Source organism: Brevibacillus nigriterrae (genome assembly GCF_049846925.1).
Classification (GTDB): domain Bacteria; phylum Bacillota; class Bacilli; order Brevibacillales; family Brevibacillaceae; genus Brevibacillus_H.
Genome location: NZ_JBNCMT010000001.1, coordinates 172,189 through 287,531, shown reverse-complemented (window position 1 = coordinate 287,531; position 115,343 = coordinate 172,189). Strand labels below are relative to the sequence as shown.

At 44.3% G+C, this 115,343-nt stretch carries 116 protein-coding genes and 1 riboswitch (2 of these 117 only partly in view); of the genes, 110 read left to right on the top strand and 6 right to left on the bottom strand.

The window, feature by feature from the left end; translation table 11 throughout:
* The 69 genes from fliF to ACPW7N_RS01155 all read left to right on the top strand — a co-directional run.
* Window positions 1-1,404: the 3' portion of a flagellar basal-body MS-ring/collar protein FliF gene (fliF, locus tag ACPW7N_RS01495; RefSeq protein WP_425649214.1), read on the top strand. Its footprint begins 183 nt before the window's first position; 1,404 of the gene's 1,587 nt are visible here — the last part of the coding sequence; the start codon falls outside the window, past its left edge; it ends in the stop codon at window positions 1,402-1,404.
* Window positions 1,405-1,417: 13 nt separating this feature from the next.
* Window positions 1,418-2,431 (top strand): flagellar motor switch protein FliG, encoded by a 1,014-nt coding sequence (gene fliG, locus ACPW7N_RS01490; RefSeq protein ID WP_425649213.1) that lies wholly within the window; start codon window positions 1,418-1,420, stop codon window positions 2,429-2,431.
* The gene (locus tag ACPW7N_RS01485) at window positions 2,415-3,248 is read left to right on the top strand and encodes a FliH/SctL family protein (RefSeq protein ID WP_425649212.1); all 834 of its coding nucleotides are present in this window, start codon (window positions 2,415-2,417) and stop codon (window positions 3,246-3,248) included. The genes fliG and ACPW7N_RS01485 overlap by 17 nt, the downstream gene beginning before the upstream one ends.
* Window positions 3,235-4,557, top strand: coding sequence for a flagellar protein export ATPase FliI (gene fliI, locus ACPW7N_RS01480; protein WP_425649211.1), 1,323 nt, complete (start codon window positions 3,235-3,237; stop codon window positions 4,555-4,557). The genes ACPW7N_RS01485 and fliI overlap by 14 nt, the downstream gene beginning before the upstream one ends.
* Window positions 4,557-5,009, top strand: coding sequence for a flagellar export protein FliJ (gene fliJ / locus ACPW7N_RS01475; protein WP_425649210.1), 453 nt, complete (start codon window positions 4,557-4,559; stop codon window positions 5,007-5,009). Before fliI ends, fliJ begins: the two co-directional genes overlap by 1 nt.
* A 14-nt stretch (window positions 5,010-5,023) precedes the next feature.
* Window positions 5,024-5,911: a MotE family protein gene (locus ACPW7N_RS01470; RefSeq protein WP_425649209.1), complete on the top strand. Its 888-nt coding sequence runs from the start codon at window positions 5,024-5,026 to the stop codon at window positions 5,909-5,911.
* A gap of 66 nt (window positions 5,912-5,977) precedes the next feature.
* Window positions 5,978-7,507 (top strand): flagellar hook-length control protein FliK, encoded by a 1,530-nt coding sequence (locus tag ACPW7N_RS01465; protein WP_425649208.1) that lies wholly within the window; start codon window positions 5,978-5,980, stop codon window positions 7,505-7,507.
* Between the two features lie 21 nt (window positions 7,508-7,528).
* Window positions 7,529-7,930 carry a TIGR02530 family flagellar biosynthesis protein gene (locus ACPW7N_RS01460; protein ID WP_425649207.1) on the top strand — a complete coding sequence of 134 codons (402 nt, stop codon included), beginning with the start codon at window positions 7,529-7,531 and terminating at the stop codon, window positions 7,928-7,930.
* An 88-nt stretch (window positions 7,931-8,018) separates the two neighbouring features.
* Entirely contained in the window at window positions 8,019-8,840 is an 822-nt protein-coding gene (locus ACPW7N_RS01455) for a flagellar hook-basal body complex protein (RefSeq protein WP_425649206.1), read from the top strand.
* 72 nt (window positions 8,841-8,912) lie between these two features.
* The gene (locus tag ACPW7N_RS01450) at window positions 8,913-9,134 is read left to right on the top strand and encodes a flagellar FlbD family protein (RefSeq protein WP_425649205.1); all 222 of its coding nucleotides are present in this window, start codon (window positions 8,913-8,915) and stop codon (window positions 9,132-9,134) included.
* 13 nt (window positions 9,135-9,147) lie between these two features.
* Window positions 9,148-9,597 carry a flagellar basal body-associated FliL family protein gene (locus tag ACPW7N_RS01445; protein ID WP_425649204.1) on the top strand — a complete coding sequence of 150 codons (450 nt, stop codon included), beginning with the start codon at window positions 9,148-9,150 and terminating at the stop codon, window positions 9,595-9,597.
* Window positions 9,598-9,643: 46 nt separating this feature from the next.
* Window positions 9,644-10,639: a flagellar motor switch protein FliM gene (gene fliM, locus ACPW7N_RS01440; protein ID WP_425649203.1), complete on the top strand. Its 996-nt coding sequence runs from the start codon at window positions 9,644-9,646 to the stop codon at window positions 10,637-10,639.
* The gene (fliY, locus tag ACPW7N_RS01435; protein WP_425649202.1) at window positions 10,632-11,948 is read left to right on the top strand and encodes a flagellar motor switch phosphatase FliY; all 1,317 of its coding nucleotides are present in this window, start codon (window positions 10,632-10,634) and stop codon (window positions 11,946-11,948) included. Before fliM ends, fliY begins: the two co-directional genes overlap by 8 nt.
* Window positions 11,949-11,979: 31 nt before the next feature.
* A complete protein-coding gene (locus ACPW7N_RS01430; protein ID WP_425649201.1) occupies window positions 11,980-12,342 on the top strand; it encodes a response regulator in 363 nt (120 codons plus the stop codon).
* A 4-nt stretch (window positions 12,343-12,346) separates the two neighbouring features.
* Window positions 12,347-13,051, top strand: coding sequence for a flagellar biosynthetic protein FliO (locus ACPW7N_RS01425; protein WP_425649200.1), 705 nt, complete (start codon window positions 12,347-12,349; stop codon window positions 13,049-13,051).
* The gene (gene fliP, locus ACPW7N_RS01420) at window positions 13,048-13,833 is read left to right on the top strand and encodes a flagellar type III secretion system pore protein FliP (protein WP_425649199.1); all 786 of its coding nucleotides are present in this window, start codon (window positions 13,048-13,050) and stop codon (window positions 13,831-13,833) included. The genes ACPW7N_RS01425 and fliP overlap by 4 nt, the downstream gene beginning before the upstream one ends.
* A 62-nt stretch (window positions 13,834-13,895) precedes the next feature.
* Window positions 13,896-14,165 carry a flagellar biosynthesis protein FliQ gene (fliQ, locus tag ACPW7N_RS01415; RefSeq protein ID WP_425649198.1) on the top strand — a complete coding sequence of 90 codons (270 nt, stop codon included), beginning with the start codon at window positions 13,896-13,898 and terminating at the stop codon, window positions 14,163-14,165.
* A 4-nt stretch (window positions 14,166-14,169) separates the two neighbouring features.
* Window positions 14,170-14,946, top strand: a complete 777-nt coding sequence (gene fliR / locus ACPW7N_RS01410; RefSeq protein ID WP_425649197.1) for a flagellar biosynthetic protein FliR — start codon at window positions 14,170-14,172, stop codon at window positions 14,944-14,946.
* A gap of 1 nt (window position 14,947) precedes the next feature.
* Entirely contained in the window at window positions 14,948-16,045 is a 1,098-nt protein-coding gene (flhB, locus tag ACPW7N_RS01405) for a flagellar biosynthesis protein FlhB (RefSeq protein ID WP_425649196.1), read from the top strand.
* Between the two features lie 17 nt (window positions 16,046-16,062).
* Window positions 16,063-18,096, top strand: a complete 2,034-nt coding sequence (gene flhA / locus ACPW7N_RS01400) for a flagellar biosynthesis protein FlhA (RefSeq protein WP_425649195.1) — start codon at window positions 16,063-16,065, stop codon at window positions 18,094-18,096.
* A complete protein-coding gene (gene flhF / locus ACPW7N_RS01395) occupies window positions 18,096-19,400 on the top strand; it encodes a flagellar biosynthesis GTPase FlhF (RefSeq protein ID WP_425649194.1) in 1,305 nt (434 codons plus the stop codon). The genes flhA and flhF overlap by 1 nt, the downstream gene beginning before the upstream one ends.
* The gene (locus tag ACPW7N_RS01390; protein ID WP_425649193.1) at window positions 19,390-20,259 is read left to right on the top strand and encodes a MinD/ParA family protein; all 870 of its coding nucleotides are present in this window, start codon (window positions 19,390-19,392) and stop codon (window positions 20,257-20,259) included. Before flhF ends, ACPW7N_RS01390 begins: the two co-directional genes overlap by 11 nt.
* A 32-nt stretch (window positions 20,260-20,291) precedes the next feature.
* Window positions 20,292-21,383 carry a protein-glutamate methylesterase/protein-glutamine glutaminase gene (locus tag ACPW7N_RS01385; RefSeq protein WP_425649192.1) on the top strand — a complete coding sequence of 364 codons (1,092 nt, stop codon included), beginning with the start codon at window positions 20,292-20,294 and terminating at the stop codon, window positions 21,381-21,383.
* Window positions 21,384-21,401: 18 nt separating this feature from the next.
* Complete coding sequence (locus tag ACPW7N_RS01380; RefSeq protein ID WP_425649191.1) at window positions 21,402-23,486, top strand: chemotaxis protein CheW; 2,085 nt, start codon at window positions 21,402-21,404, stop codon at window positions 23,484-23,486.
* A gap of 13 nt (window positions 23,487-23,499) precedes the next feature.
* Window positions 23,500-23,976, top strand: a complete 477-nt coding sequence (locus ACPW7N_RS01375) for a chemotaxis protein CheW (RefSeq protein ID WP_425649190.1) — start codon at window positions 23,500-23,502, stop codon at window positions 23,974-23,976.
* A gap of 4 nt (window positions 23,977-23,980) precedes the next feature.
* Window positions 23,981-24,613 carry a chemotaxis protein CheC gene (locus tag ACPW7N_RS01370; protein WP_425649189.1) on the top strand — a complete coding sequence of 211 codons (633 nt, stop codon included), beginning with the start codon at window positions 23,981-23,983 and terminating at the stop codon, window positions 24,611-24,613.
* The gene (locus ACPW7N_RS01365) at window positions 24,600-25,085 is read left to right on the top strand and encodes a chemotaxis protein CheD (protein ID WP_425649188.1); all 486 of its coding nucleotides are present in this window, start codon (window positions 24,600-24,602) and stop codon (window positions 25,083-25,085) included. Before ACPW7N_RS01370 ends, ACPW7N_RS01365 begins: the two co-directional genes overlap by 14 nt.
* A 3-nt stretch (window positions 25,086-25,088) precedes the next feature.
* Window positions 25,089-25,526, top strand: a complete 438-nt coding sequence (locus tag ACPW7N_RS01360; protein ID WP_425649187.1) for a hypothetical protein — start codon at window positions 25,089-25,091, stop codon at window positions 25,524-25,526.
* A gap of 17 nt (window positions 25,527-25,543) precedes the next feature.
* Window positions 25,544-26,332, top strand: coding sequence for a FliA/WhiG family RNA polymerase sigma factor (locus ACPW7N_RS01355; RefSeq protein WP_425649186.1), 789 nt, complete (start codon window positions 25,544-25,546; stop codon window positions 26,330-26,332).
* A 38-nt stretch (window positions 26,333-26,370) separates the two neighbouring features.
* On the top strand, window positions 26,371-27,777 hold the full coding sequence (locus ACPW7N_RS01350; protein ID WP_425649185.1) for a DUF342 domain-containing protein: 1,407 nt from the start codon (window positions 26,371-26,373) through the stop codon (window positions 27,775-27,777).
* A 13-nt stretch (window positions 27,778-27,790) separates the two neighbouring features.
* Window positions 27,791-28,123, top strand: coding sequence for a hypothetical protein (locus tag ACPW7N_RS01345; RefSeq protein ID WP_425649184.1), 333 nt, complete (start codon window positions 27,791-27,793; stop codon window positions 28,121-28,123).
* An 80-nt stretch (window positions 28,124-28,203) separates the two neighbouring features.
* A complete protein-coding gene (locus ACPW7N_RS01340; protein ID WP_425649183.1) occupies window positions 28,204-28,740 on the top strand; it encodes a DUF6115 domain-containing protein in 537 nt (178 codons plus the stop codon).
* On the top strand, window positions 28,727-29,338 hold the full coding sequence (locus ACPW7N_RS01335; RefSeq protein ID WP_425649182.1) for a hypothetical protein: 612 nt from the start codon (window positions 28,727-28,729) through the stop codon (window positions 29,336-29,338). Before ACPW7N_RS01340 ends, ACPW7N_RS01335 begins: the two co-directional genes overlap by 14 nt.
* Before the next feature lie 182 nt (window positions 29,339-29,520).
* Window positions 29,521-30,231 (top strand): 30S ribosomal protein S2, encoded by a 711-nt coding sequence (gene rpsB, locus ACPW7N_RS01330; protein WP_425649181.1) that lies wholly within the window; start codon window positions 29,521-29,523, stop codon window positions 30,229-30,231.
* 84 nt (window positions 30,232-30,315) lie between these two features.
* Window positions 30,316-31,203 carry a translation elongation factor Ts gene (tsf, locus tag ACPW7N_RS01325; RefSeq protein WP_425649180.1) on the top strand — a complete coding sequence of 296 codons (888 nt, stop codon included), beginning with the start codon at window positions 30,316-30,318 and terminating at the stop codon, window positions 31,201-31,203.
* Window positions 31,204-31,315: 112 nt separating this feature from the next.
* Complete coding sequence (gene pyrH / locus ACPW7N_RS01320) at window positions 31,316-32,041, top strand: UMP kinase (RefSeq protein WP_425649179.1); 726 nt, start codon at window positions 31,316-31,318, stop codon at window positions 32,039-32,041.
* The gene (gene frr / locus ACPW7N_RS01315) at window positions 32,041-32,598 is read left to right on the top strand and encodes a ribosome recycling factor (protein WP_425649178.1); all 558 of its coding nucleotides are present in this window, start codon (window positions 32,041-32,043) and stop codon (window positions 32,596-32,598) included. Before pyrH ends, frr begins: the two co-directional genes overlap by 1 nt.
* A 79-nt stretch (window positions 32,599-32,677) precedes the next feature.
* Window positions 32,678-33,451 (top strand): isoprenyl transferase, encoded by a 774-nt coding sequence (locus ACPW7N_RS01310; protein ID WP_425649177.1) that lies wholly within the window; start codon window positions 32,678-32,680, stop codon window positions 33,449-33,451.
* 18 nt (window positions 33,452-33,469) lie between these two features.
* Complete coding sequence (locus ACPW7N_RS01305; protein WP_425649176.1) at window positions 33,470-34,267, top strand: phosphatidate cytidylyltransferase; 798 nt, start codon at window positions 33,470-33,472, stop codon at window positions 34,265-34,267.
* A 53-nt stretch (window positions 34,268-34,320) separates the two neighbouring features.
* On the top strand, window positions 34,321-35,478 hold the full coding sequence (locus tag ACPW7N_RS01300; RefSeq protein ID WP_425649175.1) for a 1-deoxy-D-xylulose-5-phosphate reductoisomerase: 1,158 nt from the start codon (window positions 34,321-34,323) through the stop codon (window positions 35,476-35,478).
* Window positions 35,479-35,505: 27 nt separating this feature from the next.
* Window positions 35,506-36,768, top strand: a complete 1,263-nt coding sequence (gene rseP, locus ACPW7N_RS01295; RefSeq protein WP_425649174.1) for an RIP metalloprotease RseP — start codon at window positions 35,506-35,508, stop codon at window positions 36,766-36,768.
* Window positions 36,769-36,984: 216 nt separating this feature from the next.
* Window positions 36,985-38,043 (top strand): flavodoxin-dependent (E)-4-hydroxy-3-methylbut-2-enyl-diphosphate synthase, encoded by a 1,059-nt coding sequence (gene ispG, locus ACPW7N_RS01290; RefSeq protein WP_425649173.1) that lies wholly within the window; start codon window positions 36,985-36,987, stop codon window positions 38,041-38,043.
* Window positions 38,044-38,143: 100 nt separating this feature from the next.
* Window positions 38,144-39,856 carry a proline--tRNA ligase gene (locus tag ACPW7N_RS01285; RefSeq protein ID WP_425649274.1) on the top strand — a complete coding sequence of 571 codons (1,713 nt, stop codon included), beginning with the start codon at window positions 38,144-38,146 and terminating at the stop codon, window positions 39,854-39,856.
* Window positions 39,857-39,988: 132 nt separating this feature from the next.
* Complete coding sequence (locus tag ACPW7N_RS01280; protein WP_425649172.1) at window positions 39,989-44,305, top strand: PolC-type DNA polymerase III; 4,317 nt, start codon at window positions 39,989-39,991, stop codon at window positions 44,303-44,305.
* 166 nt (window positions 44,306-44,471) lie between these two features.
* Window positions 44,472-44,930, top strand: a complete 459-nt coding sequence (gene rimP / locus ACPW7N_RS01275) for a ribosome maturation factor RimP (protein WP_425649171.1) — start codon at window positions 44,472-44,474, stop codon at window positions 44,928-44,930.
* Between the two features lie 99 nt (window positions 44,931-45,029).
* Complete coding sequence (gene nusA / locus ACPW7N_RS01270) at window positions 45,030-46,121, top strand: transcription termination factor NusA (protein WP_425649170.1); 1,092 nt, start codon at window positions 45,030-45,032, stop codon at window positions 46,119-46,121.
* Window positions 46,118-46,408: an RNase P modulator RnpM gene (gene rnpM / locus ACPW7N_RS01265; protein WP_425649169.1), complete on the top strand. Its 291-nt coding sequence runs from the start codon at window positions 46,118-46,120 to the stop codon at window positions 46,406-46,408. The genes nusA and rnpM overlap by 4 nt, the downstream gene beginning before the upstream one ends.
* Window positions 46,405-46,713: a YlxQ family RNA-binding protein gene (locus ACPW7N_RS01260; RefSeq protein WP_425649168.1), complete on the top strand. Its 309-nt coding sequence runs from the start codon at window positions 46,405-46,407 to the stop codon at window positions 46,711-46,713. The genes rnpM and ACPW7N_RS01260 overlap by 4 nt, the downstream gene beginning before the upstream one ends.
* Before the next feature lie 11 nt (window positions 46,714-46,724).
* On the top strand, window positions 46,725-49,121 hold the full coding sequence (infB, locus tag ACPW7N_RS01255) for a translation initiation factor IF-2 (RefSeq protein WP_425649167.1): 2,397 nt from the start codon (window positions 46,725-46,727) through the stop codon (window positions 49,119-49,121).
* Window positions 49,118-49,399, top strand: coding sequence for a DUF503 domain-containing protein (locus ACPW7N_RS01250; protein ID WP_425649166.1), 282 nt, complete (start codon window positions 49,118-49,120; stop codon window positions 49,397-49,399). The genes infB and ACPW7N_RS01250 overlap by 4 nt, the downstream gene beginning before the upstream one ends.
* Before the next feature lie 31 nt (window positions 49,400-49,430).
* Window positions 49,431-49,796, top strand: coding sequence for a 30S ribosome-binding factor RbfA (gene rbfA / locus ACPW7N_RS01245; RefSeq protein WP_425649273.1), 366 nt, complete (start codon window positions 49,431-49,433; stop codon window positions 49,794-49,796).
* On the top strand, window positions 49,789-50,784 hold the full coding sequence (locus ACPW7N_RS01240) for a DHH family phosphoesterase (protein ID WP_425649165.1): 996 nt from the start codon (window positions 49,789-49,791) through the stop codon (window positions 50,782-50,784). The genes rbfA and ACPW7N_RS01240 overlap by 8 nt, the downstream gene beginning before the upstream one ends.
* Entirely contained in the window at window positions 50,777-51,700 is a 924-nt protein-coding gene (truB, locus tag ACPW7N_RS01235; RefSeq protein ID WP_425649164.1) for a tRNA pseudouridine(55) synthase TruB, read from the top strand. Before ACPW7N_RS01240 ends, truB begins: the two co-directional genes overlap by 8 nt.
* A 12-nt stretch (window positions 51,701-51,712) precedes the next feature.
* The gene (locus ACPW7N_RS01230) at window positions 51,713-52,654 is read left to right on the top strand and encodes a bifunctional riboflavin kinase/FAD synthetase (RefSeq protein WP_425649163.1); all 942 of its coding nucleotides are present in this window, start codon (window positions 51,713-51,715) and stop codon (window positions 52,652-52,654) included.
* A 137-nt stretch (window positions 52,655-52,791) separates the two neighbouring features.
* Window positions 52,792-53,061, top strand: a complete 270-nt coding sequence (gene rpsO, locus ACPW7N_RS01225) for a 30S ribosomal protein S15 (RefSeq protein WP_425649162.1) — start codon at window positions 52,792-52,794, stop codon at window positions 53,059-53,061.
* Between the two features lie 223 nt (window positions 53,062-53,284).
* Window positions 53,285-55,408: a polyribonucleotide nucleotidyltransferase gene (locus tag ACPW7N_RS01220; RefSeq protein WP_425649161.1), complete on the top strand. Its 2,124-nt coding sequence runs from the start codon at window positions 53,285-53,287 to the stop codon at window positions 55,406-55,408.
* A gap of 167 nt (window positions 55,409-55,575) precedes the next feature.
* Window positions 55,576-56,541, top strand: a complete 966-nt coding sequence (locus ACPW7N_RS01215; RefSeq protein WP_425649160.1) for a polysaccharide deacetylase family protein — start codon at window positions 55,576-55,578, stop codon at window positions 56,539-56,541.
* A 131-nt stretch (window positions 56,542-56,672) separates the two neighbouring features.
* Window positions 56,673-57,929, top strand: coding sequence for a M16 family metallopeptidase (locus tag ACPW7N_RS01210; RefSeq protein WP_425649159.1), 1,257 nt, complete (start codon window positions 56,673-56,675; stop codon window positions 57,927-57,929).
* Between the two features lie 15 nt (window positions 57,930-57,944).
* Entirely contained in the window at window positions 57,945-58,415 is a 471-nt protein-coding gene (dut, locus tag ACPW7N_RS01205) for a dUTP diphosphatase (RefSeq protein WP_425649158.1), read from the top strand.
* Window positions 58,416-58,521: 106 nt separating this feature from the next.
* Window positions 58,522-58,782 carry a YlmC/YmxH family sporulation protein gene (locus tag ACPW7N_RS01200; protein ID WP_425649157.1) on the top strand — a complete coding sequence of 87 codons (261 nt, stop codon included), beginning with the start codon at window positions 58,522-58,524 and terminating at the stop codon, window positions 58,780-58,782.
* 143 nt (window positions 58,783-58,925) lie between these two features.
* Entirely contained in the window at window positions 58,926-59,825 is a 900-nt protein-coding gene (gene dpsA, locus ACPW7N_RS01195; protein WP_425649156.1) for a dipicolinate synthase subunit DpsA, read from the top strand.
* On the top strand, window positions 59,822-60,418 hold the full coding sequence (locus ACPW7N_RS01190) for a dipicolinate synthase subunit B (RefSeq protein ID WP_425649155.1): 597 nt from the start codon (window positions 59,822-59,824) through the stop codon (window positions 60,416-60,418). Before dpsA ends, ACPW7N_RS01190 begins: the two co-directional genes overlap by 4 nt.
* 31 nt (window positions 60,419-60,449) lie before the next feature.
* Window positions 60,450-61,484: an aspartate-semialdehyde dehydrogenase gene (locus ACPW7N_RS01185; protein WP_425649154.1), complete on the top strand. Its 1,035-nt coding sequence runs from the start codon at window positions 60,450-60,452 to the stop codon at window positions 61,482-61,484.
* A 20-nt stretch (window positions 61,485-61,504) separates the two neighbouring features.
* Window positions 61,505-62,734 carry an aspartate kinase gene (gene dapG / locus ACPW7N_RS01180; RefSeq protein WP_425649153.1) on the top strand — a complete coding sequence of 410 codons (1,230 nt, stop codon included), beginning with the start codon at window positions 61,505-61,507 and terminating at the stop codon, window positions 62,732-62,734.
* Between the two features lie 39 nt (window positions 62,735-62,773).
* Window positions 62,774-63,643, top strand: coding sequence for a 4-hydroxy-tetrahydrodipicolinate synthase (dapA, locus tag ACPW7N_RS01175; protein ID WP_425649152.1), 870 nt, complete (start codon window positions 62,774-62,776; stop codon window positions 63,641-63,643).
* A 171-nt stretch (window positions 63,644-63,814) separates the two neighbouring features.
* A complete protein-coding gene (locus ACPW7N_RS01170) occupies window positions 63,815-64,438 on the top strand; it encodes a GyrI-like domain-containing protein (protein WP_425649151.1) in 624 nt (207 codons plus the stop codon).
* Window positions 64,439-64,707: 269 nt separating this feature from the next.
* On the top strand, window positions 64,708-66,384 hold the full coding sequence (locus ACPW7N_RS01165; RefSeq protein ID WP_425649150.1) for a ribonuclease J: 1,677 nt from the start codon (window positions 64,708-64,710) through the stop codon (window positions 66,382-66,384).
* Between the two features lie 326 nt (window positions 66,385-66,710).
* Window positions 66,711-67,430, top strand: coding sequence for a hypothetical protein (locus ACPW7N_RS01160; RefSeq protein WP_425649149.1), 720 nt, complete (start codon window positions 66,711-66,713; stop codon window positions 67,428-67,430).
* A gap of 285 nt (window positions 67,431-67,715) precedes the next feature.
* Entirely contained in the window at window positions 67,716-67,880 is a 165-nt protein-coding gene (locus tag ACPW7N_RS01155; protein ID WP_425649148.1) for a hypothetical protein, read from the top strand.
* A gap of 228 nt (window positions 67,881-68,108) precedes the next feature.
* Here ACPW7N_RS01155 and ACPW7N_RS01150 read toward each other — a convergent pair whose 3' ends face one another.
* Window positions 68,109-68,624, bottom strand: a complete 516-nt coding sequence (locus tag ACPW7N_RS01150; RefSeq protein WP_425649147.1) for a cohesin domain-containing protein — start codon at window positions 68,622-68,624, stop codon at window positions 68,109-68,111.
* Between the two features lie 205 nt (window positions 68,625-68,829).
* On the opposite strand from ACPW7N_RS01150, the gene ACPW7N_RS01145 reads away from it, so the two are divergent.
* Window positions 68,830-68,997: a hypothetical protein gene (locus tag ACPW7N_RS01145; RefSeq protein WP_425649146.1), complete on the top strand. Its 168-nt coding sequence runs from the start codon at window positions 68,830-68,832 to the stop codon at window positions 68,995-68,997.
* A gap of 138 nt (window positions 68,998-69,135) precedes the next feature.
* On the opposite strand, the gene ACPW7N_RS01140 is transcribed toward ACPW7N_RS01145, so the two are convergent.
* Window positions 69,136-69,699, bottom strand: coding sequence for a hypothetical protein (locus tag ACPW7N_RS01140; RefSeq protein ID WP_425649145.1), 564 nt, complete (start codon window positions 69,697-69,699; stop codon window positions 69,136-69,138).
* A 167-nt stretch (window positions 69,700-69,866) separates the two neighbouring features.
* On the opposite strand from ACPW7N_RS01140, the gene ACPW7N_RS01135 reads away from it, so the two are divergent.
* On the top strand, window positions 69,867-70,250 hold the full coding sequence (locus ACPW7N_RS01135; RefSeq protein WP_425649144.1) for a bacteriohemerythrin: 384 nt from the start codon (window positions 69,867-69,869) through the stop codon (window positions 70,248-70,250).
* 70 nt (window positions 70,251-70,320) lie between these two features.
* On the opposite strand, the gene ACPW7N_RS01130 is transcribed toward ACPW7N_RS01135, so the two are convergent.
* On the bottom strand, window positions 70,321-70,626 hold the full coding sequence (locus ACPW7N_RS01130) for a hypothetical protein (RefSeq protein ID WP_425649143.1): 306 nt from the start codon (window positions 70,624-70,626) through the stop codon (window positions 70,321-70,323).
* Window positions 70,627-70,722: 96 nt separating this feature from the next.
* Window positions 70,723-70,807, bottom strand: a riboswitch (cyclic di-GMP riboswitch).
* Window positions 70,808-71,117: 310 nt separating this feature from the next.
* Window positions 71,118-71,198 carry a putative holin-like toxin gene (locus ACPW7N_RS01125; protein WP_425649272.1) on the bottom strand — a complete coding sequence of 27 codons (81 nt, stop codon included), beginning with the start codon at window positions 71,196-71,198 and terminating at the stop codon, window positions 71,118-71,120.
* Between the two features lie 225 nt (window positions 71,199-71,423).
* On the opposite strand from ACPW7N_RS01125, the gene ACPW7N_RS01120 reads away from it, so the two are divergent.
* The 36 genes from ACPW7N_RS01120 to ACPW7N_RS00945 all read left to right on the top strand — a co-directional run bounded on the left by ACPW7N_RS01120 (window position 71,424) and on the right by ACPW7N_RS00945 (window position 110,943).
* Window positions 71,424-72,191, top strand: a complete 768-nt coding sequence (locus tag ACPW7N_RS01120; protein WP_425649271.1) for a ClpP family protease — start codon at window positions 71,424-71,426, stop codon at window positions 72,189-72,191.
* On the top strand, window positions 72,188-72,415 hold the full coding sequence (locus tag ACPW7N_RS01115) for a YlzJ-like family protein (protein ID WP_425649142.1): 228 nt from the start codon (window positions 72,188-72,190) through the stop codon (window positions 72,413-72,415). Before ACPW7N_RS01120 ends, ACPW7N_RS01115 begins: the two co-directional genes overlap by 4 nt.
* Before the next feature lie 135 nt (window positions 72,416-72,550).
* Window positions 72,551-74,935 carry an FtsK/SpoIIIE family DNA translocase gene (locus ACPW7N_RS01110; RefSeq protein ID WP_425649141.1) on the top strand — a complete coding sequence of 795 codons (2,385 nt, stop codon included), beginning with the start codon at window positions 72,551-72,553 and terminating at the stop codon, window positions 74,933-74,935.
* A 162-nt stretch (window positions 74,936-75,097) separates the two neighbouring features.
* Window positions 75,098-75,823 (top strand): GntR family transcriptional regulator, encoded by a 726-nt coding sequence (locus tag ACPW7N_RS01105; RefSeq protein WP_425649140.1) that lies wholly within the window; start codon window positions 75,098-75,100, stop codon window positions 75,821-75,823.
* A gap of 66 nt (window positions 75,824-75,889) precedes the next feature.
* On the top strand, window positions 75,890-76,948 hold the full coding sequence (locus tag ACPW7N_RS01100) for a BMP family ABC transporter substrate-binding protein (RefSeq protein WP_425649139.1): 1,059 nt from the start codon (window positions 75,890-75,892) through the stop codon (window positions 76,946-76,948).
* Window positions 76,949-77,091: 143 nt separating this feature from the next.
* A complete protein-coding gene (locus ACPW7N_RS01095; RefSeq protein WP_425649270.1) occupies window positions 77,092-78,606 on the top strand; it encodes an ABC transporter ATP-binding protein in 1,515 nt (504 codons plus the stop codon).
* Window positions 78,599-79,669, top strand: a complete 1,071-nt coding sequence (locus ACPW7N_RS01090; RefSeq protein ID WP_425649138.1) for an ABC transporter permease — start codon at window positions 78,599-78,601, stop codon at window positions 79,667-79,669. The genes ACPW7N_RS01095 and ACPW7N_RS01090 overlap by 8 nt, the downstream gene beginning before the upstream one ends.
* Before the next feature lie 3 nt (window positions 79,670-79,672).
* On the top strand, window positions 79,673-80,641 hold the full coding sequence (locus tag ACPW7N_RS01085; RefSeq protein ID WP_425649137.1) for an ABC transporter permease: 969 nt from the start codon (window positions 79,673-79,675) through the stop codon (window positions 80,639-80,641).
* A 206-nt stretch (window positions 80,642-80,847) separates the two neighbouring features.
* Window positions 80,848-81,351, top strand: coding sequence for a DoxX family membrane protein (locus tag ACPW7N_RS01080; protein ID WP_425649136.1), 504 nt, complete (start codon window positions 80,848-80,850; stop codon window positions 81,349-81,351).
* Window positions 81,352-81,450: 99 nt separating this feature from the next.
* Window positions 81,451-81,996 (top strand): DoxX family membrane protein, encoded by a 546-nt coding sequence (locus ACPW7N_RS01075; RefSeq protein ID WP_425649135.1) that lies wholly within the window; start codon window positions 81,451-81,453, stop codon window positions 81,994-81,996.
* 154 nt (window positions 81,997-82,150) lie between these two features.
* The gene (locus tag ACPW7N_RS01070) at window positions 82,151-83,452 is read left to right on the top strand and encodes a stalk domain-containing protein (protein WP_425649134.1); all 1,302 of its coding nucleotides are present in this window, start codon (window positions 82,151-82,153) and stop codon (window positions 83,450-83,452) included.
* A gap of 59 nt (window positions 83,453-83,511) precedes the next feature.
* Window positions 83,512-83,676, top strand: a complete 165-nt coding sequence (locus ACPW7N_RS01065; protein ID WP_425649133.1) for a hypothetical protein — start codon at window positions 83,512-83,514, stop codon at window positions 83,674-83,676.
* A gap of 66 nt (window positions 83,677-83,742) precedes the next feature.
* Complete coding sequence (locus ACPW7N_RS01060) at window positions 83,743-85,464, top strand: sigma-54 interaction domain-containing protein (RefSeq protein WP_425649132.1); 1,722 nt, start codon at window positions 83,743-83,745, stop codon at window positions 85,462-85,464.
* Between the two features lie 164 nt (window positions 85,465-85,628).
* On the top strand, window positions 85,629-86,426 hold the full coding sequence (locus ACPW7N_RS01055) for a 3-hydroxybutyrate dehydrogenase (protein ID WP_425649131.1): 798 nt from the start codon (window positions 85,629-85,631) through the stop codon (window positions 86,424-86,426).
* 69 nt (window positions 86,427-86,495) lie between these two features.
* Window positions 86,496-87,707, top strand: coding sequence for an ABC transporter substrate-binding protein (locus tag ACPW7N_RS01050; protein ID WP_425649269.1), 1,212 nt, complete (start codon window positions 86,496-86,498; stop codon window positions 87,705-87,707).
* A 33-nt stretch (window positions 87,708-87,740) separates the two neighbouring features.
* Entirely contained in the window at window positions 87,741-88,625 is an 885-nt protein-coding gene (locus ACPW7N_RS01045; RefSeq protein WP_425649130.1) for a branched-chain amino acid ABC transporter permease, read from the top strand.
* 1 nt (window position 88,626) lies between these two features.
* Complete coding sequence (locus ACPW7N_RS01040) at window positions 88,627-90,405, top strand: branched-chain amino acid ABC transporter ATP-binding protein/permease (RefSeq protein ID WP_425649129.1); 1,779 nt, start codon at window positions 88,627-88,629, stop codon at window positions 90,403-90,405.
* Complete coding sequence (locus tag ACPW7N_RS01035) at window positions 90,389-91,099, top strand: ABC transporter ATP-binding protein (protein ID WP_425649128.1); 711 nt, start codon at window positions 90,389-90,391, stop codon at window positions 91,097-91,099. The genes ACPW7N_RS01040 and ACPW7N_RS01035 overlap by 17 nt, the downstream gene beginning before the upstream one ends.
* Before the next feature lie 129 nt (window positions 91,100-91,228).
* Entirely contained in the window at window positions 91,229-92,527 is a 1,299-nt protein-coding gene (gene yfmF / locus ACPW7N_RS01030; RefSeq protein WP_425649127.1) for an EF-P 5-aminopentanol modification-associated protein YfmF, read from the top strand.
* A complete protein-coding gene (gene yfmH, locus ACPW7N_RS01025) occupies window positions 92,527-93,819 on the top strand; it encodes an EF-P 5-aminopentanol modification-associated protein YfmH (protein ID WP_425649126.1) in 1,293 nt (430 codons plus the stop codon). The genes yfmF and yfmH overlap by 1 nt, the downstream gene beginning before the upstream one ends.
* A 16-nt stretch (window positions 93,820-93,835) precedes the next feature.
* Complete coding sequence (gene ymfI / locus ACPW7N_RS01020) at window positions 93,836-94,567, top strand: elongation factor P 5-aminopentanone reductase (RefSeq protein ID WP_425649125.1); 732 nt, start codon at window positions 93,836-93,838, stop codon at window positions 94,565-94,567.
* A gap of 117 nt (window positions 94,568-94,684) precedes the next feature.
* On the top strand, window positions 94,685-94,939 hold the full coding sequence (locus ACPW7N_RS01015; protein WP_425649124.1) for a DUF3243 domain-containing protein: 255 nt from the start codon (window positions 94,685-94,687) through the stop codon (window positions 94,937-94,939).
* A gap of 144 nt (window positions 94,940-95,083) precedes the next feature.
* Window positions 95,084-95,872 (top strand): DUF3388 domain-containing protein, encoded by a 789-nt coding sequence (locus ACPW7N_RS01010; protein ID WP_425649123.1) that lies wholly within the window; start codon window positions 95,084-95,086, stop codon window positions 95,870-95,872.
* A gap of 13 nt (window positions 95,873-95,885) precedes the next feature.
* A complete protein-coding gene (locus ACPW7N_RS01005; protein WP_425649122.1) occupies window positions 95,886-96,773 on the top strand; it encodes a helix-turn-helix domain-containing protein in 888 nt (295 codons plus the stop codon).
* Window positions 96,774-96,926: 153 nt separating this feature from the next.
* Entirely contained in the window at window positions 96,927-98,273 is a 1,347-nt protein-coding gene (rimO, locus tag ACPW7N_RS01000) for a 30S ribosomal protein S12 methylthiotransferase RimO (protein ID WP_425649121.1), read from the top strand.
* Entirely contained in the window at window positions 98,274-98,849 is a 576-nt protein-coding gene (pgsA, locus tag ACPW7N_RS00995) for a CDP-diacylglycerol--glycerol-3-phosphate 3-phosphatidyltransferase (protein WP_425649120.1), read from the top strand.
* A gap of 30 nt (window positions 98,850-98,879) precedes the next feature.
* Window positions 98,880-100,124, top strand: coding sequence for a competence/damage-inducible protein A (locus ACPW7N_RS00990; protein WP_425649119.1), 1,245 nt, complete (start codon window positions 98,880-98,882; stop codon window positions 100,122-100,124).
* 5 nt (window positions 100,125-100,129) lie between these two features.
* Complete coding sequence (locus ACPW7N_RS00985; protein ID WP_425649118.1) at window positions 100,130-101,716, top strand: DEAD/DEAH box helicase; 1,587 nt, start codon at window positions 100,130-100,132, stop codon at window positions 101,714-101,716.
* Window positions 101,717-101,859: 143 nt separating this feature from the next.
* Complete coding sequence (gene recA / locus ACPW7N_RS00980) at window positions 101,860-102,918, top strand: recombinase RecA (RefSeq protein ID WP_425649117.1); 1,059 nt, start codon at window positions 101,860-101,862, stop codon at window positions 102,916-102,918.
* A 73-nt stretch (window positions 102,919-102,991) separates the two neighbouring features.
* Window positions 102,992-103,639: a RecX family transcriptional regulator gene (locus tag ACPW7N_RS00975; protein ID WP_425649116.1), complete on the top strand. Its 648-nt coding sequence runs from the start codon at window positions 102,992-102,994 to the stop codon at window positions 103,637-103,639.
* Window positions 103,640-104,028: 389 nt separating this feature from the next.
* The gene (gene rny / locus ACPW7N_RS00970) at window positions 104,029-105,543 is read left to right on the top strand and encodes a ribonuclease Y (protein ID WP_425649268.1); all 1,515 of its coding nucleotides are present in this window, start codon (window positions 104,029-104,031) and stop codon (window positions 105,541-105,543) included.
* A gap of 226 nt (window positions 105,544-105,769) precedes the next feature.
* Window positions 105,770-106,564 carry a TIGR00282 family metallophosphoesterase gene (locus ACPW7N_RS00965; protein ID WP_425649115.1) on the top strand — a complete coding sequence of 265 codons (795 nt, stop codon included), beginning with the start codon at window positions 105,770-105,772 and terminating at the stop codon, window positions 106,562-106,564.
* Between the two features lie 115 nt (window positions 106,565-106,679).
* Complete coding sequence (spoVS, locus tag ACPW7N_RS00960) at window positions 106,680-106,940, top strand: stage V sporulation protein SpoVS (protein ID WP_003385776.1); 261 nt, start codon at window positions 106,680-106,682, stop codon at window positions 106,938-106,940.
* Window positions 106,941-107,077: 137 nt separating this feature from the next.
* The gene (locus ACPW7N_RS00955; RefSeq protein ID WP_425649113.1) at window positions 107,078-108,016 is read left to right on the top strand and encodes a dipeptidase; all 939 of its coding nucleotides are present in this window, start codon (window positions 107,078-107,080) and stop codon (window positions 108,014-108,016) included.
* A gap of 307 nt (window positions 108,017-108,323) precedes the next feature.
* Window positions 108,324-110,105, top strand: a complete 1,782-nt coding sequence (locus ACPW7N_RS00950; RefSeq protein WP_425649112.1) for a 2-oxoacid:acceptor oxidoreductase subunit alpha — start codon at window positions 108,324-108,326, stop codon at window positions 110,103-110,105.
* Complete coding sequence (locus tag ACPW7N_RS00945; RefSeq protein WP_425649111.1) at window positions 110,077-110,943, top strand: 2-oxoacid:ferredoxin oxidoreductase subunit beta; 867 nt, start codon at window positions 110,077-110,079, stop codon at window positions 110,941-110,943. Before ACPW7N_RS00950 ends, ACPW7N_RS00945 begins: the two co-directional genes overlap by 29 nt.
* 51 nt (window positions 110,944-110,994) lie before the next feature.
* Here ACPW7N_RS00945 and ACPW7N_RS00940 read toward each other — a convergent pair whose 3' ends face one another.
* Window positions 110,995-112,044 (bottom strand): YkvI family membrane protein, encoded by a 1,050-nt coding sequence (locus tag ACPW7N_RS00940; RefSeq protein WP_425649110.1) that lies wholly within the window; start codon window positions 112,042-112,044, stop codon window positions 110,995-110,997.
* 44 nt (window positions 112,045-112,088) lie between these two features.
* Here ACPW7N_RS00940 and ACPW7N_RS00935 point away from each other — a divergent pair, with 44 nt between their 5' ends.
* The 3 genes from ACPW7N_RS00935 to ACPW7N_RS00925 all read left to right on the top strand — a co-directional run bounded on the left by ACPW7N_RS00935 (window position 112,089) and on the right by ACPW7N_RS00925 (window position 114,570).
* Window positions 112,089-112,829: an MBL fold metallo-hydrolase gene (locus tag ACPW7N_RS00935; RefSeq protein WP_425649109.1), complete on the top strand. Its 741-nt coding sequence runs from the start codon at window positions 112,089-112,091 to the stop codon at window positions 112,827-112,829.
* 21 nt (window positions 112,830-112,850) lie between these two features.
* Window positions 112,851-113,411: a tRNA 5-(aminomethyl)-2-thiouridylate-methyltransferase MnmM gene (gene mnmM / locus ACPW7N_RS00930; RefSeq protein ID WP_425649108.1), complete on the top strand. Its 561-nt coding sequence runs from the start codon at window positions 112,851-112,853 to the stop codon at window positions 113,409-113,411.
* A 112-nt stretch (window positions 113,412-113,523) separates the two neighbouring features.
* The gene (locus tag ACPW7N_RS00925; protein ID WP_425649107.1) at window positions 113,524-114,570 is read left to right on the top strand and encodes a YheC/YheD family endospore coat-associated protein; all 1,047 of its coding nucleotides are present in this window, start codon (window positions 113,524-113,526) and stop codon (window positions 114,568-114,570) included.
* A gap of 53 nt (window positions 114,571-114,623) precedes the next feature.
* On the opposite strand, the gene ACPW7N_RS00920 is transcribed toward ACPW7N_RS00925, so the two are convergent.
* On the bottom strand, window positions 114,624-115,343 hold the 3' portion of the coding sequence (locus tag ACPW7N_RS00920) for a hypothetical protein (protein WP_425649106.1). 306 nt of this gene lie beyond the right edge of the window; only the last 720 of its 1,026 coding nucleotides appear in the window; its start codon lies off the right edge, out of view; its stop codon occupies window positions 114,624-114,626.

Here is a 115,343-nt window from a genome sequence, read left to right as displayed (position 1 = left end):
GAGGTAGGGGTCATCAAGCAAGAACTGGAAACACGCAAGATCCCTTACCGCATTACGGGTAACGGAACCCAGATCGAAGTGCCTCAAGTGGATGCCCAAAATGTTGTAGTAGATCTTGCTGCCCAAGGAATACCGGCAACAGGGTCGATCAGTTCGGAAATCTTTAAAGGTGCAGGTACATTTGGGATCACTGACAGACAATTCGACGTTTTGGAAAAGGACGCAGTACAACAAGAATTACGAAAAATGTTGGAGCGGGTCCGTGGAGTTCAAAGCGCACAGGTAATGATTACATTGCCAGAAGAAAATGTCTGGATTACTGATAAACCAGAGACTGCAACGGCATCGGTCATTGTCGAAGTTGCTCCGGGTACCCAATTAAACGATCAGCAAGTAAAGTCCTTATACTATCTTGTTTCTCGAAGTGTAGAAAAACTGCCGATCGAAAATATTACCATAACTGACCAATACTCCAATTTGCTGGAGTTAACCGATAGTGACGCTAATGGTCAAACCTTAACAACTTACCAACAACAAGAAAAAATCAAAACAGAAGTGGAACGTAAAATTCAACAAAACTTGTATAACCTTCTCGGAACCTTGATGGGGCGTGACAAGGTCATTGTCCAAACGGCTGTCAACATGAACTTCGCTAAGGAAAATCGTGAAGAGAAGCTGGTAACACCTGTTGACGCAGAAAATAACGAGGGAATAATTATTAGTGCCGAAAAATTGTCCAAGACGTTCTCTGGACAAGGTGCCCCACCAGCAGGTGCCACTGGAACAGGTGCTACAGACGTTCCTTCCTTCCCAGGTGGAGGACAGCAGGGTGCAAACAGTGAGTACGAAGAGTTAGAAGATCGTGTGAATCGTGAAGTCAATCGAATCAATCGTAATATTGTTGAAAGCCCTTATAAAATTGAAGATATTACCATTAATGTCGGCGTAGAACCCCCGAATGGTGGACAACTGGATCAACAAACCATTGACAATATCAAGCAGGTTCTGCGAAACGTTGTTCGTGTTACGATCAGTTCGAAAGATGTTGCTTTAACCGATGAGCAAATTGATCAACGTATTTCTGTATTCCCACGTGAGTTCTCCGGTAAAGTGGTGGCAGAAGAACAGTCAGCACTTAACTCGTATATTCTTTACGGTGCAGGAGCATTAGCGTTGTTGGCGCTCGCTGCGGTAGCATTCATGATCTACCGACGTCGTAAACAACAAGCAGAAATTGAGGAAGAGTTGCCCGATCTACCTCCTCCTAAGCCATTTGAGGTACCAGATCTAGCATATAACGAAGATAGTGACGAGGTAGTCATACGCAAACAGTTAGACAAATTGGCTCGAAGCAAACCGGACGAATTCGTCACGTTGCTTCGAACCTGGCTAGCTGAAGACTAGGGAGTGAGGACAGATGGCTCGCGGGGCCAAAGAATTATCAGGTCGGCAAAAAGCTGCAATCCTGCTTATCTCGCTTGGGCCGGAAGTATCCGCCCAAGTATTTAAACACTTACGTGAAGATGAAATTGAACAATTGACATTAGAAATTGCTAACGTTCGAAAAGTCGATACAGATGAAAAGGAAAAAGTACTATCAGAATTTCATCAAATTGCCGTAGCGAAAGAGGTAATCGCTCAGGGCGGTATTACCTATGCGAAGGAAATTTTGGAGAAAGCATTGGGACAATCCAAGGCGATCGATATTATTAATCGCCTGACTGCCAATTTGCAAGTAAGGCCATTCGACTTTGCCAGAAAAGCAGAACCCAGCCAGATCCTCAACTTTATTCAAAATGAGCATTCTCAAACGATTGCACTTGTATTAGCTTATTTGGAACCAACTCAAGCAGCAATGATTCTTTCTGCATTGCCACAGGAGAGACAAGCAGATGTTGCGAAACGCATTGCTTTGATGGATAGCACATCACCAGAAGTAATTGCACAGGTAGAGCAAGTATTGGAGCAAAAACTGTCCGCAACGGTGACACAGGATTACACTCAAGCGGGTGGTATTGAAGCCATCGTTAATGTCTTGAATGGTGTTGACCGCAGTACAGAACGTACTATTCTTGACTCACTCGAAATCCAGGATCCAGAACTTGCAGAAGAAATCAAGAAGCGCATGTTTGTTTTCGAAGATATCGCTACACTCGACAATCGCTCCATTCAACGTGTTATTCGCGACGTGGAGAATGCCGATCTTATGTTGGCGCTTAAAGTGTCGAGCGAAGAAGTACGAGAAGTCATTTTCCGCAATATGTCCAAACGGATGGCAGAAACCTTCCGGGAAGAGATGGAATTTATGGGCCCTGTGCGTTTGCGTGATGTTGAAGAAGCGCAATCCCGGATTGTTGCTACAATTCGTCGCTTAGAAGAGGCGGGTGAAATTATCATCGCCCGTGGTGGAGGGGATGATATCATTGTCTAGGATCTATAAAGCATCCAGTTATTCAACGACAGATGAGAAAATTATCCTTCAAGTAAAATCGCTACCACCTAAACAGACGGATCAACTTGGCCAAAGGTTGCAAGAAAATATCGATCCAACTATAAAAAATGCAGAAGCTGAAGCACAAGCCATTTTGCAGGATGCCGAAGAAATGGCACAAAAGATTATGGCAGAAGCATCTAGTCGTGCTGAACAACTGCTGGAACAGACTCGTCAAGAGATGGAACAATGGTGGTTACAAAAAGAGCAAGAAGCTGCCATTCAAGCCCAGCAATTGTTTGAGCAAGCCAAAGAAGAAGGCTACCATCAGGGAGTGGAAGAGGGCAAAATTGCCGCGCGTGAAGAGGAAGAAGAAAATATTCAGCTTGCTCGCAACGTTTTGATGGAAGCTTATAAAACCAAAGAATCAATTATTAATTCAGCAGAACCTTTTCTGGTTGACTTAAGTGTAGAAATTGCAAAAAAAATCATTGGTGCTGAACTTGCTTCGTCACCAGAAAACATACTTGAGATTGTACAACGTATTGTGCGCCGATCTCGAGTACATGGTCAGATAACAATCTGTGTGAATCATCAATACTACCAGTATATAGAGGAACATCGAGCTCAATTTCTTGCTTTGCTGGACGGACAAGCAGAACTATCCATTTTTCCTGACTACACAGTGCAAGATGAGGGCTGTGTAATCCGTACACCATTTGGAAGTGTTGATGCACGAATTGATACGCAATTGAGTGAGATTAAGCAGGTGTTGCTTGATATCGCACGAGGAAGTGAGACAAATGACATCACTTGATCTATCGAAATATCAATTTGCGCTTTCATCCCTTGATCCGGTACGAATTAATGGAAAAGTAACTCAAGTGGTTGGCCTTACCATTGAATCGCAAGGACCAGAAGCCAAACTAGGGGAAATTTGTCACATTTATTCCCAAAATGGAGCGGAACCTATTATTGCAGAGGTTGTCGGATTTCGAGACAATAAAGTCTTGATGATGCCTCTGGGTGAATTGTCTTCCATTGGCCCAGGATGTGATGTTGTAGCAACGGGGAAGCCGCTCACGGTGAAAGTTGGAACTGAAATCCTGGGAACGATACTTGACGGATTAGGGCGCCCGCTCAATGGCAGTCCTCTTCCATTCGGTTTAACGAGCTACCCGACAAATAATTTACCGCCTAATCCACTTGCCAGGCCTCGTATCACTGAGCCGATCGGGGTAGGAATTCGTGCGATCGATGGGTTGCTATCGGTAGGTAATGGACAACGTGTTGGTATTTTTGCCGGTTCAGGGGTAGGAAAAAGTACGCTACTGGGAATGATTGCCCGCAATACGAACGCTGATATTAATGTGATTGGCCTGATCGGTGAGCGTGGACGTGAGGTCATGGAGTTTATCGAGCGTGATTTGGGGGAAGAGGGTTTAAAGAGGTCTGTTGTTGTTGTAGCAACTTCTGATCAACCTGCCTTGATTCGAATCAAAGGCGCATTGATAGCAACCTCTATTGCCGAATATTTTCGAGACCGTGGATTGAATGTCATGCTGATGATGGATTCCGTGACACGCTTTGCGATGGCCCAGCGTGAAGTAGGACTTGCTATCGGTGAACCGCCAGCGACAAGAGGTTATACACCTTCCGTGTTTGCCATGCTTCCGAAACTGCTTGAACGTGCAGGTACCTCTACCAAAGGAAGTATTACTGCTTTTTATACGGTTTTAGTTGACGCAGATGACATGAACGATCCGATCGCTGATACGGTTCGAGGAATTTTAGACGGACATATCGTGCTCGACCGGAAAATTGCTCAGAAGGGTCATTTTCCGGCAATAGATATATTGCAAAGTGTCAGCCGTGTTATGAATGAGATTTCATCAGACAACCACCTGCAAGCTGCCAGACAACTAAAGCGATATATGGCAACTTTTAAAGATGCAGAGGATCTTATTAACATTGGCGCTTACAAAATGGGTTCCAATCGGGAAATCGATACAGCGATTCGCTTTCGGGACACCATCCGTGATTATACTGCCCAGTCCACACATGAACCTGCTGAGTTGAAAGCGAGTATTAATGCTCTCATTGCTCACTTTGGAGGAGTAAACTAATGAAAAATTTTCAGTTTCATCTCCAAAAAATTCTCGATCTGAAAGAAAAGGAAAAGGAACAGGCAGAATGGGCATTCGGCAAGTCTGTTCAGAAAAAAAATGAAGAAGAGACAAAGCTGTATCAACTAACCGAGCTCCGAAATGAAGTCACAGAATCTCTCTATTCCATTCAAAGTGAACCACGTAGCATCTCTGAACTGATGCAATTCGTGCAGTATCAGCAGTCGGTAGACAAAAAGATTGAATCCCAACGTCGCACCGTGAATGGCTGTGAGCAGGAGATCGAGCGTTGTCAGACAAGACTCACTTTTCATATGACTGAGTCGAAGTTGTGGAATCGACTCAAGGAAAAAGCAAGAGAAAGCTTCGATGAGAATATCAAGCAACGAGAGCAAAAAGAGCTAGACGAAATAGGGATTAATCGCTATTTACGCAGAGCCACTCATAGATAGAGAGGAGGTTCGTCATGGAAGAGGTTGAATTGCAAGAAGAAAAGGTCTATAGCAAATGGGAATGGATTTTTTACATGATTGTCATTCCTGCTCTGTTTGCGAGTCTTCTGGGCGGAGTACTCCTGAGTTTGCTTGGAGTGGATGTCATTGGCAAGGTACTTCACGTAGGTAATTCCATTCCATATGTCGAACGGATTGTACCTGGTGATAATGAAAAACCAACAGAGGCCAAAAAAACGGAACAAAATCAGCTTTCAACCATGCAGGCCGAGTTGACCAAAAATAAACAGAGTTCCGCAGCTTTGCAAGAAGAAGTAGCGAAGAAAGATGCTACGATTCAAGCCATGCAAAAACAAGTGGTTGACTTGCAAAAGATGATGGAAGACAAGCGGATTACAGATGAAGAAAGACAGAAGCAGTATCAGGATTTGGCTAAAATCTATACGACAATGTCAACAAAGAACGCAGCAGCAATCATTGAGAATCTGACGAAGGAAGAAGCTGTTACTGTTCTGGCCAAAATGAAGCCTGATCAACGTGCGGGAATTTTGGAGAAGATGGACCCGAAGAAGGCTGCTGATATTTCGATCCTGATCAAAGACACAACCATTAGCAAGGATGATGATCTCGCTGCATTGCAACAGAGGGTTCAGGTCCTTACTAAGGCGTTAAGTGAAACACGACAGGACAGCACAAGCCTTGATTCGCTCATTAATACATTTTCACAGATGTCACCTGATGATTCTGCATCAATCATTACAACCTTGATGAACACCAACTCGAAACGAGCAATCTCTATTCTTGCCGGTATGGGAAATGATAAGAGAGCGCAGGTTCTTGCTTCCATAGCGAAAAAAGATGGAAATATGGCTGCTCGTATTACAGATGAGTTGCTGCGATAGGTGTAGGCAATAGCCGAACCGTCGTTACCATATAGGCAACTAAAAATCATTTAAGGAGGTGACGAAATGAATGTAGCCAATTCACAAATGACAAACGTATCGATGCTTGATTCTGCTATTGTCACTGGCGGTAAAAACGTATCGCCGGAGCAGCAGGGGATGTTGGGAGCGATGTTTGCTTTACAAATGGGGAATGCTCTGCAACAGTCAACAGCAACCGGATTCGTTCCAGAAGTGAAGACAGATGAAGATTTTGCTAATCTTCAAGACTTGATGGCGATGATTGCACAACTTTTGAATGGGACAAAGTTGTTGCCTGACCAACAAATGCAACAGGTTGATGGACAAGCTATCCAAACAACAGAAGTATTGATTCAAGCCAATCAGGCAGTTTATCAGGAAACAGTTCAAGGCTTCACTGGTCAATCTGTACCTACAATTGATCAAATTGCTTCGTTGCTGGGGCAAAGTGTTGAAGTTCAGGCAATTTCAGACAAACTGCCAAAGCTGATGGAGTTCCTGGCACAAGTAACACCACAGGATGGTAGTGGAATCAAGTTGGATACGGAGTCAGTCAAATCGTTAACTGCTGCGTTCATGAATCACGGTATGTCTCAAGAAGAGGCAACCAAATTTACAGAGTCTCTTGCGGCCTTTGCCAAAGCAGGAGAACAAGCCAAACAGTCTGAGGTAAAGGTAGCCGCCGGACAGATCAGCCAATTACTAGCTCAATTGGGTGCTAAGACGGCAGACGGCAAAGAACTGATTACACCGAAAGATAACAAGCTGCCAGGACAGTTCTTCAAACGCACTGGAATGGGGCCATCTTTCACAGGAAACACAGTTTCTCAGTCTACCCAACCAGTTCAGTCCAACCTTGCGATGCTGAAAGTGAATCGAGCTTTATCATCGTATCAGGTAGAAGCTGCACAGATTGGCAATCGGACTTTAACGCAAACTGCTAGTCAAGGAAATCCACTTCAAGCAATGACGACACCAACAGTTGAGTCCAATAGCAAAACGAATGAGACATTTGTAAGCTTCCAACAGCAACCAATTCTTACTCAATCTTCTGTTCAAACAGCTCAATCAACCGGACAAGCCAACAGCTTTGTCGTGAAATCGGACCAATTTGCAGAGCAGGTTACTGATGTCTTTGTTAAACAAATGAAGATTGGCAACCTCAAAGGAGTAACAGAAGCGAAGATCATCTTGCATCCACAGTCACTTGGACAGGTTGATGTAAAGATTACCTCGCATAATGGTGTCATTACCGCTCAGTTCTCCGTAGACAATGGCATGGGGAAAGAGGTACTGGACTCACAAATGGCGCAGCTTCGCACAGCATTGACACAACAAGGACTGCAAGTTGATCGATTAGAGGTAACGCAACAGCAATCTCAACAACAATTTGGATTCCAACAGCAAAAAGAACAAAACAAAGAGCAGCAATCCTTTACCGGAAAAGAAGACAACAAGAAATCGGACAAAGATGATGCTGTGTTCTCTATTGAGAGCTTAGTTGAGGGAGAACAACCAGTATCGAGCCTTTGGAACCGTGCGAGAATGGCAGGAGCAATCAACTATTCTGCATAACCAGGAGGATGGTGAGACCACATGAACAATCAATTTCGTGTAGGACAAACATATTTTCCTTCAAAGCCTGGTGGAGTAGTAAAGCAGCCTGCAAGTACGCAGCTTCCTAAAACAAACAAGCCTTTCGAACAGTGGCTCAAAGACAGTCTGATCATCCCCAAACAGGTTTCTCGTCTCTCCTTTAGTCAACATGCCTTAAACCGCCTACAGGAAAGAGGCATTGTACTTGGTGATTCAGAGATTGATCGACTGGAAGGTGCCGTAGAGAAAGCGGCTGCCAAAGGAGCAAAGGAATCACTCGTGATCATGGATAACGTCGCCTATGTCGTTAATATCGCCAATCGGAAAGTGATTACTGCTGTGGATGATGCCCACATGAAGGAAAGTGTATTTACGAATATTGATAGTGCAGTACTCGTGTAGTAAAGGGCCGGCCCTCCTAGAGGAAGCCCTATGAATGGTTGCCGACTGACTGAGGCAACCGATGCGAAATCATAGAGGAGGTTATAAAATGCTTCGTTCTTTGTACTCTGGTGTTTCTGGTATGCGTGGATTCCAAACGAAATTGGATGTAATCGGTAATAACATCGCAAACGTGAATACAACAGGATTTAAGAAAAGCCGTGTTGTTTTTCAGGATATTTTGAGCCAAAATATCGCTGGTGCAACTGCTCCATCTGGAGATGGTATGGGCGGGATCAACCCGAAACAGGTAGGCCTTGGTTCTCAAGCAGTTGCCATCGATGTTGTCCATACTACCGGGTCCCCAATGACTACGAACTTGACAACTGATTTATCCATTGAGGGTGATGCCTTCTTCGTAGTAAGTAATGATGGTGGAGAAACAAGATACCTTACTCGTGCAGGAAATTTTACTCGTGACGGTGACGGATTCCTGGTGAATGCGCAAGGTATGCAGGTGTTGGATTCAGGTGGGGAACCAATTCAAATTCCACGGGAAACAGTTACATCTTTCTCATTTGGTAAAAACGGAAGCATCAATGCATTCGATGCAACAGGACAAGCAGTGCAAATTGGTAATGGATTTGTAGGTGTAACTACAGTAGACAATCCATCCGGTTTACAGAAGATTGGTAACTCCTTGTATCAAATGACGCAAAACGCTAACCCTGGTGGAGAGTTGGAAGTCGAAATTGTAGACCCTACTGCTGCTAACTCCGCAATCGTAGCAGGTACATTAGAAATGTCTAACGTAGACTTGCAAGAAGAATTTACAGAAATGATTGTGGCTCAACGTGGTTTCCAAGCAAATTCTCGCATTATTACCACTTCTGATACCATTTTGGAAGAATTGATTAATCTGAAGCGTTAAGTAATGTGAGTAGGTAGAGTGACAGGGGGGAGAATAATCCGCTCCCCTCTACTCAACTGAAAGGAGTATCCTATGATTCTCTTGACCCGCTTTAACGGAGCCCCATTCTATATAAATATCATTCATATTGAAACGGTAGAAGCGACTCCGGATACGATTATTACACTGACCAATGGAAAGAAGATTCTCGTAAAAGAAGATGCGCAGGAAGTTGCTGAGCGAATAAGCAAGTTTATTCAATCAATCCCATTGGCTACCGTGGTTACACATTCACTGGACGAAATCAATGAATAGCGGGAGGCTGCCCATGTTTCAAAATAAGCTGTTTAATATGGCATTAATCATTATTATTGCATTATCCCTCCTGGGTGTGGTGGCGTTTGTGCTCTGGCAAATGTATCTCAGTCCGGTTGCGAGTGGTCATGAAGCGAAGGAACAACCAGTTCTTACAGCAGATGAAATGGTGAAATATACCGTCGATACCGGTGAAATTACCACGAATCTACTTTCCAGTAACTACATTATTATTCGCTTCAGCATCACTACTGACAGTGAAGACGCTAAGGAAGAATTGACGAAGCGGACACCACAGGTGAACCAAATCATCATCAAAACCTTGGCAGGATTAACGCCGGACGACATTAAAGGGACAGAGGGGCTAAACAAACTGGAAGCAAAAATTATGAACCAGATCAGCTCCGTTTTGCAAGAGGGTAAAATAGTCCAGGTTATTACCACTAAAAGAGTGTTGCAGTAAAAGTAAATAAGGTGGGTAAATACATAAGTAGGGGAGGTGACCAAGAATGGCCGAGGTTCTCTCGCAGAGTGAAATTGATGCTCTGTTAGCAGCTCTTTCATCAGGTGAAATGGATGCAAATGAGTTGAAAAAAGAAGAAACAGAGCGAAAGGTAAAAGTATACGACTTTAAGCGAGCCTTACGCTTTTCCAAAGATCAAATTCGCGGACTTACCAGGATTCATGAAAATTATGCTCGATTACTGACAACTTATTTTTCTGCTCAACTTCGGACCTTCGTGCAGATCAATGTCGCCTCTGTTGATCAGCTACCATACGATGAATTTATTCGCTCCATTCCAAAAATGACGATATTAAACATCTTTGAAGCGCCGCCACTTGAAGGAAGAATGGTAATGGAGGTAAATCCTAACATTGCCTATGCCATGCTTGATCGATTACTTGGTGGACAAGGTGCCATTCCTGCCAAGATGGGGGCATTAACAGAAATTGAAACAACCGTCATGGAGCGGGTGTTTAGTAAAGCATTAGACAGTTTTCATGAAGCATGGAAGCAAATCATCGAAATGGATCCTTATCTCGAAGTGCTTGAGATGAATCCACAGTTTATGCAGATTGTCTCCCCAAACGAGATTGTCGCCGTAATTTCTTTCAGTACCAAGATTGGTGATACCACGGGAATGATTAACCTGTGTTTACCGCACGTCGTACTGGAACCGATCATGCCAAAACTATCAGGACAATATTGGTTCTCTACTCAGCGGAAAACACGTGATGAAGCAGAAAAGATACAATTGGAAGAACGGGTGAAGACAGCCAAACTTCCAATCATTGCAGAAATGGGAACAGCCACCATTTCTGTAGGGGACTTTCTTAGCTTGTCGTTAGGAGATGTCATCCAGCTTGATCAATCGATTGATTCCAAGCTGCAGATAAAAGTCGGAGAGCGCCTGAAATTCTTAGGGCAGCCAGGCACATCAAAAGGCAGAGTAGCAGTACAAGTAGATGAAGTCATAGAGGAAGGGGAGGAGAACTATGAGTAGAGACATGCTTTCGCAAGATGAGATTGATGCGTTGCTTCGAGCCAATAACTTGTCAGGTGATGAGGAAGGTTCTGAAGATAGCGATGTAGACAACTTTCTCACCGCTTTTGAGCAAGATGCACTCGGAGAGATCGGTAATATCTCGTTCGGTAGTGCAGCAACTGCTCTTTCAACTCTTTTGAGTCAAAAGGTAGATATCACTACACCAACTGTTTCGACAATCAAAAGAAGCGTGCTGGAAAATGAATTTCCTCGCCCACATGTTGCCGTTCACGTGGAATATACTGACGGGTTCAAGGGCATCAATTTGCTGGTTATTCGAATTGAAGATGCATGTGTGATAGCTGACTTAATGATGGGTGGAGAAGGAAGACCAGAATCGAATGATTTATCTGAGCTTCACTTAAGTGCAGTACAGGAAGCAATGAACCAGATGATGGGTTCGGCAGCAACTTCGATGTCTACCATTTTCAATAAATTCGTTAACATCACTCCTCCTGGAATTGATGTAATGGATCTCTCCAAAGGAATTGGTGATGAGAATATTCCTGCCGATGATACTTTGATTAAAATTTCATTCCGCTTGAAAGTCGGAGAGCAAGGCGAGCTAATCGACTCGAACATCATGCAATTGCTCCCGGTACCTTTTGCAAAACAAATGATTGATATGTTAATGGGAACGGGCGATTCGCATGTGAATGCACCTGCTTCACCGACTCCAGAGCCTGCACCAGTGGCAGCAGCAGCGGCTCCGGTACAGGAACAGACGTATGTGCAGCCACCGATGCAGCCTGCAGCGCCAACAGCTCCGCCTCAAGCACCACCTGGAGTTGATCCGTATGCAGCACAAGGGTATCCGATGCAACCTCCGGTACCAGGATATCCACCGTACCCATATCCACCTTATCCGTATCCGCCGCAGTATCAACAACCTCCTGCACCACCAGCTCCTCAACATTTTGGGGGATATGGAGCAGCACATAATCAGGCAAACGTGAAGCCAGCTCAATTTTCGCAATTCGGAGCAGGTTCTGCACCTTATACGGATGATCAGAATCTTGGATTGTTACTGGATATTCCACTTCAGGTCACTGTTGAACTTGGACGCACCAAGAAATTGATTAAAGACATTCTCGAGTTATCTCCTGGTTCAATTATTCAGCTTGATAAACTGGCTGGTGAACCGGTTGATATACTCGTAAATAACAAGCTGATTGCCAAAGGTGAAGTAGTAGTTATCGACGAAAACTTCGGTGTTCGTGTCACAGATATCATAAGCCAATGGGATCGAGTACAAAAGCTACAGTAATATTTCCAATTATTAAGGGAGGATACCATTCATGTCTAACAAAGTTTTAATCGTCGATGATGCTGCATTTATGAGAATGATGATCAAGGAAATTCTGTCCAAAAACGGATACACCGTTGTTGGCGAAGCGAGCGATGGAGCACAAGCGGTTGAAAAGTATAAAGAACTGGGCCCGGATCTTGTAACTATGGACATCACCATGCCTGAAATGGACGGTATTACCGCTCTCAAAGAAATTAAAAAAATTGATCCAAGCGCAAGAATTATCATGTGTTCGGCGATGGGGCAACAAGCAATGGTTATCGATGCAATTCAAGCTGGTGCGAAAGACTTTATCGTTAAACCATTCCAAGCTGATCGTGTAATTGAAGCGATCAAGAAAACGCTGGGATAAGAACATGAAACAATCGTTAGCAGGACAAATGGCCGTATTGGTTTTTTGTTCCGTGCTGCTTCTATTTAGCTTGACCCCATCATTGACCTTTGCAGAAGAGGGTGGAAGATCTGTCGCGGATGCAATCAAAAACGGCAACATGTCTACCCAAGTCCCGAACAGTCAGCAGTCAAGCAATAATGAATCGTTGCCCGCTGATTCGTTTAGTAGTCAATCAAGTGGTTGGTCATTTTTCTTTCAAGTTATTTTTTCACTCGGATTAATTATCGTTCTAATTTATCTCCTGCTTCGGTTCTTAGGCAGTAAGCAGTTGGGAAATTTTCATCAAAAAGGACCAATTAAGGTCATTTCTTCTGCCTCTGTAGGAAATGGAAAATCGGTTCAACTGGTCATGATAGCTGACTCGCTCTACATTCTCGGTGTAGGGGATAATGTCAACCTGATCCGTTATGTTGAAAACGGGGACGAAGCTGATCTCATTTTGTCAGAAGTTGAAATGCAACCGATGAACAAGGGAGTGTTAACTTCTATCTTTCCATTTTTGAAGAAGCATGAGCAACAAGAAGAGGAATTGATTGTCCCACAGGAGAGAATTTCTGACTCCTTTGAGCAGCTATTGGAGAAAAAGTGGGATGAAGTAAAGCACACTAATGCGAAACCAACCAATTGGACGGATCGGGAAAATGAGCAACGAGGAGAACGGTTATGAAAAAAAGATACATGCTATTCTTCATTTTCATTGTTCTCCTGTTGATTCCCCATTCAGCCATGGCCGCTCCACAAGCACCGGTTGGAGCAAATGATATTATTCCGAGTATTGATATTAATATTGGTGGAGCAAAGGGTGCATCTTCCGGCCCACAGGAAACGGCTTCAACCATTAAGATATTACTCATTCTGACTGTTTTGTCCGTAGCACCAGCTATACTCTTGCTAATGACATGTTTTACCCGAATCGTGGTCGTGCTCTCGTTTGTTCGAAATGCCTTAGCTACCCAGCAGATGCCGCCGAACCAGGTATTAGTCGGATTAGCGTTGTTCATGACATTTTTTATTATGGCCCCGACATTGGGAACAGTGAATGAACAAGCCATTCAACCATTCCTGCAAGGCAAAATGACACAGCAGCAAGCACTTGATAAGGCGGTTGTGCCATTTAAGGAGTTCATGGCAAAGCAAACTAGGGAGAAAGATCTCGCATTGTTCATGCAGTATATGAAAGCAGAGAGACCAAAAACGATTCAAGATATTCCATTGGTCGCATTGGTACCCGCCTATGCAATCAGTGAACTGAAGACAGCCTTTCAAATTGGCTTTATGATCTTCATACCATTCCTGGTCATTGATTTGATTGTTTCAAGTATTTTGATGGGTATGGGGATGATGATGTTACCGCCAGTGATGATTTCGCTACCGTTTAAAATCCTTTTGTTCATCATGGTAGATGGCTGGTATTTGATTGTGCGGTCACTGTTGCAAAGCTTCAATTAAGCTCCCATACCGATGAGAGTTGTATAACTGAAGGCAGAAACGTAGAGAGGAGGACTGACGAAGTGACGCAAGAGTTGATTTTGCAAATTGCGCAAGGAGCTGTCTACACCATTTTGATTGTAACTGCACCTGCACTCGGAGTTGGCTTGCTTGTTGGACTATTAGTCAGTGTCTTCCAAGCTACTACACAAATTCAAGAACAAACACTTGCCTTTATTCCGAAAATCGTTGCGATTCTTCTTACTCTCATTGTCGTTGGACCTTGGATGATGCGAACAATCGTAGAGTTTTCTATGAATATCTTTGGCAATCTTCATCGGTTTGTAGGATAGAATTATGACAATGATTCTGACTTACCTTCCATACTTCTTGCTGGTGTTTGTCAGATTGACTGCCTTCTTTATTTCAGCACCTATTTTCTCTACGCGAGGAGTTCCCAACCAGGTTAAGGTTGGACTTGCATTTATTATTGCATTTATCAGTACTTTTTACGTACCTTATCACGGGAATATCCCGACTGACTTGACGATAGTTGTCTATATCCTGAAAGAAGCCATCGTTGGACTTTTGTTAGGATTTATCTTACAGCTACTGTTTTATGCCGTACAGGTTGCTGGTGGCTTAATGGACATGCAGATGGGCTTTGCAATGGCTAACGTGATAGACCCTCGCACAGGGGCGTATGTTCCGATTACAGGCAGTTTCAAAAACTTGTTGGCAACACTGTACTTTCTAAGCATTGACGGTCATCACATGATGATTCGAGGAATTATCTCAAGCTATAAGGCCATTTCGGTAGATAAAATGTGGATTTCTCTTGGTAACGAGAATCTCTTGTTGTTTATCGCCAAAACGTTCAGCCAAATGTTCGCAAGTGCTTTTCTTATAGCAGCCCCAATTGTAGTTGCCTTGTTTCTGGTAGATCTCTCTCTTGGTATTATCGCCAAAACCGTCCCACAATTTAATATCTTTGTGGTCGGAATGCCGATAAAAGTTCTTGCCAGTTTCTTCCTGTTGTTTGTTCTCATGCCTGCTTTCTTTGTTGTACTGGGGAGTTTGTTTCAAAAGATGTTCACAGCCATGTCAGAACTGATGCTACTTCTGGGGGGCTAAAATGAAACAACTGCACATGATGTTTCCAGTAGATCTACAGTTTTTTAACGGAGAAAAAACAGAAAAGGCAACTCCCAGAAAGAAAGAAGATGCGAGAAAAAAAGGGCAGGTGGCAAAGAGTTCTGATCTATCGCCTGCCATTGCTCTTACGGCGATGTTTGGCCTATTTCTTGTTAGTGGGCCGTGGATGCTAGAGACATTTTTGTACATCATGCAGGAATCACTATCCCGCTATACACTGATGGAAGTGAATGCAGAGAATCTCGGTTTTATCACTAATCAGCTCATTTTTGAAGCAATGAAGATTGTTGGTCCGGCTCTAGGTGTAGCATTAATTATGGCACTGGCTGCCAACTACTTGCAGGTCGGTGTCCTGTTTACGACGGAGCCGTTAATGATGAAATTGGAAAAACTGAATCCGATTGAAGGAGCAAAGAAGATTTTTTCACTTCGATCGCTAGTAGAGCTCGTAAAATCAGTTTTGAAAATTTCAGTTGGCTTGTATGTAGCGTACAGTATCCTGTGGAAGTCCAAAGAAGAGCTGATGAGACTTTCACTTGAATCACTGGATGCAGTTCTTGCCTTCACATCTGCCCAGGTGATCAAGCTTGGATTGTTCATTGGGATTACATTTATTGTTCTTGCATTATTAGATTATCTCTATCAGAAGTATGAATATGAGAAGAGCCTGAAGATGTCCAAGCAAGACATTAAAGATGAGTATAAGAAAACCGAGGGTGACCCGTTAATCAAAGGCAAAATTAAAGAGAAACAGAGGCAAATGGCTATGCGTCGAATGATGCAAGAGCTGCCCAAAGCAGATGTTGTTATCACAAACCCGACTCATTTCGCCGTTGCTATCAAATATGAAGCTGGCACGATGACAGCACCTACGGTCATTGCTAAAGGTCAGGATTATATGGCTTTGAAAATTAAGCAGATTGCCAAGCAACATCGCATCGTCGTAATGGAAAACAAACCGCTTGCCCGGGCGCTTTTCTCCCAGGTAGAAATCGGTGAAACCATTCCAGAGGACTTGTTTAAAGCGGTTGCTGAAGTACTCGCTTACGTGTATAAATTGCAAGGAAAAGTGAAATAAGGGAAGGAGGAGACGTCATGAGGACTAAAGAAATTGGTGTAATACTCTTCGTAATCAGTATCGTAACCATGATGGTAATTCCGTTACCACCAGTCCTGCTAGATTTGCTACTAATTGTTAATATCTCTTTGTCCTTGACAATTTTGCTCGTCTCCATGAATACCAAAGAGGCACTGCAGTTTTCGATCTTCCCTACCTTACTGTTAATTACGACTTTATTCCGACTGGCCCTAAACGTTTCGACTACACGGAATATCCTCTCTCATGGAGAGGGTGGTGCGGTAATCGAAACCTTTGGGGATTTTGTCGTTGGAGGAAATCCAGTCGTAGGTTTCGTTGTATTCTTAATTTTGATCATTATTCAGTTTATTGTTATTACCAAGGGTTCGGAGCGAGTAGCGGAAGTTGCTGCCAGGTTCACCCTGGATGCGATGCCTGGGAAACAGATGAGTATTGATGCTGATTTGAATGCCGGGATGATCACGGATGTAGAGGCAAGAAGTCGTCGCCAAAAAATTGAAAGAGAAGCCGATTTTTACGGAGCCATGGATGGTGCGAGTAAGTTTGTAAAAGGAGACGCCATCGCCGGTATTATTATCTTCATTGTTAACATTATCGGTGGTTTCATTATCGGGATTGCCATGATGGATATGGCTTTCGGAGATGCAGCTTCTCATTTTACCAAGTTATCCATCGGTGATGCGCTCGTAAGTCAGATTCCCGCACTCTTAATTTCCACTGCGACCGGTATTATTGTAACTCGAGCTGCTTCTGAAGGTGGTTTGGGTCAAGACATCACTAACCAAATCTTTAATAACCCGAGAATTCTATATATTGTATCAGGACTGATCACATTCCTTGGATTGTTGACACCGATCGGCATTATTGCAACACTGCCGATTGCAGGGATACTCGCTTATGCGGGATATACGATGTCTCGCAGACAAAAATCTTCGATGGAAGAATCCATACAACAAGAAGAGGAACAACAGATCGAAGAAGTACGCAGTCCGGAAAGTGTTGTCAACCTCTTGCAAGTGGATCCAATTGAGTTTGAGTTTGGGTATGGACTGATTCCTTTAGCAGATGCTAAACAGGGGGGAGATCTGCTTGACCGGGTCATTATGATCCGCAGACAATGTGCACTTGAACTGGGTATGGTCGTACCAGTTATTCGGATTCGCGACAACATCCAGCTTAGACCAAATGAATATGTGATCAAAATCAAGGGTAATCAAGTTACTAAAGGGGAAATCCTGCTCGATCACTATCTGGCAATGAGCCCTGGATATGACGATGAATCAGTAGTTGGTATTCCTACCGTAGAACCTGCGTTTGGATTGCCTGCATTATGGGTAACAGAAGAAAATAAGGAGAATGCTGAAATTTCCGGGTACACTGTTGTTGATCCGCCATCTGTTGTTGCTACCCATTTAACGGAAATTATCAAACGGCATGCTCACGAATTATTGGGTCGTCAGGAAACACGTGCATTGCTTGATAATATTAGGGAAACTGCCCCTGTTCTGGTTGATGAGCTCGTGCCTGGTATGTTGTCGATCGGTGATCTGCAAAAGGTATTGCAAAACCTGCTGAAAGAAAAAATTTCGATCCGCAATTTGGCTTCGATCCTCGAAGCACTGGCAGATCACGCTATGTTCACCAAAGATCCAGATGTTCTGACCGAATACGTCAGACAAGGATTGTCACGTCAAATCACATTGCAATTTACGGAGCCAGGACAGCCAATCCGAGTGATCACAGCTGGTCCAGGGCTTGAAAAAGCAATTTCGGAACGTATTGAGCAGTCTGAGCATGGCAGTTATCTTGCGATGGATCCTGAAACATCTCAAGTCATCTACCAGAATTTATCGGAGCAAATTGGAAGAATGGTCAATGCTGGCCAACAACCAATTTTGCTGTCATCACCTGCAATCCGTATGTATCTACGCCAACTGATGGAGAGAATGATGCCTGATATCCCTGTCATTTCATACAATGAGTTGGAACCGAACGTTGAAGTACAAAGTGTTGGGATGGTGAACGTATAATGAGAGTGAAGCGATATGTAGTTGACTCCATGCCAGATGCACTTGAGAAAATTCGGGTTGACCTCGGTAAGGACGCAATCATCCTGAATACAAAACAGATTCGGACTGGTGGAATCTTTGGTTTGTTTGGCAAACAACAGATTGAAGTCATAGCTGCAACTGATGAAAAAGGACAGTCTGACCGGGAAAAAAAGACTCCAACAGCTACGGCGGATCGTCCGAAAGTAGCGGTAAACACCATTTCTGCCAAACAAGCGTATCAACGTAATTCGTCAAACGACTTTGGCAGTGTGGCAACTCAAGTGGAAGAAAGAATAACGACACAACCAATCGTTTCTCCTGAAGCAGTTAACGTAGAACCTGAGATCAAAATCAATCCGACACCGATTGCACCAGCTGCATCGTCACAAGACCTACCAAAAAGTGAAATAGCCGAAGAGCTTCGTGACATGCGCCACATGTTTCAAAAGCTATTGATCCGCTCGGAATCGGGTCAATACTTGCCGGAAAGTGTGGAGAACATCAAGAAACGGTTAATCTCCCAGGAAATAGAGGAAAAAATCGTTGCATGGATCGTTGAAAGCCTCTTAAAACAGTCAGATGACCTTCATGCAAGTGCGGATGAAGATATTTACACAGAGACAAAGCGAATCATTCAGGAGATCCTGCACAAAGGAGCAACACGCTCTCCAAAGATTCCACGTACAGTAAAACATGCGTATTTCTTTGGACCGACAGGAGTCGGTAAGACAACGACCATAGCGAAACTGGCAGCTGAATGTATGTTAAAAGAGAGAAGAAAAGTTGGTTTTATTACTTCCGATACGTACAGAATCGCAGCAGTTGATCAATTGAAAACGTATGCGAACATCCTGAATGTGCCACTTGAAGTTGTCTTCTCACCAAAGGAAGTAGAGCAGGCACTGGAGAGATTGAGCAACTGTGACCTGATCCTGATAGATACAGCAGGCAGGAATTATCGCAATGACGAGTTCGTCAAAGGAATGAAGGAGTTTCTTAGATTCGGGGAATCGAGTGAGAACTATCTGGTGTTAAGCTTGAGTGCCAAATATGAGGATATGAAGACAATCGTAGAGAATTTTGCGGATGTTCCTTCTGCAAAGGCGATCTTTACCAAAGCAGATGAGACCCAATCCTATGGTGCCATTCTCAATATCATTCACCACTTCGATTATTCGCTCTCATACATTACGACCGGACAAAACGTACCAGATGACATTGTTGTGGCGACACCTGAACTGGTAGCGAATATGATAGTAGGAGAAGAAACTTATGGTTCATGATCAGGCTGAGCAATTGCGTGAACGTATACAGCGAACAAATCAGACAAGACCTACGCGATTGATAACCGTAACCAGTGGAAAAGGTGGAGTAGGTAAGTCAAACTTTACTCTGAATTTTGCATTAGGCTTGATCGAACGAGGACAAAAAGTACTCATCTTTGACGTCGATTTAGGATTGGCGAATCTGGATGTGCTAATGGGAGTTACATCCAAAAATAATCTCCTGCACGTAATTGAAAAGAACAAAGCGATCTGGGAATTGATTGAGAAAGGGCCCAATGGACTGGAGTACATCGCCGGTGGCTCAGGCTTCACCCAAATACTCCAGTTGGACGATCAGAAGTTGAATAAGCTTTTTGATCAATTGTCTACTCTCCAGGGTTATGCAGATACTGTGTTTTTTGATACAGGCGCAGGTATTTCCAATGAGTCATTGCGGTTTATGCTTTCGTCTGATGAAATTATATTAGTTACTACTCCTGAACCAACTTCGATTACAGATGCGTATGCAGTAATCAAAATGATTCATTCAAGGAACCCGCAAGCGCAAATCAAAATTATCATTAATCGAGTAAGTTCAAGCAGGGAAGGTAAGGCAACTGCGGACAAGCTTACAACCGTAGCGAAACGATTTTTAAATATGGACCTGCAAACACTGGGCTTTGTACCCGATGATACCAATGTTATGAAGGCAGTAAAGCTTCAACAGCCATTCCTTTTAGCTTTTCCAAACACACAAGCTTCCAAAGGAATTCGGGAGCTTGTCGATCAGTATATCGGCACAGCTACAATAGGCAAATCATTTGAAACCACTGGTTTTAAAGGGTTTCTCTCCCGGATGAAAAACATGATTCGATAAAAAGTGTACAATAAGGAAGGAAGCGGCAGAACATGGAGAAAATTCGAGTTCTTATTGTTGACGATTCCGCCTTCATGCGCAAAGTTATTGATGACATTCTATCAGCCGATCCAGGCATCGAAGTTATTGACCGCGCTAAAAACGGACTCGAATGTATTAAAAAGGTTAAAGAACTAAAACCGGATGTTGTCACACTTGATATCGAAATGCCTATAATGGATGGTTTGGAAGCATTAGAGCAACTGATGAAAAATCACCCCCTTCCTGTCGTCATGCTCAGCAGTTTGACACAAGAAGGTGCAGATGCGACGATTCGGGCATTGGAATTAGGAGCATTTGATTTTGTCGCTAAACCTTCTGGTCCTATTTCATTGGATATCCATAAAGTGGCTGACAAAATATTGGAGCGAGTAAAGGCAGCAGCCACGGCTTCTGGGAGAATTCGCAGGTTTCGTCCTACGCTCACTCCGGTACAACCGTTACCGAAGAAGGAACCACTTGTCGAAAGCAAGCTACCGATGAAATCATCTGCTCCAAAGCCGTCTTCAGCAAATAAATTGGTTGTCATCGGAACTTCAACAGGAGGGCCGAAAGCACTGCAAACACTGTTAACTTCACTTCCGGCCAATTTTGCTGCTCCGATCACAATTGTGCAACACATGCCCCCGGGCTTTACCAAATCCCTCGCTCAACGTTTGGACACGCTTTGTGCCATTCGTGTTGTAGAAGCTGAGGATGGACAACAGCTTGAGAATGGGACAGCTTACATAGCACCCGGTGGTTTTCATATGGAGATCACACAACAAGCAGGAGGCCGATTGCTGATTCGTCTGAATAAAGACGAACCGAGAGGCGGACACAGACCATCTGTTGACACGATGTTTGATTCTGTTTGTGAAATCACCAATGTTAATAAGTGGGCCGTTATTATGACTGGTATGGGTAGTGATGGCACCAAAGGATTAAAGCTGATGAAGGAAAAAGGTCAGGTAGTTAGCGTCATCGAAGACGAATCAAGTTGTGTTGTGTTCGGTATGCCTCGTGCAGCCATACAAGCAGGACTAGCTGATCATGTTGTGCCACTAGAAAGAATTGCCGAAACACTTATTCGTCTTGTTAACTGATTGGGAGGTGGATCAAAAATGGACATGAATCAATACTTAGACATGTTTATTGAAGAATCGAAGGAGCATTTACAAGCAATTAACGCGAACCTGTTACTTCTTGAAAGTGATCCGGACAGCACTCAAATTGTGAATGAAATTTTCCGCTCTGCTCACACCTTGAAAGGGATGGCAGCAACCATGGGTTTCGAGGATATGGCCAGCCTTACACATGAATCGGAGAATGTTCTTGATTTGATCCGTAACAACAAGCTAAAAATTAACAGCGATATCATGGATGTTATCTTCCAGAGTGTCGATTTGATTGAAGGTATGGTTTACAACATTATTGATGGAGGCGATGGTTCTGCTGATGTTTCCGGACCAGTAAGTAAACTTCGCTCTATTGTTGCAGGCGATTTACAAGCAGTGAAAGCTGCTCCAGCTGTAGTTTCTAGCGAGCAGCCTGGCACTTCAACTGCAGTAGCACCTGAAGAAGATCATGCATTCGATGGAGGTCAAAACGACTACAGTCACTACAACCTCGATGAGTTTGCGATTACCGTAATGAAGCAGTCCAAAGATGCTGGGCAAAACATTTTCTGGATCAAGGTTATCCTGCGTGACGATTGCCTTCTGAAAGCTGCTCGGGCCTATATGGTGTTTGATAATCTTGAATCGTTGGGCGAAGTGATCAAGTCAAAACCTTCTGTAGAAGAAATTGAGAATGAGCGCTTTGATCTAGAGTTTGAGATTGTTTTTGTTACAGAGAAACCTCTTGAAGAGATTCGTAAAACTGTTGAGAATGTATCTGAAATTAAAGAGGTCATCATTGAGAAAATTGAGATGCAAGATGAACTCAAAGCAGAAAACACAGCAAAGCAGGAAATTGCCGCAACTGCTGTAGCTACACCTGAGAAGAAACAGGCAGACGCTGCTGCAGTGGCAGCGAATAATAATAAGAAAGTTTCTACCGGGAAAACCATTCGTGTTGACATCGAGCGCCTTGATATTTTGATGAACCTGTTCAGTGAGCTTGTCATCGATCGCGGTCGATTGGAGCAATTGGCTCGAGAGTCAGGCAAGAGCGATTTACAAGAAACAGTTGAGCATATGAGTCGTATCAGCGGAGATTTGCAGAATATCATTCTCACGATGCGCATGGTACCTGTTGAGCAAGTATTTAATCGATTCCCACGCATGGTACGTGATTTGGCAAAGGAATTGAACAAAAAAGTTAACCTTGAAATTTTCGGTGCAGAGACTGAGTTAGATCGCACAGTTATTGATGAAATCGGTGATCCACTCGTTCACTTGCTGCGTAATTCCATCGACCATGGTGTTGAGTCTCCAACGGAACGCAGAATGGCTGGAAAGCCGGAAGAAGGTTCTGTTCAATTAAAGGCTTACCACAGTGGAAACCACGTCTTCATCGAAGTGAAAGACGATGGAAAAGGAATTAATAAAGATAAAGTATTGAAAAAAGCCATTGATCGAGGCATTGTCAACCCTCTGAATGCAGATAGCATGACGGACAAGCAGATCTATGAACTGCTGTTCGCTTCCGGCTTGAGTACAGCCGATGTGGTATCGGATATTTCAGGTCGTGGTGTTGGACTAGATGTTGTGAAGACGAAGATTGAATCCCTTGGAGGCTCTGTAAGTGTCGATTCCAGTTTAGGCAAGGGCACGACCTTCTTGATCCAACTTCCTTTAACCTTATCCATTATTTCAGCGATGCTGGTGCAAATAGAAAACGAGAAATATGCCGTACCGCTTAGCTCAATTATTGAAACTGCGGTCTTCCGTCAGGATGAAATTATGATGGCACACCGTCAGAAAGTAATCGATTTCCGTGGCAAAGTGGTTCCATTAGTATCGTTAAAAGACATCTTCAATATTCCAGATAACGGTGTTGAAAAAGATGATGAGGTAGCAGTTGTTATCGTTCGCAAAGGCGAAAAAATGGCTGGACTGATTGTTGATTCCTTCATCGGACAACAGGAGATTGTACTCAAATCGCTTGGTAAGTATCTGGTTAATGTGTTCGCAATTTCCGGAGCAACGATTTTGGGTGATGGACAAGTTGCGCTTATTATTGACTGCAATGCGCTGATTAAATAGGGAGGGAACGAGAATGATGGATCACAAAGAAATCATCGGAGAAAGTAAAGTTATCGTCTTCCGCTTAAAGGATGAAGAATACGGAGTCGAAGTAAATCAAGTCAAATCAATTGAAAAATTGGAACACATTACTCGTGTGCCGCGTGCACCAAAATTTGTGAAAGGTGTAATCAACCTTCGAGGTGTAGTTACACCGATTGTTGACCTGCGCAGTCGATTCGGTCTGGAGGAAGCGGTTTACTCGGAGACAACGCGTGTGATTATCGTGGTTGTTGGTGAGCTTGAGGTTGGTTTGATTGTCGATGCTGCCAACGATGTTATTGATATTCCGGTGAATGCGATCGAGCCAGCTCCTGAAGTGGTAGGCGGTGTGGAAGCAGCATATCTACGTGGAGTAGCCAAACTGGAAAAACGTCTGCTCATTTTGCTCAATCTCGATAAAGTGCTCAACACCGAAGAAATTAAACAGCTTGACGCAATTGAGGGTTAATGACATGTCTGATTTCGTAAAATTTGGTGCTTTCCAATTAGATGTACTACGAGAAGTTGGAAATATCGGAGCGGGCCACGCTGCTACTGCACTTTCCAAATTGATTCAAAAAGAAGTAGATATGAAAGTTCCACAAGTAAAAATTATTCCTTTTGATGAAATAGCAGATTTTGTTGGAGGGGCGGAGGAAGTGGTTGTTACCATTTTCCTCCGGGTGGAAGGCGATGCGCCGGGCAACATGTTCTTCATTGTGAACTTTAATTCTGCAAGAAATCTCCTTTCCCAATTAATGGGGATTGAAAAAGCAGAAGATGACGACTTTTTCTCTGAGATGGAATTATCTGCTTTGCAGGAAATCGGGAATATTTTGGCGGGTTCCTACCTTTCATCACTTGCTGATTTCACCAGACTGAACATGCAGCCATCTGTACCTGCACTTGCAATTGATATGGCTGGTGCTGTGTTAAGTTACGGACTGATTGAACTAGGCCGTGCAGGAGACTTTGCTTTAACTATTGATACAGCGTTCTTTGAGGGAAATGAAGAAGTTGAGGGGCACTTCTTTCTCATACCAGATCCTGAATCATTCAAAACTTTATTTTCTGCATTAGGGGTTCCTCTCGATGGAAATTTTTAAAATAGGCATGGCCGATCTGGGAGTTGCCAAACTGCCTGACCGTTTGCGGACAACCGGACTCGGCTCTTGTGTTGGAGTAGTTTTATACGATGAAACAAAGAAGGTAGCAGGAATGGCCCACGTCATGCTGCCGGATTCGTCCCTCGCTAAGGGCAGTGAATTAAACATTGCAAAATACGCAGATACGGCTATCCCACAATTGATCAAGGAAATGGAACGACTTGGGGCTTCTACACGAAACATGATTGCAAAAATAGCAGGTGGGGCCCAAATGTTTTCTTTCTTATCGGGAAATGATACGATGAGAATAGGGCCGAGAAATGTCGAAGCGTGCAAGGTCGCTTTAAGCCAAGCTCGCATTCGCATAGTAGTAGAAGATACTGGGGGAAATTGTGGACGTACCATAGAGATGGACTCCGTAACAGGTATGCTGCAAATCCGAACAGTAAATCAAGGGGTTAAGGAAGTTTAACCGATGATTGGAACTATAAAAATCAACCTATGGATAGGATTTATCGCAGCTTTTATATCGCTTGTAATGGCACTTTCAGGTAATGTACTACTCGTTTCTGTCGAGCGTGCCGTCTACGCTTTTCTTCTCTTTTTTATTGCTATGTTTCCAGTTCGCTTGATTGTTGGTTTGATAAAGCCTCAACCTTCAACTACGGTTGAAACAGGCTCTACCACTGCCAATACACAAGCGGGCAGCCAAATTGATTTGGTTACTCCTGAGAATCTCTCTGATGAGGACCGCACCACTCAAGCTGAAGTGGAATCGGATTCAGATCATGAACCGTCTAACGAATTTACGCCACTTGTTCCGAAGCGAATTGAACCTACAACATCTACTCAAAATCCTGAAAATAATCCTCTAGAAATCGCCGACGTAATAAGACGGTTAACTGATGAATAAAGGCTGGTGGTTGATTCATGGCTCGATTAAATAATCGCGACAAAGCGAAGGAATTCGATAAATGGATCTCTTGGAAAGAAGAAGGCAACAAGGATGCTGAACTTGAACTTGTTGAACAGTTCCTTCCTCTTGTAAACAAAGTTGCAAATCGTTTGGCCATTGGTCTGCCAGGTAATGTTGATCGTGATGATCTAGTCAGCTTTGGCCGTTTCGGATTGCTTGATGCTTTGTCCAAGTTTGATCATACACGTGGCTTACAGTTTGAAACGTACGCCATGTGGAGAATCCGTGGTGCCATGATAGACGGACTCAGAGAAAGTGACTGGATTCCTCGCACGGTGCGCGACAGAGCAAAAAAAATAGAAGAGGCATATACCATATTGGAACAACGCCTACTGCGTATCCCGACGGATCAAGAGGTTAGTGAGTATCTGGGGATCTCGGAGAAAGATCTCCAACAGACGATTTATGATACCTCTCTTGCCTCGATGATTTCTATAGATGAAGCTGTTGGTGATGAAGATGAACAAAAAACCGCACGCCATTCATATATCGTGGATGAAATTACACCACGGCCTGATCAAGTAGCTGAGTCAGCCAATATGAAAGAAGTGCTTTCTGTTGCGGTAGACAAGCTCCCTGAAAAAGAGCGTTTGGTTGTTTCCCTATTTTATTTCGAAGAGCTTACACTTTCGGAAATTGCCGAAGTTATGAATTTATCTCCATCCCGTATTTCGCAGCTTCACTCCAAAGCAGTACTTCGTCTTCGTTCGGCATTAAGTCGTTGGAAAAGCCAATTGTTGTAAGCAGAACGATCATATGTAACAGGAGGTGACAAACAACCATGAGTGAACATGCAGAACGTTTCGAGCTGAAGATTTCCCAGGACAAACTATCAGCAGATCTTGTAATTAATCCGGAATTTGCTGAAGGACCATTTACGTATGCAGAAATCAAGGATTATCTTGCGAAGAACGCAATTGTATTTGGAGTTAATGAGAATCTGATCTTTGAGGTCTGTGAAGCACCTAAGAAGTTTGCTGGTACTCCGATACGTATAGCAGAAGGTAAAGCTCCCATTCCAGGTGAACCAGCCAGAGTAGAGCATATTTTCAGTCCTACTCATCATGATGGGATCAAGCCAAAAGAGTTGGAAGACGGACGTGTAGATTATTACAACGTTGTTGACATCGCCAATGTTACGAGAGGTCAATTGGTTGCAAAGAAAATTCCTGCGGGAAGAGGGGAAGACGGTACCAATGTACACGGACTTCCGGTTGCAGCCGTACCCGGTAAAGATACAAACATCAAAACGGGTAAAAATGTTTTATTGAGCCAGGATAAAATGCTTTTGTATGCGGCAATTGATGGCCAAATTTCCGTTGACAACTCAGAAAAAATTAACGTCTTCCCTGTTTATGAAGTAAAGGGAGACGTCGATTTTAGCGTGGGTAATATTGATTTCGTGGGAACGGTTGTTATTCGAGGTAATGTTCCAACTGGTTTTCGAATCAAGGCATCAGGTGACATTCGCATTCTTGGCAGTGTAGAGGGTGCAGAGTTGGAAGCAGGCGGTTCCGTTGAGATCAAGAGTGGCATTGCAGCTCAGGATAAAGGACATGTAATTGCTGGAGTAGACGTGAAAACCTCCTACATTCAAAACGGAAATGTGAGAGCAAGCAACGATGTCATTGTCTCTCAAAGCATTATGTTTTCGAATATTCGAGCAGGTCAAAATGTACTCTGTAATGGGCCAAAAGGAATTATTATCGGTGGTTCCATTCAAGCAGGAGAAAAGATCGTCGCTCGTGTGATCGGAAATTCCAGCGCTACACCTACAGTACTCGAAGTTGGTGTGAAACCGGAATTGCGCAATGAACTGCAAACGGTCATTAAAGAATTAACCAACTCGTATGACAATTTGAAAAAGACGGATCAAGGCCTTGGAGTAATCGATCATCTTCTGCATACTGGTGTAGAACTATCACCTGATAAAAAGATGTTGCAGATCAAAATGACGAACACCAAGATCATGCTTGAGAAAGAAATCAAGAAATTGGAAGCACAAAAAAAAGAATTGGAAATACAATTGGATCATGAGGCGCATGCCGTTGTTGACGTATACAATGTTATGTATCCAGGAATAAAACTTGTCTTCGGTAAACTTATACGTTTCATCAAACAGGAGTTTCCACGCACTCGATTCCTTGTTGTTCAAGGCGAAATCACAACCTCACAACTGTTGAGATAAGGAGTGATGAGGTATGAGTCTCAAGGCCGTTGAATTGCAGGTGGCACTTCCTCGTACCCAGGAAATCAGCCGATTTCAAGAACAGCAGCAACAGCGTCACGCCAATGAACAGCAAGCACAGGTTAATGACAGGAATCATCTCGATCAGAAGAATCGTCAGCGAACCACCAACATAAATGAAACGACACATGGACAAATTAAAGAAAAACAGGATGAAGATGAGAAGCGTAAAAAGAAACAGACAGACTCGGTAAAAAAAGGAGTCGCTGCGAAAGAAAACAAATCGAAAGAACAGAAGCATATGACGGATCCACTGCGAGGCCATTTTATTGATATCTCGTTGTAATTTTCTAAGTGAACGCCACATCTTCGTTTTCTCGTTAGCTCTCATCAAATTTTAAGGACACAGAAACAAAGGTGAAACGAATGGATCAACCATTGTTCCTTTTATTTGGAGCAGGGGCACTAATTGTGATCTCTGCATTTTTTTTGAGGAAGAAAGAGACTGTAGACAAACAACCAGTTATACATAATGCACTAGATCGTTCAGAAATGGAAAAGACATTGCAACGGTTCGTTTTACAAGTTCAAAAGGAAAACGACCAGACTATTCAGCAAATCCAACAGAACAAGCAAGAACATACTCGAGAGGTAAACCAGCTTCATCAACGTCTCCATCAAGTGGAGGCGGAACTGAACCAGTTGAAAGCGACGACTGCCACCCTTCAAGCTGTTCCAAAGGCAACGGTTGAAGAGATCGCAGAAGAGGTAGTGCAAGATCAAGAACAAGAAGAAGATTCTTTCTCTCTGCGAGAGCGATATAAAAGAGTGTTCGATTTAAAGCAAGAAGGATTGCATCCAGATGAAATTGCGAAAAAGTTAGGGGCAGGGCGTGGTGAAATCGATTTAATTCTCTCTCTCGCCTCACCAGCAAAGAGAGGGTCGTCCGATGATAAGTCGTAATCTGCTGATTGGATTCGGGTTAGGGCTTTTATTTTCTGCCAGTTTCCTGACGATATTTCCATCTGCTGCCCCAGAGGGAAAACCAACACAGGAGCAACTGGAAGCTTACGCGAAGTCACAAAACTACGTATTAGTGCCAAAGAAACAATATGATGAACTTGTAAAAGATAAAAAACCTGAGTCAGAGTCACCAAAAGCGCCGACAAGCCCACAAGATACGACACCACCGCAGCAGGTTACGCCTCCTACGACACAGGTTCCACCTGCAAACGCTACGTCACCCAATGCACCTGTTCCTCCCACGGGAACGGATCAACCAGAGACGTCCACGCCACCTGCAGCCAATACACCAAGTACGCCAACACAGCCAACAGCTCCTGTGAAAATTGTGACCATCACGATTCCGTACAATTCCACAGCGAAAAATGTTGCACGTATGCTTGTTGATGCAGGTCTCCTACCTGAGAACAACAACTTTGTGACTCAATTAAAGGAGAAACAAAAGCTGAATCGAATTCGGGTTGGTACCTACAAGATTCCAACGGGTACAAGTGTTGATGAGATCATTCGAATAATCACAACGCCTCCACCAAAGTAGGAGGCTTTTTTTCTGCTCAGATTTCTTGCAATTGATTTATCCATGTGATATAGTTTTCTACGGTGTTGAATACACACGCTTCTCCAATTCCGGCAAGGGTGCTACAGTACGTAGTTTTGCTTCGGAAAATGCGGAGGGCGGAGGTTGACACAAAAAAACCAAAACAGAGGAGGTGTGTTAATATGGCGGTAATCTCTATGAAACAGCTTCTCGAGGCTGGTGTACATTTTGGTCACCAAACTCGTCGCTGGAATCCAAAAATGGATCGCTATATTTTCACCGAACGTAACGGTATCTACATCATCGACTTGCAGAAAACTGTAAAGAAAGTTGATGAAGCTTACAACTTCGTACGTGAAGTTGCTGCTAACGGCGGTAAAATGCTGTTTGTTGGTACGAAGAAACAAGCACAAGAAGCTGTAAAAGATGAGGCAGAACGCACAGGTCATTACTTCATCAACCAACGTTGGTTGGGTGGTACTTTGACTAACTTCTCCACAATCCAAAAACGTACAGCTCGTCTTGCTGAGTTGAACCGTATGGAAGAAGACGGTACTTTCAACGTACTTCCTAAGAAAGAAGTTATCATTCTCCGCAAAGAGAAAGATCGCTTGGAAAAATTCCTCGGCGGTATCGCGCACATGCACGAACTTCCAGACGCATTGTTCATCATCGATCCACGTAAAGAGCGTATCGCAGTTGCAGAAGCTCGCAAATTGGGTATCCCAATCGTAGCGATTGTAGATACTAACTGTGACCCAGATGAAATCGATTATGTTATCCCTGGTAACGATGATGCAATCCGCGCTGTTAAATTGTTAACTAGCAAAATGGCTGATGCTTTAGTTGAAGGCAACCAAGGCGGAGAGCAAGTAGCGACAACCACGGAGTAAGAGACAAGGGTGGACTGAGGGTTTCAGAAACCCTGGTCCGCCTTTTATTTTTCTATCTTTACTATCTTAAGGAGGATATCACTCATGGCAATCAGTGCACAAGCCGTAAAAGAACTGCGTGAAAGAACAGGCGCAGGTATGATGGACTGCAAAAAAGCTTTGGAAGAAACAAATGGCGATATGGAAAAAGCAATTGACCTGCTTCGTGAACGCGGTATCGCAAAAGCAGCGAAAAAAGCTGGCCGTGTAGCTGCTGAAGGTTTGACAGCAGTAGCAGTTGCAGGAAACGTTGCAGCAGTTGTTGAAGTAAACTGTGAAACTGACTTCGTTGCGAAAAACCCAGAATTCCAACAATTGGTTAAAGATATTGCTGAGCATGTTGTTTCCGAGCGTCCTGCTGATGTTGATGCAGCACTTGCACAACCATTCAAAGGTCAAGGCGAAACTCTTTCTCACGTAATCAGCGAGAAAATCGCTACGATCGGAGAAAACCTCAGCTTCCGTCGTTTCCACGTTATCGAGAAATCTGATGCAGGTGCATTCGGTGGCTACTTACATATGGGTGGAAAAATCGGTGTGCTTGTAGCTTTGGAAGGTACTTCTAACGAAGGTTTGGCAAAAGACATTGCTATGCACGCTGCTGCTGCTAACCCACGTTTTGCTAACCGTGAAGAAGTATCTGCTGACGAGATCGAACGTGAGCGCGAAGTTCTCAAAAACCAAGCACTTGCTGAAGGCAAACCAGCTAACATCGTTGAAAAAATGGTGGAAGGCCGTTTGTCCAAGTTCTTCGAAGAGTACGTATTGGTTGAGCAACCATTCGTTAAAGATCCAGACAAAAAAGTTTCTGCTTTGTTAAAAGAAGCAGGAGCATCTTTGAAAGAATTCGCTCGTTTCCAAGTAGGCGAAGGTATCGAGAAGAAACAAGAAGACTTTGCTGCTGAAGTTATGGCACAAGTAAACAAACAATAATAAGCAGGTTAACATAAGAACATTTGAGAAAGGGAGCACGAGGGTGTTCCCTTTTTTAAAAAAAGAATGGTAAACTTGGCAGAGAATGTTAGAAGAATGGAGGTTTTTCCACATGCCACTTCCTGCATATAAGCGTGTCGTGTTAAAGTTGAGTGGGGAAGCGCTTGCTGGAGAACTAGGGTACGGAATTGACCCTAAGGTTATCTTCTCTATCGCAAACCAAATCAAGGAAATAGTTGAAATGGGTGTACATGTCGCCGTAGTTGTCGGCGGAGGCAATATTTGGCGTGGACTTTCCGGTGCCTCCAAGGGGATGGATCGTGCAACTGCTGACTACATGGGGATGTTAGCGACAGTGATGAACTCCCTTGCCTTACAGGATGGATTAGAACAAGTAAACGTACCTACGCGCGTACAGACTTCAATTGAGATGCGTCAAGTTGCAGAACCTTACATAAGACGGAGAGCGATTCGTCATCTAGAAAAGAACCGTGTTGTTATTTTTGCTGCGGGCACGGGGAACCCATACTTCTCTACGGATACAACAGCTGCATTGCGGGCTGCTGAAATAGAAGCCGAAGTGATCCTTATGGCAAAAAACAAAGTGGATGGTGTTTATACTGCTGATCCATCGGTTGATCCGGATGCAGTGAAATATGACAAATTAACCTTCCTCGAAGTTCTGAACCAGGGTCTTGGCGTGATGGACTCAACCGCTTCAAGCTTGTGTATGGATAATAATATTCAATTAATTGTGTTCTCCATTACGGAGGAAGGCAACATCCTCAGAGCCGTAATGGGAGAAAAGATTGGAACGATTGTTAAGGGGGATGCCTAATGCCGCAGTCTATTTTAAAAGACATGGAAGAACGTATGTCAAAAGCGATTAACACACTGAAAAAAGACTTGTCTACCTTGCGTACGGGCCGTGCTACTCCAGCCATTCTGGATAAAGTGATGGTGGATTACTACGGTACACCAACACCAATCAGCCAATTGGCAAACGTCAATGCTCCAGAACCTCGTTTGCTGTTAATCCAACCATGGGACAAAACAGCATTAAAAGAGATTGACAAGGCAATTCAACAGTCTGATCTGGGATTAAGCCCGAATAACGATGGAACGGTTATTCGTATTATTGTTCCACCGCTTACTGAAGAACGCCGTAAGGACCTTGTTAAAGTGGCATCCAGAGATGGGGAAGAATCAAAAGTAGCGATCCGCAATATCCGTCGTGATGCCAATGAAGACATCAAGAAGTTGGAGAAAGCGGGTACTATCTCCGAAGATGATTCTCGTCGCCATCAGGAAACCATCCAAAAAACAACTGATAAATTTATTGCAGAAGTAGATAAGGTAGTAAAAGATAAAGAAAAAGACATCTTGGAAGTATAAATAAGTAGATCTATAGCTCCCCCTCTTACAGGTAGGAGGGGGAGCCTTAGTCTACATTTCTCTTTCTGGGGGAAACCTTATGCTAGAACGTATTGGTCAAATGTTGGGGAAAAAGAGTAATCAAACAGAATCAAATCAAATCATTGATCGAAATGGTGACATTCCCAGACACATTGCTGTCATCATGGACGGCAACGGTAGATGGGCAAAGCAGCGAAGCTTGCCACGAGTTGCAGGTCATCGTGCTGGAATGAAAACAGTCAAAGAAATTGTAAAAGCTGCTGATGATTTAGGCGTACAAGTCATGACGATGTATGCATTTTCAACTGAAAATTGGAAGCGACCACGTGATGAAGTTGACTTTTTGATGAGGTTGCCTCAAGAATTCCTGTCGACAGAATTGGATGAATTAATCGAACGAAATGTGCGTCTTATTCTTGTAGGAAGCAAAGAAGGTCTTCCTGCCCATACATTGGCTGCGATGGAACAAGCAGAAGAAAAGACCAAGCATAATACCGGTTTGAAATTGCACTTTGCCCTTAACTACGGGGGAAGAACAGAGATTGTGAAGGCAGTCTCTGAACTGACGAAGCTTGTTTTGGATGGAAAATTATCGGCAGAAGAGATTACGGAAGAAGCAATCTCTTCCCATTTGTATACACACGAGTCTCCAGACCCTGATTTGTTGATTCGCACAAGCGGAGAGATTCGGTTAAGCAACTTTATGTTGTGGCAATTGGCGTACACTGAACTATGGTTTACTGATGTTCTTTGGCCTGATTTCTCAAAAGAGCATTTTTATCAAGCAATAGCAGAATATCAAGGCAGAGGTCGTCGATACGGTGCGGTATAACCAAAGAGGTGGAAGAGTTTGAAGCAACGAATGATAACAGGGTTACTAGGAGGAGTACTATTTATTACCCTTGTCTATTTGGGAGGCATTTGGTATTCCCTACTTATTTTACTTTTGGCCATGGTTGGCCTTTTTGAATTTTTACGTATGGCTCACCTGCGACCGTTTGGAATAGCGGGCTTATTAAGTTATTTACTGATGTTGAGTATTCTTTGGCCTGAACTGATATCAGCCGATATGGCTCTGTTTCAGTTCTCCAATTTATTGATTCCGGTTTTACTGCTACTGTTGTTTTACACGGTCATACGCAAGAACGAATTTCACATCGAACACGTGGCACTCGCTATTCTAGGAGCATTGTATCTGGGTTATGGTTTTTTATATATGGCTGCCTTTCGAGATGGCATGAGTCAGCACGGTTTTTGGCTCACCATGCTGGTGCTGCTAGGAATCTGGTCAACGGATTCTGGCGCATATTTCGTTGGACGGGCCATTGGAAAAAACAAGCTTTGGCCAGCCATCAGTCCGAATAAAACAATCGAGGGTTCCATTGGTGGTCTTGCAGCAGCGCTGATTGTAGTATTAGGAATTAACGCAGTTCAGGGGATCATTCCTTTTACACAAGCCCTTGCTATAGCGCTAGTAACCGGAATCGCAGCACAAATGGGAGATCTCGTGGAATCCGCATTGAAACGCCACTTTGGCGTCAAGGATTCGGGCCGCATTTTCCCTGGACATGGCGGTGTTCTGGATCGTTTTGACAGTTTGATAATTGTGTTTCCGATTTTATACCTTTTAGGTTTACATACGGCGTAAACTCTTTTCGGAAAAGTATTGTAAAAGAGAGAATGGGTAGAGGTGGATCAACAGTGAAGAAAATATCACTTCTAGGTTCAACAGGATCAGTTGGTACGAGCACTCTGGAAGTAGTTTCTCAGCACCCTGAAGAATTCCAGATTGTAGGGCTTGCGGCGGGCTCCAATCTAGAGTTGGTAGCAAAACAAGTGAAACAATTTCGCCCACAGATCGTATCAGTAGGTAAGGCAGAGTATATTAAACAACTTCGTGAATATATTGGTGATGCGCACGTCCCTGAGATTGTCAGTGGCAAAGAAGGCTTGATTCAGGTTGCCAGTCATGACTCAGCCGATTTTGTACTTACTGCTGTAGTAGGCAGCGTGGGGGTTGAGCCGACGCTAGCAGCGATTGAAGCAAAAAAAACGATCGGTTTAGCCAACAAGGAAACTTTGGTGAGCGCAGGACATATTGTGATGGAAGCTGCCCTGAAAAACGGGGTAACTATCATCCCGGTAGACAGTGAGCACTCCGCTATCTTTCAATGCTTGCAAGGAGAGCATAGGGACGATGTGTCACGCATCCTGTTGACAGCATCGGGTGGATCGTTCCGTCATTTGACTCGTGATCAATTAAAACACGTCGGTATCCAAGACGCACTGAACCATCCGAACTGGAATATGGGAGCCAAAATAACGATTGATTCAGCAACCATGATGAATAAAGGGCTTGAAGTAATTGAGGCACACTGGCTTTTTGGACTTCCCTTCGAACAGATTGAATGTGTTCTCCATTATGAAAGCATTATCCATTCTATGGTAGAATACAAAGATCGGGCAGTGATGGCGCAATTGGGAACACCAGATATGAAGGTTCCCATTCAGTACGCATTAAGCTACCCGAGAAGATTGCCACTTCAGACACAACCGCTAGACCTGGTGACTTGTGGAACACTTCACTTTGCCAAAATGGATTTCGAGCGTTATCCCATGATTAAACTGGCTTACGAGTGCGGGAAACAGGGCGGTACACTGCCAACCGTGATGAATGCAGCCAATGAAATAGCCGTTGATCGTTTCTTGCGGGGAGAAATCTCGTTTTTGCAAATAGAAGAATTGGTACAAAGCATCTGTGAGAAACACGTGAAAATCAATCGACCGGACTTGGAAACAATTTTTGCGGCCGATGAGTGGGCACGTCATGAAGCGACTCACTATCAATTTACTCGTTGAGACTAATGTAGAAAGGTGGCCTATCCTTTGCCTATTCCTAACTTGGATTCGTTTGGATCAATCGTTGCCATCATCGTGGTATTTAGTGTGCTGGTACTTGTACACGAATTAGGACATTTTCTCTTGGCAAAGCGTGCAGGCATTCTTTGTCGTGAATTTGCTTTGGGGATGGGTCCTAAAATTTTCCGCTTTAAACGTGGTGAGACCGAGTATACTGTACGGCTCCTACCGATTGGCGGACTTGTGCGAATGGCCGGAGAAGACCCCGAGTTGGACGTGTTAAAGCCACACATGATGATTGGAATTGAACTCGATGCTCTTAATCGAGTGAAGAGAATGTATCTCGATCAGAAATCCAATCAGGCAAGTACAATTCAGGGGGTTGTTACCCAATTTGATCTGGAACACAAATTGACACTCACACTGGATGTTTCTGGTGAAGAGAAGACGTTTAAGGTTGATCCGCAAGCACAATTGGTGTTTGAGGACCGTGAGATTCAAATCGCACCATATAACCGTCAGTTCAAAGGTAAAACAGTCAGTCAGCGTTTCTGGGCAATCTTTGCAGGTCCAGCAGCAAACTTTCTCCTTGCGTTTGTTCTGTTAATGGCTAGCGGTTTACTCTATGGTGTTCCTTCGAATGAGCCTTTGATCGGGGAAGTTAAGCCCAATGGCCCTGCAGCAAAGGCAGGATTATTGGAAGGTGATCGAGTCCTTTCCATTCAAGAAAAACCGATACAAACGTGGAAACAGATTGTAGACGTAGTAAGTACATCGCCTGGCAAGGAATTGGTTTTGGAAATCGAACGTAACGGAGAAAGAAAGAAAGTCCCGGTACTCGTTCAAAACGAGAATGGCCAGGGCAAAATCATGGTTTACAATCCAGTCACATACAACCCGCTAGAGTCCATCCGTTATGGTGCAGTTGCGACCTATGACTTTACGGCGATGATTATTAGCAACCTGGCAATGCTGTTTACGGGCGCTGTAGGATTGAAAGATTTGAGCGGGCCTGTTGGTATCTTCAAGATGACAGGTGAGTTTGCTCAGCAAGGGATCAAAACTCTGATCACATGGGCAGCCGTGTTGAGCATCAACTTAGGTTTGTTCAATTTACTCCCGTTACCTGCACTTGATGGTGGACGATTGGTATTCCTTGGGGTCGAAGGATTGCGAGGCAGACCAGTTGACCCTCACAAGGAGGGCATGGTACACTTCCTGGGATTTGCGTTCCTGATGCTGCTGATTTTGGTAGTAACATGGAACGACATTCAACGCTTCTTCTTCTAAAAAGGAAGTTCAAAAAGTCCGGGAAACATAGCGTTCGAATTTCTTCGTTGCGTTGCCCCTCCGCTGCTCACGTAGACTTACCTACGTTCCGCTGCTCGGGTCTTCCGCGCCTTGAACTTCGAGGCTCTGTTTGTCCTCCTTTTTGAACAAGATCTTTTTGACTAATTCTGATATACTACATGCGTAACAGACAGATAAAAAGGATGGTGTACAACCGTGTACAAACGCGAGGAGACGAAACCGATATTTGTGGGGGGCGTACAAATCGGCGGTCAAAAGAGCGTGGTTATTCAATCCATGACAACTGCTGATACACGTAACGTGGAAGCGACACTTAATGAAATTCAACGCTTGTACGATGCGGGTTGCCAAATTGTTCGTCTGGCGGTTATTAATGAGGATGCAGCAAGAGCGATCAAACAAATCAAGGCACGCTCACCATTGCCATTAGTTGCAGATATACACTTCGATCATAAACTGGCTTTGATTGCTTTGGAGAGTGGAATCGATAAAATTCGTATCAACCCGGGCAATATCGGCTCAAAGGAAAAAACCAAACGAGTTGTGGAAGCGTGTAAGGAACGAAATGTTCCTATCCGTATCGGGGTAAACTCCGGTTCAGTGGAGAAGCGTTTATTGGATAAATACGGTTACCCGAGTCCCGAAGCGATTGTTGAGAGTGCGATGGATCACGTCGAGATTTTGGAAGATCTCAACTTTGATAATATAGCAATTTCACTCAAATCTTCTGATGTTATGACGATGATTCAAACCTATTCTCTGATGGCGCAGAAGCGGAATTACCCACTTCACGTTGGAGTAACAGAAGCTGGCACTCAATTCTCCGGCGGTATTAAATCTGCCGTCGGTATCGGTACGGTTCTCTCCATGGGAATCGGTGACACCATTCGTGTATCCCTGACGGCTGACCCAGTAGAAGAAATCAAGGTAGCAAAACAAATCCTCAAAAGTCTGGATATCGTCAACAATGATCCGGTAGTAATTAGCTGTCCTTCATGTGGTCGTTGTGCCATTGACTTGATCGGCCTTGCCACTCAAGTAGAAGACGCTGTGTCTACCTTGAAAACACCATTGAAGGTTGCGGTCATGGGCTGTGCGGTTAACGGGCCAGGTGAAGCTCGTGAAGCAGATGTCGGCGTAGCCGGCGGTAATGGCGAAGGGTTAATCTTCCGTAACGGTGAGATTGTACGTAAAGTAAAAGAAGATGAACTTTTTGAGGAATTGATGAAAGAAATCAATTCGATTGTGAAATAACTGGATGTAAGATAAGCCTCGAGCGATACTACAGGACGCTCGGGGCTTCACGTATAAAGACTTATCTTGTGTGGTCAGTTGCTAAGGAGGAATTGTCGTGTTGAAACAAAGTCAAATGCTTATCCCTACATTGAGGGAAGTACCATCAGACGCAGAAATCGCCAGCCATAAATTATTGCTGCGTGCCGGAATGGCCAGACAGTTAGCTTCTGGAATTTATACATACATGCCATTGGCGCTTCGGGTTTTACAAAAAATTCAAAAGATCGTTCGGGAAGAGATGAACCGTGCAGGAGCGCAGGAAATTCTCATGCCTGCTATGCAACCAGCAGAGTTGTGGAATAAATCTGGTCGTTGGGATGTATACGGTCCTGAGCTCGTTCGATTGAATGACCGTCATAACCGTTCATTTGCACTTGGACCTACACATGAGGAAGTAGTTACTACTTTGGTCGGCTCTGAAGTGAATTCCTATAAAAAACTTCCTTTGAACGTGTACCAAATTCAAACCAAGTTCCGTGATGAAGTTCGCCCTCGTTTCGGATTGATTCGTTGCCGTGAGTTTATTATGAAAGATGCTTATTCTTTTGATACGACCCAGGAAGGATTGGACAAGAACTTCCAGGCGATGTTCGATGCCTACACCAACATATTCACTCGTGTCGGATTGAACTTCCGTGCTGTAGAAGCGGATGCAGGTTCGATTGGCGGAACGGGAACGTACGAGTTCATGGCTCTTTGTGAAATTGGTGAAGATACCATTGCGTACTCTACAGAAAGTGATTACGCTGCTAATCTGGAGAAGGCAGAAGTGGTGTACAAAGCCAAACCAAAACAAAACATCGACGTGACTTCAACAGAAAAGATCCACACACCAGGTGTACGTACCATTAGCCAGCTAGTGGAAAGCCTGGGTGTACTAGCTTCTGACATCATTAAAAGTCTTGTATATAAACTTGATGATAAATTCGTGCTGGTATTGGTGCGTGGTGATCACGAACTGAATGAGGTAAAGCTCAAAAACCTCTATGATGCAACCAATATCGGTATGGCGTCCGAAGAAGAAGTGCGTCAATTACTGAATGTATCGGTTGGTTTTGTAGGTCCAATCGGAGTTCCAGCCGATTTGGAAGTTGTTGCTGATAATTATGTGCAAGATGTGGTTGACGGGGTTGTCGGAGCGAATGAAGTGGATTACCATCTCAAGCACGTCTCACCTGAGCGTGATTTGCGTGTAACTCGTTATACTGACCTGCGAAACATTACGGAAGGAGACGATTCTCCACGTGATAACGGGAAAATTGCTTTTGCCCGTGGCGTAGAGGTTGGTCACGTATTTAAATTGGGTACTAAATACTCCAAAACATTAGGTGCTACCTTCCTTGATGAAAATGGCCGTTCCCAGGACATGATCATGGGTTGTTACGGTATTGGTGTTTCTCGTACGTTGGCAGCAGTGATTGAGCAAAACAACGATGAGAACGGAATTATGTGGCCAGTTTCGGTTGCTCCATTCCATGTACATGTGATCCCGATCAATGCCAAGGTCGACGAGCAGCGGGAAGCGAGCGAGCGCATTTATGCAGAACTTACCGAAGCGGGAGTTGAAGTACTGTACGATGATCGTCCAGAACGTGCGGGGGTTAAGTTTAAAGATGCAGACCTCATCGGCTTGCCAATTCGTGTCACCATCTCAGACAAAATTGCGGATGGTACGGTAGAGGTACGTGTGAGACGTACAGGCGAAACTTTCGAGGTTGCTGTAAGAGAACTCACATCATTTGTCAGAGATTTGCTTGCAAAGCTTTCCTAATACGGATTTGCCTGTCTAGCAGGAATCAACTCACAAATTGTCGAATTACTATGTGGTGCTCCAATCTGGGGCGCCACTTTTCATTTGTAAGCAGATTCAAAGCCCAAGTTTCGTAATGAGGTGTTTTGGCGAATGGTTGATATACAAGTACAAAAAGAACGATTTGCTTTGTTGTTGAAGCAATTGGATATTCCTGTCGAGTTAGCAGAGAATTTTTTTCGAGATGGGCAAATCAATAAACTGGAGCTGTATAAAGAAAACAAAGAGTGGATCTTCACATTCACCCTGCCTCAGTTGATCCCGGCAACCGTCTATCAGGCATTTTTTAATCGGTTGCGCTCCAGCTTTGCTCACATAGCCAAAGTGGATGCATTCGTACGTTACGATAGTGTGCCACAGACAGAACAAGTAGTGAACGAGTACTGGGAGTATATTTTGACGTTGGCGGAAGAAAAACTGAACTCCCTTGCTACCCAAATGCGTTCTTGCCCTAGGGAAGTAATCGGCGATGCCATCAAAGTATCGATGCCAACCGATATGTCCATTGAACTTGCCAATCGGAAGAAAGCGGATCAGGAACTGCAGGACATGTTCCACAAAGTCACCTTTATCCGACCGAAATTCCAGTTTGTCGCAGAGCAAACGGATGAAAACCTCAAGGCATTTATGGAACAAAGAGAAGAAGAAGAACGTGCTCTCATCCAGGTAGTCATGAGTGCTCAGGCAGAGAAGGAAAAAGAAGCTCAGGATGGCAAAGCAGAAGCGATCACAACCTTGATGATGGGGTACGAGATCAAGGAAGATGCGGTACCAATCCAGGATATCCAGGAAGAAGAGCGACGGATTGTCGTACAGGGTACCGTGTTCAATGTAGAATTAAAAGAATTGAAAAGCGGTCGCCATTTGCTGACGTTCAATCTTACAGATTATACGGATTCGCTTTCGATCAAAATCTTCTCCCGCGACAAAGAAGACGTCAAGCTGCTTGAAGCGGTCAAAGATGGCATGTGGCTGAAAGTCAGAGGAAGCGTGCAGCATGATACATTTATGCGTGAGCTTGTGATGATGGCCAATGACATGAATCAGATTGAACAGGTGGGGAGAAGGGACAAAGCGGAGGAAAAACGTGTAGAACTTCACTGCCACACCCCGATGAGTATGCTCGATGGAGTAGCTTCCCTGAAATCATTGATTTCTACGGCAGCGAAGTGGGGACATAAGGCAATTGCCGTAACCGACCATGGAGTTGTTCAGGCGTTTCCGGAGGCGTATGGAGCGGCCAAGAAAAACAACATCAAATGTATTTTGGGATTAGAAGCCTATGTCATCGATGATGGAGCAGATATTGTCTATAATCTCCTGCCTAACCGAGCCAATGACGTGGTTATCGATGAAAATACCTCTTATGTAGTATTCGATACAGAGACAACCGGTTTGAATGCTGCGGAGAACACGATCATCGAGATAGCCGCTGTCAAAATGCGAGGCAGCGAGATTATCGATAAATGGTCAGAACTGATTGATCCAGGTTTCCCTGTTGGCCCTAAAACAACGGAAATTACAGGCATCACGAACGAGATGTTACAGGGCCAACCATCCCTAGATGTCGTTCTCCGACAGTTTAAGGAGTTCGTGCAGGATTCTATTCTCGTGGCTCACAATGCGGAATTCGACCAAGGCTTCCTGAATGCGTGTGCGAAAAGAATTGGGCTAGAGACCTGGTCTAACCCGTTCTTGGATACATTACCGCTTGCCCGCATGCTGTATAAAGGGATGCGCAATTATCGACTGGGTACACTGGCGAAGCGGTTTAACGTCGACTTGGTCAATGCTCACCGTGCCTTGGACGATACCGTAGCCCTTGCGCAAGTTTTTCAGGTCATGCTGAAGGATATGAAAGAACAGGAGATTAAAAGTCTTTCTCATCTGAATGAGCTAAGCAATCAGCAAGCGGACTACAAGAGTTCACGTCCGTTTCATGCGACCATTCTCGTTCAAAACAAAGAGGGCTTGAAGAACCTTTATAAACTGGTAAGTCGTTCTCACGTAGAAACCTTTTATCGTGTGCCACGTATTCAGCGAAGCCAACTGACGAAATATCGGGAAGGCTTATTGATCGGTACGGCGTGCAAAGAAGGGGAGTTGTTCCAGGCAATCCTGCGTGGGAAGTCTCAGGAGCAGCTTGTTGAAGTTGCCAAATATTACGACTACATTGAACTTCAGCCGATTCAGCACTACAGTCCACTTTTACGTAATGAAAGTGTGAACTCGCTCGATTCAATAAAAGAGTATCACCGCATGCTGATTGACGTAGCCAAGGAGTGCGAAAAACCGGTAGTTGCCACAGGCGACGTTCATTTCCTTAATCCAGAGGACGAAATTTTCCGAGATGTCTTCCTTTTTTCCAAAGGGGATGGAGATACAGGCAACCAACCGCCGCTTTATTTCATGACGACAAATGAAATGCTCGAAGCGTTCAGTTTCTTAGGTGACGAACTGGCAAGAGAAATCGTAGTGACCGCACCGAACCAAATCGCAGACATGATCGAGGATGTCAGTCCAATACCGGATAAGCTGTATACTCCGATTATCGAAGGAGCGGACGATGAGCTACGGGATATGTGCTATGCGAAAGCAAGAAGCATGTACGGAGAAGAGTTGCCCGAAATCGTTGAGAGCCGCTTGGAAAAAGAACTGACAAGTATCATCAAACACGGCTTCGGCGTTATCTATTTGATTTCACAACGCCTCGTGACAAAGTCATTGCGTGACGGTTATCTGGTAGGATCTCGTGGTTCCGTAGGGTCTTCCTTTGTTGCGACGATGTCGGAGATTACCGAGGTAAATCCACTTCCGCCGCATTATCTGTGTCCGAACTGCAAGCATAGTGAGTTTATTATGGATGGTTCCATTGGTTCTGGATTTGACCTGCCTGACAAAGAGTGCCCGCAATGTGGCACGAATTATGCGAAAGACGGTCAGGATATCCCGTTCGAGACGTTCCTGGGCTTTAAAGGGGACAAGGTTCCCGATATCGACTTGAACTTTTCCGGTGACTATCAGCCGAGAGCGCACAAATACACACAGGAACTGTTCGGCGTAGATAATGTGTATCGTGCAGGAACGATTGGTACGGTTGCAGAGAAGACAGCTTACGGGTATGTTCGCAAGTACGCAGAAGAGCGTGGATTGGTGTTGCGTGGAGCTGAGATTGCCCGCCTCGTCAATGGTTGTACTGGTGTGAAAAGAACAACCGGACAGCATCCAGGAGGAATCATCGTAGTGCCGGATTACATGGAAATTGAGGATTTTTGTCCGATCCAGTTCCCGGCTGACGATAATGAATCGGAATGGAGAACAACCCACTTCGACTTCCATTCCATCCATGACAACTTGCTGAAACTCGACATTCTGGGACACGACGATCCGACGGTCATTCGGATGTTGCAGGATTTGACGGGCCTTGATCCGAAGAAAATTCCACTGGATGATCCGAAGACCATGTCTATCTTTAGTACCACAGATGCACTGGCGGTTACCCCTGAACAAATCGGAACCAATATGGGTACGCTAGGGATACCGGAGTTTGGTACCAAGTTCGTTCGTCAGATGCTTGAAGATACCAAGCCGACGACATTTGCCGAGCTGGTGCAAATCTCAGGTCTTTCCCACGGGACGGACGTTTGGCTCAACAATGCTCAAGAGCTGATTCGTAATGGAACGTGCAAGCTTTCTGACGTAATCGGTTGTCGTGACGACATCATGGTGTATCTTATTTACAAAGGATTGGAACCTTCTCGTGCGTTTAAGATCATGGAGTCCGTTCGTAAAGGGAAAGGTGTCAATGAAGAAGATCAGGAAGAGATGCGCAATAACAGTGTCCCTAATTGGTACATTGACTCCTGTCAAAAGATCAAGTACATGTTCCCGAAAGCACACGCAACGGCATACGTCATGATGGCGGTACGTATTGCCTATTTCAAGGTTCATCATCCACTGGAGTTTTATGCGACCTACTTTACCGTTCGTGCTGACGACTTTGACATTCCGTTGATGGCAAAAGGCTCTTCGGCAATCAAAGCGAAGATCAAAGAGATTGAAGAAAAGGGTCACGATGCACAACCAAAAGAAAAGGCGTTATTAACAGTACTGGAGATGGCGCTGGAAATGGTAGAACGCGGTTACAAATTCCTGAATGTCGATTTGTACAAATCGGATTCACAGAAATTCCTCATCGAAGACAACTGTTTGCGTGCACCGTTTAACGCCATGCCGGGACTCGGAACCAATGCGGCGATCAGTTTGGTCAAAGCGAGAGAAGATGGAGAGTTTCTGTCAAAAGAGGATTTGCTTTCCCGCTCCAAAATTTCCAAAACCATTCTCGAATTCCTGGAGGAGCAGGGGGCACTTCAGGGGTTGCCGGAATCCAACCAGCTATCACTATTCTAAAATGCCTGTCTGGCAAAGGAATCTACAGGAACCAAAGGTTGTCAAGGGTAGGTTGTTATGTTATAATTTTTTTGGAAATACTGGTTATACACGCAGATCAAGAGTGGGGAAACCCACTCTTTCTTTCTGGCTTAAACCGGAGTTCGGATTTAAAGGAGGTACTTGCTTGAGCAAAGTAGCGCAAATTGTTACCGAGATGCTGACTCCCATTTTGGATGAGATGAATCTGGAGTTGGTTGACATCGAATTTAAAAAAGAAGGCACGAATTATTTTTTGCGTGTGTTCATAGACAATGAGACAGGCAACATCGACATTGATGACTGCGGTACGGTAAGCGAACGCTTAAGTCAGCGACTGGATGAGGTTGATCCGATTCCGATGGCGTATTTCCTAGAAGTCTCATCACCTGGAGCCGAGCGTCCACTACGCAATGAGCGGGATTTCCGCAAGGCAGTGGGCAAACATGTACATATAACAACCAAGGAACCAATCGGAGGTCATACCACCTTTGAAGGCGAATTAGTTGGATTTGAAGATGAGAAGCTCATGGTGAAAGAAGTCAAACATACCGTTGAAATTTCAATCGACCAGATCGAGACAGCGCGGATGGCGATTGTTTTTTAGATTTTACCTAATAGGTTGAAGAGCGTAACGAACTTTCGCCAAGCAATAAAAGGAGCAATGGAGGCGAGGTTTCGTTCGGAAGGAGGATAAAGCAAAAACATGAACGCCGAGTTTATTGATGCACTAAATGAGATTGAGAAGGAGAAGGGAATTGCCAAGGAGGTTTTGCTTGAAGCAATCGAGGCAGCTTTGATCTCCGGATACAAACGCAACTTTAATTCTGCTCAGAACGTCCGAGTAGATATTAACCGCCACACGGGTCTTGTAAGGGTGTATGCTCGTAAAACCGTTGTGGAAGAAGTACTCGATTCCCGTTTGGAGATTTCTGTAGAGGCTGCTCAGGAAATTGATCCAAACTATCGTCTCGAAGATATCGTAGAAATCGAAGTAACTCCACGTGATTTTGGTCGAATTGCTGCGCAAACTGCCAAGCAGGTAGTAACCCAGCGCATTCGTGAAGCAGAACGCGGACTTATTTATAGCGAATTTATCGAGCGTGAAGAAGATATTGTCAGCGGTGTGATTCAACGTCAGGATGCCCGTTTCTACTACATCGACCTAGGGAAAGTAGAAGCCATCATGCCGATTACAGAAAAAATGCCGACGGATGATTTCAAACCACAGGATCGTATCAAGGCATATATCATTAAAGTCGAAAAAACAACCAAAGGACCACAAATCGTCGTTTCCCGCACTCATCCAGGGCTGTTAAAGCGATTGTTTGAACTGGAGGTTCCCGAAATTTATGACGGTGTAGTGGAAATCAAGTCTGTTGCTCGTGAAGCAGGCGACCGTTCCAAAATCGCTGTTCATTCGGTTAATGAAGACGTTGATCCAGTCGGTGCCTGTGTAGGACCAAAGGGCATGCGTGTTCAAACGATTGTCAACGAATTGAAAGGCGAGAAAATTGACATTGTGCGCTGGTCTGAAGACCCTGCTGAATATGTAGCCAACGCACTGAGCCCATCCAAAGTACTGTATGTGGATGTGAACGTTGCAGAGAAGGTAACACGAGTCATTGTTCCAGACTATCAACTCTCTCTCGCCATTGGTAAACGTGGACAAAACGCACGCCTTGCAGCCAAACTGACTGGTTGGAAAATTGACATCAAGAGTGAGAGCCAGGCGGAACAAGAAGGTATTGAATTTCCTAGAGCAACTGAGGAATCAGCGGACGTTGATGCTCAATGAAACAAAAAAAGGTTCCTTTGCGTAAATGCATCGTCTGCCAACAAATGCTTCCCAAAAAGGAGCTCATTCGAGTCGTTCGGACGCCTGATGAAAACATCATCATAGATTTGACGGGAAAAGCGGCAGGTAGAGGAACGTATGTATGTAGACAAGAAACTTGCATGACACCAGATACATTTGCATCTGGCAAGTGGAAGAAAGTGCTAGAGCGTGCCCTCAACATGACGATCTCACAAGAGCAATACGAGGACTTCCGGCAAAAGTGGTTGGAGCTGATCGGTAATTGAATGGAAAACTCTCTCAATCGTTAGGGCTAGCAATGCGTGCTCGGAAACTGATTACGGGTGAGGAGCTTGTCGTTGCTGCAGTCAGAACGGGCCAAGCAAAACTAGTCATACTGGCATTAGACGCTTCAGCTAATACTGCAAAGAAAATAACAGACAAATGTCATTTTTACCAGGTACCTTGTCATGCGGTAGCTGATCGTTATGAGCTGGGCAGGGCAATTGGTAAAGAATCGCGTGTCGTTGTAGCAGTAACCGATGCCAAGATGGCCGACAACATTCAGCACCTTCTCACACCTAATTCATAAGGGGTGATTCAATGAAGACTCGCGTGTACGAATATGCGAAAACGCATAATATGAGTAGTAAAGAGATCCTTAACTTACTAAAACGATTAAATATTGATGTAGCCAATCACATGAGCGTCATGGATCAGGAGATGATCGACAAGGTCGAACAGCACCTGTCCAAGTTGCGCAGTGGCGGAACTCAAAATAAACCGGCTGAGAAAAAAGAAACAGACACGCGTGGAAATCAACCAGCGGGTAACAAAGTTGCTCAACCGGAGCAACAATCTCGTGATGCAGGCAAAGGCAATACGAAACCCAATCGTCCGGATCAACGCCAGCCTCACCAAAACCAGGGGAAGAATCAGGAGCGAAGAGCAGAAAATATGAGTAATCAACCAAAAGCACCAAATCATTCAAAAGCACCCGTCCAAGAGTCCCAAGGCCAGCAAGAAGAAGTAAAAAAAGACCTGGAGGATTTTGAAGATAAGGTCATTATTCCTGCAAAAGTGGGAACAGAGAAACGCGAAAAAATCAAGAAGAGTCCTGTTGGCAAGAAAACCTTTGAAGATAATAAAAAGAACAGTACTCCTTTCAAAGGAAACAACAAACGCAATGACAACAGAAGACATCAGCATGGTGGACAGCAGCAACAACAACGTCCTGTATTGGAGCCGCCAAGCAAGATCGTCTTCACAGAATCGTTGACTGTTGGTGAGTTGGCGAAAAAGCTTCGCAAAGAACCAGCTGAGATCATCAAAAAGCTGTTCATGCTTGGCATTATGGCTACGATCAACCAGGATCTTGAAAAAGACGCCATCGAATTGATTTGTGCTGAATACAACGTGGAAGTCGAAGAGAAAATCGTTATTGATGAGACCAACTTCGAAACAATCGAAGAAGTTGATGCTGCTGAGGAATTGCAAGAACGTCCTCCGGTAGTAACGATCATGGGTCACGTCGACCACGGAAAAACTACCTTGCTTGACGCCATCCGTTCAACAAATGTTGTTGCTGGAGAAGCAGGCGGAATCACGCAGCACATCGGTGCTTATCAGGTTGAGATCAAAGGCAAGAAGATCTCCTTCCTTGATACGCCAGGTCACGCAGCGTTTACAACCATGCGTGCTCGTGGTGCACAAATTACCGATATCACGATTCTTGTTGTTGCCGCAGATGACGGTGTCATGCCACAAACGGTGGAAGCGATCAGCCATGCGAAAGCAGCGAACGTTCCAATTATCGTAGCAGTAAATAAAATCGATAAACCAGATGCGAACATTGATCGTATCAAGCAAGAGCTTACAGAATACGGTCTCGTTGCAGAAGAGTGGGGCGGCGAAACGATCTTCTGTCCACTTTCAGCGAAACAGCGCATGGGTATCGAAGAATTGCTTGAGTACATCCTTCTCGTAGCAGAAGTACAAGAACTCAAAGCAAATCCGAATAAACGTGCTCGTGGTACTGTAGTTGAGGCTGAGTTGGATAAAGGCCGTGGTCCAGTTGCAACTGTTTTGGTTCAACATGGTACTTTGAAAATCGGTGATCCAATCGTTGTGGGCTCCGCTTTCGGACGCATTCGTGCCATGGTGAATGATAAAGGCCGTCGAATCAAAGAAGCAGCGCCTTCGACACCAGTTGAAATCACTGGCTTGAACGATGTTCCACAAGCAGGCGACCAATTCATGGTATTTGAAGACGAGAAGAAAGCTCGTGCGATTGGTGAAGCTCGTGCGTCCAAGCAACGTGAATCCGATCGTCGTGCCAATACACGCATCTCCTTGGATGACTTGTTCACACACATTCAAGCAGGAGAAATCAAAGAGCTTAACCTCATCATCAAAGGGGACGTACAAGGTTCTGTTGAAGCGCTTCGTGGCTCCCTTGAAAAAATTGATGTAAACGGTACACGCATCAAGATTATTCACACAGGTGCAGGGGCCATTACGGAGTCAGACGTTACACTTGCCAATGCGTCCAACGCCATCTTGATCGGTTTCAACGTTCGTCCTGAACCGAATGCGAAAAATATGGCAGAGCAAGAGAAAATCGACATCCGCTTGCACCGTGTTATCTATAACGTAATTGAAGAGATTGAATCAGCACTCAAAGGTATGCTTGATCCGGTCTTCAAGGAAAAAGTAATCGGTCAGGCTGAAATCCGCCAGGTGTTCAAAGTATCCAAAGTGGGTAATATTGCCGGATGCTATGTAACAGAAGGTAAAATGAGCCGTGATGCTGGTGCTCGCTTGATTCGTGATGGCGTAGTCATTTACGAAGGTAAATTGGACACCTTGAAACGTTTCAAAGATGATGCCAAAGAAGTGGCAACTGGTTATGAGTGCGGTATTACGTTGGATAAATTCAGTGATATTAAAGAAGGCGACGTAGTAGAAGCCTTCATTATGGAGGAAGTCAAAGCACAATGATTGGAGTAATTCACATCGAATTATTCTTACCCGCTCCCGAGAATTTGAAAGAGAAGCGGGCGATTGTGAAGAGTATTATCAGCCGGCTTCGTAACAAGTTTAATGTATCTGTGGCTGAAATGAATTATTTAGATCAATGGCAGCGCACCGAATTGGTGGTCGCTGCCGTTGCTAATGAGATGTCTTTTTTGCAAAAAGAACTATCTTCAGTCGTTCGATTGGTGGAAATGACACCCGGCGTTGAGTTGATTCGTGCGGATACGGAATACTACGAGTAAGGCTGTAATGTGGAGGTGAAGGAATATGAGCATGAATAAAACACGTACCAACCGCATTGGTGAAGAGATAAAAAAAGAGCTCAGCATCCTTTTGCAGCGTGAGATGAAAGACCCTCGAATCGGGTTTGTTACCGTGACAGGTGTAGAAGTTACACCTGACTTGCAGCAAGCCAAAGTATTTGTCAGTGTCTTTGGCAGTGCAGAACAAAAAGAAGCGTCCCTGCGAGGCTTACAAAAGGCGAAAGGGTTCCTGCGGACAGAAATTGCGAAACGCATTAAGCTTCGCCATGCCCCTGACTTGATCTTTAAAATGGATGCGTCCATTGACTATGGCAATAAAATCGAAACCATTTTGCGTGAGATCTCCACAACTGAAGGAGAGATCAAGCATGACTGATTACGTGACATCACTGATGCAGGCAGCGCAGTTTATGCGTAATCATGATCGTTTTCTGGTTATTTCTCACGTAAGTCCAGACGGAGATACGACTGGATCGGCGCTTGCTACTTGCCTGTTGCTTCGTCAACTAGGCAAACAGTACGTGGTTGTCAACGAAGGAGAAACGCCAAAAACCTTTGGCTTTCTCCCTCGTTATGATGAAATTCTCAATTTAGCCAAAGATCAAATTGATGAAACATTTACACACGTTATTGCAGTTGATGCGGCTGATTCCAAGCGAATGGGCAAGGTGCAGCACTTGTTTGCACCTGATGTGCAACTGGTCAATATTGATCATCATCCGACGAATGATTGTTTCGGGACCATTAATGTGATTCGCACGGACGCAGCAGCTACCGCCGAAATCATGTTCGAGCTCTTGGAAGCGGGCGGGTTCACGCTGGATAACGAAATTGCTACATGCATTTATACTGGATTACTAACAGATACGGGCGGATTCCGTTATTCAAATACAACGTCCAATGTCATGCAGATTGCGGCTAAACTACTTACATACGGAGTAAAGCCGGGTGAGATTGCTGAACGTTGCCTCGAATCGATTACCATGCAGCATGTAAACATATTGCGAAGAGCGCTCCAATCACTTACCTTGACACACAATAATCTGGTTGCCTCCATGCGTGTGAGCAATCAGGATATTGTAGAGACAGGTGCTACCAGTGAAGACATGGCAGGACTAGTTAACTACGGGAGAAATATTGAAGGCGTGGAGGTAGGATTGCTCCTGACGGAGACCAAGCCGGGAGTGGTCAAGGTAGGACTCCGTTCACGCAGTCGAATTGATGTAGCTCAAATTGCCAAGAGTGTAGGTGGCGGTGGTCATGCAAGGGCAGCAGGTTGTACCCTGGAAGGCAATATCACAGAAATTGAACAGACCATTCTAGCAAAAATAACGGAAGTTCTTGAGGTGAGCACGAATGAGTGAGAATCATGGCGTGCTCATCTTGCATAAACCGGCGGGTGTTACCTCACATGATTGTGTGGCAAAAGTGCGCAGGCTTTTTCAAACCAAGCGTGTAGGACATACGGGAACGCTTGATCCAGAAGTTACAGGAGTTCTGCCTGTTTGCATTGGCAATGCGACCCGGATCGTAGAGTATTTGCAAGAGCAGCCCAAGAAGTATCAAGTCGTGATGCGTCTTGGATTCTCCACGACAACAGAAGATGCCACTGGTGAGGTCATTCAACAGAAGCCAGTTGATGTGAAAGTGATTACCGAAGACATTCTGCTTACCCTTTTTGAGCGGTTTACAGGGGAAATCGATCAGGTGCCACCCATGTATTCGGCAGTCAAAGTGAATGGACAGCGCTTGTACGATCTTGCCAGACAAGGTGTTGTCGTTGAACGCAAAGCCCGCAAGGTTACAATTTATAATCTGGAATTACATAGTTTTGGAATTGGTGAAGAGGATACGATGTTGGTTTCCTTTTCTTGTCGCTGTTCCAAAGGTACATATATTCGCACACTTTGTGTTGACCTGGGCGAAGCATTGGGTTATCCTGCCCATATGGCGAGTTTGATTCGTACCGAGAGCGGAAGTTTCACAATTGATCAAGCCACTCCGCTTGCAGAGGTAGAACAAATGGCGGTACAAGCTGAAGATTTGTCAAAGCTGCTTGTTCCGATGAGTGAATCTTTGTCCTTTCTTCCCCGGTATGACATCCCTTTATCGAGAAAGTCTGCTGTTCTAAACGGGCTGACAACATCTTTACCTGAATTCTCCGCAGAGGTCGGAAGTCTTGTGCGGCTGTATTCGGGCGATCAGCTTCTCGGTATTCATCTGGTGTGTCAAGGCCCGCACGGACTGTACGCCAAGCCGGAAAAAGTTTTTCAGTCTTGAGGTGAGACTTTCGTGAAAACGATTCGAATAACCTACCCGCTCCCATCAGATATTGATGCAGCCTCCTGCGCATTAGCTATTGGATATTTTGATGGAGTTCATCTGGGTCATCGTCGTGTGATTCAAAAAGCGATCGATGTGGCAAAAGCAAATGGGTGGAAAAGTGCCGTTATGACATTTGACCCGCATCCACGTGAAGTATTGGGTCAGACTGGCTACACACGCTATCTCACACCATTGGAAGATAAACTGGAACAAATGGAGAAAATGGGAGTGGATATTGTCTATGTTATGACATTTGATATTCCGTTTTCCTCCATTTATCCAGAAGATTTCATAAGCGAATGCCTACTTCCGTTGCACGTCAAACATGTGGTTGTAGGGTTTGATTACACGTTTGGATACCGTGGGATGGGAACAGCACTCACATTGCAGCAACACAGTCAAGGCAAGTATGGATTGGATATTGTAGGTCCTGTCAATCGTCTGGGCGAAAAGGTATCGAGCACCATTATTCGAGAATATCTGCATCACGGGGACGTGGAGCAGGTTCGTCATCTGCTTGGCAGACCGTATAAAATTCGTGGTGTCGTCGTTCACGGGGATAAACGTGGACGAACCATCGGATTTCCTACTGCCAACGTTTCTCCGGACAAACCGTATCTGATCGGAAAAAATGGCGTATATGGGGTAAGGCTTACGGTAGATAACAAAACATACAACGGTGTGATGAACATTGGCATCAAGCCAACCTTTGAGCTGGAGAAGAAAGAAAAGTCGCTAGAAGTGCACTTGTTTGATTTTAGCGACATGATTTATGACAAGGAAGTTTCGGTGGAAATTCTCTTTTTTATTCGGGATGAACAAAAGTTTGCGGGTGTTGACGCATTGATTGCACAAATTCAGAAAGACGTTTCCTTTGCTCAGGAAAAGTTTGGACAACTGCGAGAGTAAGTTTTTTGGGCTGAGCCTTTACTTCGTGGATTTGACTGTGCTATAATGCCAATGTTGTCTTTTAACCACAGCTTGGCTGACCGACACTCACCGACGGCAGACTCGGCTGATGGGAATATTGTAGGAGGTGAGAACAGATGGCAATTTCTCAAGAGCGTAAAACTCAATTGATCCAAGATTTCCGTACTCATGATAACGATACTGGTTCTCCTGAAGTACAGATCGCGATTTTGACTGAGAACATCAACAACTTGAACGCACACTTGCGTACACACAAGAAAGACCACCACAGCCGTCGTGGTTTGTTGAAAATGGTAGGTCAACGTCGTAACTTGCAATCTTATTTGAAAGATTTGGACGTTCAACGTTACCGCGTACTGGTTGATAAACTCGGCCTGCGCCGTTAATTGTCTATCATTGGGGAAAAGCGGGGAGTATTCCCGCTTTTTCTACTGTCTACATCAAAGCTTCATCGATTTGTTTCGATAGAAGCTTTTCTTTTACATATTTTTCCAACGCTTTACTGTAGGTACCAGAATCCAGTTTTCTTTGGGGTAAAGCAGGAAATAATACATAGAAGTAGAAAAAAACATGAAGATACATTTGTGATGAAGGAGGACTGCTAGTACTATGGATCAACAATTTCGTACATATGAATTCGATCTAGCAGGCCGAAAATTGACGCTTGAATTCGGTAAAATGGCGAAACAGGCACAAGGATCGGTCTTGGTTCGTTATGGTGATACGGCGGTTCTTTCGGCAGTGACCGTTTCAAAGGAACCGAAACCACTTGATTTCTTTCCACTTACGGTAAACTACGAAGAACGTCTATATGCAGTAGGAAAAATTCCAGGAGGCTTTATTAAGCGTGAAGGACGTCCAAGCGAAAAAGCGATTTTGGCTAGTCGTTTGATTGACCGCCCGATCCGCCCACTTTTTGCCGAAGGATTCCGTAATGATGTACAAGTCGTAAACACGGTTCTTTCTGTTGATCAGGATTGCCCGCCTGAGATTGCAGCAATGATCGGAACTTCTGCTGCGTTGTGTACTTCCGAAATTCCTTTCAATGGTCCGATTGCAGGTGTCATTGTTGGACGGATTGACGGGAAATTTATCATTAACCCAACCACGCAAGAAGCAGAGAAAAGTGATATTCACCTGACAGTTGCAGGTACCCGTGATGCGATCAACATGGTTGAAGCGGGTGCGAACGAGGTGCCTGAAGAGGTAATGCTCGAAGCAATCATGTACGGTCATAGTATCATCCAACAAATCGTTGACTTCCAAAACAAGGTCGTTGCGGAAATCGGCAAACCAAAAATGGAAGTTATCCTGCACGAAGTAAATGCTGAAGTAGATGCTGCCGTTCGTGCGTATGCTGACACTAAATTGCGTGAAGCAGTTCGTATCGAAGAAAAACATGCTCGTGCAGATGCGATTGATGCAATCAAAAAGGAAACACAGGAACACTTCGCTGAAATTTATCCTGACAACGCAGGAGGAATCGGAGAAGTTTTATACAACATCGTGAAAGAGGAAGTTCGCCGCCTGATCACTCATGAAAAAGTGCGCCCGGATGGACGAGCACTAGGCGAAATTCGTCCGATCACGTGTGAAGTAGGAATTTTGTCTCGTACCCACGGTTCTGGTCTGTTCACTCGTGGACAAACGCAAGCGTTAAGCGTGTGTACCCTTGGACCACTCGGAGACGTACAGATTCTCGATGGCCTCGGTCTTGAAGAATCCAAACGCTTCATGCACCATTACAACTTCCCTCCATACAGTGTAGGGGAAGCGCGCCCACTTCGTCCGCCAGGTCGTCGTGAAATCGGTCACGGTGCATTAGGTGAGCGTGCGATTGAGCCAATCATTCCGTCTGAAACAGAATTCCCGTATACCATCCGCTTGGTGTCCGAGGTAATCGAGTCCAACGGTTCTACTTCACAAGCGTCCATTTGTGCAAGTGTACTTGCCTTGATGCAAGCCGGCGTTCCGATCAAGTCACCAGTTGCAGGTATTGCGATGGGTCTGATCATGGACGAGCAAGGGGAGCAATTCTCCATCCTTTCTGACATCCAGGGCATGGAAGATCACCTGGGTGATATGGACTTTAAAGTGGCAGGTACTGCAACCGGCGTAACTGCGCTTCAAATGGATATCAAAATCGAGGGTATTAACCGTGCGATTTTAGAGCAAGCACTGACACAAGCGAAAGAAGGCCGCCTCCATATTCTTGGTAAAATGCTGGAGACCATCTCTGAGCCACGCAAAGAGCTTTCTCCTTATGCACCGAAAATTACGAGCCTCACGATTAATCCGGATAAAATCCGTGATGTTATCGGACCAGGTGGCCGTGTCATTAACAAGATTATTGAAGAGACTGGCGTAAAGATCGATATCGAGCAAGACGGTCGTGTATTCATCGCATCTGTCAGTCAGGAAGCAAACGATCGTGCGAAACAGATCATCGAGGATCTTGTGCGTGAAGTACAAGTCGGACAAATGTACCTCGGTACTGTAAAGCGTGTGGAGAAATACGGTGCGTTCATTGAGTTGTTCGCTGGAAAAGAAGGTCTGTGCCACATTTCTCAGTTAGCGGAAGAACGTGTTGCCAAAACAGAAGACGTTGTAGCTGTTGGTGACAAGATCATGGTCAAAGTTACGGAGATCGATGATCAAGGCCGTGTAAACCTGTCTCGTAAAGCTGTTCTCAAAGAACAACAAGCGACTGCAGAAGCGGCAAAAGCAGAGTAAAATCAAAATCAAATCCAAATCATTTAAGCCAAAAAGCTTTTCTACACGAAGGATTACTTTGTGCGGGCAAGCTTTTTTTCTTCTATCACTTTCTCTTCCAACATAGATTGGACAAAGAGGTATATCTTTCTTGGTGGATGCGGAAAGTAAGATAGAGGTGAATGTAGATGAGTCGGAAAAAAAATCTGTTCTTATTTTTCATAATGGGGAGTTTTTTTGTGTTTTTTTTGACCAACTCAACTCCGGTGCATCAATACATCAGCGTCATGAAGGCAGAATCAGCCAAAGTATCGTCGATGGATGACGACTCCCTTCGAACACAGATAGAAGAATGGAAACAAAAAAATGACGAGGCTCCCATCAGTGCCTATCTCGATCGTATCTGGAAAGCGGTCCCCGGTTATAACGGAAGGATCGTTGAAATAGATGCTTCTCTGGAGAACATGAGATTGAAAGGTATCAAGGCAGAAGAAGGACTTGTCTACAGGGAAATCCAACCTGACAAAAGCCTGGAAGAATTAGGAGCACACCCCACTTACCGGGGAAACCCTAAAAAGCCGGCAGTCAGCTTCATGGTGAATGTAGCGTGGGGAAATGAATACCTGGAGAAAATACTTGCCACGTTAAAGAAACATCAGGTGAAAACGACCTTTTTCCTCGATGGCTCATGGGTCAAGAAGTATCCTGACCTTGCCCGCAAAATAAAAGACGAAGGTCATGAAATCGCCAATCATGCGTATTCGCATCCTGATATGAGCAGGCTTGGTGCAACCCGCATTCGTGAAGAGATTGGTAAAACCCAGAAGGTAATTGAACAAACATTGGGGGTAAGACCGACTCTGTTCGCACCTCCATCGGGTTCTTTCAATAATTCCGTTGTTACGATTGCCTTACGTGAATTCCAGATGCGGACGATCCTCTGGACAGCCGATACCATCGACTGGCAAAAGCCACCGGTTGATCAGATGGTAGCAAGGATTGAGAAGCGTTTAGGCAATGGGGTCCTGGTTTTGATGCACCCGACTGCTCCTTCTGCAGCAGGGCTTGACCAGTTACTGACGCTTGCAAAGAAGCGGGGACTGACGGTTACAACGGTATCAGAAGTGATTTCCAGCAGACGCCTAAGCCCATAACAGAAGAAAGTTTTGTTGTATGGACTGGTGAATTTTGTTATAGTTAGACGTGGTTCAGTAACTATCATTTATTTGTTGAGTATACATATTGATAAGAGAAATGCAGGCTTTTCCACTAGAGGAGGATCTACGTGATTCAACGATACACCTGTGAAAATGGTCTTAGAATCGTGACGGAAAAAATTCCGTCCGTACGTTCGGTTGCCTTAGGGATTTGGGTGGGTACCGGATCGAAATTTGAAAATGAATTCAACAATGGGATTTCTCATTTCCTTGAACATATGTTCTTTAAAGGTACGACTACCCGCTCGGCGAAAGAAATTGCAGAAGCTTTCGATGAAATTGGCGGAAATGTGAATGCTTTCACTTCCAAAGAGTACACTTGTTACTATGCAAGGGTGCTTGACCAGCATGCGGTTATTGCTCTTGATGTACTATCAGACATGTTCTTTCACTCCACTTTTGATGCTGAAGAGCTGGAGAAGGAAAAAAATGTCGTAATCGAAGAGATTGGCATGTATGAAGATACGCCAGATGATCTTGTCCATGATTTGATTGCACGGGCTAGCTATCCTGACCATTCTCTCGGCTATTCGATTCTCGGTTCAGAAGATGTTCTTCGCAGTTTAAAACGACAAGACTTGCTTACCTATATCGAAAACAAATACACACCAGCGAACACTGTCATTACTGTGGCAGGGAACTTCGACGAGCAATTGATCGAAGCAATCAAGCAGCGCTTCTCATCGTTTACACGTCCTGCTGCTGATTTGACTGTACCTGCACCGAATTTCATGGCACATACCATTGCTCATCACAAGTCAACAGAACAGGCACATATGTGCATCTCTTTACCGGGGTTCCAAGTCGGACACGAAGATATTTATTCATTGATTCTTCTAAATAATATCATCGGTGGCAGTATGAGCTCTCGCTTGTTCCAAGAGATTCGTGAGGAACGTGGCCTTGCTTACTCTGTGTATTCCTACCACTCTGCCTACAAAGAGTGCGGTACGTTCTCGATCTATTCAGGCACAGCACCCGAGCATGTAGGTCAGGTATTTGATATTGTGACCAACATTCTTACGGATATCTCGCAAAAAGGGATTACAGAAAAAGAGTTGAGAAAAGGCAAGGAGCAATTGAAAGGCAGTCTCATGCTCAGTTTGGAAAGCACCAACAGCCGGATGAATCGTTTGGGCAAAAATGAACTGCTTCTAGGTCGCCATCTTACACTGGACGAGATTATTTCACGTATCGATCAGGTGAACAATGAGTCGATTTTGGCAGTTGCCAAACAGTTGTTCCACTCCAAGCTCGCTCTCGCTATGGTGAGTCCATTAGAACAATTCCCATCAAACGTTCGCAATGACGTTCTGCTTGGCTAGGAGGCAAATCTCGTTATGTCCTTTTCTGTAAAAGTGAAAAAGATGTCCCCCATGATCGGGACTGATATTCAGCTTCCATACTATGCAACGCCAGGCTCTGCCGGATTGGATTTATCTGCTTGCATCGAAGAAGAAATTACCATACATCCAGGGGAACGAGTGAAGATTCCAACTGGAATTGCCGTTCAGATGCCTCATTCACAGGTAGTTGGTCTTGTCTTTCCGAGAAGCGGCAACGCCTGGAAATACGGTGTTTCGATGACCAATGCTGTCGGCGTAATCGACAGTGATTATACAGGTGAAATCCAGGTTATCCTGCAAAACCTTGACTCGACTGCTCCTTTTGTAGTGAAAAAAGGAGATCGCATTGCACAGCTTCTGTTCGTACCTGTTTTTCAAGCCAATCTCGAGGTGGTTGATGACCTCGATGAATCCGAACGTGGCTCCGCAGGATTTGGCTCGACAGGAACTATCCAATCTAAATAATTGATTTTCGACGCAAAATCCGGTCATTGGCCGGATTTTTTTATTCATTACTTGGCCTTTTTTGGCATAGAAGAGAGTGTATATATTGCCTGGGGAGGTATTAGCAATGAGGCTTAGTGATCTTAGCGGAAAAGAAATCATCGGGTTTGACAATGGTGAGCGGATGGGAGTTGTTGGACAGTCTGATTTGGAGATTAATCCGGTAACAGGTGAAATAAAAGCCATCATTTTATCAGGAGGCTCTTTTTTGGGGTTGGGAAAGCGAAAAGAAGATGTGATCATTCCGTGGAAATCCATTTTAAAAATTGGGCCTGATATGATTATAGTTGGGCCTTCTTCGAGTAACCAAACGCTTTTGGAGAAATAGTTTCGGAGTCGTCCCTCTGTAACCGAACAACGGGCAATCGAATAGGATGAGGTAGACCGCAACGATTTTCAATTGCTCATGGAGGAAAACCTTTGCGTTTCGAGGTTTTCTTGCAGTAAAATGTTTGGAAAGGGGAACGCAGCATGCTAACGGGCGTACATGTTGCCTTTATAGGAGGAGATGCGCGACAGTTGGAGGTCATTAAAAAGTGCATCCAGCTCGATGCGATTGTCACTCTCATTGGCTTTGACAACTTGGAGAGCAGCTTCACCGGGGCAACGAAAAAACCATTAACATGCGATGTGTTGAAAGATGTAGACGCCCTCATCCTGCCGATTGTAGGATCAGATGAAAAAGGCTTCGTTGAGAGTATATTCTGCTCAAAGCCTTTGCAGCTTAAAGAAGAACACGTAGTCAGTTTGCCAAAGCATTGTGTCGTGTATACGGGAATCTCCAAGCCGTATCTGAAGACACTTCTTCATAAGCAGCAAATTTCTTTGGTAGAGTTACTCGAACGAGATGATGTAGCCATCTATAATTCCATCCCTACTGTAGAGGGAGCATTAATGATGGCGATTCAGAACACCGATTTCACGATTCACGGATCGCAGGTAATCGTTCTAGGACTTGGCCGGGTAGGCATGTCTTTAGCAAGATCACTACATGCTCTCGGTGCCCACGTTCGAGTTGGCGCCAAACGTCCCGAGCACATAGCACGTATCTATGAAATGGGATTAACTCCTTTTTACGTCAGTGACTTGAAGTCACAGGTAAGCAATGTAGACATACTTTTTAACACGGTACCACAGCTCATCGTCACAGCGGAGGTATTGGCACAAATGCCACTCGCTTCGCTGGTCATTGATTTGGCCTCCAAACCGGGAGGAGTCGATTTTCGTTTTGCTGAAAGAAGAGGTATCAAGGCCCTCCTGGCACCTGGGCTACCTGGAATCGTTGCGCCGAAAACGGCAGGACAGATCATTGCCAACATTCTGTCTCGCCTCATCGCTGAACAATCCAGAAACCAGGAGGAGAAAAAATGAGCGGCTTACAAGGAAAAACCATTGGTTTGGGATTAACCGGGTCACATTGCACATTTGAGGAAACCATGCCTCAAATCAAGCGTCTGGTTGAAGCGGGAGCAAGGGTCATTCCGATTGTTACGCATACGATCTTGACGACTGATACAAGATTTGGGACATCACAAAGCTGGCAGCAGCAGCTAATCGACATTACCGGTGAAAAGCTGATTACAACCATACCTGAAGCGGAACCATTAGGTCCTTCCAAGTTGTTGGATGTGATGGTAATTGCCCCTTGCACAGGTAATACTACAAGTCGTCTGGCAAATGCGATTACAGACAGCCCCGTATTAATGGCTACGAAAGCGACGCTTCGTAATTTGAGGCCGGTCGTGCTGGCTATTTCTACGAACGACGGCTTGGGACTCAACGCTGCTAACATCGCCAAACTGTTGGCAACCAAGAACATTTACTTTGTACCATTCGGTCAAGATGCGCCAGAAAAAAAACCAAACTCGTTGGTTGCTCGCATGGATCTCTTAAAAGAGACGTGTGAAGCTGCATTAGACCACCGTCAATTGCAGCCTTTACTCATAGAAAGATTCAACTACTAATTACTGTGCAAAGGTCATAGGAGGAGAGAAAATGGAGAACCAGGTCAAATTTAATGTTGCGGTAGTAGGTGCAACAGGTGCAGTAGGGCAACAAATTATTGCATTGTTGGAAGAGCGCGATTTTCCAATTGCAGAACTAAAACCACTCGCTTCAGGCAGATCAGCAGGCAAGACCATTCGTTTCAAGGGGCAGGATGTGACAATCCAAGAAGCGACTCCTGAGAGCTTCGCAGGCGTACACTACGCTTTGTTTAGCGCTGGTGGAGCGATTAGTAAGGAATTGGCTCATCACGCTGTACGTCATGGTGCAGTCGTCATCGATAACACCAGTGCGTTTCGAATGGATGAGAACGTGCCGTTGGTCGTTCCCGAAGTCAATATGGATGCTGCACGCAAACATCAGGGGATTATTGCAAATCCGAACTGCTCTACAATCCAAATGGTGGCCGCACTCAAACCTCTATATGACCGTTTTGGAATAGATCGTATTATTGTTTCCACGTATCAGGCTGTTTCTGGAGCGGGAGCATCTGCGATCCAAGAACTCTTGACTCAGACACAGGATATTTTGAATGGCAAAGAGGCAGAGGCAAAAATCCTGCCTGTAGGCAAATTGCCAGTACATCATCAGATTGCTTTTAACGCCATTCCTCAGATTGATGTATTCACTGAGAACGGCTTTACCTATGAAGAGATGAAAATGGTGAATGAAACCAAAAAAATCATGGGCGATGACAGTATCGATGTAGCAGCTACGTGTGTCCGTATTCCGGTAATTACGGGTCACAGTGAGTCTGTCTATGTTGAATTGAAATCAGAATATGAGCTTGAAGAAGTAAAATCACTGCTTTCTTCTGCTCCTGGCGTGGTATTGGCAGATTCACCGGACGAACAGCGTTACCCATTGGCTACTGACGCATACGGCAAACTCGATGTGTTTGTCGGACGTGTACGCCGAGATCTCACACATCCACGAGGATTGCATATGTGGATTGTTTCCGATAACCTCCTAAAAGGAGCAGCATGGAATACAGTACAAATTGCTGAAGAGCTAATTAAAGGATAATTGCATAGGAGAGGGATTCAATGAGAATTCTCGTCCAGAAGTTTGGCGGATCCTCCCTCACGACAGAAGATTGCCGCTTGCAGGCAATTCATCACATGGAAAAGGCACTTGCCGAGGGCTACTCACTAGTCGTCGTTGTATCAGCCATGGGACGAAAAGGAGATCCATATGCGACAGATACCCTCCTCGATTTGGTTCGAGGGGGGAATGATTATTTGTCACCACGCGAGACGGACTTGTTACTACACACAGGTGAAATTATTTCAGCTTCTGTGATGTGCAGCATGCTGCAATCAAGAGGTTTACGAGCCACTATATTAACCGGTGGGCAAGCAAATATCATCACGTCAGACGATTTCTCGAATGCGCAGATCTTGCAGATCGAGACAGATCGTATCAAGGAAGAGCTGGAAAAAGAAAATATCGTCATCATTCCTGGTTTTCAAGGAAGAACATCCGAATGGGAAATCACAACATTGGGACGTGGAGGCAGTGATACCACTGCAACGGCATTAGGTGTTGCGCTGCAAGCAGAAATGGTTGACATCTTCACCGATGTTGAGGGCATCATGACGGCTGACCCACGAATTGTGGAAGAAGCACAACGACTGTCCACTGTTACCTATACGGAAATCTGCAACATGGCGCATCTCGGTGCCAAGGTTATTCACCCAAGGGCTGTTGAAATAGCCATGCAGAAGAACATTCCGATCCGTGTGCGATCAACGTTTTCTGATGATCCTGGTACACTGGTTACTTCCCTGCATGACATCGACAGTCTGTATGATTCGATGGTTAGCGACCGCCTTGTTATGGGAATTGCGAATGTACCGAACATTACTCAAATCAAGGTAATGGCGAGAGATGGACAATATGACACCCAATTGCAAGTATTTAAAGCAATGGCAACAAACGGAATCAGCGTTGACTTCATTAATGTGAATCCACGTGGGGTAGCCTATACAGTACATGACCGCATGGCAGAGAAAGCAGCCAGAATTCTTGCTGAAATGGATTATGAACCACAATTGCTTCCGAATTGCGCCAAAGTGTCAGTCATTGGAGCGGGTATCGCCGGAGTCCCAGGGGTAATGGCTCAAATCGTAGAGGCTTTAACCAAAGAAGACATTCAAATCCTGCAATCGGCTGACTCCCATACAACCATCTGGGTATTGGTTCGTGAAACGGATATGATAAAGGCTGTACGTGCCTTACATCAACAATTCCAACTGCACAAAACATCATACTAACATACTAACGACCGTTAACAAGAAAGGATTGATTGGCAAGTGGCAAGGTTCGGACGATTGGCTACCGCCATGGTTACACCTTTTGATGAGCAACTTAAAATTGATTATACAAAAGTAGAGCGTCTTGTTGACCACCTGATTTCAACAGGTACAGAGACGATTGTTGTAAGTGGTACAACAGGGGAGTCACCAACCCTGTCAAACGAAGAAAAGCTCCAACTGTTTCGCTTTGTCGTCAATTATGCTAAGGGTCGTGCACAAGTAATTGCGGGAACCGGCAGCAATAATACAGAATCGAGTATTCGCTTCACCGAAGCGGCTTCAGAAACTGGTGTGGACGCTGTCATGGTGGTAGCACCGTATTACAGCAGACCGTCTCAAGAAGGGCTGTATCAACATTTTAAGGCAGTGGCAAACGCTACCAAACTTCCTGTCATGCTTTACAACGTACCAGGCAGAACAGGAGTGAATATGGCTCCAGAGACGACGCTCAGACTGGCAAAAGATGTTTTCAACATCATTTGTATCAAAGAAGCTTCCGGCAATTTATCACAGATGGCCCGCATAATCGAGGGTGCCCCAGGGGATTTTGAACTGTATTCTGGCGATGACAGCCTGACGCTTCCGGCACTTTCCATTGGTGGAGTAGGGATCGTAAGTGTAGCAAGCCATGTGATCGGTAACGAAATGCAGGCTATGATCAGATCATTCCTGGATGGAAATCTTCAACAAGCTGCAGCGTTGCACCGTAAATATCTTCCTGTATTTGAGGGCATCTTCAAATACCCAAGTCCTGGACCGATCAAAGTCTTGCTGGAAAAACAAGGCGTATCCGTTGGCGGCGTTAGATTGCCGTTAGTTTATCTAAATGAGCAGGAACAGGCAGATATCCTTTCGTTACTAGGGTAATTATACAAGGTAAAGATGACCGACTGAGAAGAGCACTCTAATGCTCTTCTTTTTTTATGCTGTTGGACTTTCGGATTATCTATCGATATAATATTGATATAGATAAGAATGTATGTTCTGTATAGGATTTAAAATATGCTGCGATCGATAGGAAGTCGGGAGGGGATCGGTGTGAAGTTCGAATGGAAGAAGCAAGCAAAGCAATTCTACATGCCAAAAGATGAACCTGAAATAGTGACTGTACCCGAAATGAAATTCTTTATGCTAGACGGAAAAGGAAATCCAAACAGTGAGGAATTCTCTGAGGCAGTCAGAGTCTTGTACTCTCTTGCCTACGCAGTCAAGATGCTGCCCAAGAAAGGGGTAACGCCAGAGGGATATTTTGATTACACAGTCTTTCCTCTGGAAGGTGTCTGGGACTTGGCAGAAGAAGCAAGAGGGCTAGACAAGCTGGACAAGGATCAGCTAATTTACACAATCATGATCAGACAGCCGGACTTTGTGACTGAAGAAATTGTTCAAGTAGTAATGGAAAATGTACGCAAAACGAAATACCACCCGTTGCTCGAAACCGTTCGATTTGGAAGTCTGGAGGAAGGTGTCTGCGTTCAAATGATGCATCATGGATCATATGACAGCGAACCGAATTCCTTTGCCCGAATGGAAGAGTTTAGCCGGATGAACAACTTGAAGAGAATCTCGAAAACTCATCGGGAAATCTACATATCAGATGCTCGCAAAACTTCGCCAGACAAATTAAAGACCGTGCTCCGTTTTCAGGTAGAGCAGCAATGATCTTTGTAGCTTACACTCGAGTAGAACAAGAGTATTTTTTACGTGACATACATAGGAGGCTTTTCGCTTAGGAAAACTAGTTACAACTTCGAAGAGCAGGTTTTCCGGTGAAAAAAGTTTATCGATCTTGTTTTCCTCTTTTTCTTTGGGGTATAATGGTAATAAGTGATTTGGGGCGGTTTTGTATTTGGATCTTGTCCGATAGGATTTTGCTCGTGTTGGATAAGTTTTCGAGTGTAATGACAACTAAATATAGGAGGTACATGATATTGTCGAAGTTACATTCTGTCGTTTCCATTTTCGCATTGGGCGGCGTTGGCGAAATTGGGAAAAACATGTACGTTGTTCAGTGCGACGATGACATCGTCGTAATTGATGCTGGGCTCAAGTTCCCAGAAGAAGAAATGTTAGGAATTGACATGGTGATTCCTGATATTACGTACTTGGAAGAAAATCGTGATAAAGTACGGGGTATTATTATTACTCATGGACATGAAGATCACATCGGTGGCCTAAGCTATGTGTTACGCCATATTAACGTTCCCATTTACGCAACCAAACTCACATTAGGCCTAATTGAAGCAAAATTGAAGGAAGCGGGAATTCTTGCCGATACGAAGCGTCATTTGATTACTGGCGATTCTACAATCACTCTCGGCAAAATTACAGCATCTTTTTTCCGGGTGAACCACAGTATCCCTGATTGTGTTGGTGTTTGTCTGGATACCCCGGAAGGAATCATTGTTCATACGGGAGATTTCAAGTTTGACCAGACGCCTGTCAACAATCAGGCAGCTGATATTGCCAAAATGGCTGAGATCGGTTCCAGAGGAGTTCTTTGTCTTCTTTCAGACAGTACCAATGCCGAGCGACCTGGGTTTACAGGTTCAGAGCGTTCTGTAGGAGAAGCAATTAAAGATGTCTTTCATAAGGTAACCGGAAGAATTATTGTCTCCACATTTGCCTCGAATGTACACCGTGTTCAACAGGTGTTCGATGCAGCAGTAGAGTATAATCGGAAAGTGACCATTGTCGGTCGAAGTATGGTTAATGTGATTAATATCAGCAGGGAACTAGGATATTTGCACGTTCCGGAAGGTGTCATTGTCGAGCCGGAAGAAGTCAATAAACTGCCTGCTGAGCAAGTCGTGATTTTATCAACAGGAAGTCAAGGTGAGCCAATGTCTGCGCTCACACGTATGGCCCGATCCGCCCATCGGAAAATCGACATCTTGCCTGGTGATACCGTCATTATTGCAGCAACACCAATTCCTGGTAATGAAAAATACGTTGCTCGGACAATCGATCAATTATTGCGTGTCGGCGCAGAAGTAATCTATGGTGGCCACGGTCCAAATGGCAAGGTTCACGTCTCTGGACATGGCAGCCAGGAAGAGCTTCGCCTGATGCTTAACCTGATTAAACCTAAGTACTTCATTCCGGTTCACGGAGAATTCCGGATGCTGCGTATGCACGGTATCCTTGCCGAGCAAGTAGGGGTAGCACCAGAGAATATCTTCTTATTGGATAATGGAGATACGGTCGAATTTTCAGGAGGCACGGCACGCTTAGGTTCGAAAGTTCATGCGGGCAATGTGCTAATTGATGGACTCGGCGTAGGAGATGTAGGTAACATCGTTCTGCGTGACCGCAAATTACTGTCTCAAGACGGAATACTGGTAGTTGTTGTTACACTCAGCAAACAAAACGGTACAATTTTGTCCGGTCCAGATATCATTTCACGTGGCTTTGTCTATGTGCGTGAATCAGAAGAACTGCTGGATGAAGCAAATCGCATCGTCACCCAAACACTTCAAAAATGCATGGACGAAAACGTAAACGAATGGTCTTCACTGAAAAACAACGTGAAAGACAACCTCGGTCGTTTCCTGTATGATCAAACAAGACGTCGCCCCATGATCTTGCCGATTATTATGGAAGTGTAATATGTAGTTAGTAAATAGGAGCCAAAAAACCTTGATAATACTAGGGTTTTGGCTCCTTTTTGTTTTGTGCTTTTGTCATTTAACCACATTTAGTGTGGTAAGACCTAAAACAAAACCCGATCCTGACAATTACCTAGGATGAAAGTGCTGCTGCATATGCTCGCCGGACAGACAACCAGAGAACACCGACACCGATGCAAACAGTAAAAATGAATCAATAAGAATAATGTCGAATAAATGTTAAGAATAATTTGTCGTATTATACAGGTTTTGGTTAATTATTGTAGAAATTCCATATAATCTATAAAAGTGGATGGTGGATTTCTATGAAAAAAAGTATGGTTTTTAGCCTTTTCGTAGCGTTATCTATAGCAGTTAGTGGGTGCGGTAATTCCACAAAAGAAACTGCATCGACAGATTCTACTGCTACCAATAACGAGGAAGTGAAGAAAAAAGAGGAAGAGGCCAACGCGAAAGCAGAAGCGGAAGCTAAAGCAAAGGCAGAAGCAGAAGCAAAAAAGAAAGAAGAAGAGGAAGCAGCAAAGAAGGCTGAAGAAGAGTCAAAATATAAGAATGCGTATTTCTTCGCAAATGAGATTCCTCAAATTGATAAAGAGCAATTTGGCAATGAAGGAACTCCGTTATCAGATAAATCTATTGAATTCTTAAAAAAGAATATTTCTTTACTTCCGGCTTGGAAACCGGAGCTTGTTAATGAGGTAAATCAGAAAGTCGACTCAAAGATAACTTATAAGCATTTAGAGAAAAATATTGACAAGTATCTTGAAAAGTTTATCAAGGTAACTGGGTATATAGTTGAAATTGAAGAATATCAGTCTGATATTGGCGAAGTATCGTATATCCATGTAGTTGATGATGAAGAAGAAAGTTATGTTTTTCTTTACCCCGGAACTGGTGAGTTGTTGAAAGATGACGATGTAACTGCCGTGGGGATACCGTTACAAAATACGAGTTTCGCTAATGTTAGCGGCGGAACCACACGTGTCGTGATGGCGGCTTGTAGTTATATTCAAAAGAATCAATAGTTGCATTGAGATGACTTGCACACTCAAACCGGGTGTGCTTTCCTTTGTTTATGAATCAATAACCTGATATCGTAATCTTTTACATTTATGGAGCAAGTGGAGCCTCAAAGTAAGCAGGGAGGATCTACTGCTTGCACCGGAGAACTATCGTAACAGCTCAAAAAAATTTTAGGAACTTCGGGAATACAACAGCCACTAACACGGGACATGGTCGGATAATCACACAAAACTATTACTGATTTTTGGTATTATTAGTGAAATAATCTCAGGAGGGTAGCTGGTGAGATGGATTTTGTGGCGATTAGTTTTGATTGGATATCTTATATTATTGATTTAATTTTTGTTGGATTACCGATATGTTTAATCACTTATTGGGCTACCAAAAGAAGTCTAATGAAAAAGATCAGAGAGTTGGAAGCAAGAATTAACAAAATAGAATCAAAGCAATAGGGAGGGCTTTAGCTCTCCTTTTACTTCTCAGGTAGTGTTATATCATGGATGGTAGGGGTGCTGGCATAAAGGGCAAAATTAAAAGGCATGAGCTCAGTACAATACCGGATTTATACCCAACTTGCTGCATAATAAATTTACCTGTCTAACTTTTTGGAGTCACTTCAATCTCCACACAGAGAAGGGATTTTATGTTTTCTAGTATTTTTTCGAATGACTTGAAATAATCTATGGATGCAAAATTTTATCAACAATTAAGGACAAGTCTGTATCTTCTACAGAGCTATTTTTGTTTACATCGACTTTTGGTGTCGTCCATTGAGCCTGTTCTTTACCAAAGTTAAAACCAGTTATCGCCAAGTCTCCTAAGCTATATTTACCATCGCTGTTCACGTCCACATCGAATCCTCCAACAACAGTGATGTCTTTTCCACTTACAGTTGCAACGATTTCAGCACCGGTTTTGTCTGCTACTAAACCTTCTTTAGCTTCCACTTTTCCGGTACCCGGAGTATTTTTTGCCTTGAAGGTCAACTTTAAGAGTTGTTTGCCACTACCGTTAATACCATATTGTTCATCCTTACTTGCAACGATGAAGCGTAATACACCAGGTGAAGAGGTTTCTTGGTGATAAATTTGTAAACCATTATTGGATGGCTCTGCTTTAACGAACTCAAACAGAGTTGAATCATATCCATTTTTTACATCTTCGGCATAAATGTTAGAAGCGTTATTGATTATCATGTCAGTTGTAAATTAACAAAACAAATATTTCAATAAATAACAAATAATGAAATTAACGTAAATAAAATAACTAATTTCACAATTTTGACGTATTTTATTTATATTCCCAAAAATGATTTATGTGGATCTATTTTTGCCTGTCTTCTTCTTTGGATAACACTCCCACCTCTTGAACACATTAACTGTGTTAAGGAGGTGAATCACATTGTTATCACAAAACGCAAAGGAAACCCAATCTCCAAACAAAATCTCAGATAATAACCAAAAATCCTCCCTGGATGAAAGCACAATAGAAAAACAACACCAATTTCAAATGTTCCCAACACCAGACGAGAAATTCGCATCTAATGTGATACAAAAACTAAAAGACTAAGTTCAAAATGGCCAAGCCATGGTCAAAATAACGGTTATACAGCAATTAGATAGAGCCTGTGCACCCCAATGATGAAATGGGAAGTTCAGGCTCTTTTCCTTATTCTAATTTGATTTAGATTTAGACTGTTCACGAACCTTAGGGAAGAGTATCTTTTAGAACATTTTTACCCCCAACGGAAACCTTCAAATCTGCGACCGTCTCTCTCAACATCTTTTCAAAGCGTAAAATCTTTTCCATGTCGTTTTTCAGTGAACTACCAGTACCTTCAAACCGAATCATGGTGAAATAATATCCCTGTGTTACACCGTCGAGGGTAATAGACTCCATACCTTCTGTTTCATTGTGTGCAACAACAGCTTCTTTCAGTGCATCCTTCCATCTGCTTATGAACTCATCTTTGGTGTAGTTACTAAGATTTTGCAAGCCGATCGACAATTCGGTATCTTTTAATTTTACGACAGCTCGAAATTCAACAGGTTTTAGAGACAAAGCATTGATGATCTGGAACCCAATTTCCTGCTTGATACGATCCTCTCTGGTGGAAAAAGTGAACGAATATGCATCCTCGTCACTTATTGTTGCCAATGGGGTGATGGTGCTGTTTTCTTCGCTTTGATGATGTCCTACCATATTTTCGACATAGGGAGAAAATAAGAGGGAGGCACACAAAAGCAGTGAAGCAACCTTTGCAAAAACCAATGACATTCCCTCCATTCATAAACACAGTAGTAGACCAATTATAAACAAAGTAGGCCAATTATAAACAATTTGTAAAATTTTGTCGCATTGTGACAAAAATTACAGAAAATTATTTTTATTGAACTTATTGTTTTTAGTAATATTAACAAACAAATAGGGGGAGCAGTATGGCATTAATTCAGTGGGAAGATAAATACAGTGTGGGTGTGAGCGAAATTGACAGTCAGCATCAGTTGCTTGTTGAGCTCATCAACAAAATCCACGATGCGATGAAAATGGGGAAGTCTAAAGAGGTTGTACCGGGTGTGTTAAAAGAGCTGGTGAAATACACAAAAGAGCATTTTGCATACGAGGAAGGATATATGGCCAAAATTGGATATACCGATTTGGAACAGCATAAGGTCCAGCATGCTCATTTTATCAAAAAAATTGTAAATTTCCAAAATGATTTTGAGTCTGGCAAAGTAGGTATTAACTTTGAGATCATTAACTTCCTCAAGGACTGGTTACTCGGCCATATTTGTATCAGTGACCAAAAGTATATGAGATAATGAAAGAGATAGAAATCAAAACAGCCTCCCATTTCGGATGACCGATGGGAGGTTTCCTTTTAACATCCTGCTATTTCGGATGGAGGATGGCCTCGATTCTACTGATTGCTAAATTCGTGTCCATATCCAGTTGAAATAAAATATGCAGGTTGCTGGTTGATGTTATTCTCCGCCGTGTAGCCGCATACAATGTAGGCTTTAAATGTTTGCTAATGCACATAATTTCAGCAACTGGCATGACTACATGTTTCATACGAAGTAAGCTGGTAAGAATGCCGATTAACTGCATTATATCGTTCTGATCGTTGGTATCGTTCAAGTTTTTGATTTGCTTGAGTACTGATCTTACCTGTTCTCCAATTAATCTTGATGTCATGAGATAGATTCCCCCGGCACAGAAGTAATGTTGTCGGATGAATGTGAAAAAGGGCCAACCCCATGCATTTGGGATCGACCCTGGAACGTCCTCAAATGCGGCAGCTTGGCGATCATAGAAATGCTCCCTTAGACCCATAGCTTTGCGTCCCCATCTTTCGAAAGGTTTGCCTTTTTCACATTAGATTTTAATGTATCTTAACAATACCAAACAAAAAGTCGCTTGTTAACCCGTGATATTCAAAAAAATGTGGATATTTCGCAAAATCATCCTGTGACAAAAGTCCTGTCTCCTTCGCTGTTTACCTTCCGACATTTTTTGGATACAATAAAAACAGATGCAACATTTTGGTTGTCACATATAATACGTAATGAAAGAAAGACCGCCGGTGTTGGAGCACCGTACGGTCAAATGACAATAGACGTTCCCTTCAGGGGGCGGCTCAGGATTCAAGCAAAATAGACCTCCTGGCTGGCAGGCTCAAGGGAGGTCTACTTCTTTTTACTGGTTAACAGATACGCGACGAGTGTGCCGAATGTAATCATCAAGCTCAATGCCTCGTAAACTGTCATGCTATCACCCCCTTTCAATCGGGGATGAGCCAACCACCCTTGAGGAGCCTATCTATTGTACATGGAAAATTATAACATAAAAAAACGATCTTTCTCATCGATTGTAAAAGCACTTGGGTGAAATGCTATGCATTTTTTACCTGCTGACTATCCATACTATGGACAGTTAAGGAGGTATTCGCCATGTCATCCAATTCCCAACAACCGACTTCCAATATTAGTGAGATGCTACGGGGACAAAACCCCCCCTCTCCACCTCAACAGCCACCGGAAGCACCCATTCCTGCACTGAATCCGGAAGGGGCTCCTGATGATTCGAAAAAACGGATTCTGGATACGATTACTCAATTGGGACAAACCAATGTTCCACAGTTGGAAAGTAACATCTATTGCTTAACGATTATCGGCCAGGTAGAAGGGCATATCCAGTTGCCGCCTCAGAATAAAACCACCAAGTACGAACACATCATTCCACAATTAGTAGCAGCAGAACAGAATCACAAAATTGAAGGGATCTTGGTCATCTTGAACACGGTAGGCGGGGACGTGGAAGCGGGTCTAGCCATTGCAGAGATGATTTCTTCCCTCTCCAAGCCAGTTGTTACTCTTGTTCTAGGTGGCGGACATAGCATTGGGGTGCCAATCGCCGTATCGGGTAATTACTCGTTTATTGCAGAGACAGCTACGATGACGATTCATCCAATTCGATTGACTGGTCTTGTCATCGGTGTTCCTCAAACATTTGAATACCTCGACAAGATGCAGGATCGGGTAGTTCAATTTATTGCCAAGAACTCTCGCATTACAGAAGAGCAGTTCCGGGATTTAATGATGCGAACAGGTGAACTGACCCGTGATATCGGTACAAACGTCATCGGTATGGATGCAATTAAATACGGATTGATTGATGAAGTAGGCGGGCTTGGCAAAGCGCTCAAGAAATTGAATGAGATGATGGAGAAAGCACGCAACGGGGAGAAGATGCTGCAGTGATTATTCATTCTGTGGTGCCGATGGAAGTAATTTTTGAGAACAGTGAGAAGGTAGAAAAGCAGGAGATCAAAGAGGTCTCATTTGGTCATGCAACGATGTTGATCGAGCCAATTAATTCATTTGAAGGGCGAATTGTACGCTTGATTAGTCCAGATCCCCAAGATTATTTGAATCCTCGCTACGCTCCTGGTGAGATGATCACATTTCGTCCAGATATGTCGTAAGCTTTTCCCTGTATTTCTGCTATTTTCCTGTGGTATACTAGAGTTAAACGTAGAATGCAGCCGGAGAGTTCGGCTGCCTTTTCATTCTATTGGGGATTTTGGGCCCCTTGTGGGATTGAAAATAGGAGGCATGCCATGAGCAGAAGATCAAAAAAACAGTCCCAAGCGGCAGTAGCCTCAGTTGTAAAACTGGAGTTATTCGGACTGGTTATCATTGTACTTTCCATTATTGGGTTGCTAGAAAGCGGATGGCTGGGGAAGAATGTGCTTTCTTTCTTTTTCCGATTCATCGCAGGTTCATGGGATTTTTTGATTCCGTTACTTCTGATTGGTGTTTCCTTACATATGATGTTCACTCGTAAGCCACCCCGGCTCAACTTGCAGATTCTGGGCTGTTTGCTTATTTTCATAGGGATACTTACATGGGATCACTTGATTTTGTACAAGCTGATTTCCAATAGCGGCAAGTTTGATCAAAATATCATTCGTGTCACATGGGACAGATTGCTGCTTGATTCATCTCAAAAAGTATCAACAACAGGAGTCGCAGGCGGTATGGTGGGGGCTATTGTTTTTGCCATCAGCCACGGCCTGTTTGGCATGATCGGGACAGGACTGATGATCGGGCTCTTCTTTTCGATTGGCTTGATGTTTGTTTTCCGTTTGTCATATGTGGACGTTCTGTTTTTCATCAAGAATAAGGTAGCTGGCGCTTATGTGAAGTCAAAAGAATCCATCAAGGAAACGGCACAGCTTCTGGCTGAGGAAAACGAAAAACGCAAAACAGAAAACAAAGCAAATAATCAAATAGAAAACATAGATGACAAGCAGGAGAATAAACTGTCAGTAAACGACTACTCTCATTACAATCAGCAATATGATGATGACAATGATACTAAGAGCCACGCAGATACAGAAGAACACGCTGCCGTGAATCCAGTGATACGTGACTTTGCTGAAAAAGTAATTACGGATGAAGCCATTCATCCCAAACATCATTCTACACAACAACGAAAACCAGCAGTTCAATCAAAGACTGTTGATTTTGATGACGAAAGTTTTCGGGTATTGTCAGATGGGGGAGAAGAGAGTAATACCTACATCATTCCATCTCTTTCAATTCTGTCTCGCCCGAACCACAACGCGATTACAAAAGATGTGGACCACAACCTGAACGCACAAAAACTGGTTAACACGCTGAAAAGCTTTGGTGTAAATGCGACTGTCTCTGAGGTTCATCGGGGACCAGCAGTAACTCGCTATGAAATCCAGCCTGCTGTTGGGGTAAAGGTAAGCCGAATCGTAAGTCTCACGGATGATTTGGCATTGGCCCTTGCTGCAAAAGACATTCGTATTGAAGCTCCGATTCCAGGGAAGTCAGCCATCGGTATCGAGGTTCCCAACTCAGAGGTAGCTGTAGTGACACTTCGGGAAGTTCTTGAATCCCCACGCTATCAGGATGCTTCTGCAAGACTGACTGTTGGGCTGGGCCGTGATATTTCAGGTGAGCCGATTGTTGCCGATCTGACCAAAATGCCGCATTTGCTAGTAGCGGGGGCAACAGGTAGCGGGAAATCTGTGTGTATCAACGGGATCATTACGAGTATTTTGTTCAAAGCAAAACCTAACGAAGTCAAGCTGATGATGATCGACCCCAAAATGGTGGAGTTAAACGTATACAACGGAATTCCACACCTTCTCGCACCAGTTGTTACCGACCCGAGAAGGGCATCTGTCGCATTGAAAAAAGTGGTTTCTGAAATGGAAAGACGCTATAACCTGTTTGCCAAAAATGGTTCACGCAACATCGAGATGTACAATCAGTGGGTGCGTGATCAGAGTGAAGCAGGCAACCGGATGAGCAGTCTGCCTTATATTGTAGTCATTGTGGATGAGCTTGCTGATTTGATGATGGTAGCTCCTGGTGAGGTAGAAGATGCAATTTGTCGTTTGGCGCAAATGGCACGTGCTGCTGGTATTCACCTCATTATTGCAACACAACGTCCGTCTGTTGATGTTATTACCGGTGTCATCAAAGCAAACATTCCTTCCCGTATTGCCTTTGGTGTATCCTCCATGGCTGACTCACGCACGATTCTTGATATGGGTGGTGCAGAAAAGCTGTTAGGACGAGGTGACATGTTGTATTTGCCGATGGGAGCTTCGAAACCAACTCGCATTCAAGGTGCTTTTGTTTCCGATAAAGAGGTGGAAGAAGTAGTAACGATCGTCAAGGAACAGCAGGAAGCCAAGTACCATGAAGAGATGATCCCAGAAGAGATCTCGGATGATGTTCAGACAGTTGTAGACGACGAAATGTACGACCAGGCGGTACAGGTCGTTGCTGAAGCACAAACCGCTTCTGCCTCTCTTTTGCAGCGCAGATTGCGGGTTGGTTACACTCGTGCTGCCAGACTGATCGACATGATGGAGGCACAAGGAATTGTGGGACCATATGAAGGAAGTAAGCCTAGGGAAGTGAGAATTCCAAGGCCGTCACCAGAAAGCCAAATCTCCTAACCTATGAATCTATTTTTTTCAGTAAAATTTGGCTTGCAAGTTACTCTCTGCATAAGGTAAAATTTCTACGGACTAAAGGAATTTGTGGAAGGCCGTCGAAATTTCATAATAGAGGTCTGACGTCTTACCAATATGTGTTGCCAGAGGGAGCAGGAGTGAATCATGACAGTCAAAGGAAGTTCTCGTTCGCTAAGCCTTTTAGTAATGGACCGCCTCAAAGATGATATTGAAGCGGGGGTATTGCTACCGGGTGAGCGTCTACCGTCAGAAGCAGAATTGTCGAAGCGGTTGGGCGTGAGCAGAGCTACTTTGAGAGAAGCACTCCGCTTGCTAGAAGAAGAAAAAATCGTCATCCGACGTCACGGAGTAGGTACCTTTATCCATCCACGACCTGTTTTTTCTGGAGGAATTGGGGAACTCTTTAGTGTAACAGGAGCGATTGAGCGGCAGGGTCAACAACCGGGAACAAAACTGTTACATACTAGCCTGGCTGAACCGAGTGAAGAAGATCGCAAGCGTTTGCATCTTTCTTCTAGTGAGAAGCTGATCACGGTTGAGCGGGTAAGAACTGCTGATGGAGAACCGGTTGTGTATTGTATCGACAAAATCCCTGCTTACTTAATGCCCGATGGCTACCATGTGGAGTATGAGTCGATTTTTGAGGCCTTGGAGGAAGTGGCGGGCGTACGTATTCAGTATGCGGTAGCCCACATTGAACCCATTGGTTTCCATGACAAAGTGTCAAGTATACTGAAATGTGATTCCAAGACTGCCCTGCTTCTCCTTCGTCAGATTCATTATGATGAGAGAGAGAGAGCTGTGTTGGACTCTCGAAACTACTTTCGAGCAGACAAATTTCACTTCCATGTTGTGCGAAGACGCTTGTAGTGGTCACCAGAAAGGTCTTGAACAATTTTTTTAGTTCATCACTAACTATAATGGGGGTATTTAAAGGTGAAAAAGTTTTTCTCCGTACTTTCAGTTGCAACCATTAGTATGTCCTTGCTCCTTGCTGGATGTGGCGGCGGCAACCAAGCAGCTCCACAAAACAATGCAAACCAAGGTAACCAAGCAGCACCTGCACAACCTTCTACAGACAAGAAAATTCGTGTAGGTATGGTAACTGACACTGGTGGGGTGCACGACAACTCCTTTAACCAAAGTGCTTGGGAAGGTCTGCAAAAACTGCAAAATGATACTGGAACTGAAGTTCAGTATCTTCAATCCCAAAGTGACGCTGAGTACGTGCCTAACTTGAACCAATTCGTAAAAGACAAATGGGATCTTACTTGGGGTATCGGTTTCTTGATGGGCGACCACGTGAAAAAGGTTGCTGAAGAAAACAAAGATGCAAAATTGGCGATCATCGATGCTGAAGTAGAAGGCATACCTAACGTGGAATCAGTTCTTTTCAAAGAGCATGAAGGTTCTTTCCTTGTTGGTGTAGTAGCAGCAACTATGTCTAAATCCAAAAAAGTTGGTTTCGTAGGCGGTATGGACATTCCAGTTATCAAACGCTTCGAAGCTGGTTTCACTGCTGGTGTTAAAGCTGTAGATCCTAACGTACAAGTAATTCCAATTTACACAGGTGCGTTTGACAAAGCTGACCTTGGTAAATCTGCTGCATCCCAATTGTACGGACAAGGCGCTGACATCGTGTTCCACGCTGCTGGCGGAACTGGTGACGGTGTATTTAACGAAGCAAAAGACCGCAAATCCAAAGGCGAAAACGTTTGGGTTATCGGTGTAGACAAAGACCAATCTCTTACATTCGGTAAAGAGGTTACTCTTACTTCTATGATGAAACGTGTAGACGAAGCAGTTTACCGTGTATCCAAAGATTACGCTGAAGGTAAATTCGAAGGCGGAAAAATGGTTAAACTCGGACTTGCTGAAAATGCTGTAGGTTTGCCTGAAACTTCCAAAGACACTGTTCCTGCTGACGTATTGGCGAAAGTAGAAGAGTTCAAAGCGAAAATCGTTAAAGGTGAAATCACAGTTCCAGAAAAATAAGCCTTACTGCAACAAACTCAAGGCTAGTTAGAGAATAACTAGCCTTGTTTTCTTAAGAACTTCAATAAAAGCTTTTCTTTAATGAATGACTACCCACAAAGACGGGGTGAACACACTTGAGTCAGATTCAAACAGTAGTAGAAATGCGTGGCATTACCAAAAGATTTCCGGGAATCGTAGCAAACGATAACATCAGTCTCAAAGTAAAAAAAGGTGAAATTCATGCTCTTTTAGGAGAGAATGGAGCCGGAAAATCAACGTTGATGAATATTTTGTTTGGTCTGTACATGCCAGATGAAGGCGAAATATTGATCAATGAGAAACCTGTGAAAATAACCAATCCAAATGTAGCTAACGAACTGGGTATCGGAATGGTGCATCAGCACTTTATGTTAGTAGAACCGTTTACCGTTACTGAAAATATTATCTTAGGAAAAGAACCTCGCAGTGGGTTGAAAATAAATATCGATCAAGCAGCCAAAGAGGTACAAGCACTTTCTGAGAAATACGGTTTAAGTGTTGATCCGTATGCAAAGATCGAAGAAATTTCCGTTGGGATGCAGCAACGTGTAGAAATTTTGAAAACGCTCTATCGTGGGGCAGATATTCTTATTTTTGATGAACCGACAGCGGTCTTAACTCCTCAAGAGATTAATGAACTAATTGATATTATGCATAACTTGGTCAAAGAGGGTAAGACCATTATTCTCATCACGCATAAGTTGAAAGAAATCATGAAGGTTTGTAATGCAGTAACTATTATCCGCCGAGGAAAAGTAATTGATTCTGTTCTGGTTGCCGAGACCAATACGGATGAATTGGCAGCAAAAATGGTTGGTCGTGAGGTTCATTTCCATGTAGACAAAACAAAATCAGTACCGAAACAAGTGATTTTGTCTGTCGAGAATGTGACGGCTATAGGGAACCGCGGTGTCAATGCGTTGAAAAATATTTCACTCGAAGTTCGCGCGGGTGAAGTATTAGGTATTGCAGGTGTTGACGGCAACGGTCAAAGTGAATTGATCGAGGTGCTGACAGGCCTTCGCAAAGCACAGGATGGGAAAGTTCTGTTAAACGGGCAAGAGATTACTAATAAATCACCACGCCTTATTTCTGAGGCAGGGTTATCCCATATTCCAGAAGATCGCCACAAACGTGGTTTGATTCTTGACTTTAGCATGAGTGAGAATATGGTGCTTGAGACGTACTTCCATCCAGAATTCAGCAAAAACGGATTTCTGGATTACAATGCGATCAATAAGCATTCGGAGAAGCTGATTGCAGAGTTTGACGTACGTACCCCGAGCATTCATACACTTGCACGTGCCTTGTCAGGGGGGAACCAACAGAAAGCAATTATCGCTCGTGAGGTAAATAAAGACCCAGATCTGTTAATTGCTGCCCAACCGACTCGTGGACTGGACGTTGGTGCGATTGAGTTCATTCACAAACGTTTGATCGAACAACGTGACAGAGGCAAAGCAGTTCTGCTGCTCTCGCTTGAGTTGGATGAAATTATGAATGTGTCTGATCGTATTGCCGTTATTTACGAAGGACAAATTGTAGGGATTGTTGACCCGAAAGAAACGACAGAACAAGAGCTCGGCCTTATGATGTCAGGTGGAAAGCGCATGCAAGGAGGAGGTAACGATGAATAAGGTAGTCCGTGTTTTTTCAAGCGAATCGTTCCTAGTTCCTGTTGTAGCTATTCTGCTCGGTCTGCTCGTAGGTGCTGTTGCGATGTTAGCGGGCGGATTTGATCCACTCTTGGCCTATCAATCGCTAGTGAAAAAAGTGTTTGGTGATATGTACAATTTTGGTGAGACCATCAGACAGATTACGCCACTTATCTTTACAGGTCTTTCTGTTGCGTTCGCATTCCGGACAGGTCTCTTTAATATCGGTGCGGAAGGTCAGTTCATCATGGGGATGATTACTTCTGTTTATGTCGGTATCGCGTTTGATTTGCCACCAATCATTCATGCACCACTCGCCATTCTTGCTGGTGGATTGGCTGGTGGACTGTGGGGCGCACTTGCCGGTTATCTAAAAGCGGCTCGTGGAGTTAACGAAGTAATCACAACGATCATGTTAAACTGGACCGCTCTTTATTTAGCGAATTACATTTTGGCTACGTTCCTCGTGCCAGAGGGGCAACAGCGTTCTGAAAACATCAAAGAGTCAGCATCGATTGCTATTCCTTGGCTGATTGAAATGTTCGAAAGCGCACGTTTGCACTGGGGTACACTTATTGCGCTTATTGCTGCATTTGTGTTTTATATCATTCTGTGGAAAACCAAAACAGGCTTTGAGCTTCGTGCAGTAGGTTTTAACCCGCATGCATCAGAGTATGCAGGTATGAACGTTAATAAAAACGTAGTAAATGCAATGTTTGGAGCAGGTGTTTTTGCAGGTTTGGGTGGTGCGGCTGAGGTACTGGGTGTATTCCATTATCAAGCGATTATGGCGGCAATGCCAGGATACGGCTTCGATGGAATGGCAGTAGCACTCATCGGTGGTAACACGCCATTAGGTGTTGTACTTGGTGCGATTCTTTTCGGGTCACTTTCCTTTGGTGCGTCAGGGATGAAATTCGGTGCAGGCGTTCCAGTCGAACTCATTCGTGTTGTAATTGCATCGGTTATCTTCTTCGTTGCTGCTCACGGAATCGTAAAGTTTTTCTTGAAGCCGATCCTTGCGAAGAAGAAAGAGGGGGTGTAGAACATGGATTGGATCACAGTTTCCAGTAACTTAGTGCATGATACGATTGTATTTTCTACAGCTCTTATCTTTGCTGCGTTAGGTGGCTTATACTCCGAACGTTCAGGTGTTGTAAACATTGCATTAGAAGGTATGATGGTGATCGGTGCATTCTCAGCGGCGGTTGTTACTTTCTTTATGCAAACGGTATTCCCGGCACCGTCTGAGCTTGCACCGTGGATTGGTTTTTTAGCAGCGATCGTTTGTGGAGCCATCTTTGCGCTGCCACATGCGGTAGCCTCAATCACATTCAAGGCTGATCAGGTTGTTAGCGGTATCGCGCTCAACTTCCTGGCTGCAGGGTTGGCCATTTATTTGACCAAAATCATTTTTAAAGGTTCAGGTCAAACAACCACACTGCAAACTGTATTTACAAAATGGGACATCCCAGTTTTAGGAGACATCCCGTACATCGGTCACGCCATTTTTGAAGCGTACCCAACCAGCTTTATTGCATTTATTTTAGTAGCTGTTACATGGTTTGTACTGTTTAAAACCCGCTTTGGTCTTCGTCTGCGTGCAGTGGGAGAGCATCCTCGAGCAGCAGATACAGCAGGGATCAATGTTGTTCGCATGAGATATACTGCTGTGTTAATTAGTGGAGCGTTAGCTGCAATGGGGGGAGCAACCATTGCTCTTACCACAACTAGCAACTTTTCTCACAACACCGTATCAGGACAAGGGTTTATCGCTCTTGCTGCACTGATTTTCGGTAAATGGCATCCGGCTGGTGCGATGGCTGCTGCTTTGTTCTTCGGTATCGCACAAGCGGTTAAGTCCCTGGTGCAAATCTTGGGTCTGACTGCATATATTCCGATCGAGTTCATCTTCATGTTGCCTTACATTTTAACGATTCTAGTTTTAGCTGGTGTTGTAGGGCGTTCAAACGCACCTTCATCACTTGGTAAAGCATACGAAACAGGCTCACGTTAATTGAATGATGGGCATTAAAACCGAAGTCTACCTTAGCGGGTGGCTTCGGTTTTTTCGTCTTTTTTGACTGGCTTGTACAAGTTGTGACAAAAAAGTAACAAGGTGAGGAAAAGTAAGAATATGAAATAAAAAAAGTGATGTTCCTCACATCTCGATGTGAAATTATTCACATATACTGAGAGTGTAAAGAAAAGGAGCTGATCATCATGATCATGAACTGGTTGAGAGAAAGTAAATACGCTGCTGGTATCTTAACTGTCATTCGCTTGTACCTTGGTTGGTCCTGGATAACAGGTGGTTGGGGTAAATTAACTGGTGAGAAGGCATTTGATGCTTCAGGGTTCTTAGCCAAAGCTGTTGAGAAGCCAGTAATGAAAGGTGAGGAATTAATCTATCCAGCTTATACCGGTTTCATTGAAAATTTTGCACTTCCTAACGTCAAACTTTTCAACTTCCTTGTTCCTTGGGGTGAATTTCTGATCGGTCTTGGTCTTCTATTAGGGGCTCTAACTACTGCAGCCGTATTCTTCGGAATGCTAATGAACTTCATGTTCATGTTCGCAGGAACAATTTCTACGAACCCATGGATGGTACTGTTGAGTATCTTTATCTTGGTAGCAGGAGCGAACGCAGGTAAATTTGGCGCAGACTATTATATTCTTCCGTACGTGAGAAAACGGATCGGTTTAAAAGAGAATCTTACATTATAGCAACATAACTTTTACAAAACGACTTGTGAAAAAATTCACAAATCTTCCATATTTCCATAAAGCATAACAAGCAGATAAAAAGGAAGGTAGATGGTATTTATGATTATGAATTGGCTAAGAGAGAGTAAATACGCTGCTGGTTTCTTGACAATTGTTCGCTTGTATCTTGGATGGGCTTGGATCACTGGTGGTTGGGGTAAATTAACGGGTGAGAAGGCATTCGACGCCACTGGATTTTTAACCAAAGCTGTTGAGAAGCCCGTGATGAAAGGCGAAGCACTTATCTATCCAACCTATACCGGTTTCATAGAAAATTTTGCACTCCCAAATATCAAACTTTTCAACTTCCTAGTACCTTGGGGTGAGTTCCTTATCGGTCTTGGTCTTCTGTTAGGAGCACTTACCACCGCTGCTGTATTCTTCGGGATGCTGATGAACTTCATGTTCATGTTCGCAGGTACAATTTCTACTAACCCATGGATGGTCATGTTGAGTATCTTTATCTTAGCAGCAGGAGCGAATGCAGGTAAATTCGGCGCCGACTACTACTTGCTTCCTTACTTGAAAAAAATGGTTGGTTTGAAAGAAATCATGCCGCATAGACCAGACACACCAAATACACCACCGACCAGAAATATAGCGTAAATACAGTGTTCTTGCAGAAAACTGTCGGGTCATTCCGGCAGTTTTTCTTTTTTATAAATAGTTGATTGGTAATATTTTGGCATAGTTCGCTCCTGATTCTAATGCGATAATAGTAATTGTGCCTTCTTGTATTTCATAGAAAAGGAGGTCCTACATGAAGAACTTTGCCAGGACATTATTGATGACAGGAGTATTACTTGGACTAACAAGCGGTGGACATGCGATCAATCACGTTCATGCTGCTTCTGCGTATCCCACCATTTCACTTGTGATCAATGGTAAGGGCGTGAAATCGGATGTAGACCCGCTTATTCGAGATCAACGCATGTATGTACCAATCCGTGTAATCTCCGAAAAAACCAATGCAAATGTTACGTATGAACCGACTACTCAAAAGATTGTGATTACCAAAGGCGACCGGAATGTAGTTCTATGGGTAAACCAAAGTAAGGCAATCATTAACGGGCAATCGGTTGTAATGGATGCTCGTCCATTTGTTTATAAGAAAAGAACGTTTGTACCAATTCGTTTTATTAGTCAATCCTTTAACTATGAGGTGAACTGGGATAGTCGCTCTAAGATTGCGAAGATATCCTCAGCCAGAAACGCACTCACTCATACTGTAAAAACAGGTGACAGCCTGTGGAAGCTGAGTCAGCTTTATGACGTTGGAGTGGATGCAATCAAGCGTGCCAACTCATTAACAGGAAACGAGATAGCAATTGGTAAAAAAGTACTTATTCTGGGTAGCAGCAGTATGCAAGTAACTTCAGCCTACCGGAAAAACAACTATGTGATTCAATCGGGAGACACTCTTTCCCACATTGCCCAACGCCATCAAACAAGTGTAAGTCAGTTGCAGAAAAATAACCCTGGTCTAGGGTATACATTGCTGGTTGGGCAGGTAATCTACTTACCTGCTGGTGCGAAGCCATCGGTACACTCTTTGGAGTCGTTACTATTTGATAAAGGGCTACTCTCGAAAAACAATCGTTTCCCACTAAGTGCAAAGTCAGAGTATGAATCAGTGGCTAACACGTATGGGGATGGTCGTGCTTGGAATTCTTCCGGGCAACAATCAGATAGGAATCATGAAGGCATTGATATCATGACACCAAAGGGCACACCTGTTTACTCCATTTCAAGTGGTCATATTTATCGCATCGGCTGGAATACGTATGGTGGATGGAGGATCAATATTATTGATTCGAGTGGAAAATACCATATGTATTATGCTCACATGGAGGCATATGCACCTGGATTGAAGCAGGGGCAGTATATCTCGGCAGGGCAATTAATTGGTTTTGTCGGTGATAGCGGGTATGGCAACAAAGGGACGACTGGAAAGTTCGCACCTCACCTTCACTTCGGTATGTATTACAAGAGTTCTGGGAAGGCTACCAATCCGTATTACTATCTGAAGTACTGGGAGCAGAATAAAATCAACCAGTTCTAATAAGTGACTGGCTAATGGGAAAGCCTAACTGCTGTACATCATCGGAGGAGTAGAGGGGGATGTATAGTATGTGGACTTGTCCCTATTGTGGTCAAAATATGGGTCAATCATTTCAGGATAGTCAATTGCACGGAATGCTTTGTCTAAACCCGTTATGTGGCCGGTTTGATGATCTGGTGGATTCTCAAGAAACACTGGATGATTGGGATACTACTGATTTTTAGCTGGAGAGCGAGAATATCGCTCTCTTTTCTAATTCTCCAGTTTTTGGTACGATTTTCTGACAGGAGGTGGAGACCATCGTATCAACTCAACTGATTGAATTTTTGGAATCGTTTCCTAATGGAGCAACAATTGTAGATTTAGAAGGAAAAATTCTGCATGTGAATCCTAGTGGCTGTCAAATACTTGGATTCAAATTAAGTGAGGTTGTTGGTCATTCGATAACGAGCATTGCACCGGGTACAGACATCTTGCAAGTGATACGGGAGGGTAAGGCCAGTGTAAGGCGAGAGGTTCGATTTGGGGACAAACTGCTTTTAGTAGATCGAACTCCGTACACGGTTGATGGTCAGATCGTAGGTGGGCTTTCCATATTCCAGGACATTACCGATATTGATCAGGTGACGAAAAAGTTGTCCGAGCAAGAAAAGGAACTCAGATACTTTAAAGAGCTGGTTGACCAGCTTTACGATGGAATCATCATGTGCAACAAAGAGGGCTACATTACGATGATCAACCAGACATATTGTGACTTCCTCGGGACCACCATAGAGGATTCCATTGGCAGGCATGTTACCGAAGTGCTGGAAAATACACGCATGCACGTCGTACTGGAAACCGGCAAAGCAGAGCTGGGACAACTCATGAGGGTTGGTGATCGTGAAATCATTGTCAGTCGGATGCCCCTTCGTGAAGGGGATGAGGTAGTTGGCGTGCTTGGTAAAGTGGTGTTCAATGATTTGCGAGAACTGCGCAACCTTGTAGAGAAATACAACATCATGGAGCGAAAACTGGATTTCTATCGTCAGGAACTAAAGCGGATGGTTAGTGCCAAGTACTCATTTTCCCATATTTTTGCGGATCACCCGATGATGCTGGATGCGATTCAACTGGCAAAGCGAGTGGCCAATACGAAATCATCCATTCTCATTCTGGGTGAAAGCGGAACAGGTAAAGAATTGTTTGCTCATTCGATCCATGAATCCAGTGCTCGATCGGAGAATGCGTTTGTCCGTGTGAATTGTGCAGCGATTCCCAAAGATCTGATGGAAGCTGAATTGTTTGGGTATGAAGAAGGTGCTTTTACCGGAGCTAGAAAAGGTGGAAAACCGGGCAAAATCGAGCTGGCCCACGGCGGAACGCTGTTTTTAGATGAAATCGGTGATATGCCATTGGATATGCAAGTGAAGCTGCTCAGAGTTCTGCAAGAAAGAGAAGTGGAGCGGATTGGATCAACTCGCCCACTTTCTGTAGATATCAGGGTGATTGCGGCAACCCACCGTCCGCTGGAAGAATTGATCAAACAGGGGAAATTCAGAGAAGATCTTTTTTATCGCTTGCACGTATTTACGATAAACATTCCACCGCTGCGCAAGTTAGAGCGATCCATACTCACCCTTGCCGCTCACTTGATCAAGCAGTTGAATCGTGATTTATACACCAATGTAGATGGTATGAGTAGAAAAGTAGAAGAGATCTTCATGTCCCATCACTGGCCAGGTAATGTGCGAGAATTACATAACGTGTTGGAGCGTGCAGTTCAATTGGCGGAGCGAGGGCAGTTGGAAGATGAACATCTTCCCGTCTATTTACAAGACAAGCGAATGATTTCTGTTGAAGAAGGGATATCGTTGGATTTGGAAGCGGAGTTGGCTAAAACCGAAAAGAGGATCATCCAGGAAGCCGTCAAACAATGTAATGGCAATAAAGTACAAGCTGCACAGCTTCTGGGAATTCATCGGGCAAGCTTGTATCGCAAGCTGGAAAAATTTCAAATTGCAGATATCTGATTGATGTCGCACGAGTGTAACATGTCGCAATTTTGCATCGCTGGTATTGTCGTAATTTTGCGACATATCCGATGTGAATTGTGACATTTCTTTGTCAGAATCTTTTGGCGTAGGATTTGCTTTGTATATTTGTGAAAACGTTTTCAAGACTGAAAGGAGGACTTATGAGTTTACACAGTTCTGATGTACAAAAACGAACAGCACTGGTTACTGGGGGAGCAAGCGGGATCGGTTTGGCCATCGCCCGAAAACTGTATGAGGCAGGTTGTAACATAGCGATTGCTGATCTGGATCAGGAGCGGGCAACAGCCTCCTTGCAAGAGTTTGCCGACTACCCTGATCGAGGTAAGCTGGCTATTCAGGTCGATATGTCTAAAGAGCAATCCATACGTCAAATGGTTACAAGCTGTGAAGAGAAGCTTGGGCCAGTTGATATCCTGGTGAATAATGCAGGCTTCCAACATGTTGCCCCAATTGAGACATTTCCCGCTGATGTATTTCAGCAGTTGCTTTCGGTCATGCTGGTTGGACCGTTTATTGCAACACAGGAGGTTTTTGCCAAGATGAAACAGAGAGGCTGGGGACGGATAATCAATATTTCTTCCATCAATGGCAAAATCGGTGCAGCCTACAAATCGGGTTATTGTTCAGCAAAGCACGGGATTATCGGCTTAACGCGTGTAACAGCAGTGGAGGCTGCGAATTCAGGAGTAACCTGCAATGCAATCTGTCCTGGATATGTTGACACACCATTGGTTCGCAATCAATTGGAGTCGCTCAGCAGCGAATATCAAATTGAGAAAGACCGTGTAGTAGATGAGGTTATTTTAAAGCAAGTACCGCAGTCCCGTTTATTGGCTCCATCGGAAATTGGTGATTTCGCAGTTTTTCTCGCATCTGATGCCGCAGCAGCTATCACAGGGCAGGCAATCAATGTCTCTGGCGGATATGTCATGCACTAATTTATTTGAATTTTTAATTAATTAACCAATTTATTTTACTGAATAAGGGGGAAATTCGTTGTGAGAAAAATGGGTATTTGGCTTTCTCTCGCTATGTTGTTATCGCTCGCTGCTGCTGGCTGTGGTCCTAAGCTGGATCAACAGACAAGTGCACCTCAAGGCACTCAGCCTTCCAACTCGTCCTCTGCGCCTGCTTCTAGTGCATCGGGTGGCGAATTTAACCTTGGTATTGCCATATCTCTCAGTGGCGGTACAGCCAAATTTGGAGAGGCAGTGAAGCGTGGTGCAGAAATGGCCGTGGAAGAGTTCAATGCAGAAGGTGGAGCAAACGGTCAGAAAGCCAAGGTCATTGTCTACGATGACGAAGCTAAGCCGGAGAAATCGGTAGAGATCGTCCAACGCTTGATTCAGCAGGATAAAGTGGTAGCCTTCCTCGGTCCTGCAAACAGCGGTAATGCAAAGGCACATGTCAAGTTTGCCCAAGAAGCTGGAGTAGCGGAAGTCATTCCAGTGGCAACGGCAACAGCAATTACCCAAACCTTTGCAAAAGATGAGAAGAATTATATCTTCCGTGTCAGCCCCTATGATAAAGGCCAAGTGGAGACCATGCTGAAATGGCTTGTAGAAGAGAAAAAGTTCAGTAAAATCGGGCTGCTACACGATACCACTGGTTACGGTCAAGGGGGTAAGGCAGACGTAGAAGCGTTGATGAAGGAGAAATACAATTTGGCACCTGCCGTCATCGAGTCATTCCAGGTAAATGATACCAACATGGAAGCGCAGCTCACCAAAATGCGAGATGCACAGGTAGATGCAGTGATTTTCTACGGCTTGGCACCGGAAGCTGCCCAATATCTTAAGTCTCGTGAAAAGCTGAATTATAATCCAATCACGGTCGCTTCATGGGCCATGGGAGATCCGACAGTTAAGCAATTGGTTGGTGACTTGGTAAACAAAGATGTATACATGGTGCAATCCTTTACCGTTGATCAAAGTGAGGGTGCAAAGAAATTCCACGAAAAGGTCGTTGCGAAATATGGGGAGGACATTTTCCCAATTGCTTCTGCCCAAGGGTATGACAGTGCCAAACTGATCCTTGAAGCAGTGAAAAAGGTCGGCAAGGATTCCAAAGCCATTCGTGATGCAATCGAAAACATGGAAGGATTCAAGGGTGTTACAGCCATTAGTGAAAAGCCATTTACCAAAGAGAATCATGAAGGGCTGACAAGTGCCAACATGTTCTTGGCTACCTATAAAGACGGTGTGATCGTCAAACCATAGCATGATTATTTCTCATCGAAGGGAGGGGAGTTCTTGTTACAGGCGGTTATTAGCGGGCTGATCTTGGGGAGTATCTACGCCATTATTGCACAGGGATACTACATTACCTATATTACCACCCGAACAATGAACTTTGGTCAAGGTGACTTCTTGATGGTGGGCGCTTTGATGGGGCTTACGACATTGGGAGCACTGACAACATCAGGCATTAATGTATGGGTTGCCGTGCTTGTCACGGTTCTGGTACTCTTTGCGGCGATGAGTCTGTTAGGCATAGGCCTTGAACTGGTTGCGATTCGTCCACTGCAGCACTTCATGTCTATCGGCTGGATATTAAGTACGGTTGCCGTATCCATTATGCTTCGCAATATTGCCATGCTGATTTGGGGAAGGAACGTGATTCCTTTCCCCTCCCCCTTTGGCAGTGAAGTGTACCGATTGGGGGGTATCGGTATTACCAAACATGAATTGTTCGTAGGGCTCTGCGCAGTTATTATAATGGTTTGCTTGTTCCTATTTTTGAACAAATCGTTATTGGGGAAGGCGCTAGCAGCCGTTGCCTTCAATCCGGATGCGGCCTCATTGATGGGAATCAATCCACGGAAAATGGCAATCCTTGCCTTTGCTTTATCATCGGCATTGGCAGGAATTGGCGGAATCCTGGTCGGTCCGATTACCAATACAGCATTTTTCATGGGGGCTACCCTTGGCCTGAAAGCATTTGCTGCTGCCATTATCGGTGGATTGGAAAACCCTCTGGGAATTCTCATTGGTGGGCTTCTGTTGGGTATGATTGAGCAGGTATCGTCCATGTACAATTCTGCCTACAAGGATGCCAGTGCCTTTATCCTCATTCTGATTGTCCTTATCTTTATGCCGCAGGGACTGTTAGGCAAAAAAGTGAAGGAGAAGTTCTGACATGAAAAAGTGGCTCATTTATTTGCTGATCGGTGTGGGGCTGTTTTTGTTTCCGTGGATTTTTCCCAGTTCATATTATGTGCACTTGGCACAGGGCTTTTTGTATACCTATATTGTTGTCGTCGGGCTCAATTTACTTGTTGGATTGTCTGGTCAACTCTCACTTGGGCATGCTGGATTTTTTGCAATCGGAGCGTATGCTACGGCAATCCTGAATAATGCGGGCATTCCTTTTATCCTCAGTCTGTTGATTGGAATGGGTATCTGCGCACTTGCCGGATTTCTCGTTGCCATGCTTTCCTTGCGGGCAAAAGGTCCATACCTCGCAATGGTAACGATTGCATTTGGTCTTTTGATCGAAATTATCGCCAACCGCTGGGTAGATGTCACCGGTGGACCAGCAGGACTCTACTTACAAGAACCGGATGTGTTCGGGTTCAAACTGGGAGTAGTGGAGTATTACTGGTTTATCGGAATTCTGACGCTTGTGATAACCATACTTGTTGATAACCTGTTTACCTCACGATATGGCCGGACATTCCGTGCGATGGGTAACAGTGAAGTAGCAGCCGCGACGGTTGGAGTCAATGTACGAAACTGGAAGGTACTTGCTTTTGGGTTAAGTGCGTGTATCGCCGGGATTGGTGGAGCACTATTTGCCTTTCAGAATGCGTATTTTAACAGTGACTCCTTTACCTTTGATCGTTCAATTCTCTTCTTGGTTGGCGTGATTGTCGGCGGTTCAGGTACAAGACTAGGGCCTGTTGTTGGGACCCTTATCATCTTCTTGTTACCGCAATGGGTGCAGAGCTTGTATGATTATCATCTGCTGATATTTGGCGGCATCCTGCTGTTTAGCTTAATCGTTCTTCCTGATGGCATTGTTGGCGGATTTCAGCGATTGCTGAAAAGAAAGCGGGCTGTCAAATCTACTGCGATCTCCACTGAGCTAAAAGAGGCATCTACACTCGTTACTTGGGCTGCTGAAAAGAGTCAAACGGCCTTGCAGGTCGAGAAGGTCACAATGGAATTCGACGGTTATCGAGCAGTAGATGAAGTAAGCTTTGAACTGAAAGGGCCTGAAGTTCGTGGACTCATTGGTCCAAACGGTTCAGGAAAAAGTACGACGGTTAACGTTTTGACAGGTGTTTACGTTCCGACGGGAGGGCAAATCCTGTGGAATAATCGGAATGTAACCTCCTATGCTCCTCATCAGATGGCGACAAGCGGAATTACCCGAACCTTTCAGAATCTTCAGTTGTTTGGAGAGCTTACGGTGTTGCAAAACGTGATGCTCGGCTTTCATCTGCATTATCAAACGGGGTTTCTTTCCAATGTCTTGCATACGAGGTCGTACTGGAAGGAAGAAGCAGCCTTCACACAGGAGGCTTTGCGGTTACTTGCCTTTGTAGGGATGGCAGAAAAAGCGTTCGAGACTGCTGCCAATCTCTCATACGGAGAACAACGACTGGTGGAAATTGCTCGTGCCATGGCAGTAAAACCGCAGATTCTGATTCTGGATGAACCTGCTGCAGGAGCAAGCCAGTTTGAAGTGGAGAAGATCATGAAGGTCATACGCAATCTCAAAAACATCGGTATCTCCATCATCCTGGTTGAGCACCACATGGAAATTGTCATGAACGTTTGTGACACGATAACGGTATTGGATTTTGGCCGAAAAATTGCAGAGGGAGATCCTGCTCACATTCAGTCTCATCCACAAGTAATTGAAGCCTACCTGGGCGGCGAAGAGGTGACCAAACTTGTTGTCGGTAAGTAATATTCAAGTGAACTACGGTATGGCAGAAGCGCTGCGTGGTGTAGATTTGCAGGTGAACCAGGGAGAAATCGTTGCCTTGATCGGGCGAAACGGTGCAGGCAAAACAACGTTGCTTCGAGCGATCACGGGCTTGGTGAAAATCAGGGAAGGGGAAATCAGGTACAAGGACAATTACCTGCAACACCTCCCTGCACATGAAATTATGCGAAAAGGAATCGGGCATGTTCCACAGGGACGGCAGATCTTTGGTGACCAGACAGTAGAAGAGAATCTGATTTTGGGTGCATACACACAAATCAAAAAACAACCCAAACAGGTAAAGGAGAGAATGGAGCGGGAATATGAGCGTTTTCCTAGGTTGAAAGAACGCAGAAACCAGCAGGCAGGCACACTCTCTGGCGGTGAACAGCAGATGCTGGCGCTCTCCCGTGCCTTGATGGCTGATCCCGAATTCCTAGTACTTGACGAGCCGTCCATGGGATTATCTCCCCTTTTCGTAAAGTTGATCCTCGATACTGTGACACACCTTCGCAGCGAAGGCAAAACGATTCTTCTTGTTGAACAACTGGCGACAGCAGCCCTTTCCATTTCCGATCGAGCATATGTGCTCTCATCCGGGAAAGTGGAGATAACGGGTGCATCCAAAGAGTTATTGACCGATGAAAGAGTCGTAGCCACTTATCTGGGAGCATAAAATAGAATAAGTGTGTAGGTAAGGCGAGAAGTGAGTTTCTCGTCTTCTTTTTTCTTCACCTTTGCTGAACCAGTCTAAATTTGGTTACAATAGATCAAGAACGTTTGTCTGTGAAGGGAGACTGATTGCATGAGTGCACCCGTGAAAGAGATTCAATTTGAGACCACGTCAATCAATCAAATGGATGTACATATTTTACCAACGCAAAAATTCAAAACGACTTCCATCGTATGCATGATTGAGCAAGAACTGTCAGAGAAATACGCAACAAAGACTGCTTTATTGTCCATGGTTTTGAAAAGGGCAACTGGGCGCTTTCCTGAGACTAAACAACTCCGAGAACACCTTGATTTCTTGTACGGCGCTATCTTTGATGTAGATGTAGTAAAAAAGGGAGAACGTCAAATCCTGCATATTTACATGGAAGTACCTAACGAGAAGTATTTGTCCGAAGGCGGTTCTCTTTTGGAGCAGGCCATCCAGTTTGTCGGAGACGTGCTTGCCCGTCCTTATCTGGAGAACGGTGCATTTGCCGAGAAATTTCTGCAAGCAGAGAAAGAGTCTTTGCGAAAGCGGATTGAAAGCATCATCGATGACAAGATGAAATACGCCAATCAACGCATTACTGAGGAAATGTGCAAGGGAGAACCATTTGCACTCTTGGTAAACGGTCGAGTTGAAGACATCAACAGCATTACCTCAAAGGATCTGTATGCTTATTATCAGGAATTGATCAGTCAAAATCCGATTGAGATTTTCGTTGTGGGAGATGTGGAATCGGCGCAAGTGAAACAGTACATTCAAACACATCTGTCGCTGAAAAGAGGCACAATCAAAACCCTCCCTGAGGTTGTTCAACCGAAAGCCATTCAAAAAGTTCGTGAAGTGGAGGATCGTCTCGATGTGTCCCAGGCGAAGCTGAATATTGGCTGCCGTACGTTTATCAATTACAAGGATGACGATTATCCTGCTTTGGTGGTCTACAACGGAGTTCTCGGCGGATTTCCTCATTCCAAGCTGTTTGTGAATGTTCGGGAGAAAGCGAGCCTTGCATATTATGCGGTGTCCAGGCTTGAGAGCAACAAAGGTATCCTCATGATGATGTCAGGGATCGATGTGAACAACTACGAGAAGGCCGTATCGATTATCAAGGAACAGCTTGAATTGATGAAAAAAGGCAGCATCTCAGAGGAAGAAATGAGTCATACCAAGGCAACGATTAGCAATCAGTACCGAGAGCTGTTGGACAGTGCCCGCCTGATGATCGACTTCACCTACAATGGGATTGTGAACAAACGAAAGCGCTCACTTGAAGAGCTGCTGGCAGCCATCGATGCAGTGACCGTAGAGGATCTCAAAAAAGTAGCGGAGAAAGTCCAAATTGATACCATCTATCTATTGCGTGACAACAAAGGGGGCCAGGCGTAATGCAGACCACTACCTTTCAGCAAGTGAATGAAACCTTATACCAGGAGACGCTCCCAAACGGACTGCAGGTTTTCTTGTTGCCAAAAACTGGATTTAGCAAGACCTATGCTGTTTTCACAACAAGGTACGGCTCCATCGACAGCCATTTCCGCCTGTCAAATGGTGAAGTGATTCATGTGCCAGACGGAATCGCTCATTTTCTGGAACACAAAATGTTCGAAAAGAAAGATCGGGATGTGTTCAAGGAGTTCTCCAAAAACGGAGCATCCTACAATGCATTTACCAGCTTCAACCGAACAGCATACCTTTTTTCAAGCACAGATAAAGTAGAAGAAAACTTGACGACCCTGCTCGACTTTGTGCAAGAACCGTATTTTTCCGAGCAAAGTGTTGAAAAAGAAAAGGGAATCATTGGTCAGGAAATCCAGATGTATGATGACAATCCGGACTGGAATGTCTACATGAGCTTGTTGAAGGCGATGTATCAGGAGCATCCTATCCGAATTGAAATTACCGGAACAATTGACTCCATTGCGAATATCACACCTGAGACTCTGTATCACTGTTACGAGACATTTTATCATCCAGCCAATATGATGCTGTTTGTTGTAGGGTCGTTTGAACCGCAGGCTATCATGCAACTGATCCGTTCCAATCAATCCAAAAAGCAGTTTGCGCCTACTCCGAAGATTGAGCGCATTTTTCCTGAAGAACCAGCTCCGGTTGGCCAAAAGAAAGTGGAACTCAAATTGGCAGTTGGCCTTCCGAAGTGCATGATTGGCTTCAAGGAAAAGTCTACCGGATTGACTGGAGAAGATTTGCTCAAACGTGAGCTGACAACAAAGCTTGTGCTCGATATTCTGTTGGGGGTAAGCTCAGATTTGTACCAGAAGCTGTACGATTCAGGACTGATTACAGAAACGTTTGATTTTGACTTTAGCAATGAGTCGGATTATGCGTATTCCATCATCGGTGGTGATACGCCGAACCCGGACAAATTGGTGGAAACCATTCAAAAAGAGATCACTCAGTGTCTGGAGAAAGGCATCGACAAAAACGACTTCGAGCGGAGCAAGCGGAAGAAAATCGGCTTGTTCCTGCGTTCCTTGAATTCGGTTGAGTTCATTGCCAACCAGTTTACGAGCTATAAATTTAATGGGATTGACTTGTTTTCTGTCGTGCCAGTACTGGAGAAAATTACGTTGGAGGATGCAAATCAACGGATGCGGGAGCATTTTCAGTTTGACCAGATGGCTGTTTCTCTCGTCCGTTCGATCGCACCGAAAGAATAAGGGTAGGAGTTAATCGATGAGACCAATGCCGTGGGCTTTAGTTACGGGAGCATCTGGGGAAATCGGGCAGGCCATTGCCTTTGAGCTGGCTGCCCAAGGTGTTCCTTTGTATTTACATTATTTTCGCTCTCCTCACAAATTGGAGCCAATTCTTGCTTTTTGTCAAGAGCGAGGAGTGCCTGTCATAGCCTTGCATGCGGATCTTCGAGATACACAGGCTATTACTGGACTGTTTGAGCAAATGGCGATAAAGCCGCTTTTTCTCGTCAATAATGCATCGGTTGATCATGTGGGGCTGGTTCAGGATGTGAATCCTGCCTTGTTTGACGAATTGCTCACAACGAATGTACGATCTACTTTTTTTGTTACGCAAACGGCATTGCCCTGGCTGATCCGTGAACAATTTGGTCGGATCGTTAACATTTCGTCGATTTGGGGAATTACGGGAGCATCTTGTGAAGTTCTTTATTCCCTTACGAAAGGGGCCATCATCAGCTATACCAAAGCCCTTGCTAAGGAAGTAGCGAGAAGCGGCATTACGGTGAATGCGGTAGCTCCTGGTGCGGTCGAGGGAGGGATGATGGAGAAGTTCACTCCGTATGAGCTTCAGGAAATTGCAGAAGAAATCCCGGCAGGGCGTCTGGGAAAACCTTCTGAAATTGCTTCCCTTGTGTCCTACTTGCTCTTAGGCAACTCAGGTTATCTGACAGGACAAGTCATCAGCCCCAATGGCGGATGGCACACATAGAACCACCCCATCCGTACCTTTTTTCTCCAAAAACGAATATTTTTCATGACTGTTTGAGATTCTATGCTTATACGGGCAGATAATGCCCGAGTGCATTTTATTTAGGAGGGAATCTACATGTCAGTTCTTGATAACTTTTCGGATTGGAAAGCATTCCTAGGTGACCGTGTGGGTCAAGCTGTATCTGCGGGTATGGACAACGATACAATCAAAAATGTAGCCTACCAAATCGGTGGCTATCTATCTGAGCAGGTTGAGCCAAAGAATGACCAGGAACGCCTTCTCAAACAATTGTGGGAAGCTGGCGACGATCAACAAAAACATGCGCTTGCTACTATGATGGTGAAATTGGTTCAAACGAATACAAAATAACAAGAAAACCCCCGGTGACTGGGGGTTTTTATTTTATTCAGTCATAGAAGAATTGAGCAATTTTCTGATTTGCTACTATGTCGAATTCTTGCGAAAGTGGTATACTGAGAAGAATGAAATAGAAATTGGAACGTGGAGGGGCTTATGGGGGACGCAAAAGAAAAAAAAGAGTGGTATATGGAATATGAATTAGTGAAAAACCGTCCTGGTCTCCTTGGTGATATTGCCTCTATTCTTGGTATGCTCAGCATTAATATCGTTACAATTAATGGTGTGCAAAATGGGAGACGTGGACTATTGCTTTTAGCCGATGATGATGAGAAAATCGAAGCTCTCCGAAATATTTTGCAAAAAGTGGACAACATAACCATAACAAGATTACGCCCCCCTACCATGCTGGACCGATTGGCTGTCCGACACGGCAGATATATTGAGCGTGATTATGAAGATAAGAAAACGTTTCGTTTTATTCGGGATGAATTAGGGATACTGGTTGATTTTATGGCTGAGATCTTCAAAAAAGAGGGGCATCAGCTCGTTGGCATCCGGGGAATGCCTCGTGTAGGCAAAACGGAATCAATGATTGCTGCCAGCGTTTCAGCCAACAAACGGTGGACCTTTATCTCGTCTACTTTATTACGTCAAACAGTCAGAAGCTCTCTTGCCATTGATGAGATGACATCAGATCATGTATATTTAGTTGATGGGATTGTCTCTACGATGCGTTCGACTGAAAAACATCACAGTCTGCTGAGAGAGATTATGAGTTTTCCTGCAACGAAGGTAATAGAGCACCCGGATATTTTCGTGAGAGAATCGGAGTATGAGTTGTCTGATTTTCACTATATCATTGAATTGCGGCACCACCCGGACGAAGAGATTACCTATGAATTGATCAACAAGAGCGGTTTTAATGACTTTGACGTGACGTAAGGAGGTAACATGCGTGTCTGAGCTTGGTCAAGTGCTACAAAGAGCCCGCGAAGAGAAGGGAATCTCGCTTGACGATGTCCAAAGAATCACCAAGATTCAGCGACGTTATTTAGAGGCGATTGAAAGAGGTCACTTTCATATACTGCCAGGACACTTCTATGCTCGAGCATTTATCAAGAGCTATGCAGAAGCAGTCGGACTCGATCCTAACCATATATTGTCTCATTTTCAATCTGATTTGCCAGCACAGCCTCCACAGGAACAGATGGAGCGTTTGAGAAGAAGACGGGTTGCAGCATCCAAGGAACCGCTTCAGGCGGGACGCTGGGTGACGAAATCGTTGTTTGTGCTTTTTGTCGCACTCGTCATTGGAGTAATTTACACGGCAATTGTCAATAAGAATGGATTGGACACGAGCCCAATACCACGCAATGACGTTGTCACTACACCAGAGGTCCAAACACCAACAGCCACAGCGCCGAATGCTGTACCTTCTCCGTCTACACAGACACAGGGAACACAACCGAATACACCTTCAATAACTCTTCCACCTGCGGGCACATCGGTTACTGAAGCGACTACTGCACAACTTGCATTTGAATCTCAGCAAGGGAAAGTATATCGCTACACGTTGAAGGGTGCCGAAAAAATCTCGTTGAAAGTCAAGGCGGTAAATGGTGATTGCTGGTTTGAAGTGCGGGAATCAAGAACGGCGAAACCGATCGAAAAAGGCATGTTGAAAAAGGGAACCGAAAAACTGATCGATGCAGCCAAAACTGCTTATATCATCGTAGGAAGCCCGACGGCAGTTGAACTATCGGTGAATAACAGCCCGATCAAGACAGCCGATTTGAAGTTTTTCCCATCCATTTTGGATATTAAAATTGCTCAACCACAATGACCCAAAAAGGCAAGTTCAGCTCTTGCCTTTTTTCTATTGGGAAGGGGGGGAGGTTAACCACATGGGGAACGTGTTATTCTTGATTCCCCCTAGGCACTATATTATACTTGATAGGTGAAATCTGGGCAGGTATTGTACATTGGAGGAAAAGAGATGACCGAGAAAGTTCCATCGAAAGAAAAGGTTGCAATCGTGACACTAGGTTGCGAGAAAAACCTCGTTGACTCGGACATGATGGCTCATTTAATTGACGAGCGTGGATATGAATTGGTAGATGACCCTGAGCAAGCTACTGTTGTAATCGTCAATACATGTGGGTTTATCGATGCGGCAAAAGAAGAGTCTGTCTCAAAAATTTTAGATATGGCTGAATTAAAAGAGTCTGGTAACCTGAAATCCCTGGTTGTTGCAGGCTGTCTCACTCAGCGCTACAAGGAAGAGCTGTTGAATGAAATCCCAGAAGTGGATGGGATTGTCGGTACCGGCGACTTTATGTCAATAACAGAAATTATTCAAGAATCATTGGAAGGCAAGAAGCCAATTTATGTTGGTAATCCTGCATTCCGCTATGAAGAAGTAGTGAAGCGAAAAGTTAAAGAAGGAACCTATTCTGCCTATATCAAAATTGCAGAAGGCTGTGACAACGCATGTACGTTCTGCAGTATCCCGATCATGCGTGGTGCATTTCGCAGTCGTTCCATTGAATCGATTGTGGAAGAAGCGAAGCATCTGGCAAGTCAGGGGATTATTGAAATCAGCTTGATTGCTCAGGATTCGACGAACTATGGAACGGATATTTACGATGGCAAACAGATGCTTCCTGAACTGTTGAATCGTTTGTCCGAAGTAGAAGGAATCGAGTGGGTTCGCTTGCACTATGCATATCCTGGATTTTTTACAGATGAATTAATTGAAGTGTTTGCAACGAATTCCAAAGTATGTAAGTATGTAGATATGCCACTGCAACATTCGGAAGATGCGATCCTTAAGAGAATGAGACGTCCGGGACGCCAAAGGGACACACGTGAACTGGTTCAGAAAATCCGTGACAGGGTAGATGATGTTGCGGTTCGAACATCGTTAATCGTAGGATTCCCGGGAGAGACGGAAGAAGACTTCCAAAACCTTTGTGAGTTTGTAAAAGAGATTCAGTTTGATCGACTCGGTGTGTTTACATACTCCAATGAAGATGATACGCCTGCTTCCCGTCTGCCAGACCAGGTAGATGAAGAAACCAAAGAGCTTAGAGCCAACATGCTTATGGAAATTCAACGTGAAATCTCTCGTGAGAAAAACGGGCGTTGGGTCGGAAAAGAGATTCCTGTTTTAATTGAGAGATACGAAGGACGCAATAACATCTATGTTGGCCGGACCCAGTACGATGCCCCTGAAATTGACGGAGAGGTATTTGTTACTGGATACACGGGGGAACTGGGTAAAATCGTGAAAGTGAGGATTACGCACTCGTACGAATACGACTTGGCTGGGGAGGTAATTTAATTGAATCTCGCCAACCGAATAACGCTTGTTCGCATTTTTCTCGTTCCAGCTGTTATGTTTTTCCTGCTCGTTCAATATAGCTTCGGACACTTTTCGATCGGCAGCATCAGCATGACTTACAACGAGCTTATCGCAGCATTGGTATTTATCTTGGCCGCCAGTACGGATGGACTTGATGGATACATCGCTCGCAAAAACAAAATAGTGACAAATCTGGGCAAGTTTTTGGATCCGTTGGCCGATAAGCTATTAATCTCTGCTGCTCTTATCTCGCTTGTCGAAATGCAACGGCTAGAGGCTTGGATTGCTATTGTCATTATTAGTAGAGAGTTTGCGGTTACCGGATTGCGATTAGTCGCTGCGGCAGAAGGACAAGTCATATCTGCTAGCGCACTGGGCAAATTGAAGACATGGGTGCAGATCGTGGCAATCGTAGCGTTGATGATTCGGAATTTTCCTTTTGAACTGATTGGATTTCCCTTTGCAACCATTGCGATGTGGGCTATGGTACTCATCACGATCTATTCCGGATATGATTATTTTGCAAAGAATCGAAATGTCATTCAATACTCGTAACGGAAACACTAAAGTTGAGGTTGGTTAGATATGAGAGCAGAAATTATTGCTGTTGGGACTGAATTGCTGCTTGGACAAATAGCAAATACGAATGCTCAGTTTTTGTCGCAAAAGCTGGCAGAGCTTGGCATTAATGTCTATTTTCACACCGTAGTGGGAGATAACAGTGAGCGGATGATGCAGGCAGTTCAGCTTGCCACATCAAGGGCTGATTTGGTTATTCTTACAGGTGGCCTCGGTCCCACACAGGATGATATGACCAAGGAAACGGTGGCTGCATTCGTCAAACGCGGGCTACATGAAGACGTTCCTGCAATGACACGTATCCAAGACTTCTTTGTCCGACGTGGAATCACGATGACCCAGAACAATCGTAAACAAGCGCTTGTCATCGATCAGGCGATCATTTTTCCAAATGATCATGGTATGGCTCCCGGTATGGGGTTTGATCAGGATGGCAAAGTCTTCGTACTGCTTCCTGGACCGCCAAGTGAACTGTATCCGATGGTAGAGAAGTACGTGATGCCATTTTTGATGGAACAACACCCGGAGAAACAAATTTTCCATTCCAAAGTTCTGCGTTTTTTTGGTATTGGCGAATCCGCTTTAGAAGAGCGTTTATTAGATTTGATCGAAAAGCAAGACAACCCTACGATTGCTCCGTATGCCAAGGAATTTGAGGTCACTTTACGGATTACGGCAAGGGCAGCGTCTGTTTCAGAAGCAGATGAACTGATCCTTCCCGTGGAACAGGAAATTCGCAGCAGATTAGGTCAATATATTTATGCTGTCGGTGAAAATGCCAATCTGCAAGAAGTACTCATATCTACTTTATTAGAAAATAATCAAACCATTTCTTGTGCGGAAAGCTGTACAGGTGGCACACTTTCTTCCTTTCTCACCTCTGTGTCAGGCTCATCCGCTGTATTTCCGGGAAGTATCATCAATTACAGCAATGAAAGTAAACATAGCTTGGTAGACATTCCAACGGAAATTTTGGAGGCGGAGGGTGCAGTCAGTGCTGCAACCGCCAAATTGTTGGCTGAGAATGTTCGCCGCAAGTTAGGCAGTACTCATGGAATTTCTGTTACAGGTGTTGCTGGCCCTAACCAATCGGAAGGAAAACCGGTTGGTCTCATCTATATTGGACTTGCAAGCGAAGGCAAGCCTACTGAGGTCAAAGAGCTTCATCTTGCAGGCAAGCGCCAGGCAATTATTGGCAGAGCGGCCAAGTTTGCTATGTTTTACATGCTGCAACGTTTAAAAGAAAGGTGACAAATATGACGATTTTTTCTGATTTTCCTTTACATAAGACCATTCTCAATGCCATTCATGACATGGGGTTTGAAGAGCCATCACCGATACAAGCGTCTTGCATCCCGAAAATCCTGGAAGGTGGGGACCTGATTGGTCAGGCGCAGACAGGAACGGGTAAAACAGCAGCATTCGGAATTCCGTTGATCGAGAAGATGACGCCATCTAACAAAATTCAGGCACTGGTATTGACTCCGACACGTGAGTTAGCAATCCAGGTATCTGGCGAGCTAATGAGAATCGCCAAGTACAAAAAAATCCGCACCTTGCCTATTTACGGTGGTCAATCCATTACCCATCAAATTCGTGCACTCAAACAAGGTGTGCAGGTAGTCATTGGTACACCAGGTCGGGTCCTTGATCACTTGCGTCGCAAAACCCTTCGACTGGATCATGTGAATATGTTGATTCTTGACGAAGCCGATGAAATGCTGGATATGGGTTTCATTGAAGATATCGAAACGATCATTAATCATATTAATGAGGAACGTCAGACACTGCTATTCTCTGCAACAATGCCTTCTGAAATCAAACGCCTTGCGCATCGTTATATGAAAAAGCCGGAGACCATTGCAGTCAGCCGGGAAGAAGTAACGGCTCCTCTCATCGAGCAGGTGTACTATAAAGTGTTCGATCGCAACAAGTTGGACAGCTTATGCCGCATTCTCGACAGTGAAGATGTTGAACTGGGCATTATCTTCTGCCGTACCAAGCGTGGCGTAGATGAATTGACCGAGACACTTCAAGCTCGTGGATACCTTGCTGATGGTCTCCACGGTGACCTGTCCCAGGCGCAACGTGATAAAGTGATGAAAGCCTTCCGTGAAGGCACAATCGAGTTCTTGATCGCAACAGACGTGGCTGCTCGTGGTATCGACGTAGGCAACGTTTCGCACGTAATCAACTACGACATCCCGCAAGACAGCGAAAGCTATGTTCACCGTATCGGACGTACGGGTCGTGCCGGACGCAAAGGGATTGCCATGACACTGGTTACACCGCGCGAGATGAAGCAGTTAGTGATCATCCAAAGACAGACCAAAGCAGACGTTCTGTCACGCAATGTACCGACGTTAGAAGAAGTTGCTGAACGCAAACAGGAGCAACTGCGTGAACAGCTTGTACAATTAATCGAAAACGATACGATTGCTGATATGTACCTGAAAGTCGCTGAAAACTTGAGCGAGCAATACCCAGCCGAGAAAATTGCGGCTGCTGCCCTTCACTTGGCCTTCCATAGCGATGTAGAAGGTAGTGAAGAAGGGGAACTGTACAACTTCGGAGAGACAGGTGCGGCAAAAGGCATGGTTCGTTTCTTCCTCAATGTGGGACGTAATGTAAACATGAAGCCGCAAGACCTGGTTCGTGAAATCTCGGAATCGGTTGGCATTCCAGGCAAAGCAGTTGGCCGAATTGATATTTTTGAGAACTTCACATTTGTCGAAGTTCCAGAAGAAGTCGCTCCATTTGTCTACGAGGCGCTTCGTCAGACGAGAATTAATGGCAAGCGAATCAACATGGAACCAGCAAAACCTCGTGGCAAAAAACAGTAAAATGAACCCTGAGACCATTGCGGATTTTCCCGCAGTGGTCTTTTTGTCCCATGCGAATATTTGTTCGCAAAAAATACTTGGCAAACACTTCTGTCTCGATGTATGATGAATGCAAGAGTTAAATTTGAAAGGGAGTGTCGGTTTTGTCCGATCGTCGCGCTGCATTAGAAAGTGCTTTACGTCAAATAGAAAAGCAATTTGGTAAAGGTTCTATCATGAAGCTTGGAGATATGGCTAACGTTCAGATTTCAACTGTGTCAACCGGTGCGTTGGCTTTGGATATAGCTTTAGGTGTGGGTGGTTTCCCACGTGGACGGATTATTGAGATCTATGGACCAGAGTCCTCCGGTAAAACAACCGTTGCATTACATGCTATCGCAGAAGTCCAAAAACAAGGCGGACAAGCGGCATTCATCGATGCGGAGCACGCACTTGACCCGGTATATGCGGCAAAGCTAGGTGTTAATATTGAAGAACTGTTACTCTCTCAACCGGATACGGGAGAGCAAGCATTGGAGATCGCAGAAGCACTTGTTCGCTCCGGTGCAGTAGACATCATCGTAGTTGACTCAGTAGCAGCACTCGTTCCGAAAGCAGAGATTGAAGGCGAGATGGGTGACTCTCACGTTGGTCTGCAAGCTCGTTTGATGTCTCAAGCACTTCGTAAATTGTCTGGTGCTATTAATAAATCCAAAACCATCGCAATCTTCATCAACCAATTACGTGAAAAAGTTGGCGTAATGTTCGGTAACCCAGAAACAACTCCAGGTGGACGTGCCCTCAAGTTCTATGCGAGTGTTCGACTGGATGTTCGTAAAGCAGAGAGCATCAAGCTTGGCAATGACGTGGTAGGTACCAAAACAAAAATCAAGGTTGTGAAGAACAAGGTAGCACCACCGTTCAAAACTGCGGAAGTTGACATTATGTACGGAGAAGGAATCAGCAGAGAGGGCAGCATTCTTGACATCGGTGCCGAGATTGATGTTGTATCGAAGAGTGGTGCGTGGTATTCCTTTAACGAAGATCGTTTGGGACAAGGCCGTGAAAACTCCAAGCTCTTCCTGAAGGAAAATCCGGAAATCGCAACACAAATCGAAACGAAAGTGCGTGAATACTACAGCCTGAATCCGAATTCTGTGCCTGCAGGAGCGCCTGAGGTTGATCCAGAAGAAGATATCGAACCTACTTTTGAATTAGAATAGAACGCATTCAAGCAGCCTGCCCGTTTTCGGCAGGCTGTCTATATCTTAGGAAAGTCGGAGAGGGGCGAAGCTGATGAGAAGCGGTGTGATTACCGCAGTTCATCAAAACAAAAGAAATAAATACTGTTACGAGATATTCATCGAGGGAGAACTTGCTTTTGAGGTACATGAAGACATCCTGGTGAAATACAGTCTGCTTAAAGGTACCGAAATCGACGGGAACCTTTATGAGGAAGTACTTCTTGCTGAAGAAAAGAATCGTGCCTTCCTCGCTGCCCTCCGTTACATAGGTATTCGGCCGAGGTCTTGCCATCAGGTTGAAACTTATTTAATGGGTAAAGGATATACCAAAGAACGGGCTGTGGAAGTTCGGGAACTGTGTGAACAAAAAGGGTACCTTAATGATACAGCCTTTGCAAAACAATGGGTACAGGAGCGGTTGATCAACAAATCACTTGGCTCTTTTGCTCTTCGGCAGGAGCTAATGCAGAAAGGAATAACCACACAGGTTATTCAATCTGCGCTCAGAGGAATTGATCAGGATGATGAAGTGATGGCCGCTCGCAAGCTGGCGATCAAGAAGTGCAGAGGAAGGGAAATCCCTCTATCAATGAAAGAAGAAGCAAAACTTTTGACCTACCTGATGCGTAAAGGATTCTCTCATTCCATCGTCCAAAAAATCAAACAAGAAGCGAGATCGGGTAGATTGTTTGAAGATTAGGTTCTAAAATGGAGAGAAATGGCAGGATACGAGCTATGCTTCTTGACAAGCTTCGTAGCCAAATAATAAAATAGGTTTGTGTTTACGTGGTGTTTCATATGATTTTCGCTATTTCTTTCGCTAATTCGTAATCGAAAAACTGAACAACCGTTCCAAAAGAACGGATTCAGCAGGGACCGAATAGCTTCGGTCCTGTTTATTAAACTGACTACGTTTTTCTTTGAGAGCCTATGTTACCTATCAAATAACCTCCTGTTACATTACCATCATGAACTTACAGTGTTATTACAGGTAATCACAAGAGCTTACACAAGGGGAGATGATTGAACAGCAAGGAGGTGAATATTAATACAGTCATGGAAGTTTTAAATCCTGTAACGATAATTGGAATGCTCGTTATGCTAGCAGTGGGCTTCGGAGTTGGTTACTTCATACGGAAATCAATTGCGGAAGCAAAGATTTCCAGTGCAGAAGAAGCAGCCAAACAAATCGTAGAAGATGCCAAGCGTGACGCTGAATCGGTTAAGAAGGAGAAAATTCTTGAAGCAAAAGATGAAGTGTTTAAACTTCGTTCTGATGCTGAAAATGAACTGAAAGAACGTCGTAATGAGGTTCAACGTCAAGAACGTCGTATCCTTCAAAAAGAGGAATCCTTGGATCGCAAAAGTGAACAACTGGAGCGCAAGGAGAACGAAATGGCCGAACGTGACAAGGCAATTGCAGCACTGCAGGCTAAAGTTGAGCAGTTATATAAAGAGCAAGTGTTGGAACTCCAACGAATCTCCGGCTTAACTCAAGAAGAAGCGAAGAACATTATTCTCACAGATGTTGAGAATGAAGTGAAGCATGAGATGGCCATCATGATCAAGGAGATTGAACAACAGGCAAAAGAAGACGCAGATAAGAAAGCTCGTGAAATCATTTCTACTGCTATCCAACGTTGTGCGGCAGACCATGTCGCCGAGACGACGGTGTCTGTTGTGACACTTCCAAACGATGAGATGAAAGGCCGAATTATCGGTCGTGAAGGTCGTAACATTCGTGCACTCGAAACTCTTACTGGTATCGATTTGATTATTGATGATACTCCTGAAGCTGTTATTCTTTCTGGTTTTGACCCGATTCGCCGTGAGATTGCAAAAACGGCACTTGATAAATTGGTAGCAGATGGACGAATCCATCCGGCTCGAATTGAAGAAATGGTAGAGAAGGCTCGCCGTGAAGTGGATGAACGCATCCGTGAGTATGGTGAACAAGCTACCTTTGAAACAGATGTACATGGTTTGCATCCTGACTTGATCAAGATTTTAGGTCGTCTGAAATACAGAACAAGTTATGGACAAAACGTTTTGAAGCACTCTATGGAAGTTGCACATCTTTGCGGCTTAATGGCTGCTGAGATGAAAGAAGATGTGAAGCTGGCCAAACGTGCAGGTCTCTTGCATGATATTGGTAAAGCTATCGACCACGAAGTAGAAGGCTCTCACGTTGAAATTGGCGTCGAATTAGCGAAGAAATACGGTGAGCACCCGGTAGTGATTAACAGTATCGCTTCTCACCACGGTGATACCGAACCAACCTCTGTTATCGCTATGCTCGTAGGTGCGGCTGACGCATTATCAGCGGCTCGTCCTGGTGCACGCCGTGAGACGTTAGAGACATATATCAAGCGATTGGAGAAACTTGAAGAAATCTCCGAATCGTTCGATGGAGTTGAAAAATCTTACGCCATCCAAGCAGGTCGTGAGGTACGTGTAATGGTTCAACCAGAGCGTATCGATGATGCTGATGCTGTTCGTTTGGCTCGTGATATTACGAAACGTATTGAGAGTGAACTGGATTATCCAGGACACATCAAGGTTACCGTGATCCGTGAAACGAGAGCAGTAGAGTACGCAAAATAAAGTGGCTGAATGCCACTTTATTTTTTTGCATTGTTTGGGGCCTCGCACGACGATGCAGAGGACGTGCGAGTGTCGACGATGCAACACGGATGTTGCGTTTAGTCGACCGCCAGCTATTTTCTTGTGTCGAGTGGGTTTTTTAAGAATAAGTTAAGGGCATTCGTTGTAAACTTGCAAATTTAGGAAAAACTATAGTAGGCTTGAATCAGTAAAGGAAGTGTAGGGTATGCGTATTTTATTTTTGGGGGATATATGCGGTTCACCGGGAAGAGAGATGGTTGTTGAGTATCTTCCACGATTGAAGCGTAAATTCCAGCCTTCTGTCATTGTAGTAAATGGAGAAAATGCGGCGAACGGCCGAGGAATTACCGAAAAAATTACGAAAGAGTTGTACGGTGCAGGTGTTCACGCTATTACGATGGGCAATCATACATGGGATAACAAAGAGATCTTTGACTTTATCGATCAAGATTCAAGGATGATTCGTCCGGCAAACTTCCCCAAAGGAGCACCGGGCCAAGGGATCACTTACATAACTGTGCCGGAGGGTGAACTCGCTGTCATCAATCTGCAAGGAAGAGCGTTTTTGCCACCGTTGGATTGCCCGTTCGAGTTAGCAGATCAGCTTGTCGAACAAGCACGCAAGCGCACCAAATACATCTTGGTCGATTTCCATGCAGAGGCAACGTCGGAGAAACAGGCGATGGGCTGGTATCTGGATGGAAGGGTTACAGCAGTGGTTGGGACTCATACTCATGTTCAAACCGGTGACGATCGTATTCTCCCGGGTGGTACGGGGTACCTCACCGACGCAGGAATGTGTGGGCCGATGGACGGCATCCTGGGCATGGAACGGGAAGCGGTGATCAAGAAATTTCTGACACAATTGCCTGTTCGATTTGAGGTAGCTTCTGGGAATAAACAATTGAATGCTGTATTATTTACCGCTGATAAAACAACTGGTAAAACATTGAAGGTGCAACGAATCCGAATTGACTCAGAGTATCCCTTTATGGAATAATATGATTAGATCGGAATTTTTTGAATTTTCCCTGTCAAAAGGAAGGAATTTTTAGGGGTTATTCGAATATCATCTTAATGAAAACAGTTATTCTATCAGACGGGAGGTACAAAGGATGGAAGTATTAAAAGTTTCAGCAAAGTCTAACCCCAACTCTGTCGCTGGCGCCCTTGCTGGTGTGCTTCGTGAACGCGGAGCAGCCGAGATCCAAGCTATTGGGGCTGGAGCGCTTAACCAAGCTGTTAAAGCAGTAGCAATCGCAAGAGGGTTCGTAGCGCCTAGTGGTGTCGACTTAATCTGCATTCCAGCCTTCACCGATATAGTGATTGATGGGGAAGAGCGTACAGCCATCAAACTAATTGTAGAACCCAGATGATAGTCTAGCCAAAGTAAATAAAGTGTTGAGTACCTGTTTGTTCACTGAATAAACAGGTTTTTTCGTTTTAATGGAAAGTTTGTGCTGCAACAAGCGTAAAAAGCCACGATTCTAATGGGGAAAAGGGGACAATAATAATGAAGATATTTGATGCACATTGTGATGCGTTGTTAAAGCTGTTGGAACATCCTGATCTTACTTTTACCGACGAGGATGATCGTCTCCGTGCCAGTTATCCAGAACTGGAAAAGGGAAATGTGCAATTTCAGGCGTTTGCCATGTACGTTCCCGAGCGAATTCATCCTCATGCACGATTGACAACGACGCTGGACATGATCAATCTGTACTACTCAAAAATTCAGCCTGTTGGATACAAGCTCATCTTGTCAAAGAATGATTTAGAAATAACTGTTTGCGATGACAAGAACGGTGCCATTCTGTTTGTAGAAGGGGCTGGGGCCATCGAAGGCCAACTGACTAATTTGCATACACTGCACCGTCTGGGTGTGCGAGGGATGACACTGACGTGGAATTTTCGCAATGAAGTGGCTGATGGCTGTCACGAACCGAATCCGGGCGGGCTAAGTCTTTTTGGTCGAAAGGTTATTGAAGAAATGAACCAATTGGGCATGATAATCGATGTGTCCCATATCGCTGAACCAGGATTTTGGGATACGTTAGAACTCTCAACAAAACCTGTGATTGCTTCTCATTCGAATGTAAAACAGCTATGTAACCATGTACGCAATCTATCCGATCAACAAATCGATGCACTGATACAGAAAGATGGTGTGATCGGACTTTCCTTTATCCCGTACTTCAACACATCCGAAAAGCGTACGGTCTGGATTGATGATCTCTTGAGGCACCTTGATTACATATGTGCGCGCGGCGGGGTGAATCACGTTTCATTTGGATCTGATTTTGATGGAGAAAAACTCCTGTTTGGGGATTTGACTAGTCCCGGACAGTACACATTATTAGTAGACAACCTCCTGAAAAGATTCAAACAGGAGGAAGTGGAGAAATTTGTACGAGGAAATTGGTTGCGAGTTTTTACAAAAGTGTTACAATAACATTAGAAGATTAATGAACTAAGTACATCGTTCGAATGATTCCAAAAGTAATTTTAGTAAAAGCACTTGCAATTTTGCAGAGCTAGGACTACAATTGGAAAAGCTTATACACACATTGTTCACATCTTATCCATTTGCTGTCATATTGACTTTTACAGTCTGTTATAGTGAGGGACGTCTCAACGTTTTTCATGAGAATTTGATGTGACTGCTTGCAGTCAATAAAAAGCGGTTTTTGCCGTTTTTTGTGTCGATCGGTGAATGGATGATGCATCTTCTTTCACAGTCTCTGAAGGGGTGGAATTTCATGATTAGTCAACTTTCTTGGAAAGTTGGAGGACAGCAAGGGGAAGGTATCGAGAGTACTGGCGAAATCTTCTCCACAGCGATGAACCGTATGGGCTATCATCTATATGGTTATCGTCATTTCTCTTCACGTATCAAAGGTGGTCACACCAACAACAAGATTCGCGTAAGTACACAACCGCTTCGTGCAATTTCAGATGTTCTTGATATGTTGGTCGCGTTTGACCAAGAGACAATTGATCTGAATGCATACGAATTACGTGAAGGCGGAATTATCATTGCAGATGCGAAGTTCAATCCAACGCTACCTGAAGGCCTCAAGCCTGTGCGTCTGCTCTCCGTACCATTGACACAAATTGCGGATGAATTAGGAACTTCCCTTATGAAGAACATGGTGTCCATCGGGGCAACCAGTGCAATCCTGGGAATCTCTGTGGAAAGCTACCGCAACATCGTGGAAGACATGTTCTTGCGCAAAGGTGAAAAAGTTGTAGAAAAGAACATGGAAGCGATTGCAAAAGGCGCTGAGTTCGTTACAGGAATTGTAGGCGGCCAACTTCCTGATTTCCAATTAGAAAAACCGGTAACAGATGGTCAAACTCGTCTGTTCATGATCGGTAACGATGCAATTGCACTCGGTGCTGTAGCTGCGGGTGTACGTTTTATGCCAGCATACCCAATTACGCCAGCATCTGAGGTTATGGAATATTTGATTAAGAAACTGCCTAAATTTGGTGGTACCGTTATCCAAACTGAAGACGAAATCGCTGCGATCACGATGGCTATCGGTGGTGCCTACGCAGGTGCTCGTACATTGACAGCTTCTTCCGGCCCTGGACTTTCCTTGATGATGGAAGCTATCGGCTTGGCTGGTATGACGGAAACACCAGTTGTTATCGTTGATACACAACGTGGTGGTCCATCCACTGGTCTTCCTACAAAAATTGAACAATCTGACTTTATGGCGATGATCTATGGTACACATGGTGAAATTCCAAAAGTTGTCCTCGCTCCTAGCACAGTAGAAGAGTGTTTCTATGATGCTGTAGAAGCGTTCAATATCGCTGAGGAATATCAAGTGCCAGTTATTTTGATGACTGATATTGCATTGTCTCTTGGCAAACAAACAACAGATCCGCTTGACTTCAGCAAGGTTGAAATCCGCCGTGGTAAATTGATGACTGGCGATCTTCCTGAGATTCCTGCTGATCAATTGTTCAAGCGCTATGAATTGACTGAAGATGGCATTTCCCCTCGTTCCATTCCGGGTCAAAAATACGGAATTCACCATGTAACAGGGGTAGAACATGACCAAACAGGTCGTCCATCGGAAAGTCCTATTAACCGCAACCAACAAACGAATAAACGTTTAGGCAAAATTAGCACAGTTGAATCTACATTCAAAAACCCTGTGTTGGTTGATGCTCCACATCAAGAAGCAGATGTTCTCATCATTGGTATCAACTCAACTGGTGGTACAATACAAGAAGCGAAAGCTCGTCTGGAACAAGAAGGCTTTACGGTGAACCATGCTCATATTCGCTTGGTGCATCCGTTCCCAACCAACACACTCAAACCGTTGATTGAAAAAGCACGTAAAGTGGTTGTGATTGAGAATAATGCCACTGGACAAATCTCCAGCTTGTTGAAAATGAACTTGGGCAATGCAGAAAAAATCGAAATGGTTATGAAATATGACGGTAATCCGTTCTTGCCAAACGATATTTATACAGGTGTTAAGGGGCTGATCAAGCGTGGCGACGTTCAAAGAGTTTCGCAATAATATAAAGCCAAACTGGTGCCCGGGCTGTGGTGACTTCTCTGTACAAGCAGCGATTCAACGTGCTGCTGCAAATGTAGGATTAGAGCCTGAGCAATTGGCAGTTATCTCTGGTATCGGCTGTTCTGGTCGTATCTCTGGTTATATCAATGCTTATGGATTACATGGTATTCATGGTCGTGCACTTCCTATCGCTCAAGGCGTGAAAATGGCAAACCGTGAACTTACTGTAATCGCTTCTGGTGGAGACGGTGACGGTTTTGCGATTGGTATGGGTCATACTGTTCATGCGATTCGTCGTAACATGAACATCACTTATATCGTAATGGATAATGCTATTTACGGTTTGACGAAAGGACAAACTTCTCCGCGCTCTGCGGCAGGTTTCGTAACCAAGTCAACACCAGGCGGCTCTATCGAGTCTGCGATCTCACCAGTTGAATTGGCACTTTCCGTAGGTGCTACATTCGTTGCTCAATCTTTTTCTAGCGATTTGAAAGGTCTGACAGAGTTGATTGAAGCTGGTATCAAGCATGAGGGCTTCTCCTTGATCAACGTATTTAGTCCATGTGTAACGTACAACAAAGTGAACACTTACGATTGGTTCAAGGAAAACATCGTTCCTGTTGAATCAGTAGAAGGCTATGATCCACATGATCGTATCAAAGCGATGTCCTTCTCTATGCAACACAAAGGTTTGTTAACCGGTTTGATCTATCAAGACACGGAGAAAAAATCCTACGAACAATCGGTTAAAGGCTTCAAAGAAGAAGGGATTGCTAACCAGGATATCAACCTTTCTGCAGAAGATTTTGCGAAATTGGTGGCAGAATTCAAATAATATCTTCAACTTCGGTTGATTAGTAGAACCTCTCCAAATACTGGAGAGGTTCTATTTTCTTTTACGCTCCCATTGACGGTATCCCAGCATCAGTAGAAAAATAACCACAACTTGGCCAAAAAGAGGGTACAATACAGAGAGAAGAGAACTAAAGCCAATAAAACTGATCAGATAACTTAAAAGCAAAATGAAGATGGTGATAATACTGGGTGTGATGCTGAAAAATCGTTTCATCTGCTCGACGACACCAAATACGTTTGCAACTAGCGAAGAGAAGATTTCAGCGAACACAAGGAGTGCAAATAAATACGCTGCTGCTTTTCCCATATCGGTCAAAAGAAAAATCATCGGCATTTCTACTTCCAATATCTGAGGCGAATGATTGTGCATGGAAGAATAGGCTAGTAAAAGCAGCAAGCCAATTCCACACCCGCCTAAAATGCCCCCCCAGATCAATGTTCGACGGTCTTTGCTTTCTCGCCCCATAGGGACCAGGACAGATTGCGAAAGAGCGATGTTTAATGCTACATAGGAAAGGGGGGAGGTAATCCACACCCACGACCTGGCTGTTTCGATGATCACACCAGAGTTAGATCCGGTTTGGACCCAAGGCTGATGATGAAGGAAAACAAGAATGGTAAAGCCGATCAAAATAGGGACAAAAAAACTGTTCACGGAATGGATCGCATGCAATCCTCTCACCGTGACAATATAGATACAGATCATACTCAACCAAATACCGAGTTGTGGAGAGAGTTGAAATGACTCCACGAAGATCGAACCAGTTGCAGCTAGCATAACGGATGTTGTACCGATGAGAATTGTCAGTAGAATGATATTAAAGAACGTTCCAAGCGGCTTGCCGAACAGATACATACTGATATCGTGATAAGAAGTGGCTTTGATGTGGCGTGCAACCAGCATCACCTGTATTCCTGACCAAATAAAGAGAAACGATGCGAGAAGGATTCCAACGAAGCCCTGAACGCCATATTGGACGAAAAACTCGATGATTTCCCGTCCAGATGCAAAACCCGCACCAACCACCGTTCCAATATAGGTAAAAGCGATTTGAAATGTAAGTTTCCATGAGTTTGGCATCTTGTACCCTCCTACCACCATCCTATGAGAAGGAGTGAAGTTTCATGCGCTTGACCATTCTGGGCTGTCATTCTCCCTACCCTGGAGCGAATGGAGCAACAGCAGGGTACTTATTGCAGACAGATGAGGTAAATCTATTGTTTGATTGTGGCAGTGGAGTGATCAGCCAGCTCTTGAACTATTTGCCGATCAGTGAATTGGATGCAGTATTTCTTTCCCATTATCATCACGATCACGTTGCCGATGTCGGTGTGCTTCAATACGGAACCATGCTACATATGCGTATGAATGATCGGGTTAAAGGAAGTTTACCGATCTATGGGCCAGCCAAACCGGAAGAGAAGGGGCTTACACTGGATTATGAAACGTTTACGACCTTCCATGAGGTGAACGAAGAGTCTCGTATCACAATTGGAGATTGCACCGTCACATTTTTGCAAACACAGCATGACATTACCTGCTATGCGATGAGAATCCAGCAAGGTGACAAGACAATTGTTTACGGTGCAGACAGCGGGCCTGGGACCAGGTGGTTTCCCTTTGTGACAGGGGCTGATTTGTTCATTGGTGAAGGGACTTTTCTGGAAAAATATAAACCGACTACACCGACAGGTCATTTAAGCGTCAAAGAAGCCGCAGCAGTTGCCGAGCAGATTGGTTGCAGCAGGTTTATCGTGACTCACTTGTTTCCTGCCTATCAGGAATCGGAGGTACGAAGCGAAATAGAAGGGTATACTCGGGGAGAAGGATATGTAGCTAAAATTGGGCTGCAGCTACACTTATAGAAATCATAAGGGGAGAGCCAGATGTTACCTAATGTATTGGAAGTTGCGAGAAGATTCATCAGAGAGAGAGTCGGGTTGGGAGAAACAGTAGTAGATGCAACGATGGGGAATGGCAATGATACGCTATTTTTGGCTGAGCTCATCGGACAACATGGCAAAGTGATTGCATATGATATCCAGCAGGAAGCGGCAGAAAAGACGAGGGCTCGTCTGGAACGAGAAGGTGTGGCTGAACGGGTTGACATTCGCATCGTGAGCCACGAGGAAATGAATCAGGTTCCAGATACTGTGGGAGCTATCATGTTCAATCTGGGTTATCTACCAGGAGGCAATAAAGAGGTTACGACACAGGCAGCCAGTACCATTCGTGCCATCGAAGCAGGACTTGGGTTACTAAAATCAGGCGGAGTAATGACAATTATCGTCTACTGGGGTCATGATGCAGGAAAGATTGAGAAAGACGCTGTGGAAGAATATTGTGTGAATCTGGATCAAACCGAGTACTTGGCGTTGAAATATCAGTACGTAAACCAACAAAACCAGGCACCATTCCTATTAGTGATTGAAAAACGGAGCAAGTAAAAGTCGGAATAAGCAAGTCCTGCACAACGATTTGGGCAAGCGCTTTGCTCATTCACTTCATACCCTGTAAGGAAGAAATATCGGTTAGAAATGGGTATGAGAGGGGATTTGAGTGAGACAAATCGGGATACTACTTGATTGGGCTATACTGAAGCGGGCATATGCAGGAATACCAACATTCGAAAGACTGAACTACTATGAAGAATTAGGTAAGCAGATGAATTTGGCTCCCGTGTTTTTTCATCCGTTGCAAGTGGATTTCCGGACTAGAAAAGTGAGAGGCTATGTCTACCAAAAAGGAAAACTCATTCGTACAGTAACCTCGGTTCCGCCAGTTATTCATAATCGTATTTTAACCGGAAATCAAGAGACCAACAGAGCCATTGAGAAGCTCGGTAAATTCAGTCAGGTTTATAATGGAATTGTGATCCGAAACAAGGCTGCCATTCATCAATATTTATGGGCAAATTCAGCGCTTCACCCTTATCTGCCGAGAACTGCAACATTTTCTCAGGAAACTCTGATTCAATTTCTCAAACAATACCCGATCGTTTACGTGAAACCCGTTATTGGTTCCGTTGGTCAGGGGGTAGGAAGAATTGAACAGACGGGAGAAAAGTATTTGTTCATTACATCAGAACATCGTATGCATGTAACCAAAAAAGAGGTAATCGCCCAGGTTGGAAAGTGGGTAAATGTCAAACGATTCCTTGTACAACAAGGTGTTATGCTGGCGAAATACCAGGGTCAAACGTTTGATATTCGTGTTTCTGTACAAAAAGATGGGTTACGGCAATGGGGTGTTTCTGGTTTTGTCTGTAAAATAGCAAATCCAGAGAACAAGCTGAGTAATCTGGCAAAGGGAGGAAGGGCGGAACAAATTGATAAAGTGCTTGCTTCCTTATTCCCATTGGACCAGATACTACGAGTAAAAGCTGAACTGACTCGTGCAGCGATTGAAATTGCGATCCAGTACAATAAGTATTTCCCGTCACTTGCAGACTTAGGAATGGACATGGGCATCGATCCACTGGGAAATCCGTACCTCATTGAAATCAACGTAAGAGACCAGCGTTATTCTTTTTATAAAGCGGGCTCCATCGATATGTTTCGCCAGACGTATCTACGTCCATTAGAATATGGGAGAAGCTTTTTCTAGCGCAAAGCCTGCACTGAGTCGAGGTGCAGGCTTTGTGTTTTAATCATTGAATGTTACTGTTCTTCCAAGAATAACGACATGTCGGACAGCCCGGTTTTCATCTTCAATCCCCAGCCAAATTGTTCATGATTCGTTAGTTCGGCACGAATCGTATTCAAGCCGGCTCTCCAACGAACAGGCAAGCTGGCATAATCACTGCGGATGCGGCCATCACTTCCCGGCGGTGCCCATCGCCACGTTCCCTGGTAGACCTCTGCATCATTGACCCAAAGCCGAATTTGATCGCTAAAACCAAAGGATAACTCTGTTTCTTTTTCTTCAGGGATCGTAAACGTGCTTTCCACCAGGACGGAAATCCCTGGCTCTGCTGGATACAGGCGATTGATGTTTAGTGTGCCGTTTTCTTCCACTTGGGCTTTTGACCACTGATGCACGACGGTTTGATTGTCTTGTGAAACAAATGGGGAAGAAACCATCCATTCCGTTAGATAAGTTTCGTCCATCAGTTTTTTTATGTCCGTACTACGATGGGTGATCAGAATCGGTGTAATTTCTTCTACCGAGAGATTACGTATGTAACACGGTAAATAGCCCCAAAATCCAATTTTGTCAAGGGAGCCGCCATGCTGAAGATTGGGGATGATAAGCTCTGGTGACGCATTCTCATTCAAATAAACAGCAGCCCCGTTTGGATAAACTTCCACACTTAAGTTCATCCACTTCCCGGTCGTATTCTGTAACGGTTTTTGGTATGACGGCCCGTTGTAAATTTG

Coding starts and splice junctions, on each gene's coding strand:
- fliG (WP_425649213.1), top strand. CDS start 1,418: ATGGCTCGCGGGGCCAAAGAATTATCAGGTCGGCAAAAAGCTGCAATC.
- ACPW7N_RS01485 (WP_425649212.1), top strand. CDS start 2,415: ATGATATCATTGTCTAGGATCTATAAAGCATCCAGTTATTCAACGACA.
- fliI (WP_425649211.1), top strand. CDS start 3,235: ATGACATCACTTGATCTATCGAAATATCAATTTGCGCTTTCATCCCTT.
- fliJ (WP_425649210.1), top strand. CDS start 4,557: ATGAAAAATTTTCAGTTTCATCTCCAAAAAATTCTCGATCTGAAAGAA.
- ACPW7N_RS01470 (WP_425649209.1), top strand. CDS start 5,024: ATGGAAGAGGTTGAATTGCAAGAAGAAAAGGTCTATAGCAAATGGGAA.
- ACPW7N_RS01465 (WP_425649208.1), top strand. CDS start 5,978: ATGAATGTAGCCAATTCACAAATGACAAACGTATCGATGCTTGATTCT.
- ACPW7N_RS01460 (WP_425649207.1), top strand. CDS start 7,529: ATGAACAATCAATTTCGTGTAGGACAAACATATTTTCCTTCAAAGCCT.
- ACPW7N_RS01455 (WP_425649206.1), top strand. CDS start 8,019: ATGCTTCGTTCTTTGTACTCTGGTGTTTCTGGTATGCGTGGATTCCAA.
- ACPW7N_RS01450 (WP_425649205.1), top strand. CDS start 8,913: ATGATTCTCTTGACCCGCTTTAACGGAGCCCCATTCTATATAAATATC.
- ACPW7N_RS01445 (WP_425649204.1), top strand. CDS start 9,148: ATGTTTCAAAATAAGCTGTTTAATATGGCATTAATCATTATTATTGCA.
- fliM (WP_425649203.1), top strand. CDS start 9,644: ATGGCCGAGGTTCTCTCGCAGAGTGAAATTGATGCTCTGTTAGCAGCT.
- fliY (WP_425649202.1), top strand. CDS start 10,632: ATGAGTAGAGACATGCTTTCGCAAGATGAGATTGATGCGTTGCTTCGA.
- ACPW7N_RS01430 (WP_425649201.1), top strand. CDS start 11,980: ATGTCTAACAAAGTTTTAATCGTCGATGATGCTGCATTTATGAGAATG.
- ACPW7N_RS01425 (WP_425649200.1), top strand. CDS start 12,347: ATGAAACAATCGTTAGCAGGACAAATGGCCGTATTGGTTTTTTGTTCC.
- fliP (WP_425649199.1), top strand. CDS start 13,048: ATGAAAAAAAGATACATGCTATTCTTCATTTTCATTGTTCTCCTGTTG.
- fliR (WP_425649197.1), top strand. CDS start 14,170: ATGACAATGATTCTGACTTACCTTCCATACTTCTTGCTGGTGTTTGTC.
- flhB (WP_425649196.1), top strand. CDS start 14,948: ATGAAACAACTGCACATGATGTTTCCAGTAGATCTACAGTTTTTTAAC.
- flhA (WP_425649195.1), top strand. CDS start 16,063: ATGAGGACTAAAGAAATTGGTGTAATACTCTTCGTAATCAGTATCGTA.
- flhF (WP_425649194.1), top strand. CDS start 18,096: ATGAGAGTGAAGCGATATGTAGTTGACTCCATGCCAGATGCACTTGAG.
- ACPW7N_RS01390 (WP_425649193.1), top strand. CDS start 19,390: ATGGTTCATGATCAGGCTGAGCAATTGCGTGAACGTATACAGCGAACA.
- ACPW7N_RS01385 (WP_425649192.1), top strand. CDS start 20,292: ATGGAGAAAATTCGAGTTCTTATTGTTGACGATTCCGCCTTCATGCGC.
- ACPW7N_RS01380 (WP_425649191.1), top strand. CDS start 21,402: ATGGACATGAATCAATACTTAGACATGTTTATTGAAGAATCGAAGGAG.
- ACPW7N_RS01375 (WP_425649190.1), top strand. CDS start 23,500: ATGATGGATCACAAAGAAATCATCGGAGAAAGTAAAGTTATCGTCTTC.
- ACPW7N_RS01370 (WP_425649189.1), top strand. CDS start 23,981: ATGTCTGATTTCGTAAAATTTGGTGCTTTCCAATTAGATGTACTACGA.
- ACPW7N_RS01365 (WP_425649188.1), top strand. CDS start 24,600: ATGGAAATTTTTAAAATAGGCATGGCCGATCTGGGAGTTGCCAAACTG.
- ACPW7N_RS01360 (WP_425649187.1), top strand. CDS start 25,089: ATGATTGGAACTATAAAAATCAACCTATGGATAGGATTTATCGCAGCT.
- ACPW7N_RS01355 (WP_425649186.1), top strand. CDS start 25,544: ATGGCTCGATTAAATAATCGCGACAAAGCGAAGGAATTCGATAAATGG.
- ACPW7N_RS01350 (WP_425649185.1), top strand. CDS start 26,371: ATGAGTGAACATGCAGAACGTTTCGAGCTGAAGATTTCCCAGGACAAA.
- ACPW7N_RS01345 (WP_425649184.1), top strand. CDS start 27,791: ATGAGTCTCAAGGCCGTTGAATTGCAGGTGGCACTTCCTCGTACCCAG.
- ACPW7N_RS01340 (WP_425649183.1), top strand. CDS start 28,204: ATGGATCAACCATTGTTCCTTTTATTTGGAGCAGGGGCACTAATTGTG.
- ACPW7N_RS01335 (WP_425649182.1), top strand. CDS start 28,727: ATGATAAGTCGTAATCTGCTGATTGGATTCGGGTTAGGGCTTTTATTT.
- rpsB (WP_425649181.1), top strand. CDS start 29,521: ATGGCGGTAATCTCTATGAAACAGCTTCTCGAGGCTGGTGTACATTTT.
- tsf (WP_425649180.1), top strand. CDS start 30,316: ATGGCAATCAGTGCACAAGCCGTAAAAGAACTGCGTGAAAGAACAGGC.
- pyrH (WP_425649179.1), top strand. CDS start 31,316: ATGCCACTTCCTGCATATAAGCGTGTCGTGTTAAAGTTGAGTGGGGAA.
- frr (WP_425649178.1), top strand. CDS start 32,041: ATGCCGCAGTCTATTTTAAAAGACATGGAAGAACGTATGTCAAAAGCG.
- ACPW7N_RS01310 (WP_425649177.1), top strand. CDS start 32,678: ATGCTAGAACGTATTGGTCAAATGTTGGGGAAAAAGAGTAATCAAACA.
- ACPW7N_RS01280 (WP_425649172.1), top strand. CDS start 39,989: ATGGTTGATATACAAGTACAAAAAGAACGATTTGCTTTGTTGTTGAAG.
- nusA (WP_425649170.1), top strand. CDS start 45,030: ATGAACGCCGAGTTTATTGATGCACTAAATGAGATTGAGAAGGAGAAG.
- rnpM (WP_425649169.1), top strand. CDS start 46,118: ATGAAACAAAAAAAGGTTCCTTTGCGTAAATGCATCGTCTGCCAACAA.
- infB (WP_425649167.1), top strand. CDS start 46,725: ATGAAGACTCGCGTGTACGAATATGCGAAAACGCATAATATGAGTAGT.
- ACPW7N_RS01250 (WP_425649166.1), top strand. CDS start 49,118: ATGATTGGAGTAATTCACATCGAATTATTCTTACCCGCTCCCGAGAAT.
- rbfA (WP_425649273.1), top strand. CDS start 49,431: ATGAATAAAACACGTACCAACCGCATTGGTGAAGAGATAAAAAAAGAG.
- ACPW7N_RS01240 (WP_425649165.1), top strand. CDS start 49,789: ATGACTGATTACGTGACATCACTGATGCAGGCAGCGCAGTTTATGCGT.
- truB (WP_425649164.1), top strand. CDS start 50,777: ATGAGTGAGAATCATGGCGTGCTCATCTTGCATAAACCGGCGGGTGTT.
- rpsO (WP_425649162.1), top strand. CDS start 52,792: ATGGCAATTTCTCAAGAGCGTAAAACTCAATTGATCCAAGATTTCCGT.
- ACPW7N_RS01220 (WP_425649161.1), top strand. CDS start 53,285: ATGGATCAACAATTTCGTACATATGAATTCGATCTAGCAGGCCGAAAA.
- ACPW7N_RS01215 (WP_425649160.1), top strand. CDS start 55,576: ATGAGTCGGAAAAAAAATCTGTTCTTATTTTTCATAATGGGGAGTTTT.
- dut (WP_425649158.1), top strand. CDS start 57,945: ATGTCCTTTTCTGTAAAAGTGAAAAAGATGTCCCCCATGATCGGGACT.
- ACPW7N_RS01200 (WP_425649157.1), top strand. CDS start 58,522: ATGAGGCTTAGTGATCTTAGCGGAAAAGAAATCATCGGGTTTGACAAT.
- dpsA (WP_425649156.1), top strand. CDS start 58,926: ATGCTAACGGGCGTACATGTTGCCTTTATAGGAGGAGATGCGCGACAG.
- ACPW7N_RS01190 (WP_425649155.1), top strand. CDS start 59,822: ATGAGCGGCTTACAAGGAAAAACCATTGGTTTGGGATTAACCGGGTCA.
- ACPW7N_RS01185 (WP_425649154.1), top strand. CDS start 60,450: ATGGAGAACCAGGTCAAATTTAATGTTGCGGTAGTAGGTGCAACAGGT.
- dapG (WP_425649153.1), top strand. CDS start 61,505: ATGAGAATTCTCGTCCAGAAGTTTGGCGGATCCTCCCTCACGACAGAA.
- ACPW7N_RS01160 (WP_425649149.1), top strand. CDS start 66,711: ATGAAAAAAAGTATGGTTTTTAGCCTTTTCGTAGCGTTATCTATAGCA.
- ACPW7N_RS01155 (WP_425649148.1), top strand. CDS start 67,716: ATGGATTTTGTGGCGATTAGTTTTGATTGGATATCTTATATTATTGAT.
- ACPW7N_RS01150 (WP_425649147.1), bottom strand. CDS start 68,624: ATGATAATCAATAACGCTTCTAACATTTATGCCGAAGATGTAAAAAAT.
- ACPW7N_RS01135 (WP_425649144.1), top strand. CDS start 69,867: ATGGCATTAATTCAGTGGGAAGATAAATACAGTGTGGGTGTGAGCGAA.
- ACPW7N_RS01130 (WP_425649143.1), bottom strand. CDS start 70,626: ATGACATCAAGATTAATTGGAGAACAGGTAAGATCAGTACTCAAGCAA.
- ACPW7N_RS01125 (WP_425649272.1), bottom strand. CDS start 71,198: ATGACAGTTTACGAGGCATTGAGCTTGATGATTACATTCGGCACACTC.
- ACPW7N_RS01120 (WP_425649271.1), top strand. CDS start 71,424: ATGCTACGGGGACAAAACCCCCCCTCTCCACCTCAACAGCCACCGGAA.
- ACPW7N_RS01110 (WP_425649141.1), top strand. CDS start 72,551: ATGAGCAGAAGATCAAAAAAACAGTCCCAAGCGGCAGTAGCCTCAGTT.
- ACPW7N_RS01105 (WP_425649140.1), top strand. CDS start 75,098: ATGACAGTCAAAGGAAGTTCTCGTTCGCTAAGCCTTTTAGTAATGGAC.
- ACPW7N_RS01095 (WP_425649270.1), top strand. CDS start 77,092: ATGCGTGGCATTACCAAAAGATTTCCGGGAATCGTAGCAAACGATAAC.
- ACPW7N_RS01090 (WP_425649138.1), top strand. CDS start 78,599: ATGAATAAGGTAGTCCGTGTTTTTTCAAGCGAATCGTTCCTAGTTCCT.
- ACPW7N_RS01085 (WP_425649137.1), top strand. CDS start 79,673: ATGGATTGGATCACAGTTTCCAGTAACTTAGTGCATGATACGATTGTA.
- ACPW7N_RS01080 (WP_425649136.1), top strand. CDS start 80,848: ATGATCATGAACTGGTTGAGAGAAAGTAAATACGCTGCTGGTATCTTA.
- ACPW7N_RS01075 (WP_425649135.1), top strand. CDS start 81,451: ATGATTATGAATTGGCTAAGAGAGAGTAAATACGCTGCTGGTTTCTTG.
- ACPW7N_RS01070 (WP_425649134.1), top strand. CDS start 82,151: ATGAAGAACTTTGCCAGGACATTATTGATGACAGGAGTATTACTTGGA.
- ACPW7N_RS01065 (WP_425649133.1), top strand. CDS start 83,512: ATGTATAGTATGTGGACTTGTCCCTATTGTGGTCAAAATATGGGTCAA.
- ACPW7N_RS01055 (WP_425649131.1), top strand. CDS start 85,629: ATGAGTTTACACAGTTCTGATGTACAAAAACGAACAGCACTGGTTACT.
- ACPW7N_RS01050 (WP_425649269.1), top strand. CDS start 86,496: ATGGGTATTTGGCTTTCTCTCGCTATGTTGTTATCGCTCGCTGCTGCT.
- ACPW7N_RS01040 (WP_425649129.1), top strand. CDS start 88,627: ATGAAAAAGTGGCTCATTTATTTGCTGATCGGTGTGGGGCTGTTTTTG.
- yfmF (WP_425649127.1), top strand. CDS start 91,229: ATGAGTGCACCCGTGAAAGAGATTCAATTTGAGACCACGTCAATCAAT.
- yfmH (WP_425649126.1), top strand. CDS start 92,527: ATGCAGACCACTACCTTTCAGCAAGTGAATGAAACCTTATACCAGGAG.
- ymfI (WP_425649125.1), top strand. CDS start 93,836: ATGAGACCAATGCCGTGGGCTTTAGTTACGGGAGCATCTGGGGAAATC.
- ACPW7N_RS01015 (WP_425649124.1), top strand. CDS start 94,685: ATGTCAGTTCTTGATAACTTTTCGGATTGGAAAGCATTCCTAGGTGAC.
- ACPW7N_RS01010 (WP_425649123.1), top strand. CDS start 95,084: ATGGGGGACGCAAAAGAAAAAAAAGAGTGGTATATGGAATATGAATTA.
- rimO (WP_425649121.1), top strand. CDS start 96,927: ATGACCGAGAAAGTTCCATCGAAAGAAAAGGTTGCAATCGTGACACTA.
- ACPW7N_RS00990 (WP_425649119.1), top strand. CDS start 98,880: ATGAGAGCAGAAATTATTGCTGTTGGGACTGAATTGCTGCTTGGACAA.
- ACPW7N_RS00985 (WP_425649118.1), top strand. CDS start 100,130: ATGACGATTTTTTCTGATTTTCCTTTACATAAGACCATTCTCAATGCC.
- ACPW7N_RS00975 (WP_425649116.1), top strand. CDS start 102,992: ATGAGAAGCGGTGTGATTACCGCAGTTCATCAAAACAAAAGAAATAAA.
- rny (WP_425649268.1), top strand. CDS start 104,029: ATGCTCGTTATGCTAGCAGTGGGCTTCGGAGTTGGTTACTTCATACGG.
- ACPW7N_RS00965 (WP_425649115.1), top strand. CDS start 105,770: ATGCGTATTTTATTTTTGGGGGATATATGCGGTTCACCGGGAAGAGAG.
- spoVS (WP_003385776.1), top strand. CDS start 106,680: ATGGAAGTATTAAAAGTTTCAGCAAAGTCTAACCCCAACTCTGTCGCT.
- ACPW7N_RS00955 (WP_425649113.1), top strand. CDS start 107,078: ATGAAGATATTTGATGCACATTGTGATGCGTTGTTAAAGCTGTTGGAA.
- ACPW7N_RS00950 (WP_425649112.1), top strand. CDS start 108,324: ATGATTAGTCAACTTTCTTGGAAAGTTGGAGGACAGCAAGGGGAAGGT.
- ACPW7N_RS00940 (WP_425649110.1), bottom strand. CDS start 112,044: ATGCCAAACTCATGGAAACTTACATTTCAAATCGCTTTTACCTATATT.
- ACPW7N_RS00935 (WP_425649109.1), top strand. CDS start 112,089: ATGCGCTTGACCATTCTGGGCTGTCATTCTCCCTACCCTGGAGCGAAT.
- mnmM (WP_425649108.1), top strand. CDS start 112,851: ATGTTACCTAATGTATTGGAAGTTGCGAGAAGATTCATCAGAGAGAGA.